We start from the raw sequence: 113,995 nt of genomic DNA, 5'->3' as shown, positions 1-113,995 counted from the left end.
TTACCGCGAGGGCGCCCACCCACGGGCCCCGCCCGACCGGTTCCGGCAGCCGCACCCGGGCCACCGCGACCGCCTCCGCGATCACCAGCGCGATCGTGGCCAGGCGCAACACCCACGTACCGGCGCCGGGTAGGAACAGGGCCCACCCGCCCGCCGCGACCGCTGCCGCGACCGTGAGCAGGCCGGAGGTCCACAGCTGCGCCTCGCGATGCCGGGCGAGCATCGCCGCGCCGGTCGCCACCGCCGCCGCCAGGACCAGGGCACCGCCCGCCGCCGCGGCCCGGCCCGCGCTGCCGGCGTGCGCCAGTTCGACGACCGCGACCAGCGCCGCCACGATCACGGAGACGAAACCGCAGCCGTACGCCACCAGCCCGGCCCCGGCCGGCACGAACCGCCGGTGTCGCAGCACGGCGACGTTCAGCGCGGCGACCGCGCTCAAGGCGACCGACCAACCGGCCGCATCGGCCTCCAGGGCGGCCGCCACCAGCGGAAACACGGGCTGGGCGATCAGCAGTGCGGCGATCGCCGGCCCGGGCAGCCCGACCAGCCGCCCGTATCCGAGCGCGATCGCCGAGGTCGCCGCCGCGACGGCCGCCGCATACGCCTCCGGCCGCGACGCCGTGACCCCGAGCAGGTCGACGCTCCACGCCGCGTACCCGTCCATCAGGATCATCAGCAGCCCGACCGCGGCCAGCGTCTCCGCGGCCCCGACCAGCCCGCGCCGCGCCGCGAACGGCGGCACGGCCAGCACCGTGGCGGTCGCCGCCGCCAGGATCGCCGCCCGCCCGGCCACCCCGACCTGGGCCCACGCCACGGCCGTGAACACCGCCGCGGCCACCACCAGCAGCAGGCCGCCCAGCGCGAACAGCACGTTCTGCGCGGTGAGCGTACTCAGCCGCGACTCGGTCGCGGGCGCGAGCCGGCCCGGATCCACCGGCGGCCCCGCCATCGGCGGCCGCTTCGGAGCGGCCGCCGTGACCGCGGCCCGGACCCGGTACGCCGCGGCGTCGCGCCGTGCCCGCACGTTGCGCATCTGGGTCTCGACGGCCGTGACCTCGGCGCGGGCCGCTTGCAGCCGCGTGCCCAGCCCGGCGAGCTCCGCGTTGAGCCGGATCACCTCGATCGCGTCGGCGTCCGGTGCCCGCCCGCAGGCCGGGCAGCCGGTCGCCGACGTCGCGGCCGCGCCGCAGTGTGGGCAGGGGTAACTGTCGGGGACGCTGGTCACGGCGACAGTCTCGTCCATGGCCGCAAGATGATCTTCTCTGCGGTCCCGTCCAGGACCGCAAGACGATCGGTTCCCCCGGCCTCGTCTACGGCCGCAGGACGATCGGCTCCTCGATCAGGTGCGCGTGCAACCGGTCGACCGGCTCGATCCACGGCGAGTGCGGCTCGCCCTCCGGCGCCGCACGCCAGCGCCGGGCCGTGCGGCGCACCCCGATCGGGTAGACGGTCAGCGTGCCGTCGGCGGTCAGCCGCAGGCGCAGGAACGACTTCGAGTCCACGATGCCCTGCGCGGAGAACAGCTCGTTCAGGTTCACCCCGAAGCGGGCGGCGAGCAGCAGATAGGCCGCGACCAACTCGGTCGCGGCCAGGCCGGACACCACCCCGTAGACGACCAGCGTCGCGATCAGCGACCACGGCCAGGGCCAGTCGTGCAGCGGCAGCTCCCACCACGCCCAGGTGCCGAGCGCGGCCAGCCCGAGATGCGCGCCGCCGTGCAGCAGGCCCAGTACCCGCCGCCGGTGGCGGCCCAGCAGCGAGTCGCTCAGGTGCGCGAACGCGTAGGCGCCGGCCATCACCAGCGCGACCAGGATGACCAGCGGGACCAGCGCGAACTTCTGCAGCGGGGTGCCGAAGCCGCTGGTGATGACCCCGCCGACGGCGAGCAGGATGGCGGTGTGCACGGCCCCGACCATGCCGATGAAGCTCGGGTTGTGCATGGGCAGCCGGCCGAAGATGCCGGCCGCGTACGCCTGCGACATCCGCTTGCCGGGGAACCGGGACGCGAGCCGGTACGTCTCCCGCGGCGACGTGCTCTGCAGCGGCGCCGGCGGGACCTCGATCGTCTCCGGCAGCTGATGGGTCGGGTACAGGTAGGCGCCACCTCCACCGCACGTGATCAGCTCCCGGTCCGGGCCGCTGTAGTGCGCGTAGTGGTGCATGTCGCCGGAGAGCATCAGCCGGACGGCGGCGCCGGTCGGCGTGATGACCGCCCGGATGAAGTAGTCCAGCGACTCGTAGACCACCGGCCGGTCGGCCCCCTGCACCCAGGTCGGGCTCGACGACGCGATGATCACCTTGGTTTGTGGGCCGAACCCGGCCGCGACCCGCTGGAAGTACTCCAGCTGCGGATCGTCGATGTACGTCGACGCTTGGTCGTCCACCGCCAGCAGCCACCAGTCGCCGGGCAGCTCGACGGCGAAGTACGACCGGTTCTGCGGCAGGTGCCAGCCCCCGATCTCGGTCCGCCGGCTGCCGGTGAACAGGCGCAGGAACGCGGTCAGGCCGTCGTACCAGTCGTGGTTGCCGGGCAGGGCGTACATCCGCGGGGTCTCCTCGCCGTCCGGCACCGACGGCAGCGCGGCACGGTACGGCCCGATCAACCGGTTCTCGTAACGCTCGGTACTCGGCGTCGGATAGACCTCGTCGCCGCCGAGCACCAGCGCCCGCCCCCGCGGCAGCACGTGGTCACCGACCGTGAGCTGCGGCTGCGCCAGCAGGTAGGCGATCGAGTAGGTCGCCTCGAACCCGTCCCCGAGGTCGGCCACGAAATCGATCCAGCAGTCCCCGTCCGGCCCCACCTCGCGATCCACCTCGTCGGGGAACGACCCCTGCAACTCCCGCTTGTCCAGATAGCTGCCCTGGATCGAGGCGAGCGCGACGCGCAGCCCGGTCCCGGCCAGCTGCACCGGCGACAGCCAGGCCACCGGCTCGGCCCGGGTGAAGCCCAGCTGCTCCGGCGTGAGATCGCGGGGCCGGTGCGGCGGTGGAGGGGTGAGTGATGCGTGCTCGGGCGCGTCCGCCATCGGGGTTCCTTCCTCTGTGCTGGGAAAGGAGTACCAGAACGCGACACGGCGCGCACCATCAGAAGATTCAATTTCCCTGGTACGACCTGTGGAGCCCCGTGGGCAGGCCTCGCGGCCTCGTGGCCGTGCCGGTCTCGCGCGGGGCCGCGCCGTCGTGCCGGCGGCTGCCGCGCGCCACGGTCCGTGGCCGGCCGGGTTGCTTGCCGGGCACCGTGACCGCCTGGTTGCGGCGGTCGGCGCCGCTCGCGCTCGGAGGGTGGCTGGGCTCGGCTGGTCACCGCCGTGACCAGCCGGTGGGCCGCAGCGCGCGCAGCGGCCCGGTGGGGGAGCGGGTCTCGCGCGAGATCGGCACGGCCGAGGGCACCTGATCGCGGTCGGGCCGTACCCGGAGAGCCGCTCTCAAGCCAGTTGAAGCGACCCGGTTCCTCGGTACCTGACGGAAAGGGCATCGTCTCTCTCGTGGATCGGCTGGCATGCTTCCCGGGTGTCGGATGCGAGTGACGTGTTGCGATGGCTGGCAGAGGAAGGTTTCACGCCACTCGGGGAAGGGAGGTGGAGGTGGCAGGAGATCGACGGGAGGGACGTGGAGGAGATGTCGGGAAGCGATGTCGCGTTCCACTGCTCGGATGCCCTGCTGGGCGACGAGCGCCTATCGGTGGGGGAGCGGGTACGTCGCGTCTTCGGCCTGTTCGACCTGACCGACGACTACTCGCTCAACGAGGAGCTTTTCACCTTCCTTGTGCGGGCGAACGATCCGGCGGTCGCCCGGGCGGTCTGGGCGGGCTACCGGAGCAGGCTCGAGACTCAGGAGATCTCGCCCCAGCTGCGGCTCGCCCTGGTGGTCGCCTGGTTCGAGGACGTTCGCACGGTTGAGACCGCGTTCAACGAGCTGCTCGGCGATGATGTGCGCCGGCTTCGCGACGAGGGCCGGCTGATCGAGTTGGCCGCCGGGCCGTCGCACTGGCGGACCGCCCATGTACTGGAAGCTTCAGGGCCGGTGCCCTGGTCGTGCAAGCGTGACGTCTATGCGGCTGTCGCCACTCTGCCGGAACTGGCGCCGGCGCTGTTCCAGGCCCTGCTGCGGTGCTACCACAACATTTACGGCGCCCTCGAGCCCGTCGAAGCGCTGACCCTGCTCGACCGTCTCGACCTGCCGTCGGACCTCGAACACCTGGCGCCGTTACGTGTCGTCCTGTCCGCCGGCGCCCGCAATCATTACCGCAGTCCAGAGCTGTGGGAAGCGGCGCTGGGCGACCATTGAGCCGCGGGTGCCGCGCCTGCTGGGGTCTTCTATCGGATTCGACTGATTAGCGGGGGACGTCCTGGTAAGCGTGGACAGGAGATTCCGGTCGAGCCCGAGGGGAAGGTACATGTTGCGTGCGATACGCCGTACCCCCGCAGTCATGTTGTTCCTGCTCCTCGGCGGCTGTGCGGCGGCCTCGCCGGCCGCGCGGGGCGTCCCGGTCCCGTCGGCCGTGCCGTTGCCATCGGTTCCTTCGGTCCGGGCCGTGCCGGTGCCGATGGGCTGGGACCGCCCGGGCTTCGATCCCGGGAACACCTTCTTCAATCCCGGCGAGACCGTGCTCACCGCGGGCAGCATCGGCCGCCTGGTCAAGAAGTGGTCGGTGAGGCTGCGCGTCGACAAGCAAAGCTGTCCCGGCCAGATCGACGTCGGCCCGCCGGTCGTCTCCGGGGACCACGTCGTCATCGGCGACCACAAGGGCATCTCGGTGTATGCCGCGAGGACCGGTCTCCGTCTGTGGGCGTTCCAGTGGGACGATTTCGGCGAGGGCCTCCGCCCGACCCTGACGATCACGAATCGGCTGGTCATCGCCGGTTACGCCGAGTGCTACTCGGTGAGTAACTCGAAGAGCCGTCTGATCGCCTTCGACCCCACCACCGGCAAGCCGCGCTGGGCCCAGGACGGCACCCCGTCGGTCGCCTACGTCGTGGTCGACAAGGGGGTCGCCATGGCCTCCGGCTGGGAGGATCCCAGCTCGGTCGGGCTGGCGGCCTACAGCCTCGCGAACGGCGAGCAGATCTGGAGCAAGCCCGGCCACATCGCCACCGGCGTCTCCGCCGGCGGCACGGTCCTGGCGCACGAGATCAACGTGAACGAGGAGGTGCCGGAGACGGTGACGGGCGTCGACATCACCACCGGCGCCACCCGATGGACCGCGAAGGGCACCTGGTACGCCGAGGCGGCCTCCCCGGCGGGCGACCGCCTGTACGCCTCCGACGAGAAGGGCGAACTGGCGGCGTTCCGGGTGGCCGACGGTACCGTCGCCTGGACCGCGCCACCCGGGCCGGGCGACCATGGCGAGTGGACGATGGGATCCATGTCGATCGCGACCGACGGGGTCAGGGTGTACCGCTCGTCCGATCGCACCCTCGAGGCCCTGGACGCCCCGACCGGCCGTCTGCTCTGGACGTACCGGATGAAGACCTCGTCACCGCAGCCCGTCGTCGCGGGCGGCCTCGTCTACGTCGACGGGGTCGCGCTGCACGCGGACAGGGGGAAGGTGGCGTACTTCGGGCCCGCCCTGACCGGGGCTGTCGTCGTCACCGGAGGACGCCTCTTCCAGGTGAACGGGGACACGCTCAGCGTCTATGCGCCCGCTCAGCGCCCCGACCGGCCGCCGGCCCTGAGCCCGCGCCCATAGCGGCCAGGACGGCCGGGACAGCACCACCGGACCCAGCCCGGTCCCGAGGGCTGGGCCGGTGGTGCTGTCCCGGGCCAGGACAACGACGTGTGAATCAGGGGCACCACCGGCCGGCCGTGGTACTGACCAGCCGGTGGTGCCGCTGCCGGGGTGGGTCAGAGGAAGCTGACGTTCTGGGCGAGGGCGAGGGCGCTCGAGTAGTTGATCGTGTTCGTGGCCCGGCGCATGTAGGCGCGCCAGGCGTCGGAACCGGACTCCCGCCCGCCGCCGGTCTCCTTCTCCCCGCCGAACGCGCCGCCGATCTCCGCACCCGACGTGCCGATGTTGACGTTGGCGATGCCGCAGTCGGACCCGTCGGCGGCCAGGAAGCGTTCGGCCTCCTGCTGGTCCCGGGTGAAGATCGACGAGGACAGCCCCTGCGGTACGTCGTTCTGCAGCGCCACGGCCTGCTCGAACGTGTCATAGGTGAGCACGTACAGGATGGGCGCGAACGTCTCCTCGCGGACGACGCCGGTCTGCTTGGGCATCCGCACGATCGCGGGCTCGACGTACGCTCCGCTGTTCGTGCCGACGCGGCGGCCGCCCGCGACGATCTTGCCGCCCTCGGCCTGGGCCCGCTCCAGGGCGGTGGCCATCGCGTCGGCGGCCGTGCCGGTGATCAGCGGGCCGACCAGCGTGCCCTCGTCGAACGGGTCACCGATCGGCAGCCGGCCGTAGGCGGCGGCCAGCCGCTCGACGAGCTGGTCGGCGATGTCGCGGTGCACGATCAGCCGGCGCAGGGTCGTGCAGCGCTGTCCGGCGGTGCCGGCGGCGGCGAACACGATGCCCTGCAGGGCGAGATCGAGGTCCGCGGACGGGGCGACCACGGTCGCGTTGTTGCCGCCGAGTTCGAGCAGCACCCGGCCGAAGCGGGCGGCGACGCGCGGGCCGATCTCGCGACCCATCCGGGTGGAGCCGGTGGCGCTGACCAGGCTGACCCGGGGGTCGTCGACCAGGAGTTCGCCGGTCTCGCGGCCGCCCAGCAGCAGCCGGTGCAGCTCGCGCGGGGCGCCGGTCTGTTCGAGGGCGCGGTCGAGGAGGTGGCTGGCGGCCAGGGAGACGAGCGGGGTCAGTTCGCTGGGCTTCCAGACGACCGCGTCCCCGCAGACCAGGGCGATGGCGGTGTTCCAGGACCAGACGGCGGCCGGGAAGTTGAAGGCGGAGACGACCCCGACGACGCCGAGCGGATGCCAGGTCTCGGCGAGCCGGTGACCGGGCCGCTCGGAGGCGATGGTGCGGCCGTAGAGCTGCCGGGACAGGCCGACCGCGAAGTCGCAGATGTCGATCATCTCCTGGACTTCGCCGAGGGCCTCGGAGCGGATCTTGCCGGCCTCGATGGTGATCAGGTCGGCGAGGTCGGACTTGTGGGCGCGCAGCAGATCGCCGAGCGTGCGGACGAGCTCGCCGCGGACCGGGGCCGGGGTGGTCCGCCAGGTCCGGAACGCCTCGGCGGCCTCACCGATCGCGCGCTCGGTCTCCTCGGCGGTGGTGGCGCGCAGAGCGAACAGGTTCTCGCCGGTGATCGGGCTCCGGGCGTGCAGGCCGGTCCCCTCGGGGACGGCCGCGCCGATCCGGTGCAGGCTCGCCAGGGCTCGTTCGCGCAGCTCGTCGGTGCTCATCGATGCTCCTCATCGGTCAGTTCGGGGATGCCCAGCTCGGCGGCGACGGTCGCGACCGACGCCGCCCGCTCCCGGGCGTACAGCTCGAAGGGGTCGTGGATCTCCCGGCCCATCGCGGCGGCGAGCCAGGCCTGGTCGTGGTCGGCGCCGGTCTGGGTGGTGTCCCGGCTGCCCGCGCCGCTGAGGTTGGACTGGAAGATCCCGGCGGCGGAGCGGGGCAGGAAGTCCTCGTACACGATCGGGGTGGCGGTCACCCAGCCCCGGTCGACCAGCTCGGCGAGGGTGCCCGGCGGCGTGCCGTCCGGACGGCCGGGGTTCACGGCGTACGCGAAATAGGCGAGATCCTCCTCGCGCAGACCGGCCTCCGTGCCCGGCAGGCCCTTCTCCCAGACCTCGGCCGCGACCTCGGCGCGGACGCCGCCGGGTGTGGCCGCCAGCCGCCGGTCCACCTCGCCGAGCAGCGCGTCGTAGCGGGCCCGCCCGGCCGGGGTCAGGGCGATGCCGCGCGCCTCCACCTCGCCGAACCGCACCCGAAGTGAGCCGGTGCCGATCGTGCCGTCGGCCTCGCGCATCGTCCGGGTCTCCGCGAGGGCGCGGAAGGACGTCTGCCGCAGCAGTACGTCCGGGCCGTGCCAGCGCGGCGGGCCCTGGATCTCGTCGATCATCGCGATGCCGCGGTCGGTCATCCGCCGGTACAGCTCGTCGATGTCCAGCACGCGCGGGGTGAGGTGGTTGATGTGGGTGCCGCGGACCCCGCCGATGTCGGCGGCGACGGCCGAGACCGCCTCCAGCTCCGCGTACCAGGAGCGGTCGACCGGTTCCGTGGAGAGTTCGAAGGCCCGCACCGCCAGTTCGAGGAAGCGGCCGGCCTCGGGTTCGGGCAGGCCGTGGTCGCGTTCGGCCCGGTCGGCGAGGGCCAGCAGTTCGGGGCCGAACAGCTGCCGGCCCGCGAGGAACGTCTCCAGCCTGGCCCGCAGGTCGGCGGTGAAGAAGCGCGGGTCGGCAGTGGCCAGCAGCGAGGTGAAGACCCGGAACGGGTTGCGCGCGAGCTCGCCGGCGTCGATCGGGCGGAACGCCGTGGAGATCACCGGTACCGGGCTGCCGCCCGCGTCGCGCAGGTCGTAGAAGCCGACCGGGTGCATGCCGAACGCGCCGAAGATCCGGGCCACCTGGCCGAGCTCGGCCGGGGTGCCGACCCGGATCGCGCCGTGCCGTTCCGCGGTGATCCGGTCGATCGAGCCCAGTCGCTGCGCGCCGGGGCCGTCCCGATCGACGACGTCCCGGTTGACGTCCTCGGAGACCTGGACGAGCGTGGTGTAGAGGGGCACCTCGCGGCCGTACATGGTGGAGAGTTCCCGGGCGAACCTCGCCCGCAGCCGCCATTGCGGAATCATGATCAGGTCTCCCGGCTCAGACTATGTGTTTCTCGGGCCGGCCCGCCGCGTTCGCGGCGAAGCGGTCGGCGCTCAGCGGCGTGACGTCCACGACCGGGGTCCGGTCCAGATAGAGATCGCGGATCACCTCGCCGACCGCCGGTGCCTGCAGGAAACCATGCCCGGAGAAGCCCGTCGCGTACAGGAAGTTCGCCGAGCGGCCGATCAGCGCGTTGTGGTCCGGGGTCACCTCGTACAGGCCCGCCCACCCGTCGCGCAGGCCCGCGTCGAGCAGCCCGGGGGCGCGGACCCCGATGGCGGCGCCGAGCCGGGGCAGCCAGTCCTCGGCGTAGTCGAGATGGAAACCGGGCTCCTGCTCCGGATCCGACATGCCCATCAGCAGGCCACGTCCCTCGCGATGGAAGTAGAAGGTGCTGGAGAAGTCGATGGTGAACGGCACGACCCCGGCCAGCTCCGGCATCGGCCCGGTGAAGATGATCTGGCGGCGCAGCGGCGTGACCGGCAGCGCGACCCCGGCCATGGCGCCGATCGCGGCCGACCACGCCCCGGCGGCGCAGACGATCGCACCCGCGGTGATCGTGCCCCGGTCGGTGTGCACGGAACCGTCCTCGACACCGGTCACGGTGACGCCGGTGAACAGCCTGGCGCCGTGCCGGCGAGCGCCGCGGGCGTAGCCGAGCACCACCGACTCCGGTGTGCAGTGCCCGTCGTCCGGGGACCAGGCCGCCGCCAGCAGGCCGTCGGTCTCGATCAGCGGGGAGAGGGCCTTGGCCTCCGCGACGTCGATCATCCGGCTGGCGACACCGAGCGAGTTCTGCAGCCGCGTGTCACGCTCGAACGACTCGACGTCCTCGGGGGTGGAGAGCAGGAACAGGTAACCGACCCGGTGCAGGTCGATCTCCTGGCCGGGACGCTGCCCGAAGCGCGCGAACGCCGCCAGGCTGCGGGCGCCCAGCTCGATGTTGATCCGGTCGGAGAACTGCGCGCGGACCCCGCCCGCGGCCTTGCAGGTGGAGCCGCCGCCGAGCTCGTCGCGCTCCAGCAGGACGACGTCGCGCACGCCGGCCTCGGCGAGATGAAAGGCGATGCTGGTGCCGATCGCACCACCGCCGATGACCACTACGTCAGCGGAGCCCGGAACGCTCATGCCGCCACCTCCGCTGCGCTCCGGCGTCGACATGAGTTATGCACTGAGCTAACTGATTCGCTCGCAAGCTCGCTCATGCCGCCACCTCCGCTGCGCTCCGGCGTCGACATGAGTTATGCACTGAGCTAACTGATTCGCTCGCAAGCTCGCTCATGCGCCCATCATTCTCCGATCGATTCGTTGAGGTCCATTCTCAATTTCTGCGTACGAACGTTTAGAATCCCTGCACGATGGATTGGTCGAGCGTGCAACTGCGATCGCTGGTCGAGCTGCGCCGGCGCGGCACCGTGACAGCCGTCGCCGCAGCGCTCGGCTACACACCCGGGGCCGTCTCGCAGCAGCTCAACGCGCTGGAGAGGTCGGCGGGCGTGCCCCTGCTGCACCGGGTCGGCCGCCGTGTCGAGCTGACCGACGCGGGCGTGGCCCTCGCCGGGCACGCGCGGCAGATCCTCGACATCGAGGCCGACGCGACGGCCGCCCTCGAACGCAGCGCCGGTGCGGTGGCCGGTGAACTCCAGGTCGCCCTCTTCGCCACGGCGGCCGCGGACATCCTGCCCGTGCTGCTCACCACCGTGCGGGACCGGCATCCGGGCCTCGTGGTCCGCAGCCGGGAGATGGTCGTCGACGACGTCTACGACGCGGTCGCCTCCGGCACCGCCGACCTCGCCATCGGCCTGGAGTACCCGGACGTGCCGATCCGGCGGGACCCGTCGCTGCGGGTGGTCCGGCTCTACCGGGAGCGGTTCTCCCTCGCCGTACCGACCGGGTCGATGTCCCGCTCGGGGCCGCTGAGCCTGGCCGGCACCGGTCCGCCGCTCGGCTGGATCCTGCCGCCCGAGGACACCCACTACGGCCAGGCGATCCGGGTGGTCTGCCGCCGCGCCGGCATCGAGCCGGAGCTGCGCCACGAGGTCAACGACACCGCCGCGTCGCTGGCCCTGGTCGAGGCCGGGATCGGGGTGAGCACGGTGACCCCGCTGATGCTGCGGCTGCGGCCGTCGCGGTTCGACGTCCTGCCGATCGCGGAGACCTTCGAGCGGCACATCGCCGTGGTGGTGCGCTCGTCGGCGGAGCACCGGCCCAGCGTCGCGGCGCTCGTCCAGGTGCTCCGCGAACTCGCCAAGTCCGGTTGATCTAGGCAGGGGCCCGGGTCGCGGGTGCGATGGTGGCCGCCAGCTGGTCGCGCAGGAGGGTGAGGCGGGCGATCTCCGCGTCCATGGCGGCGATCCGGCGGTTGACGACGCCGGTCGGCCTGGCGCAGGCGCCCGGCCCGCCGTGCGGCGGCAGGGAGTCGCCGTCCAGCAGGTCCAGGCGATCGGCGCAGCTGCGGATGTCCGCGATGGTCAGGCCCCGGCCGAGCAGCTCCCGGATGACCCGGACCCGGGACAGCTCCCGCGGGCCGTAGACACGCTGACCGGCCGAGGTGCGCCGCGGTGGCGGGAGCAGCCCGTTCTCCTCATAGAAGCGCAACGCCCGGGGTGTGGTGCCGGTCGCCGCCGCCGCGTCGCCGATGCGCAACCCGGTCCTCCCTCACTCCAGTGCCACGACCACGGCGCCGAAGTGACGCCCTGTGAGCACGTCGCGCAGAGCCGCCGGCGCCTGCTCGATACCCTCGACGCGCACGTGAGGGAACTCGATTCTGCCAGCTCGCGACCATTGCGCGAAGCGCTCGTCCCATTCGGAGCGCAGCGCGGTGTCGCCACCGGCGCTGTAACCGGTCATCGCGATCTGCTTGAGGATGAGCTGATACGAGTCGATCTCGGCCGGTGCCGTGGTGCCGGTGCCGTGCTCCGCGAGCTGTCCGGAGAGCGCCCCGACGAGCGCGAACCGGGCGGACCTGTTGGCCGCCGCGATCGCCGCCGCCAGCTCTTCGCCGCCGACGTTGTCGAAGAACACGTCGACGCCGTCCGGCGCGGCCTTCGCCAGCTGTTCGGCGATCGGGCCGGCGCCACGGGTAACCACCGCGTCGTAGCCGAGACCGGTCATCCGGTCGGCCTTCCACGCCGAGCCGGTGCTGCCGACGACCCGCGCGGCGCCCAGCAGCCGGGCGAGCTGCCCCGCCATCGAACCGACCGCGCCGGCGCCGCCCGACACGAACACCGTGTCGCCCGGCCGGACCGGGGCGGCCCTGGTCAACGCGCCGTACACGGTCGGGCCCTGGGCGAGGTGGGCGATCGGGTCCGGCAGAACGTCACCGATCGGGTCACATTCGGCGTCCGGTACCAGCGCGTACTCCCGCCAGCCGCGCATGTGCCGCACGAGCGTGCCCGGCCGCGGCCCGGTCACGGTCTCACCGACAGCCGGGCCGAACAGCGTGTCGCCCGGCCGCAGACCGGGCAGCGGCGCTCCCTGCACACCGCCCAGCAGCGTGCGCAGCGCGGCGAAGACGGTGAAGTAGCGGTTGCGGACGAGAACCTCGCCCGGGCCGGGAACCGGCACCGGCGTCTCGACGACGGTCAGATCGGCGACCTGGGGCAACCCGGCCGGAACGGCGGCCATCCTGATCTCGCGCATGGTGGGCATACGGCTTCCTTCTCCGATTTCGCTGGGAACCGGACGCTAACCCCTGACCCGTACGTCAACGGCAAGCCCGCGCCTCGGGCCTCGGGATCGGCTGCTACATGTTCTGCGAGACAGACCCTAGGCTCAGCGGGGTGGGGGATGCCCGGAAGATCGGCCCGAACGCTGCGGGCCGGATGCTGCGTGCCGACCTGCGCCGCGCCCGCGAGTCGATCGGACTTACCCAGGCCCAGGTGGCGGGGCACCTGAAGTGGTCGCTGTCGAAGATGATGCGGATCGAGCGCGGCGATGTCGGCATCTCGACGGCCGACCTGCGTGCCCTCTGCGAGGTGCTGGAGCTGGGCCCCGCGGTCGCAGACGAGCTGGTACGCCGGGCCCGGAGCGCTCGGGAGCGTGGCTGGTGGCACGAGTTCCGCGGGGACATCGGGCCGGGTTACGCCACTCTCATCGGCTTGGAGGCCGAGGCGGACCGGATGATCCATTTCGACTGCACAGTGGTGTCCGGGCTGTTGCAGACCGCCGGATATGCCGAGGCGTTACAGTCGTCGTTCCTCGATGAGCCGGACCCGCAGTGGGTGGCGCGGCGGGTGGCGTTGCGGCTGCGCCGGCAGCAGGAGGTCCACGCCCGGCTGGACCCGCCGACGCTCTCCGTGGTGCTGGACGAGTCGGTGCTCTACCGGCGGATCGGGAGCCGGGAGATCATGGCGGAGCAGATCCGCCGGTTGGCCGAGTACGCCCGCCGGCCGCATCTGGAGATCCGAGTGCTGCCGTTCGAGAGCACCGAGTACCGTACGGACCCCTTCGTACTGCTCGGAGACGGCGCGGGCGACATGGTCTACGTTGAGTCGACCATCGGTGATGCCCTGTTCGACGACGATGCGACTGTGCAGGACTTCCGTAAGCGCTTCGCGGCCCTGTCGGCGGCCGCGCTGGACGCCGAGCGGACCGGTCAGCTGCTGCACCGGGTCGCCGACGGATATGCCGCCGGTGCGGACCCGCGCCCGTGGCTGTGGGACTGACCTCAGTCCGGCAACAGGACCGTCAGCGTGGTCACCGCTTCCGTCCCACGGGCCAGGTCCAGAACGCTGTACGCGGTGTGCCCACGGCGCAGCACCAGTGTGTTGGTGATCCCGGTCCACGCCTCGTCGGTCAGGCCGGCCTGCCACAGCCGGGTCAGGGACAGCCACCAGGTGGACACCTCGGTCCCGGGCGGCGCCATCCGGGCGGGCGTGACACCCTCGCCGGCCAGCAGCACCGCGAGCAGGACCAGGTTGGCGGTGTAGGCGGCACAGACCGCGACCACGTCCGGTGGCGCGGGCTCGTACTGCCGGTACCGGCCGTAGGCCCGGCTGCGGGCGGTCCCCAGCAGGGCGTTGGCGGTCTCCAGCAGCTCCCGCCGACGCTGCCCGGGCAACTGGTCGACGAGCTCGGCGGCGAACTCGACAATCGCCCGGCGCGACGTCAACGGCTGGTACGAGAGCAGCGCCCGTAGCAGGCTGTCGTCCGGTGGCTCGTGGGACGACGGATCGTCCCGGTACTCGGCCAGTTTCCGGGCATGGCCGTCGAGCATCATCAGCGTCCGCTCGGCGATCAGGAACTCGCCGAAGGTGGCGTGCAGGAACTCGTAAGTCCGCTGGGCGTTCTCGGTGTGCTCGTTCATCCGGGACACGTGCACGAAGAAGAACCCGGCCACCGTCTGGTGTGCCCGTCCGACCGGTGTCTCGAAGCCGCCCGCCGGATCGGCCCGGCGGCCCAGGAACACGTCCAGGTCCCGCTCCAGGTCCGCCTCGCTGATGTGCTGGCGCTGGCGGTTGAACATGCCGAACGCCGCGATGCTCAGTCGCCGCCGCAGTTCGCCGAGCATTCGGGGCAGGAGCTCCGGCTCCGGTGGCCGGTCCGGCTTGTCCGCCACCTGCCGTTGGATGAACGCGTCCAGCAACGTCCGGTAGAGCGTCGCCGGGGACATCGCGCCGCCGGCCAGCCGTGCCGCCGACGGGTCGGCGTGATAGATCGCCAGCAGGGTGAGCAGCAGCGGCTGGCGTGCCAGGTCCCCGTGCCGCAGCACGTTGCGGGCCGAGAGCCTGCGGAAGCCGGGCGTGCCGGCGTTGGCCCGGTTCCACGCGGTGATCCAGGCCTGGATCTGGGCGTCGGTGAAATCTTCCAGCTTGAGTACGAGCGAGCCGTCCGGTACCCGGGCGCGGTCCACCACGATGGTCCGGGAGGTGACCACCACCGCGACCGGCCGGCCCAGCGCCCACTCCTCCTCCTGGAACCGGGCGGCCTCGGTCAGGTACGCCGACTGGGTTGTCCCGGTCGCCTGGATCAGCTCGTCCAGCCCGTCCAGGAGCACCACCCGGGTCAGCTCGGCGCTCTCGTCGGCGACCCGGCCCCAGGACACCTGTTCCTTCAGAAGGTCCCGCAGCGCCGTCTCCACCTGGGACAGCAGCCGGTCGTCGGCGTTCACCCGGCGCAACTGAACGGGTGTCACGGTGTACTTCTCGACCGGCAGCCGTGCGGCGAGGATCTCGGTGAGCAGGGATTTGCCGGCGCCCGGGTGGCCGAGCACGACCAGTGGGCGCCGGGCCGCGTCGGGGTGGGCGAGGTAGCCGGCGAGGAACTGGTCGAGCTGCTCGTGCACCGGCCGCTCGGCCCACCACTCCTCCTGCGACAGCGCGACACCGGCCGTCGCCGAGGCGACGGCGCTGCGGAACCGGGGTGTCACGAACCCCTCGGCCACGGTGGGAAAGGTCAGCCCCGCCGGCAGCACGGACGAGCGCAGCAGCGGCTGGTCGAGCACGGCGGCCGCGGCCCGGGCCAGCTTGGAACGGACACTGGCCCGGCCCGGCCGCTCCGCCGAGCCGCCGGCCGCGAGCAGGTCGTGCATCCGGCCCATCGCCGGTGCGGTGTGGTCGAGCAGTTCGAGCAGCCGGGCGTTGGCGCGGCGCAGCTCCTCCCGGGTGGCGGCGTGCTCGCCGAGCGAGGCCCAGACGAAGAACTCCGGCACGTCCGCGCCGAGCCGCAGGTAGGCATCCCGGTAGTGGACCCGCCACCGGGTCGTGCATTCGGCGATTATGCCGGCGGAGTCGACCCCGAGCCGGTTCCAGGCGCTCAGGCCCTCGAAGAAGGCGACCGCCGCGGCGGTTAGGTCGGCCATCCGTGGCGCCAGCCGGCTCGACAGGTTCTCCTCGAAGCCCAGCGTGGGGGACGGCAACGGGATGTCCGCCCCGGCCAGCCGGTCGATCCAGTTGGCCTGCGTCACGATCTTGCCGGGCTCCTGGGCCAGTTGCAGTTTCTCCTGGTCGCTGACCCGCAACGACTCGTACGCCGGACCGACCACCTCCCGGAGCGCGTCGAAGAGACCGGCCAGCACGATCGTGGTGTGCGCCGCGGTGATCAACTCGTGGCGACCGCGCCCGTACGTCCCGCGCAACCGCTCCAGCGCCGGACCGAGCAGGTCGCGCAGCAGCCGCCCGGCCTCCTGCTTGCCGTCGATCCAGCCGAGCGCCGGTGGGTACACCACGGCGCCGAGCAGGATACCGGCCCCGGCCGCCCGCTCCACCGCGTCGAGCCCCGGTGTCCGGGCGCCGAGCAGGGTGAGCGCACCGGAGTAGCGAAGCGGTGATGCGATGGCCACGCTGCCGACCGTACCGTCCCGGCACCGCTACGGCGGACCACTGCATCGGCGGCCGGAAATGGGGCTGCTTGGACGATCTTCGATCGATAGCATGCCGCCGTGAGTCACACCTTCCGGGTCGACCTGCGTGGCGTCGTCGATCTGCTCAGCCACCACCTCTATGCGACACCCCGCGTCTACGTGCGGGAACTGCTGCAGAACGCCGTCGACGCGATCACCGCGCGGCGGCTGTCCGAGCCGCGCGCCGACGGCGGCATCCGGTTCGAGCCGGCCGAGCGGACCGGCGATCGGACCCTGCGGATCCACGACACCGGCATCGGCCTGACCGAGAACCAGGTCCACGAGCTGCTCGCGACGATCGGGCGCAGCTCGAAGCGGGACGATCTCGGGTTCGCCCGGCACGAGTTCCTCGGCCAGTTCGGCATCGGGCTGCTCTCCTGCTTCATGGTCGCCGACGAGATCCGGGTGGTGACCCGCTGCGGCGACCACCCGACGGTGCTCTGGACCGGGCACAGCGACGGCCGGTACACGGTCGTGCTGCCGGGCGAGCAGCGGGCGGAGCCGGGCACCACCGTCACGCTGGTGCCGCGGCCCGGTGAGGAGCACTGGCTGACCGAGCGGACCGTCCGGGAACTGGCCGGCCTGTACGGGTCGATGCTGCCGTTCACCGTCCGGGTCGGCGACGCCACGGTCACCACCGCCCTGCCGCCGTGGGAGAAGGCACCGGGGGAGACCTCGGCCGCCCGGTGGGCGCGGCTGTCCGCGTACGCCCAGGAGGCGTTCGGGTTCGTCCCGTTCGACGTGATCGACCTGGCGGCGCCGGAGGGCGGCGTACGCGGTGTCGCCTTCGTCCTGCCGGCCCCGGCCAACCCGGCCGTGCGGGTCGCGCACCGGGTCTACCTCAAGCAGATGCTGCTCTCCGAGGGCATCGAGGGGCTGCTGCCGTCCTGGGCGTTCTTCGTCCGGTGCGTCGTCGACACCACCGAGCTGCGGCCGACCGCCAGCCGCGAGGCGCTCTACGACGACAGCCTGCTCGAGGAGGTCCGCCAGAGCCTCGGCGGCAACCTGCGCGGCTGGCTGGCCCGGCTCGGCGCCGGTGACCCGCGCCGGCTGCGCGACTTCCTCGCCATCCACCACCTGGGCGTCAAGGCCTTGGCGGTGCACGACGACGAGATGCTGCGCCTGGTCCATCAGTGGTGGCCGTACGAGACGAACGTCGGCCAGCTCACGCTCGCCGAGTTCGCCGACCGGTACGGCGTCGTCCGCTACACCGCGTCGGCCGACGAGTTCCGGCAGATGTCGACGGTCGCCGCAGCCCAGCGCATCCCGCTGATCAACGCCGGATACGTCTACGACGACCAGTTGCTGCCCCGCCTGCCGGACGCGGTCGACGACGTGGCGGTCGAGGTGCTCAACCCCGCCGACCTGACGATGCGGCTCGACCACCTCGACCCGGCCGGTGAGGCGGAGGTCCGCCCGTTCCGCGCGCTCGCCCAGCGGGTCCTGGAACGCCACGGCGTCGAGGTCGTGGTCCGCTCGTTCGATCCGGCCAGCCTGCCCGCGCTGTACCTGCTGGACGGCGATACCGCGCTGCAGGGCGACCTGCGCCGCGCCCGCGACGACTCCGACGACCTGTGGGCGTCGCTGTACGACGCGTTCACCAGCGGCCCCGAACAGCGCCCGCAGCTGGTGTTCAACCACCGCAACCCGCTCGCCCGGCAGGCGATGAGCACCGGCGACGAGGAGCTCGCCGCGCTCGCCGTCGAGGGCCTGTTCACGCAGGCGCTGCTGCTGGCCCGCCAGCCGCTCACCCCGGCGGCGACCGCCGCCTTCAACCAGTCCTTCCTGGGACTGCTCACCCGCGCGATGGGACAGCAGAAGTGACTTCGCTCGAGCAGATGTTGCAGGACGCCTACCGGCAGGGCTCCGACCAGGCCCGGTACGCGGCGCTGGACGCGGTGTTCCGGCACGCCGACGCGGCCGGGGAGACGGCGTTCGGGTTCCGGGCGCGGATGAACGCGATCAGCGAGTTCCACCACCACGGCGAGTACGCCCGGTCCTTCATGGCCTTCCACTGGTGCCTGACCACGTTCGACCGGCAGCCCGAGGTGACCAGCCGGCACGACGAGCACAGCCTGCTCTGGCGGTTCAAGTGGATCGTCTGGCAGATGCCGCAGTTCTCCGCAGTCCCGCTGGACCGGGCGATCGGCCTGCTCGACGACATGGAACGCCGCTACCGGGCGGGCAACCACAGCCTGCACGCGGTCTACCAGTACCGGGGCGCGGTCGCCGCGCACCTGGGTGACCTGGACGCGGCCGGCCGCTGGTTCGGCGAGATGCTGACCGCCCGCCGCGACGGTCTCTCCGACTGCGCCGCCTGCGTGCCGACCAGCCACGTCGAGTACCTGACGGTCCTCGGCGAGTTCGAGGAGGCCGTGCGGGTCGGCAGCCCCTACGCGTCGGGCGGCTGCACCGAGCAGCCGCAGCAGATGCTCAGCCAGCTGCTGCTGCCGTACCTGCGGACCGGCCGTACCGCCGAGGCGGTCGCCGCGCACCGCAAGGCGTACGCGCTGATCCGAGCGAACCGGCACTACCTGGAGCTGATCGGCCTGCATCTGCAGTTCTGCGCGCTGACCGGCAACCAGGAGCACGGTCTGCCCATTCTGGAGCGGCACCTGCCGTGGCTGGACCGGCCCGCCTCGACGTTCGCCGCGCTGGAGTTCGCCTCGGCCGGGGCGCTGCTGCTGCGCAGGCTGATCGATACCGGTCACGGCGACGTGCCGGTGCGGCGGCGCACCGACAGCGGTGACCGGCGGTGGACGAGCACGGCCGCCGAGACGTACGACGAGCTGGCCGCTCGGGCCCGCTCGCTGGCGGCCGAGTTCGACCGGCGCAACGGCAACACGTACCAGAGCGGCCGGATCGAGCAGCGGCTGAGCGCCGGCCCGATCGTGGCGAAGCTGCCGCTGACCGTGCTGAGCGGGCGCCCGATCGCCGCGAAGGCCGCCGTCGGCGACCTGGTCGGCGAGGTCGCGGTGCGGACCGCGGCCGGTGACGCCGCCGGCGCCGCGCGGTTGCGGCTGGAGGTGGCGTACGCGCTGCGCAACGCCGGCCAGTGGGACGACGCGACGGAGACGGCCGAGGAGGCGCAGCGCAGTCTCGCCCTGGCCGGCCTGACCGCCGAGTCGACGGTCGCCCGGTTTCTGCTGGTCGAGCTGTACGGCCGGTCCTGGGGGCAGCGCGACACGGCGTACGCGATGATCACCGACCTGCTCGCCGAACCGGACCTGCCGGCCGGACTTCCGTCCCGGGCCGGCCTGCTGGAGCGGGCGGCAGCGCTGACCCACGACGGCCCGCGGGCGTTCGAGCACATGCTGGCGGCGGCCGCCCTGCACCGCGAGGCCGGAGACGCGGCCGGGGAGGCGAACGCTCTGCTCGGCTCGCTGCGCCGCGTCCACCAGGTGCCGCAGGAGTGGGCGCGGCTGGTGGCGCGGCTCGATGAGCTGATCGCCGCCGGGGCGCTGCGCGATGGGGAACTGGTCGACGCGCAGCACCGGCTGTGCTGGCTGGAGACCCGCGCCGGGCGGCCCGAGGCGGCCCTCGAGCGAGCCCGGGCCTGGGGTGAGCAGCCGCGGTTGCGGCTGATCGAAGCCGGACTGCTGCAGCGCCTCGACCGCCATGTCGAGGCCGAGGAGGCGGCCCGGCGGCTGGCCACCGAGCCGGAGACCCGGGACAGCGCGGCGCTGCTCGTCGCCAGGAGTTTGCTGGCCCGCGACCGCCGGGCGGAGGCCGAGGCGTGGCTCGCCGACTTCGGCCTGGAGCTCGATGATCTCGACTACTACGACGACGACCTCGACGATCTCGACGACGAGGACTGACCCGGTCCACCGGTGGCGGCCGGCCGGGAGGAACCGGCCGGCCCGCAGCGGGCGGGTGGTGATGCGGGTGCCGCCGAGCCTGGACCGCTCAGCCCTCGTGCAGCACCTCGTCCATGCCGCCCGAGGAGCGCCAGTGGCGCAGCAGGTCGTGGAAGACCGTCGGACCCGGGCCGAACGAGTTGTTGACCGGGCGCGGCTTGCCCTCGCCGTTGTAGTACCCGGGAGTGCACTCGCTCTGGAAGTCGAAGTTGTTCGGCGCGGTCTCCCGGATCGTGGCGACCCACCGCTCCTCCGCCTCGGCGGTCGGCTCGATCCAGCGGGCGTCGCGCCGGGCGGCCTCGGCGACCACGGCCCCGATGTGGGTGGCCTGCTCCTGCAGCACGTGCGTGAAGTTCACCGCCGCGGCGTTCTGCAGCGAGCCGAGGTGGAACAGGTTCGGGAAGCCGTGGCTGTAGAAGCCGTGCAGCGTACGCGGGCCGTTGCGCCAGTACCCGAGCAGCGGCATGCCGTCGCGGCCGTGGACCGGGAGCGTCCCGGAGACCACGCCGGAGATGCCGACCTCGAAGCCGGTCGCGAAGATGATGCAGTCGACCTCGTACTCCTGCTCGCCGACCACGATCGCGTTCTCGGTGAGCGCGGTGATCCCGCCGAAGTCGGCGGTGTCGACCAGCGTGACGTTCGGGCGGTTGAACGTCTGCAGGTAGAAGTCGCTGAACGTGGGCCGCTTGCACATGTACCGGTACCACGGCTTGAGGATCTCCGCGGTGGCCGGGTCCTCGACGATCTCGTCGACCCGAGCCCGGATCTCGTCCATCTTGCGGAAGTCGGCGAGCTCGTCGAGGTAGTCGCGCTCCTCGTCGGGGATCGTGGTGTCCAGGGTGCCGGTGAGGATCTGCCGCTGCAGCTTGGCGGTGCTGGTCCAGCCGTCGTCGATCAGGTCCTGCGCGACGTGACCGCCGGTGACCAGGGTAAGGAAGTTCTCCATCCGCTCGTGCTGCCAGCCCGGCTTCAGGGTCGCCGCCCACGCCGGGTCGATCGGCCGGTTGCCGCGGACGTCGACCGACGACGGGGTGCGCTGGAAGACGTACAGGTGCTCGACCTCGGGGGCGATCGAGGGGACGACCTGGACGCCGGTGGCGCCGGTGCCGACCACGGCCACCCGCTTGCCGGTCAGGTCGTACCCGTGATCCCAGCGGCTGGTGTGGAAGGTGTGCCCGGCGAACTTCTCGATCCCCGGGATGCCGGGCAGCTTCGGCTGGGTGAGGGTGCCGGAGCCGATCACGACGTAGCGGGCGCGGAACTCGTCGCCGCGGTCGGTCTTCACCGTCCACTCGGCGGCCTCGTCGTCCCAGCGCAGCTCGATGACCCGGGTGTGGAACATCGTGTCGGCGTACAGGTCGAACTGCTTGGCGATCGCGACGGCGTGCTGGCGGATCTCCTCGCCGGGCGCGTACCGCCACTTCGGGACGTAGCCGACCTCTTCCAGCAACGGCATGTAGACGGTCGCCTCGATGTCGCAGTGGACGCCGGGGTAGCGGTTCCAGTACCAGGTGCCGCCGAAGTCGCCGGCCTCGTCGATCATCCGGATGTCGCGCAGCCCGGCCTGCCGCAGCCGCGCCCCGGTCAGCAGCCCGCCGAACCCGGCCCCGATCACCGCCGCCTCGACCCGGTCGTGGACCGGTGCCCGCTCGGTCCACTCGGTGTACGGGTCCTTGGCGTAGTAGCCGAACTCGCCGGCCGCCCGCCGGTACTGGCCGGCTCCCTCCGGGCGGATACGACGGTCACGCTCCGCTTGATACCTGGCGCGCAGGGCTCCGAGCTCGTCGGGCCGGTAGCGGTGAGGGGATGCGGGCATGGGGGAGCCTTTCGCGGGTCTGTCCGGTACGGAGAGCCAACCCAAGCCCTCCTTTTAAAGCAATTGCTTGATCTAAACTGTGATCCAGGCCACTGTGGACAATAGCGAAGCGCCTACCGTCCGTCAGCCCTCGCTGACGGGAGCGCGATAAAGGCCCTCGATCGCGTCGATCAGGACCGTCGTGGTGGCCGCCCATCGCGGGTCGGCGGCCCGCTCCCGCTGCGCGCAGAAATGCACTATCAACGTGTGAGCCATGTCGTCGCGTTCCCACTGCACCGCGGCCGGCAGATCAGGCAGGCACCGGTGCAGCTCGGTGGTGACGGTGAACAGCGTGGAGGTGTCGCCGAGCTCGGTGACGGCCAGCTCGCGTAGCTGCGGCTCGGTCATCACCTGGGCGGCGAAGCGGGCATACCAGGTCGGCGTGCCCAGCGCCGCCAGATGATCGGTGAACGGCCGCACCACGCAGGTGACCCAGTCCCGCAACTCGAGGCTCCCGGCATGCCGGTCGAGCAACTCGGCGCGGATCGCGTCCATCCCCTCGGCATGCCACCGGATGATCGCCCGGACCAGGTCGGACTTGGTGCCGAAGTGGTAGTTGACCGCGGCGTTGTTGCCCTGGTCGGCGGCCTCGCTGATCTGCCGGTTCGAGACGGAGAAGACGCCGTGCTCGGCGAAGAGCCGCTCCGCCGTCTGGACGATCCGCCGGCGGGTGTGCTCCGCCTGCTCCTGGCGCCCCCGCCGAGTCCTCGCCATGCCGCCGACATCCGTTCCTGGTGGCCGTTTCCGGACAGCCGAGGATCCTACCGTGAGCTGAGGGATGTCAGGTACCACTGCAGTCGGCGGTAGAGCCTGCCTGGTGGGAAGGCCGAGGACGGCGTCATGCCTGGGGCTCAAAGCCATATCGGCCGGTAGTTCGGGTGAGGTCGTCGCGCCAGCTTGGTTGCCATCGTGGACGAAGGAAGCCTGACCTCGACACCAGTGTCCATCTTCGTATGTCTTGAGATGCTATGTGCTACATTGCTGGTGCCGCGCGTGAGGTTCTGGCGTTCACGCGTGTGCATACCTTTTGGCTTCGCAATCTGCGTGGCCAACGAGGCCTGACCTGATGGTCAGGCCTCGTTGTGTTTTAGGGGCTGTCTTTGAGATCTTATGAATGGAAGGATATAAGCCCGTGGAGATCAAATTTCCATCAGTTTGTCAACAAGCAGTTGAGTGATTCCATGCCGCCTGGCTGTGATCATCAACGATTCGTGCGGGCAGCTGTCGAGAAGTATAAGCCGCCGGAGAAAGCGGGAGACCGGAAAAGTCAGTTTTTTGCGCGAGTCGCCTTTGCCAAGGAGTCGGTGGCGCCCTGTTGGCGGGCGGCGTATGCCGCCTCTACCGGAGGAGATCCGCTCAGCTGCGCCTGCCCGATCCCTGGGCCGCGCCCGGCGATCGACGTTCTGTCGGAATTATCCAAACGGCTGCCGCCGAAGTGCCGCCCCCGCTGTCTGGGGGCTCTTAACAAACTTTCCGTCGAGCATCGATGGGTGTACCTGTTGCATCGGCTGATGGGTTTCAAGGCCGGATTGACTGTCAAGATCATGAATATTTCCAGGGTGGATTTCGATTCTTGGCTCGCCGAGGCAATAGAGGCGGTTGAGTGACCGATGCTCGCCAACCGGAAGAAAGGCGCCGTCAGATGATTTCGCTGCCTCGAGGGCATGAGCCTGCCGACGGCACCGTTACCCCCGGAGGCTCGGAGGAACTCGACGTGCTGCGAAGAGCAGCGGGAATGGATGTTTATGGGATCGGCCGATGGCTGTGGGCCCGGGGGGAACGTGAGGTGGCCACCGACTGCCTGCGACTCGCCGCACGGTGTGAGGTTTCGGAGGCGGAGGCCGATGTCATCGTCCTGAAAGTCAGCGGTGGCAGTCGGATCGCGGACGGCGCTGGGTTCGCGCCAGACGAGAACGCGAGGGCGATCTCGGTGTCGTCCGGGCGGCGCCCACGAGTGAAGATGGCGGTGGCCGCCGCGATTTTCGCCGTCGGTGCGGCCGGCGTCGCCGTCGTGTCCAAGAACGGGACAACTCCGCCCGAACCCCAGGCTCAACAGGCCGCCATGCCGGGCTCGAGCCAGGTGCAGCCGGGGCCCGTGGTGTCCGGACGGTTAGCCCTGGTTCTTCCCCCGACCTACGCGAGGTTCTCACGGGCGCCGTCGACCCATGGGCGGTCAACCGCCAGAGGCGGTGAGAAGGCCCCCGCACGTCTCGAATATCAGGTGGCCGTGGACGCGCGGCCGCACGAGGAGTTCGTCGTCTCGCTGCAGTCCGACCCGGACGGTGACGCGTGTCGATGGAATCTGGTCCGGCACGCCTCGGGGGCGCCTCCGGAGGCAGCCGAGGTCAAGTTGAACCGCGGCGAGCAGCGACAGGTCAAAATGGCCGCCACTGTGCCGGCGAACCTGAAGGTGTACGTAGAGCGGAGCGGTCGAAAGGACGGCTGTCCGGTGCTGGGCGGACGGTTCAGGCCCGGAACTCCGCTCCCGGCGTCGGCCGACGCGCCGTCCGCGGCTCCCGTCGCGCCGGAGCCGGCCCAGACGCCGGTCGGGGAACCGGGGCCACCCGCCGGCGACGTTCCTGGCGAACCCGATCATCCCACCGAGGCCACAGCCGTGCCGACGGCCACCGGAGCACCGATAGCGGCGCCTACGGCCGCACCTACGCCCACCGGCACTGTTACGCCGCCGATCCAGCCGGGCGGTGTCCCCTCGCCCTCGGCTGCCTGACTGCACAGTTCGTCTCGTCCATCGATCAGTCGAAGGGCGGTGCACGGAACATCACGTTCCGGCGCCGCCCTTTCGTGTTCTCCGGCAGCACGCATATTGCAAGACCCGAGTGAAAGAGAGAGTTCATGTCAGATCTCCGCTGGATTCGCAGCTCGCGATGCCCCGACGGCCATCACTGCGTGGAGGCTGCCCGCGTCGGCGATCGCGTTCTGCTACGCAACTCCACTCGCCCCGACGCGATCCTTGGAGTTCCACTGGATCAGTGGCGCCGGTTCGTCCTCGGGCTGGGCGATACCCTGCCCGAGGACGAGTAAGGGCGGAGCGCCGGGCGTCGACGGCCGCGGCTGATCACCACCGTGGCGGCCACGAGGACGAGCCCGGAGATCGTCAGTGCTGTGCCCCGAGCAGCTCGAGATGCTCGGGCCACGGGCATCGCCGGAGTGTCACCGGCCGCCACAGCAGCCTGGTACTCCGCGGTGACGATCTCCAGGAAGCGCCTACGTTGCGGCCGATTCCGGGTGCCGGTCCACGTTGCACCGATGCGTCCCCACCACCGGCGCGATATTTCACTTTGAAACAGGCGCGCGGCCAATCGACGCAGCTCGCCATCGTCGATCTCGCCGAGTTGCCAGATCGTCATCCAGTAGCTCATGTTGAGGTTGGCGTAGATCTCGTGACGCGCATATTCATTGGTAGCCATGTGGCTGTCAAACACCTCGAGCAGTTCCGGGTGGTCGATAGCGAGCTTCAGCAGTTCCAGGTGCTGCTGTCGGTCGAGGGCGGTCAGTTCTTGCCGGATCTGTCGCTGCTGGAAGAGCAGCGACGCGCCGACCCCGCTGAGCGCTAGCGCGGACAGTGCGGCCGAGACGCCACCGAGGGCATCGCCCACGTCGGCGAGCCTGCCCCACGGCAGCGTTGTCGCCGAAAGTGCTGCCAGCGGCAGGGTCGCCAGTAGCATCACGGCGGCGACCAGAAGCGTCCCGGTCACCCACATGCCCCATCGTGTACGTCGGAAGCCGGTCGGCTTCGCCGCATTCATCCAATCAGCCACGATTTCAGCATGCGCACTCAAGGCAACTGATCGACTACCGAGTGCTTTGGCGCGGGCGGTCGGCCGGTGTCGTACTCGTGGAGGCATCACTGGTTCTCAACCACGGCACAATCTGGACCAGGCCGAACGCCACCTCGACGACGAAGAACAGCCACAGCAGCCGGAAGGCGCCGTGGGCCAGGGCATAGGCCTGCCACATCGCGAACAGCGCGCGGGCGAGGCCGTCGGCCGCTCCGTGCACCGGCAGCGGCCTGGCGATGCGCAGCAGGGCCCAGACGGTGACGACCGAGCCCATCAGATTCGCGTACAGGATCTGGATCGGGTCGAGGGCGGGCAGGACACCGAGCCCGAGCGCGCCGCCCAGCGACGACAGCGCGCCGTGCAGCAGCGTGTACGTCCACGGCGTCGCGAACCCCACCGTGACGATGAGGTCGTACCAGGCGCTCGCGCGCACGACGCGCAGGTAGGCGGGGTGGGAAGGGGCGGAAGGACGCATCACGGCAACGCTCCAGGTGGTCTCCGGCGGTGACCGCCCGACGGTAGACATTGGAGTACGCTCCAAGGTCAAGCCCACGATCTGGTAGAGGGTTGCCAGCTGCTGGTACGCCGGTCGTCAATAGTGCTCATTAGTCTTCTATAGTGGCGGTGTGAATCTGAAGGAGTGGGCGGCGGCGACCGGCGTCTCGTACGCGACCGCGCGGCGGCGATACGAGTCCGGGACGCTGCCCGTTCCTGCGTACCGGCTCGGGCGTCTGATCATGGTCGGGGAGCCGTTGACGGGTGCGAGCCCGGATGCCGGGCAGGTCGTGGTGTACGCCCGGGTGTCGTCGGCCGGTCAGAAGCCGGACCTGGACCGGCAGGTCGCCCGGGTCACGGTGTGGGCCACCGGCCAGAAACTCGCCGTCGACCGGGTGGTCACGGAGGTCGGGTCGGCGTTCGACGGGCACTGTAAGAAGTTCCTTGCGCTGCTGCGGGACCCGGCCGTGACGACCATTGTGGTCGAGCGCCGGGACCGGTTCGCTCGCTTCGGCGCCGAGTACGTCGAGGCCGCGCTGAGCGCGCAGGGCCGGCGGCTGCTCGTGGTCGCCCCGGCCGAGGTCGACGACGACCTCGTGCGGGATGTGACCGAGATCCTGACGTCGCTCTGTGCCCGTCTCTACGGACGCCGAGCCGCTGCGAACCGCGTCCGCCGCGCCGTGGAGGCAGCCACCACGGACGACCCGGCGTGAAGACGATCCAGGCGTACCGGTACGCACTCGACCTCACCCCTGGCCAGGAACGCGACGTGTACGCGCACGCCGGGGCCGCCCGCGTCGCCCACAACTGGGCTCTTGCCAGGGTCAAGGCGGTCATGGACCAGCGCACCGCGGAACGCTCGTACGGCATCGCGGACGACCAGCTCACCGCGAGCATGTCGTGGACCTTGCCCGCCCTGCGCAAGGCGTGGAACGCCGTCAAGGCCGACGTCGCGCCGTGGTGGGGTGAAGTGTCCAAGGAGGCGTTCAGCACCGGCCTGGACGCGCTTGCCCGTGGGCTGAAGAACTGGGCAGACTCCCGCACCGGCAAACGCGCGGGCCGGCCGGTCGGCTTCCCGCGGTTCAAGTCCCGGCGCCGCACGACACCGTCGGTGCGGTTCACCACCGGCGCGATCCGCATCGAGCCGGACCGCATGCACATCGTTCTGCCCCGGCTGGGCCGGCTGAAGCTGCACGAGTCGGCCCGCAAACTCGCCCGCCGCGTCGAGGCCGACACCGCCCGGATCATGTCCGCCACGGTGCGCCGCGGCGGCGGCCGCTGGCACGTCGCGTTCACCGTCGAGGTCGAGCGTGCCGAATGCGTACCGGCCCGGCCCGCTTCGGTGGTCGGTGTGGACGTCGGCATTAAGCACCTCGCGGTCCTGTCGACCGGCGAGGTGGTCGACAACCCGCGCCACCTGGTGGCAGCGCAGGCAAGGCTGCGTTCGCTCGGCCGGGCGCTGGCACGCAAGACCGGACCCGATCGCAGGGCCGGCCGGCGGCCGTCGAAACGCTGGGACCGCGCGGCGGCCCGGCTCGGCCGCGCGCACACCCGTGTGGCGAACCTGCGCCGCGACGGCCTGCACAAACTCACCACCCGTCTCGCCGGGACGCACGCCACGGTCGTGGTTGAGGACCTCAACGTGATCGGTATGTTGGCAAACCGGCGCTTGGCGCGGCACATCGCCGACGCCGGATTTGCTGAGCTGCGCCGGCAACTGGCGTACAAGGCCGGATGGAACGGTGGCCGGCTGCTGATGGCCGACCGCTGGTACCCGTCCTCGAAAACCTGCTCAGGCTGCGGCGCGGTGAAAACCAAGCTCGCCCTGCACGAGCGTGAATACACCTGCGACGCGTGCGGCCTGGTCATCGACCGCGACCGCAACGCCTCACTCAACCTGGCCGCCCTCGCGGCCGAGTACGACACCGCCGGGAGTGGCCCGGTGGCTGCACGTGGAGCCGACCAGAAGACCCGCGCACGCGGGCAGGTGGCCGTGAAGCGTGAACCCGGCACGACAACCGTCGGTCAGACCGGGACCGTCCCACCGCAAGGTAGGACTACCGATCATGCACTCACTAGAGCGCACTGAACGGTAACGGTCATGCGAATCGGAGAGCTGGCCGCGGAAGCCGGGATGACCACGGATGCCATCCGGTTCTACGAGAAGGTCGGTCTCGTAGAGGGCCGGCGGCTGGCCAACGGCTATCGCGACTTCCCGCCCGAGACGGTGCCCTGGTTGCATTATGTCCGCACGGCCCAGACGCTCGGGTTCTCGCTGGCCGAGATCACCCGGCACCTCAAGGAACTGCGCGATGCGCCGGACTCCGCCGCGGCCCTGTCCGCGCTGTTCGCGGAGAAGATCCAGGTCATCGACGCCCGCATGGCCGAGCTCGCCGCCCTCCGAGCCGACCTGGACGCCCGGGTGGACACCGGATGCCCGCTGCGGGCGGCCGCCGAGCCGGTTGGCCACCGCGCCAGGAGCCAGGCGCGTCTTTCCGCCGTATCGCAAGCTGCCCAGCCCACCGCCACCGGCCGGCGACCGGCTTTCTAACGTGAGCCGAGGGAGGTCAGGTAGCGCTGCAGGGTGCCGTCCTCGGCGGCGCGTAACCAGAGCTGCAGCACCCGGGGATCGGCGGCCGGGCGCTGCCGATCCGGCACCCGCAACTGCTCCTTGGTGAGCCGGAATACCTCCGGTGTGGTCGTCGCGGCCAGACCCTGAGCCCGCTCCACCGCGGTCGCCACCAGGGTGTCCGGGGGCGACAGTTCGTCGACCCGGCCGTCGGCGAGGGCGGCGGGCGGGTCCAGGGTGTCGCCGGCGAAGACCGCGCGGCGGGCCGGTGGTGCGCCGTACGCGTGGGTGAGGATCTCCAGCGCGGTCGCCGGGAACGGCACGCCGACGGGCAGTTCCGTGACGCCGATCGTGCCGGTGCCGGTTGCCATGATCCGGTGGTCGCAGGCGGCGGCGAGGATCGCGCCGCCCGCGATGGCGTGGCCGTTGAGTGCGGCCACCACCGGTTTGCCGAGGGTGAAGACGGCGAGGAACGCCGCGTCCAGGGCGGGCAGGAACGCGTGCACGTAGCCGGCGCCGCCGTCGATGATCCGCCGGAGGTCGACGCCGGCGGAGAAGGCCCGCCCGGTGCCGGTGAGCACCACGGCCCGGGACGGGCCCGCGTCCAGTTCGGTGAAGGTCGCGGTGATCCGCTCGAGCAGTTCGAGGTCGAGGGCGTTGACCTTGCCGTGGTCCAGCCGGACCACGGTGACGCCGTCGAACTCTTCGAGGTGGATCACGCGCGCCTCCGATGTGGTCAGGTCAGCCGAAGATCGACGATACCCACTCCGGGTGGTCGATGAACGGGTTCCGGTTGTGCTGGTACGTGCTGTAGATGATCTGGTTGCGGTTCTTCTCGAAGGCGTCCGGCGGGTCCTGGGTGTTCCACTGCTTCAGGACCGACAGCCGTCCGAGGTACGGGTTCGAGCCGTTGCTGACCGAGTCGTTGACCTCCAGGTCGGGCCAGGAGTCGTCGCCCTGGTAGCGGACCGCCATGTAGAAGATCATGCGGGCGACGTCGCCCTTGACGGCGTTGCGCGGCTCCCAGGAGTCGGAGTCGGTGTAGTTGCCCGGGGCGCCGGTGGCCGCGCTGCCACCGGTGTCGAAGTCCTTGTTGTCGCGCAGGGCGTTGACCGCGACGTCTTCGGGCCGCAGGTGGTGCAGGTCGGTGCCGGGCCCGGCGGAGGTGCCGAAGTCGCCGTGCGACTTGGCCCAGACGTGTTCCCGGTTCCAGTCGCCGGAGTCGCCGCCGTTGAGTGACTTGGAGCGGCTGATCCCGGAGTAGAGCAGGATGACGTTGCTCGAGTTGGACGGGTCCTGGTCGGTGACCTTGAGCGCGTTCCAGACCCCGTCGTAGGACAGCTTGGTCACTCCGGTCGAGATGATCGTGTGCAGTGCGGCTTTCAGGCTGGCGCCGGATTTGCCGGCCGCGGCGGCGTAGTAGGCGTCGGTGCTGCTGGTGGCGGTTGGTGTGGCGGTGGTGGTGGGGCTGGTGGTCGCGGTGGTGCCCAGGCTCATCGCGGTCGGGGACTTGAGACCGGCGTGCGAGAAGTACGCGGTGAGCGTGCCCGTGACGGTCAGCGCCTTGCCGACCAGGGACGGATTGCTGAGCAGGCCGAAGGACGACCGGTAGGCGGCGGTGATCTGGACGTACAGCATCTTGGTGGTGCTGGTCTCGCTCTTGCTGTCGGCGATGGCCAGGGCCGTGTCACCGGTGAAATCGCTGAACCGGACCGTGCTGGTCGCGGTCGGCTCACCGACGATGTACCCGGCGACGGTGCCGCTGGCACCGGTCTGGCTGCTGATCGCCTGGGCGACGGTCAGCGCGGCGGCGGCCGAGGCCGGCACCGAGACCAGGGTGAACAGCAGGGCGACGAACGCGGTTACGGCGGCGGGGATGGAGAGCGCCAGGGCGCGTTTCGGTACGGGCATGGGGGTGCTCCGTTCACCAAGTTGTATAGACAGCTATATAAGTCTCGGTGATCCGGCCGCCGGGATTCCCATACCGAACGGCTCATACCGCTGCCGTGCCGATCCGGGCGATGGATAACCTCGGTACACGGGCATGGAGGGAGACGGACCGGCTTGGGCATCGAGGAAGACCTGGCGCTGCTGCGCGCCTATGAACCGGTGGCCAAGTTCACGGAGGGTGAATGGTTCCATCCGGTCTCGGTGGACCGTTACGTCAGCCGAGCCGGTCTCTGGCGCGCCGAGCCCGGCAGCAGCCCGGTCCAGGTGATCGCGCCGGGCGGCCTCAGCCTGGACACGCTCGCCGGCAGCGGCGGGGCCGAGCAGGGGCTGCGGTACTCGCTGTCGGGGATCGGCGGCACCGAGAAGCACGCGCACGTCCCGCTGCGGGACCGCCCGTCGCACCTGGCCCGGGCCAGCCGGCTGGCCTCGGTCGGCCTGACCGCCCGGCTGGTCGACGCGATGAACCGGTTCTCCCTGCTGTTTCGCGGCAGTGTCCCGGGCGGCAGCGCGGCCCGCTCGTTCCTGCTGCAGCGTGACCATCTCGAACCGGGACAGCCCACCTACTACGCCCGGGTGCTGCGCGACGACCCGTGGATCGTCTGCCAGTACTGGTTCTTCTACAGCTTCAACAACTGGCGGTCGGCGTTCGGCGGGGTCAACGAGCACGAGGCCGACTGGGAGCAGGTGACGATCTACCTGGACGGCACCGGCGTGACCGGCCCGGACGGGCTGCCGCCGGCGCGCTGGGTGGTCTTCTCGGCACACGACGAGACCGGCGACGACCTGCGGCGACGCTGGGACGACCCGGATCTGACGATCCACGACGGCCGGCATCCGGTGGTCTTCGTCGGTGCGGGTTCGCACTCCGGCGCCTACCTGCCGGGCGATTATCTGATCACGGTACGACCAGCGAAGCTCCGCGGTCTCGTCGGCGCGCTGCGTGGCTCGGCCCGGCTGCTGGCGCCCTGGTCGGCCGAGGACCCGCACAACATCGGCATCCCGTACGTCGACTACGCCCGCGGTGACGGGCGGACGATCGGTCCCGGACAGGACGAGGGCTGGGATCCGGTCCTGATCGGGGACGGCACGCCGTGGGTGCGGGACTTCCGCGGGCTGTGGGGCCGGGACACCCGTGACCGGCTCGGCGGGGAACGTGGCCCGGCCGGCCCGCGCTACCACCGCGACGGCACGGTGCGGCAGGCGTGGGCGGACCCGGTCGGCTGGGCGGGCCTGGCCAAGGTCGTACCGAATCCGGAGGCCGAGCGGCAGCTCATCGAACTCCGCACCCGGCAGAACAGCGACCGGCTCGCGGAGCTGGACGGCGAGATCGGCGCCGTGCGCCACGACCTCGCGGTGGCCGCGGCGGGCCTGTCCGCCGCCGCGCCGGAGGTCCGCGGCCTGCTCGCCGAGGAGCAGCGGCTGCTCGGGCTGCGGATGGAGCGCACCCGCCTCGCCGATGAACAGCAACGGATGGCCACGGCCGGGCCGGTCGTCCACGACCCGCACGCGCACCTGCTGCACCGGCGGCTGCCGATGGAGTCCGCGACCGGGCTGCTCGGGCGGGCCCGCTCGTGGTGGGCGGTGCTGAGCACCCCGCTGATCCTGCTGACGCTCAGCGCGCTGGCGAACCCACGGGGCATCGCCGGCCCGAAGGACCCGCTGGTCCTGCTGCTGGTGCTGCTCACGGTCGAGGGTGCGGTCCGCGGGAAGCTGCTGGCCGTGCTGCTGCGCCTGCTGCTGGCCTGCGTGGCGGTCGGCTTCCTGGCGGTGCTCTGGTTCGACGGGCGCTACGTCGTCACGTTCGTGTTCTTCGCCGCCTCGGTGCTGGTGCTGCTGGTCAACATCAGGGAGGCGTGGCGCCGTTAGCCAGGTACTCCCGGGTGGCGGCCAGGGCCATCCGGGCGTGCTGCTTCCCGCCGACCTGGGCGACCAGGGTGGCCCGGGGGATCTCCAGGGCGTAGGGCAGGCCGGGCGGCAGCGCGTCGAGGATGCCGTGGACGTCGATGCCGCCCTCGCCGGGGAACAGCCGTTCGAACCGGGCGGTGTGGATCAGGCCCTCGTTGGTGGCGGGCACGGCCGGCGGGGCGTCGCAGACGTGCACGAAGTGGAACCACTCCGGCGGCAGCTGCCGCAGCTCGGCGATGCTGGAGCCGGAGCGGGCGAAGTGCAGCAGGTCGACCAGGATGCCGGCGTTGGGCTGGCCGGCCTCGCGCAGGATGCGTACGGCGGTGTGCAGGTCGGGCGTCTCGGTCCAGGACGGGAACTCCAGGTCGAGGGTGAGCCCGAACGGCCGGGCCAGCTCGCACAGCCGGGCGTACCGGTCGATCTTCCGGTTCCGGTCGGGGTCCGGCAGCTGGGCGATGACGTGCCGCGCGCCGAGCTCCGCGCCGGCCTCGAGGAAGCGTTTGAAGTCGTCCGGGTCGTCGTCCGGGCTGATCCGGGCCAGCTCGATGTCGAGGACCTCGACGCCGGTCGCGGCCAGCCGGACCTTGGTGGTGCGCATCAGGGCCGGATCGGTCGCCAGCGGGTAGTGCGGTTCCTGCGGCGTGACCCGGGTCAGCCGCAGCCCGACGTACCGGTAGCCGCCCTCGGCGGCCGCGTCGACCAGTTCGGGCGGGGAGAGGCTGAGCGCGGTCAGGTGCGCGAGGGAGAAGTCGTGCCGGGTGGCGGGGCCGGCGCGGCCGCTGTCCCGGCTGCGCAGCGAGTGCAGGCGCTGGGAGCGGTGGGCGGCCATCCGGACCGGGGAGCTGACCGGGCCGCCGTAGCCGTGGTGGTCGCCGATCCGTTGAATCACCGCGAAGAACAGCCGGGAGCCCAGGATCTCGGTGTAGAAGTGCAGGTAGGCGCCGTGTTCGTCGCGGTCGTAGAGGATCGAGTGCTCGCGTAGCCGCCCCAGCAGTCCGGCCGGCAGGTCGAACCGCGCCGCCAGATCCGCGTAATAATTCCCGGGTATCTTGAGCACCGGGGCACCAAGACCCCGCACAATTTCCGCACTGGCGACCGCATCCCCACTCCGGAACGCCACATACTGCGGATCCGCCACTGCCGGCGCCCACTCCCCACGCCGCAGCGGCGCCGTGTTCAACGCGATCCGCACCCGGCGCCCGTCATCACTCACCGCCCTGCTGCGGATCATTCCGAACGGCGCCGCCACCTCCGCGGTCGCACTGATCCCCAGCCCGAACAACGCCCGGTAGAAGAGCGTGTCCTCATCGAACGCCTCCACCGACGTCGTCAGCGAGACATGGTCGATACCGCTGATCCCGGCACTCTCCGCCCCGCCCCCGGCCCGCGTGAAGTCCCGCAGCCACGTCTGGTCGTCGGCACCGGTACGAACCAGGAACACCGCGGTCCCGTCCGGCGCCGCGACCGAGTTCAGCTCCGCTTCCCCGGGTTCCCGCAGGCGGGGGAGGACCGGCGCGAGCAGCATCTCCGCCCGCCTGGTCGAGGCGACCGGGTCGGCGCTGGAGACGGCGAGGGCGCAGATCGCGGCGGTGCCGGGTTCGACGGTGCGCTGGGATCCGAAGTTGAGCAGGATCCGCGCGTCGCTCTGTTCCCAGAGCTGGACCGGTTTGGTGCGGTGCCGTCCGGTGCGGGTGAAGCCCAGTCCGGTCAGTGCGCGGGCGACCAGCGGACCGGAGACGTCGTCGACGGCGAGTTCGGTGAACGCGTGCCCGTCGAGTTCCGGCGCCGGCGGGAGTCCCCGGCCCGGTGCCGGGTCGCCGCGCTGGACGGATTCCTGGAGGGCGAGCAGGGACCGCATCCCGTCGATCGCCGCGTGGCGCGGGTCCTCCTGGCGGTAGACGTCGTTGAAGACCTCCAGGGAGAGCGGCCCGGCGTATCCGGTGCCGAGCACGTTCGCGACGAACGCGGTGAGGTCGAACGCGCCGAGCCCGGGCAGGACCCGCTGTCGCCGGTCCGGCGAGTCGGCCACCTGGAGGTGGAGGATCTTCTCGGCCGGGATGACTCGGATCCCGGCCGGGTCGTCGCCGGTGGCGAGCACCTGGAAGCTGTCCAGGCACAGTCCGAGCGCCGGGTGGCCGGCGCGGCGCACGATCCGCCAGGCGTGCGCGAACCGGTTGACGAATCGCGCCCCGGCGGCGGCCTCGTAGGCGATCCGCAGCCCGCGTTCCGCGGCCCGGCCGGCCAGGGCGGCGAGCTGTTCGGCGGCGAGATCGTCGTCGTCCACCGTGTCCGGCGACGCCGAGGAGCGCACCAGCAGGGTTCCGGAACCGAGCTTCTCCAGTACGTCGAAGGTTCGCTCCGCCCAGCGCAACGTCGCCGCGAACTCCCGCGGCGGGACGGCCTCGACGTCCCGCGAGGTCTGACAGAGGTCGATGGTCAGGCCGCGCCGCGCGCACTCCTGCCGGATCCGCGCCGGTGACCACGGCGAGGCGACCAGATCACTTTCGGCCAGTTCGATGCCCTGGAAGCGGGCCGCGGCCGCCGCGGCCAGCTTGTCGTCGAGGATTCCGGAGAGGCAGGCGGTGGCGATGGAGAGCATGGCGTCACCCCAGATAGGTCGGGCGGACGGCGGGTGGGATCGGGCCCTTGTTGCGCCGGCCCTGGCCCATCTCCTCCCAGGCGTGGGCGAGGACGCCGACGCTGCGGCTGAGGACGAACAGGCCGCGGGCCAGTGGCGCGGGGAAGCCCAGTTCGGCGTAGACGACGGCGGTGGCGCCGTCGACGTTCATCGGCACGGGCGTGGTCCGCCCGCGGTTGAGGACGGTCTCGACGGCCCGTGCGGCTCGGGCGAACACCCCGGACACCGTGCCGGCCGCGGCGGCCTCGTCCACGAGCGCCAGCAGGGGATCGCGCCGCGGGTCCCGGGTGTGGAACCGGTGACCGAAGCCCGGCAGGTAGCGCACGCCCCGCGCCCGCCACTGCGCCACGACCTCGGCGGCGGCGGTCTCCACCGGGACGGTCGAGCGCGCGACGATCTCCTCCAGGAGTTCGACGCATTCCTGGCCGGCGCCGCCGTGCGAGTCCCCGAGGGTGTTGATCGCGCTGGCCATCGCGTTGTTGATGCCGACTCCGCAGGTGGCGGTGATCCGCGCGACCGCGATCGACGGCGCGTGCGGTCCGTGATCGACTCCGGCCACCAGCGCCGCCTCCAGCAGCCGGGCCTGCGCCCCGGTGGGTCGTGACCCGCGCAGCATCAGCCAGATCACCGCCCCGAACCCGGTCGTTGCGATGAGGTCCCGCACCGGTATGCCGCGCAGCTCGATGTGGTCCGGCTCGATGCGGGACACCGCGGTGCCCCACCAGTCAGCGACCTCGGTGTCCGTCATACCCGCACTGTAGCCATGGTCCGCTGAGTGGTCCACATGGTCTGCTCAGTGGATCCTCATCGATGCTTGCGCGGCTGGAAACATCGTCCCTATATTGAGCCGGACCTTATGGCGGTTCAACAGGTCCGCCTAGTGGACCCAGCGCCTGAAGAGCGGAGACTCCATGGCGAAACTTCCCCGGCGCGCCGTCCTTCGGGGCGCCGCCGCGACAGCCGCGGCCGCGGCGGCGGCCACGACCGCCGGTGCGGCGGCCACACCGGCCGAGGCGGGCGACCGCCACGCCGGCGGTAGGGAACCGACGGGCAAGCAGCCGGTCACGACGAACGTCCCACATGGCCAGGAGCGGTACTTCGACCCGTACTACAACGTGGTGCGCGGGCGGGTGCCCGCCTCCTATCACCCGTGGGTCGGCAACCGGCAGGACCGGGTGCTGCTCTACACCCGCACCGCCGGTCCCCGGCACGCGCATCTCGGTCCCGCGCTCGCCGCCGGGCTGAACCCGGCGCTGACCTCGGCGCACGTCCTGCAGAACGCGATCGTCAAGTGGCTCGGCGAGGCCGGCGTCGGGGTCGACTGGACCGAGGACGTGACCCAGTTGCCGGGCCTCGGCAGCACGTACAAGGCGGTGGTCTTCGGCAGCACCAGCCGGGACACGCTCTGGAAGCACGGAACCGCGGCGCAGCCCGCCGCGGCGGTGAACACCACCACGGGCGCGCACCTGGACGCCGGCAGGACCGCGTTGCGGCAGTACGTCCGGTCCGGCGGCGGCTTCGCCGGCATCCACAACGCGATCGGCGGCACCGAGTACAACTGGCCCTACTACGAGGGGCTCAGCGGCGGCACCCAGTACTACGACCACGGCGCGCTGCAGGCCGGCACCGTCGTCACGCTCGCCGGGGACTCGTCGACGCGGGGACTGCCGCCGCGGTGGGACTTCAAGGACGAGTGGTACAACTGGCTGCCCTTCCCGACCCGGGTCAAGTTCCTGCTCGGCGTGGACGAGTCCAGCCTGGCGACGAAGTCCGGCACGCACCCCGGGCACGGCAGGTTCCACCCGATCTCCTGGTGCCAGTACTACGACGGCGGCCGCTCCTGGGTGACCGCGCTCGGGCACGACGCGGCGGCGTGGACCGACGGCTCCGGATTCGTGGGGCAGGACTTCTTCAAGAAGCACATCGTCGACGGGATCCTGTCCGCAATGGGCAACCTCCCGTTCTGTGACTGAGCGGAGGGGCCGTGGAGCGAAGGAAATTCCTGGCGGGGGCGACCGCCGGAGCCGTCGGTCTGGGCGTGCCGGCGCTGCCGGACGGTGCGACCGTCGTACCGAGGCAATCACCGGCCTTCGGCCGGCCCGGAAAGGACTTCCCGAAGGTCTGCGGGGACCTGGGGAACACCAACCACTCGAATCTGAGCCGGATCACCCGTCGTAACGTCGGCCGGCTCGGCGGGGCCTGGCACGTCAACCTCGAGGGCGGCAGCACGGCCCAGCACCAGCAGAGCACCCCGGTGGTACGCGACGGCGTCCTCTATGTGCAGACCACGCAGCAGAACGTCTTCGCCGTCGACGGGCGGAACGGCGCGATCAAGTGGAAGACCAGCGTCGGCACCCGGACGACCAACCTGCGCGGTGTGGCGCTCGGCGACGGGAAGGTCTTCTCCACCAGCGGGGCGAACATCGTGTACGCCCTCGACCAGGAGACCGGCGCGATCGTCTGGCAGCGACAGCTGATCACCGCCGACGAGGACGACGGCAACGGTGGTGCCGGGGGCACCCTGGCCGGCGCCGTCGTCCACTTCGACGGGCTGATCTACGTCGGGATGCAGGGCAGCACGGGTGGAGCGCGCGGACGGGCGTACGCGCTGGACGCGTCCACCGGCGAGGTCGCCTGGACGTTCTGGGCGGCACCGGGGCCGGGCGAGTTCGGCAACGACACGTGGGCCGGCGAATCCTGGCGGACGGGCGGGGCGGTGCCGTGGATCCATCCCGCGATCGACCCCGAGCTCGGGCTCGTCTACTGGACGTTCAGCGGGCCCTACCCGCGTACCGACGGATCCTCCCGAGCCGGCGACAACCTGTTCGCGAACTCGATCGTCGCCCTGGAGGCGAAGACCGGGAAGCGGCGCTGGCACTTCCAGTCCGTGCACCACGACATCTGGGACCTGGACAACGTGATGGCGCCGGTGCTGGCCGACGTCCGGGTCGACCGGCGGACCCGCAAGGTCGTCGTCTACGGCAGCAAGGTCGGCATGTACTACATCCTGGACCGGCGCACCGGGGAGGCCGTGCACGGCATGACCGAGAGACCCGTTCCCCAGGACGTACGGCAGAAGACCGCCCCGACCCAGCCGTTCCCCGGCGGGGAGCCGTTCGTCCCGCAGGAGCCCCGTCTCGGCAAGGCGACCCGGCCGGTGCCGTTCTACGAGACCGGTGGTCTGTACACGCCGCACTGGGACCGCCCGGTCATCATCTTCCCCGGTGCCGGCGGTGGCGCGGACTGGGCACAGCTGTCGTTCAACCCGCACACCGGCTGGATCTACGTCGGCTACGGCCTGATCAACTCCGGGTTCTCCAACGCGCGCGGCGGTCGGGTGAACACGTCGCGGCCGCTGGGGGAGTACTTCGCCGGGGGCATCGCCGCGGTCGACCCGGCCACCAACACGCCGGTCTGGGTGAAGGACGGCGAATGGTCGCTCGCGCACGGCAACGGGATCCTGACCACGGGCGGCCGGGTGATGTTCCAGGGCGGGCCGGACGGGGTGCTGCACGCGATGGACGACGTCACCGGGGACGTGATCTGGAGTTTCCAGACCGGCGCGGGGGTGCACACCAGCCCGGTCTCGTACGAGATCGACGGCGAGCAGTACATCGCCGTGCTCGCCGGCGGCAACGGCCTGCCCTACCCGGACATCCCGAAGGGCGACCACCTGTGGGCGTTCAAGCTCGGCGGCACCGTCGCGCCCGCGCCCGCTCCGGCGCCGCCGTCGAAGCGCAACGACGTGCGGGCCGCCGCGGTCACCGGGACGACCGTGACCCTGGGCCGGGTGTGGAACTCCTCGACCGGTACGCCGGGCACGACGGAGAACACCGTCGCGCAGAACGCGATGTCGCCGCAGCACCTGGCCGTCGCGGTGGGCACGACGGTGACCTTCGTCAACCCCGCGGACAACGGGTTCGCGCACGCGGCGGTTTCCTTCTTCGAGGACGAGTTCGACACCGGTGTGCTGATGCCGGGCGATTCGCACGCGCATACGTTCGCCACACCCGGCACCTTTTTCTACAACGACGCCATTTTCCCGCAGAATACCGGGAAAATCGTTGTTTTCTGACCAGCTCGTTCGGAAGGAGGGAATCGATGAAGAATAGTCGGACCAAGAAGACCTGGAGCAAACCGACGACGCAGTGCCTGGCCTCCCGGCCGGAGGTTTCCGCGTACGCCGGAGACGGCTGGCCGTGGCCGCGGACCAGTTGACCTCGGCCGGCCCCTCGGCCGCCGTGGTGGACACCGGCACCGTGCTGACGGTGCCGGTGAGCCGCGCCGGATCCGGCGCGGGCGCGTCCGGGCGGGCCGACTTCGCCGCGGCGCTGCGCGGGCTGGCCCCGCGCTACTGGGATCGGCACCCGTTCCACCTGCGGCTGCACGCCGGTGGGTGCGCCCCGGGCGAGGTCCGTTCGTGGGTCGCCAACCGCTGGTACTACCAGAGCATGCTGGCGCGGAAGAACGCCGCGATCATCGCGGCCTGCCCGTTGCCGGAGGTCCGGCAGCGCTGGGCGGAACGGGTGGCCTTCTTCGACGGCGCCGCCCGGGAGGACTGGCTGGCCCTCGGCGACGCCGTGGGTCTCGGGCGCGACGAGTTGCTCGACGAGCGGTACGTGGCTCGCGGGACGCGGTTCGCGGTCGACGGATATCTGCAGTTCTGCCGGTTGGCGCCGTGGAAGGAATCCGTCGCCGCCGCGCTTACAGAGCTATTCTCACCCGAACTCATGGCCGCTCGGATCGTCGCCTGGCGGCGGCACTACCGCTGGATAAAGTCGGACGGTTACGCGTATTTCGAAAATCGTATTCAGACCGTGTGCGGCGACGCCGAATTCACCCTCGACCTGGTGCTGACGCACTGCCGGACCGCCGACGAGCAGCGGGCCGCGCTCGCCGCCCTCGCGTTCAAATGTGACGTGCTCGGGGCGATCCTCGACGCGGTCGACTACCAGGGCGGCGTCCCGTGAGGCCGGGGCTGGCCGACGGCGTCCGGCTCGTCCATGACCCGGTCCGGGACCGGGACGCGCTGCTCTACCCGGAGGGGAGCCTTTTGCTCGACGGGCCGGCCCCGGATGTGGTCCGGGCGTGCGACGGGCGACGGGACGCGGGCGAGATCCTCGCGGTTCTCTCCGAGACGTACGAAGGGGTCCGCGCCGAGGACGTCGCGGACCTCGTCGGCGAGTTGGTCGGGCGGCATCTGCTGTGCGACGGGGGTCGCCCGGCCGCGGCCGTGGAGTGCGCCGACCCCTCGGACGGCGGGTCCACCGACGCCCCCGGCGGGGCGCCGCTGCCGATCGGGATGGTGGCGGAGCTGACCTACCGGTGCCCGCTGCACTGCCCGTACTGCTCGAACCCGGTGCAGGTCTCCCGCGACGAGCTGGACACTGCGGCGTGGATCGCGGTGCTGGATCAGGCACGGGCGCTCGGGGTGTTGCAGGTGCACTTCTCCGGCGGGGAGCCGGCGCTTCGACGGGATCTGCCGGAGCTGGCCTCGCACGCGCGGTCGCTGGGGATGTACACCAACCTGGTGACCAGTGGCGTGGGGCTGTCACTGGACGGGTTGACCGATATCGACCATGTGCAGCTGTCGATCCAGGACGTCTCCGCGGCGTCGGCCGACGTGATCGCGGGGCTGCGCGCGCACCACAAGAAGATCGCGGCGGCGGCGCTGGTCCGCTCGGCGGGGCTGCCGCTCACCGTCAACGTCGTGCTGCACGCGGAGAACGTGGACCGGCTGACCGAGATCGCCGACTTCGCCTTCGAGCTCGGCGCCGGGCGGATCGAGCTCGCGCACACCCAGTTCTACGGGTGGGGGCTGCTCAACCGGACGGCGCTGATGCCGACGGCCGAGCAGGTGCGCCGGGCGAACCGGGCGGCTCAGGCGGTCCGGGACCGGTATGCCGATCGGGCGGAGATCGTCTATGTGGAGCCGGATTACCACACCGGCCGGCCCAAACCGTGCATGAACGGCTGGGGAGCGCGGCAGTTCGCGGTCTCCCCGGCCGGCGCCGTGCTTCCGTGCCTGGCGGCGCAGCAACTGCCCGGCCCGCCGGCGCCGTCGGTGCGCGAACACGGCCTCGCGGAGATCTGGCACCGGTCGGAGCTCTTCAACCGCTTCCGCGGTACGGAGTGGATGCCGTCGCCGTGCCGGACCTGCCCGATGCGGGAGGTGGACTTCGGCGGGTGCCGGTGCCAGGCGTTCCAGGTGACCGGGGACGCGGCGGCGACCGATCCGGCGTGTGTGCTGTCGCCCTCTCATGAACTGCTGGTCGCCGCCACCGAGGTGAGGTCGCGTCCGGTGATCGTGCCGCGGCGGTACCCGGGCCGGGGCGGTGCCGAGGATCCGGCGGTACCGGGGACGAGCCGGTGAGGATCCGCGTGCTGGGCAGCGCGGCGGGCGGCGGCGCTCCGCAGTGGAACTGCGCGTGCGAGGTCTGCCGGCGGGCACGCGCTGACGGAACGTCCCGTCTGCAGGACACCGTGGCGGTCAGCGGGGACGGGGCCGCCTGGTATCTGATCAACGCGGCGCCGGACGTGCGGGCCGGGATCCTGGCGACGCCGGAGCTGACGCCGGGTCCGGGGCTGCGGGACACACCGTTGCGGGGCGTCCTGCTCACCACGGCCGAGCTGGATCACACGCTGGGCCTGTTGAGCCTGCGCGAGGCGGTGCGTCTCCAGGTTTTCGCGACCATGACCGTGCAAGCCGCCTTGACCAGTGCTTTCCCGGTCCTGCCGACCCTCGCGCGGTACACCGATCTCGAGCTGTGCGACCTGTCCCGGTCGGTGGAGCTGGAGGGCGGGCTGGAGGTCGGACGGCTGACGGTCGGCTCGAAGCGGCCCCGCTATGCCACGGCGCTGCCGGCGGGAGACTGGGTGTCCGCGTTGCGGGTCACGGATCACGGGACGGGGGAGTCGTTCGTCTTCGCCACCTGCCTTCCGGAATGGACGGACGCCTTCGACGAGTTCCTGCGCGGTGCGGACGGCGTGCTGCTCGACGGCACATTCGGGACCGAGGACGAGTTGACCGGGACGACCGGGCGGCCCGGCAGCGCGCGGTCGATGGGGCATCTGCCGATGTCGGTCTCGCGAGAGCACGCCGTGCGGCACCCGGGTACGCGCTTCCGGTTCAGCCACCTCAACAACACCAACCCGGCGACCGGCGACGACATCGTCTCCGACGGCGAAGATCCCTGGACCGGACGTCCGCTACCGGACCCGACGGGTGGAAAATGCGAAACGAGAAGGCCGTGACCTCTACTTACGCAGGTCACGGCCCTCTCGCTGGCGGGCCCGAAGGTTCCGAACTACAGGTCGACGGCGACCAGGATCTCCGCGCCGCAACGCCTACTTCTTCAGGGTCACTGCCCGTGAGGTGGCGCCGGCGTACCCGTACTTGGACGCGACCGTGACCCGGTACGTGCCCTTGGGCTTGTCGACGGTCAGGGTCTCGGCGCTGCCGGAGGTCTTGTGCGAGGTGGTCAGGGTCTGCCAGGTGCCCTTGGCGTTCCGCTTCTGGATCTTGAAGGTCCAGAAGCCGGAGCCCTTGTTCGGATCCACATCCACAGTGATCTTGTTCTTGGCCGAGTCGGTCTTGACATTCACCTTGACAACGGGCTGCCGGGGCGTGACCAAGTCGGAGGCGTCCGAGACCGGGCCGGTGACACCGGCGGCATCGGTCGCCTGGACGGTGAACGTGTAGGAGGTGCCGTTGGTCAGGCCCGATACCGTGCACCGGGTCTCGTTCGTGGTGCAGGAGCGACCACCGGGCGAGGCGACAGCCGTGTAGGAGGCGGGAGCCTCGGCCAGGTCGATGGGCGCCTCCCAGGTCACGGTCGCGGCGCCATTGCCCGCCGAGGCCCTGACCGCGGTGGGTGCCGCTGCCGCTGGTGCGTTCAGCGGAACCGGCGCGCCGGTGAAGTAATCGGGCGCGAAATCAACGTTGTCCATCTCATCCAAGAGGCCGAAGACGAAGCTCGCAGAAGACAGCCCCAGCTCCGTCTTGTCGAGGACGCTCGCATATCCATCGTCATATCGGGCCCATCCGGCGTCGTAGCCCGTCTGGACCAGGTCTCCGTCCTGGACAGCGAAGATGGGCGACAGCACAACCCCGTCAGATGCCGTGAGAGACGTAGGCGTGCCGGTCATGAAGTCGGTGACACCGTCGCCGTCGGCGTCGATGGAGACCGCGGCGAAGTCCGAATCGCGGGTCTCCGAGGTGGCGTAGGCGTAGAACAGCACATAGTTCGGGTCGCTCCTGGGGACCATCATGAGAGCAGCCGCGAGCTCAGGAACCTGCGGGCTGTCCCCGATCGCATCCCCCTGGACATCCATGACGATCGCGTCCGGATCGGCCACGATCTCCGTCGCGCCGACTTCGCCTGCGGGGGAAGCGGTGTCAACGCCGAGACCGAGGTCGAGAACTGTGGCGATCTCATCCGAGGCCTTGGCGTCCTCGTGCACCGCATGGGCTGCCGCGGCTCGCATGAGGGCCTCGGGCGTGAGGGACGGGGCCGCGGCCGAGGCCGCGGAAGCCGTCCCTACGAGCATCAGGCCGAACGCGCTGAGGCCAGCACATGCACGAGTCATGGTGGCGCGCCGGGAGCCCGCGGGTTTCACGCTCTTCGCTCGCGTGATGATCATAATGCCTCCAGATTGACGGACGATCGCGCGAGCAGCGTTCTCATCCAGACTCGGCAACGATCCATCTGGTCCACGGCGCTTATATCGGCCGGCGGGTTCGGTGCCTCGCTAAGGGGATTCGGCAGCAAGTATGTGGACTTGAGATGACGTCTAATCCCGGTTCATATTTACCCCCGGTCCTTTTCGAAGGCGTATGAGTGAGCCGCTTGAGCGGCGTGGGCGGCGCAGGCCAGGCAGCGGCCGGCAAGGCCGTGTTCCGGGCCTTATGGCACTGGACCAGAGGAAGTAGTTCCTGGTAGAGGCGAGTCAGGGTGGAGCTGAGGCGACCCGGCGGGCAAGACTGCTCACCGGCAGAATCACACCTTTGCATAGCTCAGAAAGGAGTTCCTACCGGTTTCGTCAGGGTGCCTGATGCAACCCCACGGAATGTTCTGTGAAATCGGATACCAAACCGCCAGCATTTTCAAATGCGTAATCCCGGCAAGTCGGCGGCAGTGGCCGGCGCCCCCGCGAAGGCGCGTGTCACCACGTCCACACCACGCGGGCAAGACCCTTCGTCACGGCCCCTTGACATCGACGTGATTCACGCCCGATAACTAACGTACTGGTTCGTACATAAGGCGGTGGTCCCGTGGTGACCCGGTCGGATCAGCGGTTCCTGGTGGGGCTCATCGGTGCCGGCATCGGCACCTCGATGAGCCCGCCGCTGCACGAGCTCGAGGCGGACCGGCACGGTCTGCGCTACTACTACCAGCTGATCGACCTGCGCGAGCGTGACCGGACCGTCGGCGAACTGCTCGCCGCCGCCCGCGAGCTCGGCTTCCGCGGTCTCAACATCACGCATCCGGTCAAGCAGGAGGTGCTCGGGTACCTCGACGAGCTCAGCCCCGAGGCCGCCGAACTGGGCGCGGTGAACACCGTCGTCTTCGAGCCGGGGCGGGCGGTCGGGCACAACACCGACCGTTACGGGTTCGCGGCCGGGCTGGCCCGCGCGCTGCCGGACGTCTGTTTCGACCATGTCGTGCAGCTCGGCGCGGGCGGTGCGGGGGCGGCGGTGGCGTCGGCGCTGGCCGCGGCGGGGGTCCGGCGGTTGACGCTGGTGGACGTCGACGCCGGGCGGGCGCGGCGACTGGCCGGGGCGATGGCGGTGCACCCGTCGATGACGGTGGAGATCATCTCCCCGGTCGCGGCACCGGCTCGGCTGGCGGGGGCGGACGGGCTGGTCAACGCGACGCCGATCGGCATGGAGGGGCATCCCGGAGTACCCATCGCGCCGGAGCATCTGCACGCGGAGCTCTGGGTGGCGGACGTCATCTACCGGCCTCTGGAGACCGAGCTGATCAGGGCGGCACGCGAGCGCGGCCTCCGGGTCGCGGACGGTGGCGGCATGGTGGTGTCACAGGCGGCGGCGTCGTTCCGGCTGTTCACCGGGATCGCGCCCGACGAACGGTTGATGATCGAGGATTTCTCCCGCCTCGCCGGTCCGGGTGGCGGCGCCGATGTCTAGCGCCTGTCGCATCGGAAGCGGCGACGTCTCAGCGGCGGGACCAGCGTTTCAGCAGGGCCGGCAGCTCGTCGTTGTGCTCGCCGAGCGCCGGCGGGCCGGTCACCGGCGCGGGCTGCTCGCCGTCGAACAGGACGCCGCTGCCCATCACCCGCAGCGTGTCCTCCCTGTTCAGCGCGGCCGGGAAGGGCAGTTCGGCGAAGAAGTCGCGCTGCGCGACCTGCTCGCCCGCGACCGCCTGTGCCACCGTCAGGATCCGCGCCGCGGGCACGCCGGCGGCCGACAGCACCCGCTCCCACTCGGCCGCCGGGCGTGCCGACAGCGCCGCGTTGAGCAGTTCGTTCAGCTCCGAGCGGTGCGCCTTGCGCGACTCGCGGCCCGCGAACCGGGGATGCGTGATCAGCTCCTCCCGGCCCACCAGGCGGCACAGCGTCTCGAACTGCTCCTGCCGGTTCGCCGCGATGTTGAGCGGGCCGTCGAGCGCGGTGAACGTGCCGGAGGGCGCCGCGGTCGCGTTCTGGTCGCCCATCGGTTCCGGCTCGACACCGCTGACCACGTAGTTGGAGACGGCCCAGCCCATTGCGGAGAGCGACGCCTCCAGCATGGACACGTCCAGGAACCGGCCCCGCCCGTCGCGCTGCCGCCCGGCCAGCGCCGCGGTCACGGCCAGGGCCGCGCTGAGCCCGCCGACCGTGTCGGCGACCGGGAAGCCGACCCGCACGGGCGCGGTCTCCGGAGTCCCGGTCACCGACATCATCCCGGACAGCCCCTGGATGATCTGGTCGTACGCCGGGGCCCGGCTCATCGGACCGGTCTGGCCGAACCCGCTGATCGCGCAGTAGATCAGCGCCGGGTTGAGGCCGGACAGCCGCTCCCACGGGAAGCCGATGCGCGCCAGCACGCCGGCCCGGTAGTTCTCCACCAGCACATCGGCGTGCCGGACGAGGTCGGTGAAGAGATCCTTCCCCTCCGGTTGTTTGAGGTCCAGTTCGACGGACTTCTTCCCGGCGTTCTGGGCCAGGAAGGAGGCGCCCAGCTGAGCCCGGTTCAGCTCCGGATCCGGCCCCAGCCGCCGCGCCAGGTCACCGCGGCCGGGAATCTCGATCTTGACCACCTCGGCGCCCAGCAGCGCGAGCTGGTAGGTGCAGTAGGGGCCGGCGAGGACGTTGGTGAGATCGAGGACGCGTACGCCCTCCAGCGGCCGGTCGGGCATGCCTGGTTCTCCCGTCGTGTCTCAGAACAGGGGGTGATCGAAACCCCGTTCGTTCAGATGGTCCGCGGCGGCGCCCAGCGCCTTGGCGAACTCGGCGACCCGGTCGTCGGTGAAGCGGACCGTGGGGCCACTGAGCGTCAGGGCCGCGACGACCGTGCCGGCGCGGCCGAGGATCGGCACGGCCACCGCGGACAGCCCGGTGTCCCGCTCGCCGTGGCTGACCGCGAAACCGGCCTCGGACGCCTCGTCGATCCACTCCAGCATCCGGCGCACGTGGCCCTCTCCGTACGGCGAGGAGCGGGCGACCCGCTCCAGCAGGGCGGGGGAGGCGTTGCGCAGCAGGATCTTGGCGGACGCGCCGGCCCACAGCGGCAGCTCGTCACCGACATGGACGACGTGCCGCAGCGGCTGCGGGGACTCCTGCTGGGCGATGCAGACCCGCACGATGTCCCGTACCACGTAGACGTTGACCGTCTCCCGCTCCCGCGAAGCGAGCTCACGCATCAGTCGCTGCGTCTCCGGCGGCAGCTCCCAGCCCCGGCGGGCCAGGTGCGCCCACCGCCACAGCCCCGGCCCCGCCATGTATCCGGAGCTGGTCGCCCAGAGCAGGCCGCTCTGTTCCAGGGTCTGCACGATCCGGATCACGGTGGTCTTGGCCAGGCCGGTGGCCGCGACGATGTCGCGCACGGCGATGAGCGGACGCTCCTCGCTGAGCAGCGAGAGGATGTCCAGGGCGCGCTGGATGCTGCGCACCCCCTGGCCGTCTGCGGACTCGGTGGTCACGTACTTCACTTCCCTTTGCTTGGTTCGGGCACAACCGACTCCTGCGATTCTGCCGCCCCAACGCGCACGTCATCGCTGCGTAACTTTTCGACGTCCGCCTATTGCCTTCGCCTCGCGGCCAACCGTACGTTACACCGGAGTCCACACAGTGGTCCAGAAAGCCATTTGTGGTCCGTGTAGCGGACCCTCTGGAGGTCTCGATGCTGTCCGCCATCCTCGACACCCCACCCGGCACCGTCGTCGCGGCGCCGTCCCTGCTCGCAGGTATTTGGCTCAGCGACGGTCCCGCGGCCGAGCGTGTCGGCCCGTACACCCGAGCGGTGGTCAGCCGCGCCCGGGTCGCCGAGCGCGCCGACGTGCGGCTCGCCGCCGAGTACGCCAGGGCCGGCGCCCGCACCGTGGCGCGGCTGTCCCCGGCCACCCGGGCCACGGTCCTGGAGCGCGCCGCGGTCCTCGCCGCCGACCGGCGCGAGGAGTTCGCCCGGCTGCTCGCCCTGGAGCTCGGCAAGCCGGTCAAGGACGGCCGTGGCGAACTGGACCGGGTCGCCGACACCCTGCACGTCTGCGCGGCCGAGGCCCGGCGGATCGGCGGCGACCTGCTGCCGGTGGCCGGCTGGGCGCGCGGCGTCGGCAACACCGCGCTGACCTATCGCGCGCCGGCCGGGGTCGCCCTGGCGATCACCCCGTTCAACGCGCCGGCCAACCTGCTCGCGCACAAGCTCGGCGCGTCCTTCGCGGCCGGCAACAGCACCGTCGTCAAGGCGCCGCCGCAGGCGCCCGCGGTGTCGGCCGCACTGGTCGCGCTCCTGCTCGAGGCCGGCGCCCCGGAGGAGTCCGTCCAATTGCTGCACGGCGGCGGCGACGTGGGCGCGGCGTTGTGCGCTGCACCGGAGGTCGCCGTCATCAGCTTCACCGGCAGCGCCGAGACCGGGGCCGCGGTGGCCCGGGCGGCCGGTGCCAAGCGGCTGGTCCTGGAGCTCGGCGGGAACGCGGCGACCATCGTCTGCGAGGACGCCGACCTGGCCGAGGCCGCGCGGGTCTGCGCCCGCACCGGTTACACCAACTCCGGGCAGAGCTGCATCTCCGTGCAGCGTGTCTACGTGGCGCGGGAATGCTTCGACACCTTCGTCGATCTGCTCACCAAGGAGGTCGCGGCCCTGCGGGTCGGTGACCCGCTGGACCCGGGGACCGATGTCGGCTCGATGGTGGACGAGCGGGCCGCCGCGCGGGTGCTGAACTGGGCGACCGAGGCGGCCGGTGGTGGCGCCCGGATCACCGTGGGCGGGACCCGGGACGGCGCGACCCTGGCGCCGACCGTGGTGGCCGGACCGCGAGCCGATGCCGACGTGGTCACCCGGGAGGTCTTCGGCGCGCTGGTCGCCGTCCTGCCGTACGACAGCTTCGGATCGGTCCTGCGGACCTGCAACACCAGCCGGTTCGGACTGCAGGCCGGCATCTTCACCCGCGACCTCGAGCGGATCCTCACCGCCTGGCGCGAGCTCGAGGTGGGCGGCCTGGTGGTGAACGGCTCGTCGAACTTCCGCCTCGACCACGTCCCGTTCGGCGGGGTCAAGGACTCCGGCTTCGGCCGTGAGTCGCCGCGCTGCATGGTCGAGGACTACACGGTGATCAAGACGCTCCTGATCCGGGGCCTGTCGATCTGGGGAGAGCAGTGATGTCCGAGCGCACCGGCGCCGAGGCCCTCGTGGAGCAGCTCACCGCGTACGGGGTGACGAAGATCTTCGGCACCTGCGGGCACACCAACATCGCCCTGCTCGACGCGATCGGCCGCAGCGACATCGAGTTCGTCATCGCCCGCCACGAGCAGACCGCCGCGCACGCCGCGGACGGATTCGCCCGCGCCACCGGCCGGCCCGGGGTCGTCCTGCTGCACGTCGGCCCGGGAATGATGAACGCGGTCACCGGGGTGGCCACCGCCGCGATGGACTCGGTCCCGCTGGTGGCGATCTCCGGCGACATCCCCTCCTACCTGTCCGGCCGGCACCCGCACCAAGAGGTCAACCTGCACGCGGACGCGGACCAGACGGCGATCTACCGGCCGTTCGTGAAACGCGCCTGGCACGTGCACCGCGTTGAGGACCTGCCCCGGTTCACCGAGCGGGCGTTCTGGACCGCGACCAGCGCCCGGCCCGGCGCGGTGCTGCTCAACGTGCCGATGGACCTCTTCAACCGGCCGGCGCGGGCCGGGACGTTCCCGCTGCCGCGGGCGGTGACCCGCCCCGGCCTGTCGACGGCCGACGCGGAACGGATCGCGGCGGCGCTGCTCGCCGCCGAGCGGCCGCTGATCTACCTCGGCGGCGGCCTGCGCGGCGAGAAACACCTCCAGGAGCTGGCCGAGCACCTCGACATCCCGGTCGCCCATTCGCTGATGGCCAAGGGCACCCTGCCCGACGACCACCCCCTGCTGCTGGGCCTGCCGGGATTCTGGGGGTCGGCGGAGACCAACGCCTACACCCGCGACGCCGACCTGGTCCTGGCGATCGCGACCCGGTTCGCCGAGACCGACGCCAGCTCCTGGGACTCCGAGCACACCTGGCGCTTCCCGCCGAGCCGGCTGATCCAGATCGACATCGACCCCGCCGAGATCGGCCGCAACTATCCGGTCGAGATCGGCGCGGTCGCCGACGCGGCCCGCGCCGCCGAGCAGCTTCTCGACGCGGCCCGCCGGCTGCGACCCGAGGGCACGTCCCGGGACGGCCTGCGCGAGCGGATCGTGGCCGCCCGGACAAAACTCTTCGCCGACAGCGCCGAGCGCGGTCGCAGTGACCGGTTCCCGCTGCGTCCCGAGCGGATCCTCGCGGACGTGCGCGCGCATCTGCCCGGCGACGCGGTGCTGGTCACCGACGTCGGGTGGAACAAGAACGGCGTCGCCCAGTGCTACCCGCTGCCGGCGGGCGGCCGCTTCATCACCCCGGGCGGCGCGTCCACCATGGGCTTCGGCCCGGCGGCCGCGCTCGGCGTGCAGCTCGCCGAGCCCGACCGGGTGGTGGTCGCGCTGATCGGCGACGGCGGGATGAGCGCGCAGCTGGCGGCGCTGCCGATGGCCGTCGAGCGGGGACTGCCGGTGATCTTCCTGGTGATGAACAACCGGGCCCACGGGACCATCTCCGACCTGCAGGCCGGCTTCTTCGGCAGCGGGTACGGCTGCGACTTCACCGATCCGGACGGGAACCCGTACAGCCCCGACTTCGCCGCCCTCGGCCGGGCCTGCGGCCTGGACGGCTACGACGTCACCGCCCCCGGCGACCTCGCCGTCGCCCTCCAGACCGCGGTCCGGCGCCGCCGCCCGGCCGTCATCGACGTCCCGATGGTCAACGAACCGGTACCCACTCCGGGCCATTGGAACATCAAGGACATCTACCAAGGTGTATTCGAATAGAGAGGTGAGACGAACGTGCCCCGACTTCGCGCCACCGCCATAATCCCCCTGCTTCTCCTCGCCGCGAGCGCCGGCTGCAGCGCGCCCGGCGCCAACGACGACGACGCCAAGTCCGGCTCCGGCCCGATCAAGATCGCCCTGGTCGACGCGCAGAGCGGGCAGCTCAGCTCGCTCGGCGCCTGGGAGCTCAAGGGCGCCCGGCTCGCCGTCGACGAGTGGAACGCCGCCGGCGGCGTCAACGGCCGCCAGATCCAGCTCGACGTCTTCGACGACCAGGGCGACCCGACCACCGGCACCACCCTGGCCCGCAAGATCGATAGCGAGGGCCACATCGCCATGATCGGGACCGCGGAGAGTGCGGTGACCATCGCGATGGCGCCCATCCTCAAACAGGCCGAGATCCCGAACATCACCTCCGGCCAGTCGCCCGGCCTGGTCGCGGCCGGCTCCGAGTTCCTGTTCCTGAACGGGCCGACCAGCACCACCTACGACGAGACCCTCGCCAAGTACATCGTGGACAAGCAGGGCCTCAAGAGCATCGCGATGATCACCAACAACGGCTCCTACGGCAAGGGCGAGCACGACGCCTTCCTCAAGGCGCTGAGCAGCCGCAACGTCGTCCCGGTCGCCGACCAGGTGGTCACCACCGACCAGAAGGACTTCTCCGCCGTGCTCACCGGCATCCGGCAGAAGAACCCGCAGGTGATCTTCGTCGGGGCCGAGGAGGTCGAGTCCGGCCTGATCGTCAAGCAGGCCCGGGACCTCGGCATCACCGTCCCGTTCGCCGGCGCGGCGCCGCAGGGCACCCCGGTCTTCCTGGACACCGCCGGGGCGAAGAACGCCGAGAAGACCATCGTCAGCTCGCCGTACCTGAGCAACGACGTCAGCGACGCGTCGAAGAAGTTCGCCGCCGCGTACAAGGCGAAATACAACGAGGACGCCGAACTGCACGGCGCCAAGGCGTACGACGGCACGCAGATCCTGCTCACCGCCCTGAAGAGCAGCAACGTGGCCACCGGCAAGGCCCTCGCCGACGCCATCCGCGGTACGAAGTACCAGGGGTTGCTGGGTGACTTCGCCTACGACCAGACCGGCGTCGGCATCTTCGCCACCTCGATCGGCACCATCCAGAACGGCAAGCTCGTCGCGGTCACGGGCTGAACAGCAATGCAGGTCTTCCTCCAGACGATCATCGGCGGGGTGAGCCTCGGCGCCGTCTACGCGCTGGTGGCGCTGGGATTCTCCCTCGTCTACCGGACCATGGGCCTGGTCAACTTCGCCCACGGCAACGTGGTGACCGTCGGCGCCTACCTCGCCTCCACCTTCTATCTGACGAGCAAACTGCCGTTCGCCCTGGCCATGGTGATCGCCATCGCCGTGACCGGGGCGATCGGCCTGGTCATCGAACGGGTCCTGCGGCCGCTGGAGAACCGCGACTTCGACCTGATGCTGATCGGCACGATCGGGTTCGGCATCGTCCTGGACGCGCTGGTCATCGCGATCTGGGGCGCCACCGGCCGGGCCGTCCCGTCGCCGGTGCAGACCGAGCCGATCGACCTTCTCGGACTACGGATCCGCACCTACGACCTGGTCGTGCTCGCCATCGCGGCGGCCGCCACGGTCCTGCTCGTGCTCTTCCTGTCCCGCACCAAACGGGGCGCCGCCATGCAGGCCGTCGCCATGGACCACGAGGCGGCCACCGCGGTCGGCATCCACGTCGGCCGCAGCAACGCGATCGCCTTCATGATCGGTGCCGGCCTCGCCGCGCTGGCCGGTGGCCTGGTCGGCCCGCTGCTCTACGTCAGCCCGGCGCTCGGCGGGGCGCTCGGCATCAAGGGCTTCGCCGCGGCCATCCTCGGCGGCTTCGGCAGCATCCCCGGCGCGATCGTCGGCGGCCTGGCCATCGGCGTCCTCGACTCCTTCACCGCCGGGCACTTCCAGGGCTACTCCGAGCTGGTCACCTTCATCGTCTTCACGGTGATCATCATGGTGCGCCCGACCGGCGTCTTCGGCGAGCGGACGGTGAACCGCGCATGAGCGAATCGGTTGGCTCAGTCGTCAACTCAGGTCGGCGCCGGAGCACGGCGGAGGTGACGGCATGAGAACGAGACTCCTGCTGGCTGCCGGGGCGGTGGCGGCCTGGCTGCTGCCGTACGGCCTCGACTCGTACGCCATCCACGTCGTAGACGTCATCCTGATCTTCGCCATCCTGGCGATCGGGCTGGGCCTGGCCATGGGCATCGCCGGTCAGGTCAACCTCGCGCAGGTCGCGGTCTTCGGCGTCGGCGCCTACGTCACCGCCATCCTCACCACCCGGGCCGGCCTCGGCTTCTGGGTCGCGGCGGTCCTCGCGGTCCTGGCCACCGTCGTGATCGGCCTGGTCATCGGCGTTCCCGCGCTGCGCGTGCAGTCGCACTACCTGGGCATCGTCACGCTCGGTCTGGCGCTCGCCTTCACCAGCTGGGTCACCAACGCGCAGGCCAGCGGCGGTGCCGAGGGCATCTCCGGCATCCCGGTGCCGGAGCTGCCGGGCGTCGACCTCTCCAGCGAATACCTCTACTACTACCTGGAGCTGATCGTCTTCGCGATCCTGCTCGCCTTCGGCCTCTTCGTCGTCCGGACCAGCCTGGGCCGCCGGATGCGCGCGATGCGCGACGACGCCCTCGCCGCCGGCTCGCTCGGCGCCGAGGTGCCGGTGCTGCGGATGGCCGCGTTCCTGCTGGCCAGCGTGTACGGCGGGCTGGGCGGCGTGCTCTACGCGGGGCTGATCCGCTACGTGGCCCCGGAGTCGTTCAACATCGCCAACATGTTCCTGCTGCTCGGCATGGTCATCATCGGCGGGCGGCAGAGCCTGGTCGGCTGCGTGGTCGGCGCGGTCGGACTCGCCCTGGTCCGCGAGGCGCTCGTCGATCATCCACAGATCGCGCAGATCGCGTACGGCTCGGTCGTCGTGCTCGTCGTGGTCTTCGCCCCCACCGGTCTGGCCGGGCTGCCGGTCCGGGTCCGCTCGGCCGTCGCCCGCCGCCGTGGGCGACAGGGCGCTGCCGCGCGATTGAAACCCTTCCAGCCGTACGATCCGGAGCCGTCCCGCCGCGACGGCGAGACCATCCTCCAGGTCGACCGGGTGACCAAACAGTTCCGCGGCCTGAAAGCGCTCGACGACGTGTCGCTGACCGTCGCGGCCGGGGAGATCCGGGGCGTCGTCGGCCCCAACGGATCCGGCAAGACCACGCTGTTCAACGTGATCAGCGGGCTCTACAAACCGACCCGTGGCCGGGTGCGCTTCCGCGACGCGGACCGGACCGGCGACGCGCCGTACCGGCTGGCCCGCGCCGGCCTGTCCCGCACGTTCCAGAACCTGCGGCTCTTCGGCGACCTGACCGTCGAGGAGAACATCCTGGTCGCCCGGGACCGGAGCCGGACCTGGGAGAGCTGGCGCTACCTGCTGCGCCCGATCAGCGTGCTGCGCCGTGACCGGGAACTGCACCGGCACGCCCGGGACGTGCTCGACCGGTACGGGCTCGCCGAGTTCGCCGCGCTGGCCCCGAAGTCGCTGCCCTACGGCATCCAGCGCCGGGTCGAGATCGCCCGGGCGGTCGCCGCCGGGCCGGCGCTGCTGCTGCTCGACGAGCCGGCCGCCGGGCTCAACGGCGAGGAGGTGCGGCAGCTCGCGGAGATCGTCCGGTCGATCCGGGACAGCGGGATCACGGTGATCATCATCGAGCACAACATGGGACTGGTCATGACGCTCTGCGAGCGGGTGACCGTGCTGGCCGGCGGGCGGATCATCGCGGACGGGACGCCGGCCGAGGTGGCGCGGACGCCCGCGGTGATCGAGGCGTACCTCGGCGACTCGATGACCGCGGGCGACCTGCCACCGATCTCGGAGGTGACGCGATGACCGCGGTCTCCCGGGCGCCGGCCACGACCGGGCGGACCCTGACCGTGCGGGGGCTGACGGTCCACTACGGGGGCGTCTGCGCCGTACGCGATCTGGGATTCGAGGTTCCGGCCGGCGACGCGATCGGCGTGATCGGCGCCAATGGTGCCGGGAAGACCTCGGCCCTCAAAGCGATCATGGGCCTCGTCCCGCGCAGGGTCGGTGCGCTGCGGTTCGGCGACGTCGACCTGAGCGGCGTCGCCGCCCGCGACATGGTCCGCCACGGTATCGGCTACGTCCCCGAGGGGCGGCACGTCTTCGCCGGACTCCCGGTCGACAAGAACCTGCTCCTGGGCGCCTACGCCCGCAAGTGGAACGCGGAGACGAGAGCCACCCTTGACCAGGTCTACGAGCTGTTCCCGGTGCTCGGCGAGATGCGGGGGCGGCTCGCCGGCGCGCTCTCCGGCGGGCAGCAGCAGATGCTCGCGATCGGCCGCGCGCTGATGTCGCGTCCCCGGCTGCTGCTGCTCGACGAGCCGTCGATGGGCCTGTCGCCGAAGCTGGTCGAGGACATCCTCGCGGTCCTGCTGCGCCTGCGGGCCGAGGGACTGAGCCTGCTGCTGGTCGAGCAGAACGCGAAGCTCACCTTCGAGGCGACCAGCAGCTGCCTGGTCGTGGAGAACGGGGAGGTGGCGATGACCGGTACGTCGGAGCGGCTGCGGCACGACCCCCGGGTGCGGCGGATCTATCTGGGTCTCTGACCTCGCATAGAGTTGTTCCCGATCGGACGAGGAGAAAGGACGCGCATGCCATCTCCGGCGGCGAAGGAGCGCGTGCGGGACCCGGAGCGCACACGCGCCGAGATCATGGAGGTGGCGACGCGGGAGTTCGCCGATCAGGGCTACGCCGGCGCGCGGGTGGACGAGATCGCGGCCAAGACCCGGACCACCAAGCGGATGATCTACTACTACTTCGGTGGCAAGGAGGGCCTGTTCCTGGCGGTCCTGGAGCAGGCGTACCGGCACATCCGCTCCCTGGAGCAGCAGCTCGACGTCGACCATCTCGAGCCCGTCGAGGCGCTGCGCCAGCTGGCCGAGCTCACCTTCGATCACCACGAGTCCCATCAGGATTTCGTACGCCTGGTGGCGATCGAGAACATTCACTACGCCCAGCACCTGCAGCGGTCGGAGTCCCGTGAGGTGCTGGCCGCTCCCGCGCTGGAGGTCCTGGCCCGCATCATGGAGCGGGGCCGGGCCGCCGGCGTCTTCCGCGAGGACCTGGACGCCCTGGACGTCCACATGATCATCAGCGCGTTCTGTGTCTTCCGGGGCGCCAACCGCTACACGTTCCGCGCCATCTTCGGCCGCGATCTGCTCGACCCGGCACTCCGCGACCACCTGCGCCGCACCATCGGCGACCTGGCCGTCGCCCACGTCACCGCCCGCTGACGGCCGATCTCAGCCGGGCGCGGGCGCGCGCGATCGCCGTCGCGGCCCAGACCTGAGTGCTCATTCGTAGGTCGCACCGCGCACGGGAGTCGCCACCGGAGGTTGACTTAAACGAGTGTTGAGGTTTTACGGTCGGTCTCGTCGACTTTCCCAAGATTCCTCGGAGGAGACCATGATCCTGGTTACCGGTGCGACGGGAAACGTCGGGCGGCGTGTGGTGGAGCGGCTGGCGGTTGCGGGCCACGGCGTACGCGCCGTCACTCGAGACCCTGATCGCGTGCGGCATCCGGCAGGTGTCGAGGTGGTGGCCGCGGACCTGGCCGACCCGGAGACCCTGCGCCCGCACCTGCACGGTGTCACGGCGGTGTTCCTGATCTGGCCGTTCGTCGACCCGGCCGTGACAGCCGAGCTCGCCCCGCGCGTGGCGGCCGTGCTCGCCGACGCCGGTTCGCCCCGGGTCGTGTACGTGTCGGCCGCCTCTGCCGAGGCCGACCCGGACTCGTTCTGGGCTGTGGTGGAGCGCGCCGTCACCGCGTCCGGCCTGCCCTGGACGATGCTGCGCCCCACCGGAATCGCGACGAACGCGCTGGGCTGGGCCGCTTCGATCCGAGCCGAGGGCGTGGTGCGCTGGCCGTACGGCGCGGCCGCTCGCTCCATGGTGCACGAGGACGACATCGCGGCGGTGGCGGTGGCGGCCCTGACCGAGGACCGGCACGACAAGCAGACGTACGTGCTCAGCGGCCCGGAGACGGTCACCCAGGCCGAGCAGGTGCGCATCATCGGCGAGGTGATCGGCCGGGAGCTGCGCTGGCAGGAGGTGCCCGCTCCGGCGGTGCGACCGATGCTGGTCGCGGCGCTGGGCAGCCCCGCGTTCGCGGATGCGGCGCTGGCCGGCTGGGCCGCGATGGTGGAGCATCCCGAGCCGGTGACCGACGACGTCGCGTCGGTGTCGGGGCGTCCCGCGCGTACTTTCGCCCAGTGGGCCGCCGACCACGCGGCCGATTTTGCCTGACGGGCCGGATCGTCAGGCGCCGAGAGGATAGATGGCCCGGCTGAACTCCGGCGTGGCCGTGGGCCGGCCGAAGTGATAGCCCTGCAGCAGCCGGTAGCCCAGGCCGTACAGGACGTCGGCCTGCTCCGCGGTCTCCACCCCCTCCGCCACCGCCTTCAGCCCCAGCCCCTCGCTGACCTGGATCAACGCCTGGGCGATCACGGCGTGCCGGCCCGCCTCGGTGATGTTGTCGACGAACGACTTGTCGACCTTGAGGACGTCGACCGGGACGGTGTGCAGCAGCCCGAGCGACGAGTGTCCGGTGCCGAAGTCGTCCAGCGCGATCGACACGCCGAGGGCGCGCAGCTCGTGCAGGGCGGTCACGGCCTGGCCGCCGCCGAAGACCGCGGTCTCGGTGACCTCGACGGTCAGGCACTGCGGCGGCAGTCCGGTGGTGGCCAGGATCTCGGCCACCGTGGCCGGGAACTGCGGCCGGGCGAGCTGGCGGGCGGACACGTTGACGCTGACTCGCTCCGGCGCGTCCGGGCCGAGCTCGGCACGCCACCCGACCAGCTGCTCACAGGCGGTGCGCAGCACCCAGGCGCCGAGGTCGACGATCAGGCCGTTGCGCTCGGCCACCGGGATGAACATGGCCGGGCTGATCGTGCCGCGCTGCGGGTGCTGCCAGCGGACCAGCGCCTCGACCGCTACCGTGCGGCCGCCCGGCACCGCGACGATCGGCTGGTAGACCACCTGGAAGTGGCCGGCGTGCAGCGCGGCCTGCAGCTCCGCGCCGAGCCGGGCGTGCTCGCCGGCCCGCTCGTCGAGCGCCGGCGACCAGGACCGGTACGGCTCCCCGGTCTCCTTGGCCGCGTGCATCGAGACCTCCGCGCGGCGCAGCGCCTCCACCGGGTCGGCGGCCTCGGCCAGTCCGATGCTCGCGCCCACGAGCAGCTCGTGGCCGCCCGCCTCGACCGGCGCGCACAGCACCGCGACGAGCCCCTCGACGACCCGGTCGCCCTCGTCGCCGGCGGGCAGCAGCAGCGCGAACTCGTCGCCGCCGAGCCGTGACACCAGAACGCCGGGCGCCGCCCGGCTGATCCGGCCGGCAAGCGTGGTGAGCACCAGGTCACCGACCGGGCGCCCGAGCTCGTCGTTGACGTTCTTGAAGTCGTCCAGGCCGAGGAAGGCCATCCGGGCCCGGCCGGTGCGTGCGGCCTCCGCCAGGGAGTGCTCGAAGTGCCGCCGGTTCGGCAGCCCGGTCAGGTCGTCGTGCAGTGCGATCTGCCGCAGCTCGGCGGAGTGCTCCTGCACCTGTCGCATCAGGCCGCGCGCCCGGGCCGCCGCCAGCACCAGGAGCACTGCCGAGCTGGCCCCGATCGCGACCCGGTCGACCGTGTTGTCCCCGACGTGCGGCAGGAACAGCATCGCCGGTGACAGCATCGCGCAGCCGGTGAGCAGAGCGATCTGCGACCGTCCGAGCCGTGCCGCCCGGGACTCGACGGGTTCGGCCGACGCCGCCATCGACGGGTGCAGTGCGGCGGCCGCCCACAGCGTGTAGGAGAGCAGCCAGCCCGCCGCGAACTGTTCGCCGTCGGAGTCGCTGTGCAGTGTGATTATCGAGTAGGCGGCGTCCGCGACCAGCAGCAGCAGGGTGGCCATGGCCAGCATCCGGGTGCTGCGCGTGCCGCCGCGGGCCATCAGCAACCGGGCCAGCATGGCCAGCAGGAGCGCGTCGCACGCCGGGTAGGCGGTGCTGATCAGCCACGCCAGCGGGGAGGAGGCGTGCTCAGCCGCGATCGGGTGCAGCACGAAGATCCAGAAGGCCAGGCCAAGGCCGGCTCCGGCCATGGTGGCGTCGGCGAGCGCCGCGCGCTCCCGGTGGCCGCGGATCAGCATCCACAGGCCGACCGCCAGCAGCGGGTAGCTGCCCAGGTAGAACACGTCGGCGATGGACGGGTCCGGCTCCTGGTGCAGCACGTACTGGTAGTACTCCCAGACCAGGTCGCCGACGGCCGAGGCCGCCTGCCCGGCGCTGAACCAGTACCAGGCCGCGGGCCGGGCCGGCCGGTGCAGGCGGACCCCGATCAGGATCGCCAGCGCGGAGAGCAGACCGACCGCGTTGTAGAACAGGTTGGCCGCGAGCCCGTCCTCGGGCAGCAGGTAGTAGACGACGGTGGCGGCCACCCCGGCCGCCACCCACCACCACCACGCATTCACTCGCTGCACGGAGTATGAATCGTCCCGAGCCGCAAGTAGTTGAGGGCGAGCCGAACCTTTTCGGCAACCCGCCTGATCCAGAGCGTCGATGATCTGGGAGGGTGCCGGGGGCTCGAGATGTGGACGTCCGGGGACGGACCGGCCATCCGGGGCGGCACCCGGCGACCTCGATGCGGCAGAATGCGGGCATGGTGGACCAGAGGGCTGCTGAGCCGGCGGCGGCGAAGAGGCGCGGCATCGTGGGCAGGCTCGCTCAACCGGTGTTCATGCTGGTCCTCACCGTGCTCCTGTTGCCCGACGCCATCCGCGACGGGGGATGGCGCGTCTGGGTCGCCCCGGTGGCCGGCGGCTATGTCCTCTGGCTGTTCGCGAGCGAAGTGCGAGCGATCGTCCGCGAGCGCCGGCGGCCTTGACGTTTCGGCGGCGCGTAACTCTTTACAACTTCAGTTAACAGTCCTAATAATTGCGCATGCGTCGATCCGTCATCCTGGCGGCCGTGGCCGCCCTGGCCGCTGCATGCTCAACCGTCTATGTCGCGGCCACCGCGAGCGCGGCGGTGGCGTGCGCCCCGGCCTGGAGTTCCACCGCCGTCTACGTCAAGGACAACGTCGCCTCCAAGGGCGGCAACAACTACACCGCCAAGTGGTGGACCCAGGGCGAGGACCCGGTCCTCAAGAGCGGCCAATGGGACGTCTGGGTCAACAACGGCGCCTGTGGCGGCACCACGAACCCGTCGCCGTCCACCTCGCCGTCGACGTCGCCCTCCGCGTCACCGTCGCCGTCCACCTCCCCGACCTCATCCCCGACCACCTCGCCGACCACCCCGATTCCGGCCGGCGGGCTGCCCAAGCACGCGCTCGTCGGCTACCTGCACGCCAGCTTCGCCAACGGCTCCGGCTACCTCCGGATGGCCGACGTCCCCGCCGAGTGGGACATCATCAACCTGGCCTTCGGCGAGCCGACCAGCGCCACCTCCGGAGACATCCAGTTCCGGCTCTGCCCGGCCACGGAGTGCCCCGGCGTCGAGTCCGAGGCCGAGTTCATCGCCGCGATCCGGGCCAAGCGCACGGCCGGCAAGAAGGTGCTGCTCTCCATCGGCGGCGCCAACGGCCAGGTGCAGCTGACCACCACCGCGGCGCGGGACAGGTTCGTCAGCTCGGTCAGCGCGATCATCGACAAGTACGGCCTGGACGGCGTCGACATCGACTTCGAGGGTCACTCGCTGTCACTCAACACCGGCGACACCGACTTCAAGAACCCGACCACCCCGGTGATCGTCAACCTGATCAGCGCCGTGAAGTCGCTCAAGGCGCGGTACGGCGCCGGATTCGTGCTGACGATGGCCCCGGAGACGTTCTTCGTCCAGCTCGGCTACCAGTACTACGGCTCCGGGCCGTGGGGCGGCCAGGACCCGCGCGCCGGCTCCTACCTCCCGGTCATCTACGCGCTGCGTGGCGACCTGACGGTGCTGCACGTCCAGGACTACAACTCCGGCTCGATCATGGGTCTGGACAACCAGTACCACTCGATGGGTGGAGCGGACTTCCACATCGCGATGACCGACATGATGCTGGCCGGCTTCCCGGTCGCGGGCAACACCGCGAACATGTTCCCCGCCCTGCGCGAGGACCAGATCGCCTTCGGCGCCCCGAGCTCGGTCAGCGCCGGCAACGGCTACGTCGCCCCGGCCGCCGTCCAGGAGGCGGTGAACTGCCTGGTCAAGGGCGTGAGCTGCGGAAGTTACGCCCCGCGTAGTGGCACGAACCCGAACTTCCGTGGCCTGATGACCTGGTCGATCAACTGGGACAAGTACTACGGCTGGGAGTTCAAGAACAGCCACAAGCCGTTCCTGAACGCTCTCGGCTGAGCGCCGGAGGACCGGTGGGCCCGCTCGGTCCACCGGTCCTCCCTCAGGGGTGATCGTGAATCGGGCTCGTTACACTGGCCGCCCATGAGCGCCGGTTTTGCCCACACGATCGCCAGGTGTCCATGAACCGGCGTGCAACTGATGTTGATAGTTCTGAGCCCACTACCGAATCCGCGTCTTCGCCGGTCACAGCCGATCTGCCGACTCAGCCCAGCCGGGCCGGCGGCGGCGCAGAGGAACGGCCGCCAGCAGGCCGCTGGCGGCGGTGGCTGCCGGCGATCGTCGCGCTGATGGTTGCCGGACTGCTCGCCCAGATGGCCGCGGTGATGATCATCACGGCGCGGCAGCAGTCGGTGACCGTCGACGAGACGGTCTATGTCGGCACCGCCGCCATGTACCTGCGCGACCACACCCTGACGTACAACTACGAGCACCCGCCGCTGACCAAGCTGGCCATGGCCGCCGGCTTGAGCTTCGCCGACATCCACACCGACCCGGCCTTCCAGGGCGACCAGTGGACGCTCGGGCGCCAGGTGCTCTACGAGCGGGGCAACGACGCCCAGCACCTGCTGCTGCTGGCCCGCCTGCCGATGATCGGCCTGACCCTGCTGTTCGGGCTGGTCGTCTTCCTGTTCGGGCGGGACCTGGCCGGGCCGTACGGCGGCCTGGTCGCGCTCGCTCTCTACACGTTCTCCCCGGATGTCATCACCTTCGGCTCCCTGGGCGGCGTCGACATGCCGACCGTGGGCTTCCTGTTGACGACGCTCTGGCTGCTGTGGAACGCGCGCGGCCGGCCGTACCTCTGCCTGCCGTTCGCCGGCATCGCCCTCGGCGCCGCGCTGGCGAGCAAGATGAGCGCATTGCCCGCCCTGCCGATCGCGGCGCTGCTGGTCATGCTCTCGGTGTGGCACGCGGGCAAGGCCCGCCGGCTCGGGCGGGCCCGGCCTGTCGCCCTGCTCGGCGCCGGCGCGGGGGCCGCCGCCGGGGTTCTCGTGATCGCGTTCGGTGTCGTCTGGGTCACCTACCTGATCGTCGACCCGCACCTGCGCTGGACCACCCCGCCGGACCTGCCGGTGATCGGCGGCTTCACCGGGCAGGTGATCGACTGGCTGCCGCTGCCCGAGTCGTACCGCGACGGCATGCGCTTCCAGTTCGGCCTCGAGGACGACAGCTACAGCGCCTACGTGTTCGGCCATCGGTATCCCGAGGGCGTGTGGTTCTACATGCCGGCCGCGCTGCTGATCAAGGAACCGCTCGGGATGCTCGCCCTCTGGCTGATCGGCGCGGTGGCCATGCTGGCCAATCGGCGGGTCCGGGCCGCCGCCCCGTACGTCCTGGTGCCCACCCTGGCGCTGCTGGGCGTGGCGATGACCAACGCCCGCAGCTACGGCGTGCGGTACGTCCTGTTCGTGCCGGTGATCCTCGCCGTCGCCGCGGCGGCCGTCGCCATCTACCGCAACCGCTGGGTGCGCGGGGTCGCCGCCCTGCTCGTGCTCGCCGTCGTGGTCAGCTCGGTGCGGACCTTCCCGTACTACCTGCCCTACTCCAACGAGGCCTTCGGCGGGACGAGCCAGACCTATCGCCAGCTCAGCGACTCGAATGTGGACTGGGGCCAGGACCTGCAGCGGCTCTCCGGCTACCTCGACGAGAAATATCCCGGCCGCCGGGTGTGGCTGCTCTATCGGGGTCGTGGCGTGCCCAAGTACTACGGCATCCGGCAGGCGAACCCGCTCAAGTCCCCGGTCGACCAGGTGCATGGCGTGATCGCGGTCTCCGCCACGTGCCTGCTCTCGCTCTGCCGCCCCGCCGGCGTGGACGGGGCCGTCGCGCAACCGGCGATGGACGAGCTGCTGAGAACCAGTCGGCAGGTCGGCGATGTCGGCCACAGCATCTTCATCTTCGAACGACCGTAGCTACGGAAAGGCGCGGCGCTTCAGGCGTTGCGCCTTTCCATGTAGCCATGTTTGACGATTCCTGAGCACTGTTCAGTGTTGCTGTACAGTCAGGCCATGCTGGACCTGCATCGCCTGCGCGTCTTCCGGTCGGTCGTCGCCAGCGGCTCGGTGCACGCGGCGGCCGCCAACCTGGGCTACACCCCGTCCGCGATCAGCCAGCACCTCGCCGCCCTGCAACGCGAGACCGGCCTGACCCTGCTCGAACGGTCCGGCCGGGGGCTGCGCCCCACCTCCGCCGGCCGGACCCTCGCCGCCGAGGCCGACGAGGTGCTGGCCCGGGTCGGTGCGGCCGAGGCGCTCGTCGCCGACCTGCGCTCCGGGCGCACCGGCTCGCTGTCGATCGTCTACTTCCCGTCGGCCGGCATCGTCTGGATGCCGGCCCTGGTGGACGGGCTGCTCCGGGCGTACCCCGGGGTCCGGCTCGACCTGCGACTGAGCGACGAGCCGCCGGAACGCCTGGAGGAACGCCCCGACCTCCAGCTGTTCGTGGCCGGTGACGAGATCCCGGCCCGGCCGGGCTTCATCACCCGGCATCTGCGCGACGATCCGTACGTGGCGGTCCTGCCCGACCCGCACCCCCTCGCGGGCCGGGCCGAGATCGAGCTCGCCGAGTTGGAGCAGGAGCGCTGGATCGACTACGACGCCGTCCAGGGGCGCTGCCGGCAGATCGGGCTCGACGCGTGCGCCGCGGTCGGCTTCCGGCCCGCGTTCCGCGTCGAGGCGCACGACTGCCGGTCAGCGCTCGCCTTCGTCGCGGCCGGGATCGGAGTCACCATGATGCCCTCGCTCGGAGCCGAGCAGCCGCCTCCCGGGGTGACGGTCGTCCCGGTGGTCCGCCCGACCCCGGTCCGCTCCATCCACGTCGTCATCCGCGAGTCGATCGTCGGGACCGGGCCCGGTCGCGCCGCCGTGGAACTGCTGCTCGCCGACCGGCACCCCGCCGCTTCAGGCGGACCAGACCTCGCGTACGGCTGACGCGAGCTCCTCACCCTGCCGCAGGCCGGCGCGGACCGACGCCGGACGCCTCGACCGGTCCATGAAATTCGGCCCGAACGCCTCCAGCGAGGCCTGGTCCGGCTCGATCAGCAGGGTCCTGGCGGCGCCGGTCGCCGCCATCTCCTCGACGATCCGGTCGCGGCTCAGCATCGCCATCGGCGCGACCACCACCAGCCGGTCCGCGCCGGCGGCGAGGTCGGCGCCGGCGCCGAGGCGCACGCCACCGTCCATGTAGCGCCGGCCGTCGATCGTCACCGGCGGCATCAGGCCCGGAACCGCGCAGCTCGCCGCGACGGCGCTGAGCAGCGGTGCGCCCGACGCGGCGTCGAGTACCACGTCGCGCCCGTCGGCGGTGTCCACGACGACCAGTCGCAGGTCCCGGGCGGGCCATTCGGTCACCGGCAGCAGCGTGCCGATCCGGGCGAGCCAGCTCGGCTCGTCCTGGGTGGCGGCGGCCAGCGCCATCGTGCCGACCTTGGCGCGGGCCTGCTGCGCGGGGATCGACGTGTCCATCAGGACGGCGAGGCGGGCGAGGCGCCCGGTGGTGCCGGCGGGCCGCGGCGGCGTGGCGTCGATCTGCTGCTCCTGGGCGGCCACCGCGGCCTCCAGGTCGACGCCGGTGGCCAGGAGGGTGCCGACGACCGCGCCGGCCGACGTGCCGACGATGGTGTCCGCGTCACCGATCGGGACGCCGGCGCGCCGCAGGCCGCAGAGCAGTCCGAGATGCCAGGCGATGCCGGTGACACCACCGCCGCCGAGAACGAGAGCCTTGGTCATGGGTTCGAACGCTAACCAGTCCCCGCCACGGTGAAAAGGTTCCACGCCCGGCTTCCGGCGGTCAGCGGAGGCGGTTCCGGGGGCGGCGGGCGCGGCGCCGCCACACCGCGTACCGGTGGGCGTGGGCCAGGGCCCGGACGGCCCGCTCCGCCTCGGGATAGACCGGTGCGCTGCGTGCGCCGAACGTCAGGATGCCGTCGTTTCCGCCGGTCAGCACCGCCGCGATGGCGATGTCGGGGTGGTTGTCGACGACCTTGCCGAGCGCCGTCATGATCGCGATCGGACAGTTGGCGCGGGTCCCCACGATCATCAGTAGCAGCGCGTCCACCTCGCCGCTGTTGGCGACCGTCTCGGCGGCGCTCGCGATCGTCTCCGGACCGGCGTCGATGCCCAGGTCCACCGGATTGTCCCGGGACCGGGGCACCTGCCGGCGGGTCTGGGAGGTCAGCGGCAGCAAGGTGAAACCGGCGGCCTCGGCGGTGTCGGCGGCGATCGCGGTGAGGCCGCCGCCGTTGCCGACGATCGCCATCCGCGAGCCGGGCGGCGGTGGCTGCCCGATCAGCATCCGCGCGGCGTCCAGCATCTCGCCGATGCTCGTCGCGCAGATCACGCCGGCCTGTTCCAGCAGCGCGCCGGCCCGGGTGACCGCCAGGACCGGTTTTCGGCGGCCGAGCGCCTGGACGACACGGGCGAACCGTTCCGGGTCGCGGATCGACTCGAGGGAGAGCGCGACCGCCCGGGTGGCCGGGTCGTCGTACCAGTGTGCGATCAGATCGTTCTCGTCGATGTCGAGCTTCTCACCGAGGGACACGAAGTTCGAGATGCCGCAGCCGCCCCGGGCCGCGTCCGCCAGCAGGGCGATGCCGACCGCGCCCGAGTCCGAGGCGACCGCGAGGCCACCGACCGGTGGCCGGGCCGGCGACAGGCAGGCGTTGAGCCGGTTTCGCGGGTCGGTGCTGATCACGCCGATGCTGCTCGGACCGAGCAGCCGCAGGCCCTGCTCACGGGCGATCTGCAGGATCTCGGCGCGGCGCTGCCGGCTCACCGGGCCGTTGGTGCCGAACCCCTTGCTGAGTACGATCGCGCTGCGCACGCCGCACTGGCCGGCCTCCTTGAGCGCGGCCGGCACGAGATCGGCGCGCACCGCGATCACCGCCAGGTCGGCGGCCTCCGGGAGATCGGACACGCCGCGGTGGGCGGGGACGCCGCAGACCGGGCGGCCGGCGGGATTGACCGCGTGCAGCCGGCCGTCGAAACCGTAGTCACGTAGCGCCCGCAGGGTCTCGTGGCCGGCGCCGCCGTGGCGCGGCCCGGCACCGATCACCACGATCGAGCGGGGTGCCAGCAGCGGGCGCAGCTGCTCGGCGCGGTCCGGAACGTCACCGATGAGCTCGGTGATGCCGGCCCGCCGGGCCCGGGCGGCGAGGTGCTCCATCAGCAGCGTGCCGATGCCCCGGCCGTGATGCTCGTCGGCGATGAAGGACGCGAACTCCGCTGTCCGGCCGCCGTGGCCGAGGCGGGCGCAGGCCGCCGCGCCGACCAGGTCCGGCCCGTCGTGGGCGACCAGGGTCAGGCGGTCGCCGCCGGGGGCGATGAGGAATCGCAGGGTGTCCAGTGCCGGGCGGTCGGCGGGCCCGGGGGGCCGGATCGTGACGACACCGCCGTCGGAGGCCAGCTCATCGACGCAGATCACCGCCATGGAATCCATCGTGCATGGTGGGTACGTTCGCGGGAAGTGTCAGATTTGCCGGGGAGCGGCGCCCACGGTGTGGCCGGCCCGGTAGTCGGCGAGCCACAGGTCGAAGTCGGTGGTCGACAGCGGCCGGGCGAAGCGGTAGCCCTGCGCGACGTCGCAGCCCAGCTCGCGCAGCGCGGCGACGGTGGCATCGTCCTCGACGCCCTCGGCCACCACCGACAGGCCGAGGTTGTGCGCGAGCGTGATCGCGGTCCGCACCAGCACCGCGTCGCCGTGGCTGTCCGTCATCGCCTGCACGAACGATTTGTCGATCTTCAACTCGTCGACCGGCAGATGTTGCAGGTACGTCATCGACGAGTGCCCGGTGCCGAAGTCGTCGACCGACAGACCGATGCCGCCGTCGTGCAGCGCCCGCAGCATGGTCAGCGCCCGGTCCGGGTCGGCCATCGCCGCGCTCTCGGTGATCTCCAGTCGCAGCAGCGAGGCCGGCAGCCCGGTGCGGTACAGCAGGCCGAAGACCTGTGCGGCGAAACCCGGGTCGAGCAGGCAGCGGGTGGAGACGTTGACCGCTACCGGGATCGGTGTGCCGCGGTCCGCCCACTTCTTCGCCTGGCACACCGCCATCTCCAGCACGTGGCTGGTGAGCGGGCGGATCAGGCTGGTCGACTCGGCCATCGGGATGAACCGGTCCGGTGCCATCCGGCCCCGGGTCGGGTGCTGCCATCGGATCAGTGCCTCGGCACCGGTGACCCGGCCGGTGGCCAGGGAGATCTTCGGCTGGTACTGCAGCGACAACTGGTCGTCGGCGCCGATCGCGCGGCGCAGGTCGCCGAGCAGTTCCAGCCGGTCGGCGGTGTTCGTGTCGTTCGCCGCGTCGTACCGCTGGACCCCGGTGGCCTGCTCCTTGGCCAGGTGCAGGGCAGCGTCGGCGTGCCGCAGCAGGGTCTCGGCGTCGGTGCCGTGCTCGGGGGCGACGGCCAGCCCGGCGTTGGCCTCGACGTCGACGTGCAGGTCGTCGATCAGGAACGTACGGTGCAGCACGGCCAGGAGGGTTTCGGCCGCGGCGCGGCCTTCGGCCAGGTCCGCGCCGGGCAGCAGTACGGCGAAGTCGTCGGCGCCGCCGATCCGGGCGACCGTGGCGCCGTCCGGCACGGCCTCCGACAGCCGCCGGGCGACCTGGGTGAGCAGTTGGTCGCCGTGCTGGTACCCGAGCACGTCGTTGACGTTCCGGAAGCCCCGCGGATTGATGATCAGCGTGACGGCGGGCCGGCCGCCCCGCAGGACCGCGTTCGTCCGCTCGGCGAATTCGGCCCGGTTCGGCAGGCCGGTGAGCGGGTCGTGCGAGGCGGCCAGGCGGATCGAGCGCAGATGGCCGCGCCAGCTCACGACCGAGATCAGGATGGTCAGCAGCGCGCCGAGCAGCAGGGCGATCGAGTTGACGCTGAATCCCCGGGTCCAGCTCTGCCCGTACGCCGGTTCGGAGACCACCACGTACCAGTCGTTGGCGGTGGTCTGAGTCGGCGGCAGCCGTTGGTACGCCACCCGGCGGTCACCGAGAGTCATCATGCCGGCCAGATCGCCGGATTTGACGAGGGGCTGGAATGTCTGGACGTCGTTCCCGGAGGCGCTGGTCGCCGCCCGCGAGTCGACCTTGACCCGGCCGGTGCCGGCGTCGACGATCGACGCGGTGCGCCCGCCGGTCGTCGCCGGCATCCGGAAGCTGTCCAGGGCGATCTCGAAGTGCACCATCCCGGCGTGCCCGCTCGCCGCGACGACGATCGAGTTCGAGATCACCGGCTGGTGGGTGTCCGGTGATTCGTACGCTTTCGCCTGATACACCCGTTGCGGTCCGAGCTTGAGCGTTGGGGCGAAGTAGGAGCTCCCGTCTTCGTTCCTGCGCAGGTCGGCGGCCTTGACCGGCACGCCGTCGACCACCCGGACGATCTGCTGACCGTCGATGTCGGCGAAGCACGCCTCTCCGACCCGGCCCGGGTAGAGCTGCTCCAGGTAGGCCAGGGCGTCGACGACCCGCTGGAGCAGCGGGCCGCCGGCGGCGATCTTCTCCCGGGTGGTCCCGGGCGCTTGCAGGAAGTCGGCGAAGACCGGGTTGTCGGCGAGGACCTGGGCGATCGCCCGGGACCGCCCGAAGTAGTTGTTGACCGCCGCGACCTGCTCGCCGAGGGCAAGGTCGAGCGCGTAGTCCTGCGCCGCCTCTTCCCTGTCCCGGGCCGTCAGCGCACTGGTGAACACGCTGACCACCAGCACCAGCAGGCCGATGAGGAAACCCGCGGCGTGGGCCTGACGGACCACCGTCGCCCAGCGGATCATGCTTTTCCTCACTCGGACAGCTTGGCCCCTCCGGGCCCGCGAATGGCCGGGAACCGCCCCTTGACAGCAATCCATCGAAGCACGCTAATGGAAACACTGTTTCGGAGAGTGTTACGGATGACCGACTGGAGGCTCCATGTCCCTGTCACTCCGCCGTGCTTCGGCCGCCCTCGCCCTGTCCATCTCCCTGCTCGCCGTGCCGAACCCGGCACACGCCGCGGCCGTCGAGGTGGACGGCGAGATCTCCGTCCCCTGCGGCCCGGCCACCTACACCCCGGACGCTGACTGGTACTTCCCAGCCACGACCAGCCCGAAAGCCCTCGTCTACCTGCAACACGGCTTTTCCCGCTCGAACGCGAACGTCGCCGACCTGGCCCGGAAGTACCAGGCCGCCGGCTTCCTCGTCTTCACGCCGACCCTGCCCTCCACCGACCTCTACGGCTGCACCGTCAACAACACCGGAAACAACACCGTCTTCCTGAGCAGCGTCGCCGCCTGGATCGGCCAGGCCACCGACACCGGAAAGGCCCTCGCCACCAGCTACGCCGCGGCGGCCAGGACCGCCGGACGAGCCGGCAGCACGCTGCCGGCCAACTACATCCTCGCTGGTCACTCCGCCGGCGGGGAGGCCGTCACCTACATCGCCAACATCCTGCGTACGACGTATCCGGCCGCTTTCGCCAACCTGAAGTACGTCCAGCTGCTCGACCCGGTGAAGTCGCCCTCCGGGAGCAACATGGCGACCGGCCTGAACGGGCTGGCGACGAGCGCGCTACCGATCCTGGCGATCTCGTCACCGCCGTACCTGGCCAACAGCAACGCCAGCGGCACCGTCGAACTGACCGCCGACCTCGACCGGCCGTTCCTCGGGGTGCGCCTGACCACCGGCTCGCACTGTGACGCGGAGGGCGCCAGCACCAACTTCCTCTGCACGCTGACCGCGGGCACCTCCAAGGCGCGCAACGTCACCGCGCTGCAGACCCTTGCGGTGAACTGGGCGGCCGACGCCACCGCCGGCACCACCACCGCCTCGTACTACCCGGGCGGAACGTACTACCAGTCGCTGCTCACCGGCGGCGTGATCGAAACCCTCAGCGGCAGCTGACCTCCCGGCGCGGGTCTGTCCCCCGGACAGGCCCGCGCTCTCGGCGGACTCAGCGGCTCGAACGATCCGGCGAACGCATGTGCTTCCGGCGTCGGCCGTCGATCTCCGGGTCCGCCGGGCCGGGCGTCCGGTCGGTCCCGGGCGCGGAGGAGTTGACGAAGGCGACGATCTCGTCGAGCCCGGGGCGATAGCCGTCGGTGGTGTCCACCTCGATGCAGGGAACCGTCAGGCTCACCCGTTCGAAGCTGTCGTGGCCGGCGGCGCTCGTCGTGGGGTCGGCGAGGTGCGTGTCGGCGTGCGCGCGGCGCAGCGGATCGTCGGTCCGGCGTCGCTGGATCCGGTCCCAGGCGACCTGCGCCGTGACGGAGCAGTGGACGACACGGAGGTCGGCGCGCCCGCCCAGCGGTTGCAGGCCGGGGCGCCACAGCCGGTCCTGGAACGCCGCTTCGGCGACGGTGGTCACGCCCGCGGTGAGCAGCAGGTCCAGGACCTGGAAGAACGTGGGCAGCGTCCGCAGGGTCAGCTCGTCACCCGGCGCCGCGACGAACGCGGCGGCGGCGGCGTGGACCATGCCCTCCTTGATCTCGTCCCGGCAGATCGCGGGACAGCCGATTCTCCGGGCGAGCAGATGCGCGAGGGTGGTCTTGCCCGCGCCAGGCGGGCCGCTCACGACGACAAGGGTCGGCCGCCCATTCACCATCCGGTCCCGTCCCTCCCGCCCCAGGAGACTAGCCGAGGAGTTCGAGTCGTATCTCTACGACTGAACGCGGCGGGCGGGGGGGGCAGTGGGTGCGGGCGGAGCCCTCGATAATGCGGTGGTGAACTGGTCCGGTGAGATCTGGCCGTACGTGTGGCCTGTCGCGGCGTTGATCGGGGGCCTGGGCCTCCTCTGGTCGGCGATCGCGACCCCGGCGGGCCGGCTGCCGGGCCCGAAGACCTACTGGGTGTACCTCGGCCTGCTGGTCATGTGGACCGGTGACGCGGCGGTGGGCGAGGCGAGACCGCTGTTCGAACGGGCCGGCAAGGGCGCGGTGGCCGCGCCGGCCTGGATCGCTCTCGCCGTCGTCCTGGTCCGGCGGCGACACCACCGGCTGCGGTCCGCGGCCGCCGCTGAGCAGCCGGAGGACGCCCCGGGCCGCTCCACGGGCGCCACCACTTAGGGAGCTGGACCCGGTTACCTAGGGAGGTGTCCGGGTGACGCCTAGGCAGACCTTCCTACCGTGCCGACGATCGCGCGCCGCACGCTCCTCAACGGAAGCCGGAAACGGCGAGGGGGGAGCGAAGATGTCCGCGACGATGCTGACCGTGGCCCGGACCGACGCGCTGTTCGTCAGTCCGCTGCCGACCGGATCACATCCGGGGCCGGAAGAAGTCGCCACCGCCGTCCGCGCGATGGTCCGTTGCTATCACGGATCACGGGGTTGCGCGGCCGAGGTGGCGGCCCGGTACGGCGAGGTGCCGGAGTACGCCGTACGCCGGATGACCTGGGCCCGCCGGGTGATCGCCACCGTGTTCGGCGGTGACCGATGAGCGTGCTGGCCGAACGCCCGACCGTGGAGATCCTCGAGCACCTGTCCGCCGTGGCCCGCGGCGCCACCGGCCACGCCGCCTCGGCGGCCGCCCTGGAGCTGGCCGCCGAGGTGGCCCCGGCCGGGCGTCGCCGGCTGCTCACCCTGGCCGCGGCGGACGCGCAGCTGGCGGGGGAGCACCGGCACGCCGCCGAGCTGCTGCGCCGCGCGGCCGCGACCGGCGAGCCGATGCGCGCGCCGCTGGTCGGCGAGGCGGTCGCGGCCGCCCGGCGGGAGATGGCGCGGGGCCGGCACCGGGCGGCCGCGCACCGGCTGGGGTCGATCGCGACCGGGCTCTGGGAGACCGGGGCGATCCGCCGGCTCCCGGCCGTCCTGGCGTTGCGGAGCTGGGCGCTCGCCCGGTCGGGTGACCTCTCCGGTGCCGCCGGGGACGCCGATCAGGCCATCGCGCTGGCCCCGCTGACCGGCGATCACCAAGCGGTGACCCGGGCCCACCACACCCGGATCCTGCTCACCGTGCTCCGTGACGAGGCCGGGACGGGGCTTTACGCCGTACCGGAAGAATGGCGAGCCGAACCGGAGGAATCGGATCCGGTGTGCATCGGCCTGGCCCTGCTCGCGGATCTCGCCCTGGGCCGTCCCGGCGGTCCCGAGGCGGCCGGCCCGGCCGCCGAGTTCCTTCCCGACCTGCTCGAATGCCGTCTGGTCCGAAACCGCGCGCTGAGCCCCGCGGAACTGGCCACGCTGCACGGGCTGACCCGCTCCTCCGCGACGCCGATCGCGGCCAACGCCTGGCGGGTTCTCGGCCTGACCGTCCCGGACGGCGCGGGCGACTGCTTCGGCCGGGCGATCCGGCTGCACGCCCTGATGGAGCTGCCGTTCGACCACGCGCGGGTCCACCTGTCGTACGGCGAAAGGCTGCGCCGCGACGGTGACCGCCGGGCCTCCCGCGATCGGCTGCGTTTCGCGCGTGACGCGTTCCGGGATCTCGGCGCCGCGCCGTGGCTGGCCCGGGCGGAGCGTGAGCTGGGCGGCACCGTGGAGACCCGGGTCCAGATCGGACTGACCCCGGCCGAGTACGAGGTGGCCCGGATCGTCGCCACCGGAGTGTCCACCCGGGAGGCCGCCGCGCACCTGTTCCTCAGCCCGAAGACCGTCGAGTTCCACCTCTCCAAGGTCTTCCGCAAGCTCGGCGTGACCAGCCGCGCCCAACTCGCCCATGTATTTCCCGTGCTGTCCCGCGCCTGAAAACCGGGATAGAAATGACGCATGTCAGTCTGGAAGGGCTTCGTGGGTCGCGCGACGGAGCTCGCGGCCCTGGCCGAGGCGCTCGACGACGCCGCCCGCGGCGACCCCCGAACCGTCCTGATCGCCGGCGAGGCCGGTGTCGGCAAGACCCGTCTGCTGGAGGAGTTCGAGGAGCGCTGCGGCGGTCGTGACCTGCTGCTGGCTCGCGGCGCGTGTGTCTCGGTCGGCGCCGGCGAGCTGCCGTACGGTCCGTGGCTGGCGGCGATGCACGCGGTCGAGGCCGAGGTCGGCGCCGCCGCCCTGGTCGAGGTCGCGCGCGGTGAGCAGGCGGCGCTCTCCGCGCTGATCCCGGTCCTGCCCGACCCGGGCAGCCCGCGCGAGGGCGGCCAGCTCGCCCGCGCCCACCTGTTCTCGCTCTTCCTGGAGCTGCTCGGGCGCCTCGCCGGCAAGCGCCCGCTGGTCCTGCTCCTCGAGGACCTGCACTGGGCGGACACGTCCTCGCTGGACCTGCTGCATTTCCTGAGCCGTAACCTGCGCCGCGTGCCGGTCCTGATCGCCGGGACGTTCCGGACCGACGAGCTCGACGAGGACTCCCGGCACCGGGTCGTCTTCGGTGAGCTGATCCGCGGGCGCACCACCACCTACCTGGAGCTGAGCCGCTTCGGCCGGGAGGAGCTCGGCGTCATGCTGGGCGGCGGGCTCTCCGCCGAGGTGATCACGAAGGTGCACGATCGCTCCGGCGGCAACGCGTTCCTGGCCCAGGAGATCCTCGCCGCCGAGCGCCGCAACCCCGGCGGCCCGGTCCCGGATCACCTGCGGGACCTGCTGATGATGCGGGTCGACGGTCTCTCCGAGGAGGGCCAGCAGATCGTCGGCGTGGTCGCCGCCGCCGGGCGCCCGGTCTCCGGCGCGCTGCTGGAGGCCGCGAGCGGCCTGCCGGGCCCGGCGTTGCGATCCGGCCTGCGCGACGCGATGACCCGGCAACTCCTCGTCCGTACGACGGAGGCCAGCTACCAGTTGCGGCACTCGCTCACCGCCGAGACGTTCTACCAGGACCTGCTGCCGGGGGAGCGGGCCGGCCTGCACCGGGCGGTCGCCACCGCCCTGGCCGCGTCGCTCGGCCGCGAGCCGTCGCCGGTCGTCCAGGCCGAGCTGGCCCACCACTGGTTCCACAGTGGCAACGACGACGACGCGCTCTTCTGGACCCTGCGCGCCGCCCGTTCGGCGGCGACCGTGCACGCCTACGCCGAGGCCCGCCGGCAGTACGGCCGGGTCCTCGACCTGTGGCGGCGGGTCCCGGACGCCGCCGCGGTCGGCGAGACCACCTATCCGCGTCTGCTGGACGAGGCGGCCGAGGTCCTCGACTACGCCGGCGATCCGCAGCGCGCGGTGCAGTTGACCGGTGAGGCGATCCAGGTGGTCGGCGTGGACGGCGACCCGCGGGTGCTGGCCGGGCTGCACGAGCACCTGGCCCGGCTGCGCTGGCGGGCGAACGACACCCCGGGGGCGCTCGCGTCCGCCCGCCGCTCGATCGCGCTGCTCGACGGCCTCGCCGACCCGTCGCTCACGGCACGGGCCGGGGAGATGTACGCGCGGGTGCTGATGCTCAGCGGCCACTACCGGCAGGCGCTGCGCGAGGCGGACGCCGCCCTGGCCGTCGCCGAGGCGCCGGTGGAGCGCGGATATCTGCTGGTCACGCTCGGGACGGTGCGGTTCCTGCTGGGTGACCGCGATGCCGGGGTGGAGCAGCTGCGGGAGGGGCTGGCCGTGGCGGAGAGCACGGACAGCAAGGAGAACATCCTCCGGGCGTACACGAACCTCACCTACTGCCTGCAGATGCTCAACCGTCTCGAGGAGGGTCTCGCGCTGGCCCGGCGCGGCTGCGATCTGGCCGCCGGGTTCGGGCTGCGGATGACCACCGGGATGGTCCTGGTCGGCAACGCCGCGGACATCCTGCTCGACCTGGGGCGCTGGGACGAGATCGAGCGGCTGATCGGCGCGGTGCTGCCCGACGAGGCCGCCGACGACCTGCCGCTCTACCTGCAGTACGTGCGGGCCGAGGTGTGTGTGGCCCGGGATGAGCGCGACGCCGCCCGGGACATCCTGGATCTGGTGATGAGCCGGTCGGCGGGGAAGACCGACCAGGATTTCGTCGGGCACGCGTACACCGCGCTGGCCGCCCTGGAGATCGCCGACGGCAACTGGCGCGCCGCCCGCCGCGCGGTCGACGAGGGCCTGGCGAAGCTCGGTGACGGCGAGGGCGCGTTCCCCGCGCTGCGGCTGGCGGTGTGCGGGCTGCAGGCCGCCGGTGCGGCGTTCGCCCTGCACGCCGCCCCGGAGAGCTGGCTGGGCTGGGCGGACACGCTGGAGCAGCGGGTCTCGTCGGCGATGGAGGCGTTGCGGCTGGCCGGCGCCGGGCGGGCGCTGCCGGTCGCCGAGGCGCTCGGCCAGGTCGCGGGCGCCGAGTTGCTGCGGATCCGCGGGGAGCCGCAGGAGGCCGCGTGGACGTCGGTGGCGGCGACCTGGGCGCAGCTGGGCCATCCCTACCCCGAGGCGCAGGCCCGCCTGCGCCTGGCCGACAGCCTGTTACGCCGTGGCGCCACCACCGCCCTGCACCGCGAGATCACCACGGCCGCGCGGCTGGCCGCCGGGCTCGGGGCCCGGCGGCTGACCCGCGAACTGGAGCAGCTGGCCGGGCTGGCCGGCGTCGTCCTGCAGTCCGGGCCCGCGTCCGAGAAACCGGCCGACGACACGCCGAACTGGGGCCTGACCCGGCGCGAGACCCAGGTTCTCGACCTGATCGCGCTCGGCTGGACCAACGCCCGGATCGCCCGCAGCCTGGACATCGCGGAGAAGACGGTCAGCGTGCACGTCTCGAACCTCCTGGCCAAGCTGGGCGCGTCGAACCGCTGGGAGGCCGCGCTGATCCGGCGCGGCGAGGGGTCTGCGCAGCCGGGAGGTGACGGTGGCCAGTGAAATCATTCCCCCGTGGCAGATGATGATCTTTGGTACGCGATGCCGACGATTCGGGGACGCTACATGATGTTGCCGCCCCGCCAGCGGTGGTTGAACGCCGGCATCCCGGCGGGGCGGTCGGTCCGGCGGATCTCCTCGAGGTCCCGGAGGATCTGGTCGCGCAGCGCCGGGTTGCCGTCCAGCACCGTCGCGGGCGTCACGGTGTACGCCTCCTCGACGTACGTGAGCAGGAATTCCGGCGACAGCCGGCGCACCCGCCCCGCGCTGAGGCAGAAGAACTCGCGCCGGGAATACCCGGTGATCGCCACGCAGTGGCTGGAGAGGCTGCCCGGGGTGGCGTCGTAGACCGGGCCGTAGCCGGGCACGGACCACGAGTCCCGCAGCACGCCCCTGCCGTCCTTGATCGACTGCGGCAGGGCGAGGCCGACCAGCGCGCCGCCGAACCGCAGCACCGACTCGCGCAGTTGGTCCAGGTTGCGGGGCTCGATCTCCAGGAACGACCGGGCCTCCGGCAGCAGGCCGGCCAGCGGCTGGTCCTGGTGCACCCAGAGCTTCAGCGCCAGCAGCAGGCTCGTGCCGAAGTCGTTGTGTGCCTCGCGGTGCCCGGAGTGCGGCTGCGCGGAGCGGATGAGGGCGGCCGGCGCCGGGTCGCGGTGGAACGGCGACACCTTCTCGTAGATCTTCAGGGTGTCCTCGAGGGTCGGCGTGAACTGCTCCTTCGCCGCCGCGTACCACCCCTGGGCGAGCAGGGCCATGGCGGCGGGAACGCAGTTCTGGTAGCCGACGTCGCCGATCGGGTCCCCGGTGGACACGTCCACCCGCAGGTCTCCGAGGTGGAACCGGCCGTCGGGTTGCAGGCCGTGCGCCGGGATCTCCGGCGACTCGTCGAAGTCTGCCGGGTATTGGCTCATCTGCAGGGTACGGATGTCGGTTTCGGCCGCCAACCGGCCGGCAAGAGCGTCCATCTCAACCTCCACGTCGACTGGGCGTGATGAGGCTATCGCCGTGAGTGGCCGTTTGGGCTGTTGGATCGGCGACACCTCGCGCTTGTATCAGCGGGCCGCCGCGAGTTCTCTCCTCAGTGGAGGGGGGTGGTGGCGCGCTGGCGGGCGCGCCACCTCTATTTGACCGCGCCGCCGGTGATCCCGGAGATGATCTTCCGTTGGGCGACCGCGAAGACCAGGACCAGGGGCAGGCTCATCAGGATCACGTACGCGAAGATCAGGTGCCAGTTGTTCAGGTAGAGGCCCGCGCTCGCCACCCGGAACAGGTTCAGCGGCAGGGTGTCCAGCCGCCCGCCGATCACGAAGAACGCGTAGAAGACGTCGTTCCAGACGTACAGGCAGATCAGGATCGTCGCGGTGGCCAGCACCGGACGCAGCAGCGGCAGCACCACCAGGCGGAACACCGCGACCGGCCCGGCACCGTCGATCCGCGCCGCCTCCTCCAGCGCCTCCGGGATGGTCCGGACGAAGCCGGTCACGAAGAAGATCACTGTGGACAGGTAGACGCCCAGGTAGACCCCGATCATCCCGAGCGCGGTGCCGGCCAGGCCGAGCTGGCGCAGCAGCAGGACGACGGTGACCACGGCCGGCGGCAGGATGATCCCGCTGATCCCGAGCGCGTAGAGCGCCGCGGTCAGCCGGGAGCCGCGCCGAGCCAGCACCCAGGCCGCCATCGAGCCGAGCACGAGCACCCCGGCCACGGTCGGCACCACGATCAGCAGGCTGCCCAGCAACGCCGCCGGCACGTCGGCCTCCGTCCACACCTGCCGGAGGTTGTCGAGCAGGTGCCATTCGGCCGGTGGGCTCAGGTTCGGGTCGATCGCCTCGCCCCGCGACTTGCCGGCGGTCGCGACCACCAGCCAGAGCGGCACTCCGATCAGGAGCACCACCAGGGCGATGGCGGCGACGGGCTGCAGACGGCGGATCACTGGACCTCCTCGCGGCGGCGAAGCAGATAGATCACCGGGAACGCCATCAGCGTCACCAGCAGGAACAGCACCAGGCTCATGGTGGTCGCCTGGGCGAACAGCCCCTGGCCGAAGGTCCGGTAGATGAAGATGTTGAGCAGCTCGGTGGTCCGGGCCGGCCCGCCGCCGGTGGTGGCCTGCACGATGTCGAAGCCGTTCATCGAGCCGAGCAGCGCGGTGGCCACGTTGAAGGTGACCGCCGGTGCCAGCAGCGGCACCCGGATCGCCCAGAACGCCCGCCACCGGGACGCGCCGTCGATCCGCGCGGCCTCGAGCACGTCCTCCGGGATGGTCTTCAGACCGGCCAGGTAGATCAGCATGGCCAGGCCCATCCACTTCCACGCGTGGATCAGCGCGACCACGACGATCGTCCAGGTGGTGTCGGCGAGCAGGCCGGTGCCCTTGAGCAGGGCCTGGAAGACGTAGCCGACGGCCAGCGCCGACATCAGCACCGGGACCACGAAAAACGTCCGGCAGATCCGGTTCACCAGGGTGTCCCGTTCGAGCAGCACGGCCAGGCCGAAGCCGAACGCGTTCTGGAAGATCGCCACCAGGACGGCGTAGACCACCGTGATCCGCAGGGCCCGGAACAGCGTGCCGTCCGAGGCGAGCTGGGTGAGGTTCTCCACGCCGACCGGGTTGATCGACGCCTTGAACCCGGACCAGTCGGTGAACGCGTAGACGAACTGGTAGGCGGTGGGCAGGACGAAGAAGACCAGCAGGAGGGCGTACGCCGGAAGCAGGAACCACAGCGGATGGGTACGCCGGGTGATGGTGCCCGGGGCCGCCTGCGGCAGCGCCCGGGCTTTCGTCAGAGTGCCGATCGCGCTGGTCACTTCAAGTAACCAGCAGCCTTGGCCAGCTGTTCGAACTGGTCCTGGGTGGCCTTGGCCACCTGTTCCGGGGTCATCGTCCCGGCGATCATGTCGGCCAGGTTCAGGTACAGGTCCGGGTTGGCGACGGCCAGGGCCTGCATCGACCCGGCCGAGGAGCCGACCGCGGCGTGCACGTCGAGCAGTGCCTGCGGCACGCCGGCCGGATCTGCCACGCCGGTCTCCAGCGAGACGGTGTTCCGGTCGGTGAGGAAGTCCTGGTAGCCGGGGCCCATCCAGTAGGCGAGCAGCTGCCGGGCGGCCGCCTCCCGTTTCGCGTCCCCGGTCTTGAAGGCGACCAGGGCGTTCGACTGGTCCGGGATGAACGTGCCGACGTTGCCGGACGGCGCGATCGGGAAGAAGCCGATCCTGGAGTTCAGCGTGGCGGTGTCCGCCTTGGCCTGCAGCTGCCCGAAGAACGAGTTGACCTGCACGACCATCGCCGCCTTGCCGTTCAGCAGCGCGGTGCCCTGGTCCTCGAACTTGGCGGTCTTGATGTCGCTGTTGAACAGCCCTTCCTTGATCAACTCCTGGTATTTCTTGATCGCGCCCAGGATCGTGGGGTCGGTGAACTTCTCCTGACCGGTATTGATCCGGTCCCACAGTCCACTCCTGGCCGCGTCGGCAAGCTGGACCTGGACCCACCACTGGGTGGCCCACCGGTCCGCGCCCATCTCGTGGAACGGCGTGATCCCCTTGCCCTTGAGGGTCTTCGCGAGGGTGATCAGCTCCTCGAAGTTCTTCGGCGTCGCGGTGACCCCGTTCGCCGCGAAGACCTCCCTGTTGTAGTAGACGCCCTCGACCGCGGGGCTGGTGACCAGCGCCGCGTACCGGACGTCGCCGAGCAGGCCGGTGATGTCCCTGAGCTTCGGGTCCAGCCGGTCCAGCCAGGGCGCGCCGGTCAGCGGCTGCAGGTTGGTCTTCGCGTTGATCGCGGTCAGCATCGACGCGGTCGGCTGCCAGAACGCCAGGTCCGGCTTGTCCCCGGTGGCGACCTTGGTCTGGATGCCCTGCTCGTAGGGGTCGGGGATGGTGACCACCTGGACGCTCGCGCCGGTGGCCCGCTGGAAGCCCTCGATCACCTTCTTCGGGACGGTGTTGCTGTTCTGCGCGGCCCAGACGGTCAGCTTCACCCCGTCGAGCTTGGCGGCCGGCTCGGGCCAGGTGATCGCGGCCGGTTCGGTGGCGGTGTCTCCGGCACCGGGGTCGGTGCAGGCGGCGAGTCCGATAGTGAGCAGTGCCGCGGTGGTGGCGGCCATCCAGCGGTTCATAGGGATCCTCCGGGGGTTATCAGTGCCGGATCTTGAAGATCCGGGCTGTGTATGACGCGGTTCGCGGGACGGTCACGGTCAGAGCGTTTGCTTCGCGGGCGTACGTCCACGGCGGCAGCCGCCGCGGGTAGAGCACCTCGACCTCCCCGTCGACGGGCAGAGTCGTGCTCTCCGGAGCACCGGGCCGTCGCCACAGACCCAGGTAGGTGGTGTCTGCGACCCGCAGCCCCAGGCTCAGCCACGGGTCGTCCCAGCCGGGCAGCTCGAGCGGCCACACCGGAACCGCCCCGCGCAGGTCGATCTCCCGATGGGCGAGCACCCCGTCCCGGACCAGCTCCAGTTGTCCGGCGCTCATCCGATCGAGCCGGCCGGAGAGGTAGAGCCGACCGAGCATCCCGGTGCACATGGTGTACGCGATCTCCTCGTCGGTCATCTCCGGCTGCGGATAGGCCCAGCTCGCGGCCTGCTCCGGCAGGATCGACAGGGGAGCGGCCACCGCGATCGGCGGATACAGCCGGAAGTCCTGCTGGTCGCTGGTCGACTGCAGATGCATCCGGCTGAGCAGGGCGTAGTCGGCGCGCATCGCCCCGGACGCGCAGTTCTCCAGGATCAGCCCGGGGTGCCGGTCCCGGACGCGGTCGAGCCAGTCCAGGTGCGCGCGGTTGTGCCCGAGCAGGCCGGCGCCGGGGCTGTCCGCGTCCACGTCGGTGCCGGTGCCGGGGTCGATGTTGTAGTCCAGCTTGAAGTAGCCGGCCCCGAGCTGTTCGACGAGCCGGTCGACCACCTCGTCCAGGTGCGCGACCGCCGCCGGGTGCCGCAGGTCCAGGTGGTACCGGCCGTGCTCGACCACCCGGGCACCGCCACGCTGCAGGAACGCGGCGTCCGGCAGCTTGTCGGCGACCGGGCTGCGCACCCCGATCACCTCCGGCTCCAGCCACAGGCCCGGAGTCAGGCCGTGGTCGCGGATCCGGCCGAGCACCTCCTCGAGGCCGCGCGGGAAGCGGGTCTGCGACGGCTGCCACTCACCGACGCTGTCCCACCAGTCGGCGTCGTTGTCGTACCAGCCGGCGTCGACGCAGAAGACGTCCGCGCCGGCCGTGGCCGCCGCGTCGATCAGCGGCAGCAGCTTCTCCGTGGTGGGGTCGCCCATCAGCGTGTTCATGTAGTCGTTGAAGACCACCGGCAGCGTCGCCGGCGTCCGCAGCAGCGCCCGCCGGTGCGCGGTGAGCGCCGCCACGGACTCCGCGACCGAGACCGGGACCGTGGTGAACGACTCGCCCGGGGCGAGCCACTGCTGCCACTGGTGGTCGGCGTCGGTCGGGCCGAGCAGCGCCAGGTAGACGCCGTCGCGGCGCTCGCCGGTCTCGTAACGCCACGGGCCGTTGTGCTCGATCTGCCACCACCAGGACCGGCCGGTGATCCGGTCGATCAGGGCGCCGGTGGGCAGGCGGGCGCCGGTGGACCAGGTTCCGGAGCTGGTCACGGTGTGGCAGCCGCGCCCGTCCTGGCCGTGCAGCCGCAGGTTCAGGCCGGGTATCACCTCGCGCAGCGGCCGCCGGGTCCAGCGGCCCTCGCCCAGCCACTCGCTCGCCCCGGTGAGCAGGTCGAGATCGCCCGCCGCCGGTCCGCTGAGACCGGCGGCGAGCGAGGTGACGCCGAGGAGCAGGATCGGATCGGGTCCGTCGTTGGTCACCGTGGTCCGCGCCTGGAAGGCCGCTGTCTCCGCGGCCCGGCGCAGCTGGAGACGTACGGCGAGGCCGGTCCGCCCGTCCCGCTGATCCAGGCGCAGCTCGTGCCAACTCCCGTCGCGGGTCTCCGCGACGCCGGTCACCCGCAGCCGGCGGCCGACCGAGGTCTCCGAGAAGCGCCGCGACACGTGATCGCGGCCCTCCCCGGCGATCAGGATCTCCACCAGGGGTTGTCCGGTGCCGTGCAGTCGCGCCGGCGCGTCCCCGCTGGTGTCGATGGCCAGATTTCCCCACTCCAAGGTCACGGATGCTCCTGTTTCCCGGCGCCGCTGTCCCCTAGCCCAGGACCGCGGCGACTTGAATGCGGTCGATGTTCGGTGCGTAGCCGCTGGAGGCGTTGCCGAACGTGATGGTGTTCGCCCCGGCGGCCAGGTCCACGTCGACGACCGCGGTCCGGTAGGTGGACCAGCTGAGCGTGTTGCGGAAGTAGACCTTCTTCGCGGCGCCACCGTTGACGCTGATCTCGGCGTACCGGTCGACGATGTTGGTGTTGTAGTCGTGCTCGCCGACGACCTCGGCGTTCGCGTAGGTGACGACCAGCCGGTAGCGGCCCGCGGCGGCCGCGCTGACCCCGTTGAACCGGAGCGTGTTGGCGGCACCGGCGCCCAGCCAGCCGACGTACCTACCGCCGGAGGCGGCGGTGTCGCTGACCACCACGGCGGTTCCGGAGAGCGTGTTGCCCGAGCTTTCGCCCTCGTACGCGGTGACCGTGCCCGTGGTCGCGGTGAGTTCGAGATGATCCAGGTTGGCCGCGTCCCGGTCGTCGCTCGCGAACGCGTGGTAGTCGATCCGGTTGATGCCGGCCGGCAGGTACACCTTGGTGATCGCGGTCTTCCAGGTGTTCCAGTCGGTCGTGCCGGGCAGCGCCACGTCGGTCAGGTCGCCGCCGTTGACCCGCAGCCGGATCGACCGGTTCGCGGGCGCCCCGGTGTACGGCCCGGCCGAGTAGCGCAGCGCCAGGTTGTAGTAGCCGTCGGCGGGCGCGGTGACCACGAAGTTCGTGGACGCGGTGCTGCTAGCCCCGTACCCCTCGGTGAAGGAGGTTCCGGAGTAGCCGGTGTTGCTGCCGTAGGTGATCTTCGCGGTGCCGGCGATCGCGGCGTACTCCGCCTCGTAGCGACTGGTCGAGGCCGCGGTCAGGTCCCGGTCCGGCGTGATGATCACCTGGTACGCCGACTGCCCCTTGAGCCCGGTCAGCGGCACCGTGACCTGCCCGTTCGTGGCGGTGAAGTCGCCCTCCTTGACGACGTACGGCCCGGTGGACGGGTTCGTGCCGGACGTGTCGACGCCCCAGACGGTCGCGTGGACCGTGCTGCCCAGGTAGGACGGGATGCCCTTGACCAGCACGTTCGTGTCGTACGTGCCGGTGGCGGGGTTGTTGCCGCCGAGGATGACCCGCGCCTGCTTCTTCGTGGCGTCCAGGGCCGCCAGGCCCTGCAGCGATCCGCTCGCCGACGGCGGCGTGACCGCGACGGTGTTGCCGGTCAGCTCGCCATACCATTTGTAGAGCCACCAGGCCCCGGTCGCCTGGTTGTTCCGGGTGACCAGGTCGTTCAGGCCACCGGCGGTGGTCCAGTAGGCGAGGCAGCCGTCCACCTTGCTGTTCTCGAACTTGGCGACGTACTGGACCAGGTTGCCCGGGACACCGAGGTCGCCGGCGGAGCGGGCGTACTCGTTGATCGAGATCGGACGGGCACTGACCCCGAGGCTCCGCTCGATCGCGCGGTAGTCGTCGTAGTGCTGCTGCCAGCTGGTGTAGAAGTCGTCGCCGAGCTCGTGCCAGGTCATCACGTCCGGCAGCACGTTGTTGTCGCGCGCGTAGGTGAGGAAGGTGCGCAGGTCGGCGGAGCGGTAGGCGGCGAAGTTCGGGCCGGCGATCCGCGCCGACGAGTCGATCGAGCGGATCCGCTGGAAGACCGTCTTCCAGTCGGCGAGCAGGGCGGAGAGGTTGCCGGAGTACCAGATCTGGTCGGGCTCGTTGAACGGGACGTAGACGTAGGAGCTCCGGTACGGGTCGGCGACCACCTTGCGGGTCATCGTGTCGACCTTGGTCAGGTAGTCGGCGAGCCCCAGGTTCTCGTACGGCCACTGCTGGTAGACGTCCTGCATGTAGATCTGGATCTCGCGGCCGCCGGCCCGCTTGAACATCGGGGCGATCCGCAGCGCGTCGCCGTTGGGATGCTGCAGCCCGTCGGGCGCCTTCTGCGCGGTGACCTGCGGCTTCAGTGCGGCGAGCATGGTCTCGTTCGGGATGCCCTCGTCACCGAGGCCGTAGAGGAAGCCGGTGGCGCCGTAGCGCAGCGCCCCGGTGCCGGTGGCCAGGTCTACGGTGAACTGGGAGGCGGCGGCGACGGCCGGGGAGGCGGGCAGGCTCGCCGCGAGGACGGTGGCGGCGAGCGCCGCGGCGGTGATGTGTCTCGATCGCACGGGGGTCTCCTTCATGGAGATGTGACCGGTCACATGACTGGTGGACGGCCTGAGTGTGACCGGTCACACGCCCCGCACGGAAGAGTGCGTTACGGTTTTGTTACTGAATGATGTCGATGCCCGGAGGCGGCGGTCAGGCGGATCCGTCGAGGTTGGTGACCTTCTCGGAGAGCAGATCGGGGCTGGTCCGGGTCACGCCCCAGATCACCGCCGAGCTGCCCGCCTCGGCCACGATGAAGTTCGTCAGCGAGGGTTTGTCCACCGACTTGGGATCGGCCTGGACGGCACCACCGATCGTCTGGTTGACGGTGGAGCCGCTGATGCGGATGCCGGTCTTGGCGCCCTTGTAGGTGAAGGCCCCGATCAGGCTGCAGCTCCTGGAGTTGGTCACGGCGAAGCCCTCCTCGGTGAACTCCTCCGCGCCGCAACTGGTGAGCGTCACCGACGCGCAGCCGTGAAGCAGGTAACCGCGCTTTCCGCCCGTGGCGTCGGCGGCGCACGCGTTCAGAGTCGAGTAGCTCACCCAGTCGAGCTCGTAGCCGTTCTTCTTGTTCTCGAGCGCGTAGCAGGCCTCGAAGGCCAGGGAGGTGGCGGCCGCCGTCGCGGTGTTCGTGACGTAGAAGCCGTTGCCGCCGTTCCTGGCGGACTGGACCCGGGTGATCCTCGACGCGATCACGGCGGTGAGGTAGACGCCGCAGTCGCCCCAGTTCTCGACGACACAGTCCTCGATGGTGATGTTCGAAGGCCCTTCGGCCGGACCGGGGACCAGGCGGATGCCGGAGGGACCGTTGGCCGGCGGCGCGGTGTCCGGGTCGTACTGCCCGATCATGCTGAGGCCGGCGATCGTCACGTAGTTGATCGCGAAGTCGCTCACCGAGGTGATGCCGTGCCCGGCACCCACCTGCTTGATCTTCGTCGCGTGCGCGCCGGCACCGATCAGCCGCTGGTTGGAGCGCATGACGATCGGCTGGTTGATGTAGAACTCGCCGGCGCTCAGCAGCACCTGGCGGTTCACATCGGAGAGTGCGCCCTGGATCGCGGCGTGATCCTCGACCCCGCTCTTCTTACCGCTCGGCGTGATCACGACGAGCCCCTCCGTCGCGGCCAGCGCGGCCGTCGGCTGACCGAAAATCATCCCCCCGGCGGCCAGGCCGGCCGCCCCCGCCAGCGATCCCGTGATCAGCCCTCGGCGGCTCTGCGACGTCATTCCATCATCTCCTGTCGATCGTCCGGCAACCTTCATCGCCGCACCCGCAAGCACGACGACGCCCCCGTTCACGGCCTCAGCATCGACGACCGCCGCGGAACGCGATGATCAGGTAAACAGAGTGATCGACCGGCTCGCCACCCCGTTGATCATGACGAAGGCGACACCGCCCGGCGTCCGTCGGTGGCCTTACTGGTGGAGCCTGATTCCGCCGCGGCTCCGCACTTACCGATGCTTTGTGGAGGTCACCGGTTCTTCCGGCACCGCCAGGGCGACTCAGCCGTTGACGGCGCCGGTCAAGGCCGCGGCCGTGGATCCGCCGGAGCGGGGGCGGTGGCCTCGGGTGACTGGAAGGCGCGCACGATCGGAGGCAGCGTAGCGATCAGCCCGGTGACGGCGACAAGGACGGCGACGACGACCGCCGTTCTGGCCTTGAGCTGGAGAATGACAAATCCGGCGAGTAGGAGTACGCAGATGCTGACGGCGCCGCCGACGAGAATGGCCAGGCTGGTCTCGCTCATCGCTCGCTCACCTGCGCCCGAAGCTTGACCATGCTTTGCCGAACGAGCCTGTCGACTGCGCTCGCGCTCATGCCGAGAGTGTGGGCAACATCGCTGCGTGTACGACTGCCGAGGTAGATGAGGGACACGACGTGCTGCTCGTGTTCTGTCAAAGTCGCCAACGCAAGCTTGAGGAGAACGCGAGTGTCGACGGCATCCGTCTCGTCGACAGCTGACGTGGGCACCGTGTGGGAGAGCTCGGTCCCCGACGCGTCCACGGGTTCGCTCAACAGGCTGACTGAGAAACCCTTGAGCTGGGTCTCCCACACCGGGCGGTGGGCACGGTGCTGGTGGTTGATCTCCAGGCGAAGCGAGGAGACGGTGGCGACGATCTCGGAGAAGTCGTGATCGAGTCGTCTGCGCACCCAGCCGCCTTCGAGCAGTGCGGCACTCGCTCCGTCGATCCGGCTCGCTTGTGGTGACAGACCGAGCCAGCGCTTGAGGAACCACGCGACGGTGTCGGTGTCACCGTCAAGCACCGCGCCGCGCGCCAGCATCGCCGCGGCGAGGGTGAGCCGGGCCGTCTCCTTCCGCTCGCCGCTGGCGTAGCGGGCCAGTTCGCACCACCGTCTTAGGACGGCGCGCAGCGCCGGGACGATCGTGGTGTCGTCCTGACCGGCAAGCAGCCTGTCGGGCAGGAAGGGCCGCACGGTCACCTCAAGGGTGTCGGTGTCCACGGCTGAGCCCGGAGCGCGGACCGATTCGAGTAGCGCGACGGAGGGCTGGCTGATCGACCGCCAGATCCCGGCGGTCGAGGGCGCGGTCAGGTCAAGAGCGCCGTAAGCGTGCGTTGCTTCCTGAAGGACGTGGTCGTTCAACTCGCTGACGAGCTCCGATCCTTCTGTCGGCCCGAAGCGCCGCAGGAAGCCGACCCCTTCGCCGCTGCCCTGGGCGGACAGGATGGTCCAGACCGGCTCGAGCATCCCCTCGACATCGCGAGCCAGCCGCTGGGCCGCACACGCCGCCGGACCGGCCGACAGCTGGGCGACCTGCCGGCGGAGCGCTACGAGTTCAACGCTGGCACTCCGCGCATCCCGCGGGTGATGGTGGGCTCTCACTTGTCCTCCTCAAGACCACGGCGCCGTGGCCGTCTACTAGTCAGGGCGAAAACCCCCCTTCCTCGTCGCGCTTGAGGTGTGACTTGCATCACTTTCTTGGAATCACTGTTCAGGCCGCAAGTGTGGCCGCTAGCTAGACCCCGTGCGGCGCGGCCGTGGACTCCCGGACCACCAGGCGCGGCGGGTCCAGGCGCAGCGGCTCGGTGTCGTCGGCGAGGGCGGCGACACACGCCCGGCCCAGCCCCGCGAAGTCCATCCGGACCGTGGTCAGCGCGGGCGTCCAGTACGCCGCGCCCGGCACATCGTCGAAGCCGACGATGCTCACGTCGCCCGGCACGTCCCGGCCCGCCTCGTGCAACGCCCGGCGCACGGCGAGGGCGGTGTCGTCGTTCCCGCAGAGGATCGCCGTGACGGTGCGGTCCGCGGCCAGCCGCTGCCCGGCCCGGTGCGCGCTCGCCAGATCCCAGCCGGCCGGCACCACGTCGGGAACGACCGCGCCGGAAAGCTCCAGGGCCTCCCGCCAGCCGCGCTGCCGGGCGCTGTCCCGCAGCTCGGACGGGATGGCCACATGATGGACGGTGCGGTGCCCCAGATCGAGCAGGTGGCGGGTGGCGTCGGCGGCGGCCTGCCGCTCGTCCAGGAAGATCATCCGCCGGTCCACGCCCGGCAGGCCGCCGGCTTCGGTCGCCGCGACCATCGGGACCCCGTCCGGCATCGCCCGCAGCACCCCGGAGCCGGCCGGGTCGAACGCCACGACGATCACGCTTCCGCAGCTCGGATCCGTCACGTATTCCACGGCGTGCCGCACGTGGTCGGCCGCCTCCGACTCCACCACCCGGACCCCGACGGTCAGCCCCAGCAGCCGGCCCGCCTCCTCGACGCCCCGCAACACCCCGGCGTACCCGTAGAGCGTGGTGTTCGCGGTGACCACCGTGACCCCGTTCGCCCGCCCCAGACCCAGCGCCCGCGCCGCGCGGTTCGGCCGGTACTGCAGCCGCTCCATCGCGTCGAGCACGAGCTGACGGGTGTCCGGCCGGACCCTCGGCGAGTTGTTCAGCACCCGCGACACCGTCTGGTGCGACACACCCGCGGCCGCCGCCACGTCCCGGATCTGCGGCGTCGCCCGCTTCATCGCCCGCCGCCCCCTGCTCGCTCTTCGGAACCGCTGACGATCCTATGCCGGGAAGAGCCATGCCAGCGCGGCCAGGGACTTGTCGGCGTAACGCCGCCGCCCGGTCCCCACGCCGTACGCCAGATCCTCCAGCATGCCGCACCTGGCGTAGAAGACGGCGCGCTCGCGGAGCGCCGCCCCGTTCTCGCCGCCGGCACCGGCCACACCCGGCAGCAGCGCCGCCGGCCCGAGATCACGAAGGAGCCGGCCGTAGTCGTGCGCGGGGTCGACGAGGGCGGCGTCGCCCCAGTCGATGATCCCGGTGACCGCCGAGGTCTCCGGGTCGACCAGGACGTGCTCGATGCCCAGATCGTTGTGGGAGAAGACCGGCGTGGACCCGTCCGGCGGCGGCGCGCTGCCCAGGAAAGCCTCGACCCTCCCGCGGTAACCCGCCGGAAGGTGATCGGCCACCGTCTCGTAGTCCGCCGCGGCCTCCCGCAGCCACTCGGCCGGAGGGTCGTCGTCCACGTCGAGCAGCCCGGCCAGCCGCCCGGGCGCGACGGCGTGCAGCGAGGCGAGAAACTCACCGAGCACGGTGGCGATCCGCTCCGGACGGCCGGGCCGGGGCACGTCCAGCAGGGGGGTACCGGGCAACCTGCGGTAGGCCAGACAGCCGAGAAGCGGCAGTACGAAGACCGGCTCGGGCACTGGCAGCGACGCGAGACCCCTGACCGCGGCGAGCAGGCGCGCCTCACGGTCTGTCCGTTCCGGATCAGGGGCCCGGCCGAACCGTACGATCAACTCGCCGTTGATCTCGAAGGCGATGTGCTCCGTGCCCTCGCCGAGCAGCGCCACCGACTCCACCCGGTAATCCGGGAGCGCCGTGGCGACGGCGCCGCGCACGTCGGGCATCACGCCTCACCGGATGCCACGGCGCGACTCCCACATGGCGCGGGTCATCTCGTACTCCACCTCGCCGGCCTCCGCGCCCGGCAGCGGATCGTCCCAGAGCGGATGGAAGGTACGCAGATAGCGCATCCCCACGCTCTCCATCACCCCGCGCGACCCGAGGTTCACCGCCATGGTCTGCGCGAGCACCCGGCTCTGCCCGACCGTGTCGAACGCGTGCCGCAGCAGCGCCCGCGACGCCTCGGTGGCCAGCCCCTGCCGCCAGTACCGGCGGGCCAGGCGGTAGCCCAGCTCGGCCACGGTCGGATCGTCCGGCTGATCGTGCCCGTGCGCCGGCGGCAGCATCATCAGCCCGACGAACTCGCCGACGGTCTCGCTCTCCGGCAGTTCCGACCCGCGGCGCCCGCCCTCCGAGCCGAACGCCATCCAGAATCCGAGCCCGTCCACCCTGGCACCCAGGGCCATCCGCTCCACGTGCGACGAGACGACCTCGTCCCGGGTGCGGGCCCGCCCCCAGATGTACTTGAGCACCTCGGCGTCCGCATCCAGGCCGACCTCGAGCTCGAAGTGCCGGTCCGCCAGCGGAACCAGCAGCAGCCGCTCGGTACGCAGCGTCGGTTGTCCCATTCCGCCACCCAAACACACCACCCACCACCGCGCGACGCGATTACCCGCCGACAAAAGATCTTGCCGAGCGGGCGTGCATTCGCGGGCGTCCGTGTCGTGTCATTCACCGAGGGGACACCGTCCCCCGACTCCCGCCATCGGAGCGGGAGTGTTCTCTGCTGAAGGGGCTCAATGCCGTGAGTACCTCGAAGCACTCGGCCGGCGGTGGGCAACTGCCCGCCCTGGGCGACGAACCGGTCGGTGCCCAGGACGAGAGTCCGGGGCATCGGCGCGCCGGGGAACCGGCGCCGGCCTGGCGGGATCTTGACAATGGGCAACGCAAGATCCTGTCGGACGACTTCGTGATCTGGTTCGAGAGCGGCGCCCGGCTGATCTTCCTGAAAGCCGGCCACAGCATCTGTGGCCGCGAAGGTAGAGCGCTGGCCGGCGACGCCGCGGTGCGGTGTTACGAGCAGTGGCCCGACCCGCGCAAGCGGGAACTGTTCAAGCAGAGTCCCCGGTACGTCTACCAGACCGTTCGGAACCTCTTCCTCGACGAGCTCAAATCCGGCTATCGGCGCCGCGAGTCCCCCGCGGGACTACCCGGCCACGCCGACCGGATCGCCGAGATCTGGGAGCGGCCGTCGGTCGGGGACCCGGGGTGGGAGGTACGGCAGGCGATCAACTCTCTGGATCCGGAGAAGGGCGAGATCATCTTTCTCCACTACTGGCTGAAGCTCAGCTGGGTCGATGCGGCCCGGCTGATGGGCCGCTCCAGAGGACAGGTGGATCGGCTGCATCGATCCGCAATCGAAGAACTTCGGGTTCTTCTTGGATGAGGGGGGTTGAGGTGAACGTCGGCAAACGTTTGCTGAAACTGGCCGATTCCTTCGCGGAGCAGGTGTCCGACGAGGATGTGGACACGTTTACGGCGCAGGTCTACGCCCGAGCGGGGCTGGCCGCGCCAGGTAGGACCGCGCACACGGGGGAATCGGTGTCAGCCGGTTCCCCCGGCGAGGTCCTCGTGAAGGAGTACGACGATTGGGGTGGTGAGGTCGAGCCGACCCGGCGGTAGCGGTCCGCTCGGCGAACTGCGGTCCCCCCGTCTGATGGGGGAGAGGGGACCGGAGGCGGAAGGAAAGGCTCCCGGCGGCAAACGGGAGCCTTTTCAATTCCGGGGTTCCATGATGGTCAACAATCCCAGCCCGGAGGAAGAAATGCGGGACCGAATCGTCTTCTTCGCCGTCGCGGCCCTGGCCGCACTGACCCTGTCGCCGATCATCGCGGCCATGGCGGCGTACGTCGGAAGCCTGGCCGGGATGAGCGACGCGACCTTGCTGGTCGTCTTCGGAAGCACCGCGGCCGGGGCCTTCGCGGCCCTGATGGGCCTCGCCGGCCTCGCCGCGAACCTGTTCCTGAAGCCGCGCCGGTGAACCGGACCGCCAGCTGCCACCATGCGCGGCATGGAGGTTCAGGATCTGGAGCGAGCCGTGACCAGCCTGGTCGGCTTCCCGGCGATGATCCGGACCTCGTACCGTCTGAACGGCCTTTTCTGATCAATTGTTGCTCGGAGTCGCCGGTTGACGACTGACGGTATTCTCTGTTTCACGACGCGATGATACGGAGAATTGCGTGATGGGTTCAGAAGAGGTGGAAATTCGACCGGCAATGTCCGATGATCTTCAAGAAATCCTGGAGTTGGCCCGGAGTAGAGCCCTGGATGTAACGCCCAGGGAAAGTGCGATGACCGATGGATTCCTGGTATCGGATTTCGATATCGGCGACTACCGGAGACTGCTTGAAAGGGCGGAGTACTTCTATGTCGTTCGCGTGCAGAAGCGGCTGGCGGGGTTCGTCATCGCGTACGGCAAGGATCGCGTGCAGGGCGATGAATGGCTGAACGTACGCCTGGGGGACTTCTTCGACGACTTCATCGTCATCAAGCAGGTCTGTGTCTCACTGGGCCACGCCGGGCAGGGTATCGCTTCGCTTCTTTACAACCGCGTCATCGATCGGAACCCGGACATCAACATAGCTGCCGCGGTCGTCACGGACCCTGAGAACCGCCCGTCGACCGGCCTGCACCGAAAGCTCGGTTTTCGCCCGGCGATCTCCATGACACCTCCCGACGGACTCCCGAGAACGGTGTGGGTCCGCCTGCCGCGTAGCACGCGAATGCTTGAGCAGCAGCTGCACCTCGCCGTTGATCTCTACAAGCACGAGGATCTGCTGAACTGGCAGAAACTCAACAACTTCTTCTACGTCACCGTCGGTCTGGCCGCGCTGTGCGGTATTTCGCTCGGCCTGAAGAACAACGATCTGCAGCCGCTCATCCTCCTTCTCACCAGTCTGCTGGGAATGGTGTCGGCGGTCGCTTTCTCGGTGACCCTGGGTGCCGGCGTCTTCTATCTGCAGTGGCGCAAGGAGGCCATCGCGCACTTGGAGCGAGTTGCCGAGATGAAAGGTGGAACGGTGGTTCTGTTCGGCAGAAAGGGAATAGGGCGCCGACGCCTTGCCATTCTCGCAAAATCGCCGAGCAACTATGTGCTGCGAGGGATCCCTGCTTTTATAGGAGCCGGATGGCTGATTCTGGCGATCGTTCAGACTGTCGCGATGGCGTTCTGAGAAGCTCTGCGGGCCGGTAACGGTCTGCGGGAGCGGCGGGAGCGGGATACCGGCCGCATGGCGGGCCGTACCGGCATGCGGGGGTCGGCGGGATGCCGCGGCCGGCCGCGGAGTTGGACGGGCAGCGGATTCTCTCGTATTTCGCTGCTGGGCAGGGTGGCTGGCGTAGCGTCGCGGTGGTGGAGCGCAAGGTCGAACTGGGGCACGGTCGTGGCGGCGTGGTCTCGCTGAACGAGCCGATGCTGCGCTGCCCGGACAATCCGGTGCTGACGGCACGGCACGTCAACGAGGTGTGGACCGATCCGCATCGCCAGGTGGTCACGGTGCACAACGCCGGCGCGGCGGTCGTCGGCGACGAGACGGTGATGATCTTCCGGTCGCATCTGCGCAGTGGGGTCAGCGTGATCGGAGTGGCCCGCAGCGCCGACGGGATCTCCGGGTGGCGGGTCGATCCGGAACCGCTGCTGAAGCCCGCCACCCCGGAGGACGCCTTCGCGCCGGGCATCGAGAAGTCCACGATGGTGCGGCTCGAGTCGGGTGGGGTCGAGGACCCTCGGATCAACGTCGTCGACGGCGAGTACGTGATCACCTACAGCGGCTATGACGCGCAGATCCGCAACCAGGTGCGGGTCTGTCTCGCGGTCACCGAGGACTTCACCAACGTCGTACGTCATGGGCCGGTCCTCAAGCGGGACATGCGCAACGTCGTGATCTTCAGTGAGCGGATCGGCGGCCGGTACTTCGGGCTGTTCCGGCCCAACGACGTGCTGCCGGGCGATACCGGGGGCACCTACACGCAGATCCGCATCGGGTCCGCCGTCGACTTCCGTTCGGGGGATTGGGAGATCGACGACGAGCCGATCATGCGTACCGGCTGGGGGCCCAGCGCGTTCTCGGACAAGATCGGGCCGGGCGCGCCGCCGATCCGGACGTCCGCCGGTTGGCTCGACCTGTTCCACGGCGTGCGTACCACCATGGACGGGAATCCGTACGTCCTCGGGATCGCGCTGCACGACCTGGACGATCCCCGGCGGGTCCTGATGTCCAGCATCCCGGTGCTGTTCCCGACGCGGGCCGACTGCCAGGTCGGGGAGTCCGATTACGTGCACGTACCCAACGTGGTCTTCTCCTGCGCGATGGTGCGGCGTGCGGACGGCTCGCTGCTGGTCTACTACGGCGGCAACGACACCGTGATGAACGTGGCCGTCACCCACGAGGACGTTCTGGTCGAGCTGTGCCGCCGCTACGGACAGGACCCGTTGACCGGCGAACTGCTCTACCCGATCTGAACCGGGTGGCCCGGCTGCCGGTCCGGCTCAGCGGCCATCGGGCAGGGAGTGCGCGACCGGGTGGCGGGGCTCGTACAGACCGAGCCGGCCCCCGCCGGGCAGTTCGATGCTGGTCAGCAGGCCCCATCCCCGGTCGCTCGGCGGCTCGGAGAACTCGACCCCGCGCTCGCTCAGCTCGGCCATGGTCTCGGCGAGGTCGTCGCACATCAGGTAGAACTCGTGCGCCGGCGGTCCGTCGGCCGGGTGAACGGCCAGCTCCCCGGGCGGGGTCTTGAAGATGAGCCAGCCGCCGCCCGCGTCGACGTGCGGGTATCCCAGCACGTCCCGGAAGAAGGCCCGGTCGGCCTCGGCGTCGCGGCTGTACAGGATCACGTGCCCGCCGTTGATCACTTCCTGATGTTAGACCCCGATGGGCCGGACCTTCGACGTCTTCGGCCGATGCTTAATCGGTGGACGCGGCTGCGAGGATTGCCGCATGCGCAAGATTCCGACGCTGTTTCAGCGTGACCCCGAGGACCGCAAGCGGGTGCTGCCCACGGCGAATCCGGAGTGCCGGTGGGTGCTCGCCGGAGAAGGCGTCGCGACCAGGAAATACGACGGGACCTGCGTGCTGCTCGACGAGGACGGCACATGGTGGGCGCGGCGTGAGGTCCGCCCCGGGCGCACCCGCCCGCCGGGCTACCGCCCGGTGATGACCGACGAGAACACCGGGAAGACCGTCGGCTGGGAGCCGATCGCCCAGTCCTCGTACGCGGTGTGCCACGTCGAGGCGGTCGCCCGGTCGGCCTCCTGGCGGCCCGGCACGTACGAGCTGATCGGTCCGAAGATCAACGGCAATCCGGAGCGTACGGCCGGTCACGAGCTGGTCGCACACGCCGACGCCGACCGCTTCGACGTCCCTCGTGACCTGGACGGCCTGCGCGAGTGGATCGTTGCGCACCCGCAGTACGAGGGCATCGTCTGGCACCACCCGGACGGCCGCCGCGCCAAGATCAAGTATCGCGACTTCGCCTAGATCACCTAGTTCCAAGGGCAAGCCGTGTCCGAGCGCGGCGCTTGGAACAGGTCCTCCAGCGGCAGCGAAGCCGATCCCCGGTCCGGGCCGTGTCAGAGCCCGGACCGGGAGATCGTGCAAGCCGAAGTGGACGCGTCAGGGAACGGCGCGCTCGACGGTGCACCCCGCCAACTCGGCGGTCCGGTCACGCACGGCCGTCCAGAACCGCTCGTCCGGCACCTCGGGGGCGAACAGATACATCAGGTGCTCGTAGGTGCGGTCGCCCTCGATGGTGTCCCGCTCCAGGTAGGGCACCTCGGAAGTGACGTGGTACCAGTGGTAGCCGAACGGGGCGACCACCTTCTCGAGCCGGTCCTCCCCACGGCCGGCCAGCACCTCGCACAGGATCCACGGCCGGTGCTCGGCGATCGTCGCCGCGGCGCCGGCGAGCACGTCCGGTTCGGTGGTCTCGGTGTCCACCTTCATGACCGCCGGCACCATACCGGTCCGCGCGGCATAGGAGTCGAGCGTCTCCACCGTGACCGTGAACTGCTCGGACGACTCGCGGAAACCCTTGGCGAGGGAGTTGGACGTGTCCGAGCTGTCGGACATGTAGAAGGTGGCGGTGCCGTTCTCCGCGCCCAGCGCCAGCGTCTCGACCGAATAGCCGAGCTGGTTGTCGGCGGCGAACCGGGCGGCCACCTCGGCGAGCTCGGGGGCCGGCTCGAACGCCCGCACCGTGCGGCGGGTGAGCGCGCTCGCGATGCCGGCGTAGATGCCCACGTTCGCCCCGATGTCGAGCACCTCGCCGGGGCCGGCGACATCGAGCGCGGCCAGGAAGCAGGCGAAGGCCGCCGGCTCGTAGGCGGCGAGTCCCTGCTGGGACAGTTTCCTCGGCACCAGCATCCGGGGCGGGGCGGTCATGGTGATCCGTGCCGGCGCGGCGTGCCGGTCCGGTGCCGCCGAGGGCAGCGCGATGGGCACCACCCGGTCCGGCACGACCCGGGCCGCGGGCCGCGCGGGAACGGGCTGCGCGGGAACGGGCGCGCCGGTGGGCCGGGAGCGGCCCTCCCGCCACAGGCGGGCCAGACCGGCCGGCACGCTGACCGCCGCCTTGGCCGGATTCCGGCTACCCGCCACCAGCACCTGCCCGGCCCGGAAGGCGATCGAACCCTCTATGGTGGCCAGCCGCTTGCGGGTCTTGGCAAGCTGGCCCGTCGACTCCCGCAGCGCCTCGGCATGTTTCTCGGCGATCTGCTCCAGATCGGCGATCCGCTGGTCGCGAACGTCTTCGCCATGAGGGTCCCAGCCGCTGCCGGGCGGGGGGAAGACGTCGGTCCGCTCCACGAGCACCGCGCACTGCACACCGTGCGGGCTCGCCTCGTCGATCGCTACCACGGCCACGCACTGGCAGCCGGCGGAGGCCAGCGGGCCGGGCAGTCCCCGGGGGAGCAGTTCGGCCGCCGGCCAGGTGGTCAGCAGCAGGGCCCGCGCACCCAGCTTCATCCTCCGCAGGGCCGGAGCCAGCTGCTCCGGACCGGTGTCATCCGGCGCCTTGTCGCCCAGCAGCGCGACCATGAGGGTGCCCGGGCCCAGCTCGAGCTTCTCCACCTCCACCAGCGTGCATCGCTGCTGCGGGAGGCTGTCGGGCACACCGAGATGGTGCAGAACGTCGGCCGCCGTCGACGTCGTGTCGACGAGTTCACGGATCTCACCCGTGAACGGCAGGACTTCGGAGATGAGCATGAAAGGGCGAATCCTCTCTCAGCCAGCCAGCTTTGGCGGCCCATCCTATGCCCGATCCCGGATCATGGGAGTCCGTGAACCCGTCCTACCCAGTTTTATTTTGTAACTGGTTTTTCGTAGCCCGGCTTATCGGGTTGAAAGGTGAAAGATGAAGCGTGCGACGGGCCGGAGCCGGTGCAGGGCGCCGGCCCGTCGTCGTAGGTCAGCCGCAGGCGGAGCCGTTGAGCTTGAAGCCGGTGGGGGCGGCGGCGTTGCCGGTGTGGGTGGCCTGATATCCGATGGTGGTCGAGCCTCCCGCCGCCAGGGCGCCGTTGTAGCTGGCGTTGGTCGCGCTCACCGTGCCGCTGGCCGGGGAGTACGTGGCGCTCCAGCCCGAGGTGATCGTCTGGCCGGTGGCCAGGGTGAACGTCAGGGTCCAGCCGTTGATGGCGGCGGTGCCGGTGTTGGTGATGGTGATGTTGTTGGTCAGGCCGGTGTTCCAGGCGTTGACCGCGTTGCTGACCCGGCAGGTGCCGCTGGGACTGGTCGTCGGTGTGGTGGTCGGCGGCGTGGTGGGTGAGGTGGTCGGTGAGGAGGTCGGCTGGCTGCCGGCGGCGTTGATGATGGCGGTGATGATGCTCTGCTGGGTCACCGTGACGGAGCTGCGGTTGAAGAGACCGAAGCCGTGCTGTCCGTTGTAACCATTGTCCCAATAGGCGGTGGCTGCTCCGTATTTCTTCGCGGTGGACACCAGGGCGCGCGCGAAATTCGCCCGATAGGTGTTGTTCGCCGAGTCGTAGGAGGTCTTGTCGATCGAGCCGTACTCGCCGACGAACACCGGATAGCCGCGTACGACGAAGGCGTCGTACATCTTCTTCAGCATGGTGTCCATGTAGTCTTCCTGTCCCCAGGTCGACTTCTTCGCCGGGTTGGTCGCGGCCGATCCCCACTGCGTGATGTTGCCGTCCTCCTGGCCCGTGAAGTCCCACGGGTCGTAGTAGTGGACGGAGATCATGAGCCGCTGCTCGCTACTGGGGATGGAGCTGGACCGATACTGGTCGGTGGGGAGCACGAAGCCGTAGTTGCCCGCGGTGTACTCGATGTTGGTGTTCCAGCCCGGGACGAGCAGCCAGCGTGAGGCGTTGGTGCCGCCGGTCTTCCGGACGGTGTCCACGAAGATCTGGTTGTAGGCGTTGATGTTCGAGTAGCACGCCGAGGTCGGGTTGCCGTACTGCCCGTCGAACTCCTCGTTCATGGACTCGAAGATCAGGTGCTCGTTGTAGCTCTGGAACTTCGTCGCTATCTGCTGCCAGACCTTCTGGTACTTGTCCTTGATCGTCGTCTGGTCGGAGGAATCGCAGATCAGCCAGGAGCCGGTGACGGTCTTGTAGCCGTCGCCATGCATGTTGATCAGCACGTAGAGGCCCTGGTTGTAGGCGTAGTTGACGACCTCCGCGATCCGGTTCAGCCAGGCGGAACCGACCGTGTAGTTCGGGGCGGCCCCGATGTTGCCCAGGTAGGAGACCGGGATGCGGATCGTCTTGAAGCCCGACGCCTTCACCCGGTCGATCAGGGCCTGCGTGATGACCGGGTTGCCCCACGCCGTCTCGCTGGGGATTCCGTTGTTGCTGGCCTCGAGCTGGTTTCCCAGATTCCAGCCGGCGCCCATGTCCGCGACCAGCTGAGGAGCGGTCAGCTGGGCCGTGACGTCGGCCGACGCCGGCCTCGTCACGCCGTACACGGCTCCGGCGAAGGCCAGGGTGGCGGCGAAGAACGCGAGCCCGGCCCTCCTTACTGTCGAACTCATGGCTCTTCCTCTCGTACGGTCTCGAGCGCTGGAACCGGCGGTGACTCCGGTCCGCGCCCGGCGAGAAGTGTCGTCACGGGCGCGCCAGCCCAATCATCGAAGCGCTTCGATGGCCGTCCGGTCAAGAGTTGGCGGAGCCGGGATCTGACCGTGCTGCCCCCGGAACGGGCCGGCCGGTCTCCCTCCGCTGGTGAATCGCGAGGAGGGCGGCGTTCGGGAGGACACACCACAGCAGGACGACCACGCCGAGGGCGGCGAACGTCGTACCGGTCGGGGCATCAGTGAGCAGGGAACGGGCGTTCCCGAAAGGGGTCAGCCACCGCACGGCGCCGCCGGGGGCGATCACGGTCAGCACGGCCGTCACGGTCATGGGTATGACGATCGTCGCCGCCATCGCCACGAGAGGACGGCGCGAGAGCAGGCCGCACGCGGTGCCGACCAGCTGCGCGATCAGCTGGACCAGCACCGCGGCCAGGACGAGCCAGGCCGTTCGGGGCGCGGGCGGCCAGGCGCCGCCGGTCAGGGCCGTCGCGAGCGCGGCCAGCAGGCTGCCGGCCAGGGCGAAGCCGGCGGCGAGGGCCAGTGCGGCGAGCAGCCGGGTCGCGCGCCGGTGATCGGCGCCGGGGCGTGACGGGCCGGTCATCGCCAGGACGCCGAAGAACGGCACGAGCACTGACATCGTCAGCTGTACGGGCGCCAGGACCGCGCGGAAGCCGGGGGCCGAACGGGCGGCGAGCCCCGCAGCCACCGCACCGAGCAGGAGGGTCGCCAAGGTCAGTCGCTTGTGGGTCATGCGGTCAGCGTGCGGGCGCCGGCCGATCCTGTCGTCGGCGGATGGTCACCGGCACCTTCGACTTTGGTAGGGGGTCGGCGACACGCGGTCCCACTAGCCTGATCGCATGACCGGGACCGGGGTGCGGGACGTCGTCGCTGTCGGGGCCGCGCTCGGCGGCGGGGCGATCCTGGTCGCGGTGGGCGACGCCACCGGGCCGGTGCCGGGTCTGGTGCCGTGGCAGGTGGACGTCGCGATCGGGGTCCCGGCGTGCTTCCTCCTGCTGCTGCGCCGGCGGTGGCCGCTCGGGCTCGCGGTCGTCGTCGTACCGCTGAGTGCCGTCTCGATCATGGCGAGCGGAGCGGTCCTGGGGGCGATCTTCGGGCTGGCGCTGCGCCGGCGGACGGTCGTCGCCGTCGGGTTCGCCGTGGGGTATCTCGCGACCACCCCGATCTACCTGCTGCTGCAGCGGGAGCTGCGGCTTCCGGTGTGGACGGATGTGGTGGTCCGCGGGGTGCTGGTGACGGCGGCGGTCGGATGGGGGCTGTACGCGCGGGAGCGGTGGGCGCTGATCCAGCACCTCGGCGAGCGCGCCACCCGGGCCGAGAACGAGCAGGCGGCGCGGGTCGCCCGGGCGCGGCGGGACGAGCGGGACCGGATCGCCCGGGAGATGCACGACGTACTGGCCCACCGGCTGTCGATGATCAGCCTGCAGGCCGGTGCCCTGGAGTTGCATCCGGCGCTGACCGCGGATCTGCACGCCGCGGCCGGCGCGATCCAGACCGGCGCCCACGAGGCCCTCGACGAGCTGCGGGCGGTCATCGGGGTCCTGCGGCACGACGCCGGAGACGAGCCCGAGCCGCCGCAACCGGGCCTGGAGGCGGTCCGCGACCTGGTTGCCGACGCCCGCGACTGCGGCGGCGACGTGCGCTTCGACGACCGGCTCGGGGCTGCGGGAACGCCGCCGGGCGCCAGTGGCCGGGTCGCGTACCGGGTGGTGCAGGAGGCGCTGACGAACGCGCGCAAGCACGCGCCGGGACGCCCGGTCGAGCTGGTCGTGGCCGGCGGACCCGGGGACGGCCTGCGGATCGAGGTGAGCAACCCGGTCCCGGAGGGCGGCGTCCCCGGTTCGGTGCCGGGCAGCGGGCTCGGGCTGGTCGGCGTCGCCGAGCGGGTCGAGCTGGCCGGCGGGCGGCTGGCGCACGGCACGGCGGCCGGACGGTTCCGGCTGGAGGTGCTGCTGCCGTGGCTGGCGTGACGGGGCGGCCGGTGCGGGTCGCGGTGGTCGACGACGATCCACTCGTCCGCAGCGGGCTGCGGCTGCTGTTCGCCGGCCGGCCCGACCTGGAGGTCGTCGCCGAGGGGGCGGACGGCACGGAGGTCGCCGGAATCGTGGACGCTCATCATCCGGACGTGGTGTTGCTCGACGTCCGGATGCCGCGCGTCGACGGGCTGGAGGCGGCGGAGCGGCTGTGCGCGCGACCGCGTCCCCCGTACGTGGTCATGCTGACCACGTTCCACGCCGACGCGTACGTGCTGCGCGCGCTGCGGGCGGGAGCCAGCGGATACCTGCTCAAGGACGCCCCGCCGCGGGAGCTGATCGACGCGATCCGGCGGGTGGCGGCCGGGGAGCCGATCCTCAGCCCGGCCGTGACCCGCCGGCTGATCGAGCAGGTGGCCGACCCGGTGAGCCACGACCGGCGGGTTGCCGCCCGGGCCCGGCTCGAGCGGGCGACGGACCGGGAACGCGAGGTGGCGGCGGCCGTCGCGCGGGGATTGTCGAATGCCCAGATCGCCGACGAGCTCGGCATGGGTGTGCCGACCGTCAAGGCGCACGTGTCGCGGCTGCTGACCAAGCTCGACCTGGACAACCGGGTGCAGATCGCGCTGCTCGTCCACGACGCGAGCCTGCTATCCTAGGACCCCTAGGAAAAACCCAAGGCTTATGAGGTTGGTGTGCCACGTCAAGGTCTGACGACCGAGCGGGTCTCGGCGGCCGCGGCCGAGCTGGCCGACTCGCTCGGGCTGGAACGGCTCACGGTCGCGGCCGTCGCGCGCCACTTCGGAGTCGCCGACGCGAGCCTCTACGGGCACGTCCGCAACCGCGAGGCGCTGCTGCATCAGGTCGCGGTGCGGGCCGCCGCGGCCTTCGCCGACCGGCTCGCGCTCGCGGTCGCCGGCCGCTCCGGCCGGCAGGCCCTGATCGGGTTCGCCGACGCCTACCGGGCCTTCGCGGTGACCCACCCCGGGCAGTACGCGGCGACCCAGCTGCAACTGCCGCCCGAGGTGGGCAGGAACTCGAGCGGACACCTGCGCATGATCGAGCTGAGCTACGCGACGCTGCGCGGGTATGGGCTGGTGGAGCCCGACCTGACCGACGCGATCCGTCTGCTGCGGAGCACGCTGCACGGGTTCGCGACCTTGCAGACGGCCGACGGGTTCGGGCACCCCCGCGACCTCGATACCTCGTGGCGCCGGGTCCTCGACGCCATCCATGTGGCCCTGGGCAACTGGCCCACCGCAGACGAGGAGGAGCGATGAACACCGACGAAGAACTGATCCGGTCCGCGGACGGCACCCGACTGGTGGTCCGGCGGGCCGGCACGGGCGATCCGGTGGTCCTGCTGCACGGCTCCGGCGGCGGCCTGCACTCCTGGGCGCCGGTCGTCGAGCGGCTGGCCGGCTCGTACGAGCTGTGGATGCCGGCCCGGCGCGGATACGGTCCCAGCGACGCCCCGCCCGGTCGCAAGTCGTTCAAGGACGAGGTCGCCGATCTGGTGGCCGTCATGCAGGCGGTCGAGCGGCCGCTCCACCTGGTCGGCGGCTCCTACGGCGCCACCCTGGCGCTGCACGTCGCGGCGGCCGAGCCGGACCGGCTGCGCTCGCTGGCCGTGTTCGAGCCGCCCCTGTTCGCGGCGGGGCAGTCGCTGCGCCCGCTGCTCGACCGCTACCGCGCGGCCTTCGAACGCGACGACGCGGCCGAGATGTTCACCGTGCTCAACGAGGTGACCCGGGTGCCGCCCGCCGTCGTCGCGGCGTTCCAGGCCGCGGCCGGCGACCGGCGGCCCGACCCCGTCGAGGCCCGGCGCTCGGCGCTCGGCTGGCTGCACGACCTCGAGGCGCTGGCCGACGACGGTACCGACGTGTCCCGGTGGTCCTCGATCACGGTTCCGACGCTGGTGATGCGGGGCGCCGACACCTGGGAGCCGATGCCCGCCACGATGGCGGCTCTGACCCGGGCCCTGCCCGCGGCGCGCCGGGTCGTCTGGCCGGGCCAGTCGCACTTCGCCACGATGACCGCCCCCGACCTGGTCGCGGACACCCTGCGCGAGTTCTTCGACGAGTTCCGGCCTACGTGGTGACCGGGCGCCGCCACTGTTCGAGGACCCGATCGATGTCCTCGCGGATCTGTGCGCGAGCCTGCTCCCGTGGCACACCGGCCATCAGCAGCGCGTCGTAGCCGGTGTCCTCGTGCCGCACCGACGCGACCACGGCACGGGTCACGGCGTCCGGGTCGAGGGCCCGGCCGGCGGCGCTGCGGCCCACCCGGCCGCTGCCCCGGGTGCCGGTGTGCCGGCTGATCGCCGTGGCGCGCGGCGGCGGGCAGCCCGGGAACAGCCGGCCGATCTCCTCGGCCAGTTCCTGCTGGAACGACTCGTCCATGGACTCCCGGCGCTGCCGGTCCCGCTCCCGGCGGCGGGCGCGGGCCTCCTCGTCGGAGAGGCACTGCTGTTCGGCCTGGTCGACCGCCGCCTGCTCGACCAGAAGTCCCTGCCGCTCGTGGCGTTTGCGGGAACGGCTGAACCGCACCACGACCGCCGAGAGCCGGCTGGCCTGTTTCGCGCGTCGGGTCAGCGCCGCGTCACCGGCCGGCAGGAACACCAGGTGATCGAAGTCCGCGCAGGTGAGACAGATCGGTCCGGCGTCCTCCATCATCAGCAGGTCGGCGCCGGTCTGCCCGCAGCCGGTGCAGGTGAAGTCCCGCAAGGGCTGCACCACCACCAGGTCCGGCGGCTTGCTCTGCCGGGTGGTCAGCCGTTCCCGCTGTCGTTCCGGCAGGTCCGCCGGCGTCCAATGGGTCCGGTACGCCGACTCCAGCGCGATCCCTCCGTCGGCGGTGAACCGCAGCGGGCGCCGGTCGCGGGTGGCGGCGAGATAGTCCACCTCGCTGGGACGCAGGCCCTGACCGGCCACCCAGCGATGGAACACCTCCAGCGCGTCGGCGAGCCGAGCGGATGTCACCGCCGCGGCCGCCTCCAGGTGCGGGATGCGGCCCTGGCGCCAGTCCGTCACCAGCCCGGGCGGGATCCAGCCCATCGCGGTCAGTACGTCCAGCGGACTCACGTGACGCTGGCGCGTCAGCGCCTGCTCGGCCGCGGTTACCACCCGGCGTTCCAGCTTCGTAGCGGGCTGCATGGACGGCCACGCTACCGGTCGCGGGACACGGACAGCAGGCCGGCGGCTGTGGACCGGGCCAGCTTTGCCGCGTTCGGGGTACGTTCGCGTAGCGCGGTGACGATCGCGCCGTCCATGAGCATGACCAGTTGCGCGGCGAGCGGTCCGTGCCCTTCGTGCCCGGCCCCGGTGAGCAACCCGTCGACATAGGCGATCACCGCCCGCTTGTGCTTGTCGGCGACGAGATGGGCCATGCTCTGCGGGTCGGCGGTCTCCACGATGGTGTTGATGAACGCGCAACCCCTGAAGTCGTCACGGGCGAACCGCTCGGCGAGCGCGTCGAAGACCGCGAGGGGCCGGTCCGCCGGTGCTGGGGCGAGCCGCTCGACCGCTTCCCGCAGCCATTGCCGCCAGGCCTGGTCACGGCGCTGCAGCACGGCCACGACCAGGTCGTCCTTGCCGGGGAAGTGCCGGTACAGCGAGGCGCGGCCGACTCCCGACTCGGCCAGGATCCGCTCGACACCGACCGAGCGGATCCCGTTGGCGTAGAACAGCCGCTCGGCGGTGTCGAGCAGTCGGTCACGGGCACGGGTGGGCATCGGAGCGAAGCTTAGCCGCGCCGGCCGGCCGGTGCCGATGCGCGGGTGGCGGCGCGGGCCTGGGCGTAGGCGTTGGCGACCGCGTACGCCGCGACGGCGTACGGCACCGCCGGTGGATGGCCGCTGACGATCGCGCCGGTGCAGGCGGCGGCGAGCAGCGTCGCTCGTACCACCGCGCCGTTGGAGCGCAGCTCCCAGAGGGTTTTCATCGGCTCGGCACCTCCATGGCGACCGGCGGGAAGTCGAGCTCCGGTTGCGCCAGGTGGTTGAAGGCGTTGGAGAGGAAGTTGAGCGCGACGTGCGCGACGATCTCGGCCAGCTCCGGGTCGGTGACGCCGGCGGCCCGGGCCTTGGCGAGTTCCTCGTCGCTGACCCGCCCTCCGTCGCGCAGTACCGCGCGGGCGACCTCGAGGATCGCGGCGACGTGCGGGTCGGTGTCCTCACCCCGCCTGGTGCCGACGATCTCCTCGCCGGCCGCGCCGAGCTTTTCCATCCGCGTGGTGTGCGCCGCCACGCAGTACGCGCAGCCGTTCTCCTGCGCGATGAGCAGGGCGAGCTGTTCGCGGACCCGGGCGCGGAGGACTCCGCGGGGGGTGCGTTTCTCTCTGAATAATTTTCTCGATCTTGGTCAGGCTGCCAGGTCGTATTGGTGCTGGTAGCGGCTGGTGTGGGTGCGTTGGTGTTCTTGCTGGAGGTGAAACTTCCAGTAGGCGGGGAAATCGCCGTTCGTGATCACGGCTCGCAGTAGGAGTACGGCCTCGGCGCCGGACAGACTCCAGCGGGTGCCGGTGATCGCCAGGCGATCTTTAACCAGGTAGCGGCAGATCCCCTCGATCACTCCCGTCGCGATGGGCCAGCCCATGGTCAGCGCGATGCGGTAGATGAGGTAGGGCTGTTTCGCGGTGAGGTAGTTCAAGTTCCGTAAGAAGCCCGTCGAGATCACCGCAGTGCAGTGGACCGGCGACAACCTCGACGAGGTCCGCGCATTCACCGGCACAGGCAAACTTCGACGCCATCGACGTCGAGGACCGGGCGAACTGTGACGACCGGGACGCGACCGGCACCGGTCATCAGGAGACGACCGTCCCTTGTAGTGCGGAGCCGATCGAGCGCGCGGCTATGCGGATGCTGGCTTACCGAACCAGCGGGACACGGCGTCGTCGAATGTGGCGTCGTCGCCGGTCCAGGCGATGATGCCGTCTGGTCGGATCAGTACGGCGTCGAGGTCGAGGTCATCGCGGGCTGGGCTGCCCACGTACCGGATCTGGTCTTGACGGTCTGCCACGGTGGTGTGCAGGCGGCGATCCGGAGTGAAGTCGAGGAGAACGCCGCGTCCGTCATGCATAAGGTCGCCGAGGCGGGTACCGTCCTGCAGGCGGAATTCCGGGACGTTGCGGCCGATCAGCGGTGACGCGTCGCCGAGGTCGTAACGCAGTGCCAGGCCCGTCATATCTTCGAGATGGCTGAATACCTCGGTGGTACCGGCGCCAGTGGTGATCAGGGTGCGGACCAGGCGCTGGATTGCCTGCGAGTGCGCATCCGGGCGCATGACCGCGACTTGGACTCGCGTCCAGTCGACGACCTGTTGCCCGATCGGGTGCCGCTCGACGGTGTAGCTGTCGAGCAGCCCGTCCGGGGCGTGGCCGAGCACGGTTGCGGCGAGTTTCCAACCCAAGTTGAGGGCGTCGCCGATACCGGAGTTCAGGCCCTGCCCACCCAGGGGCGAATGGATGTGAGCGGCGTCACCGGCGAGGAAAACCCGTCCTCGCTGGTATGTCGTGACCTGCATCGCGCGGTCGGTGAAGGTTGTGGCCTGCTCGACGTCGGTCAGACTGACGTCGGTGCCGGAGATGCGGCGCAGCACCGACTGCAGGTGTTCGCGGGTCGGCTGCTGTGAGCGGTCGTAGGCGCCGCCGTCGAAATCCATCATGCCGATGTATTTCTCACCGCCGGTGCGCAGATACATGCCGTTCGGGGTCAGGTTGAACCCGAAGCGCAGCTTCTCTGGGTCGGCGATCGCGCCCAGCACGACGTAGCCGGTGAACTGCGGCTCGGTACCGACGAAGTCGAAGCCCGCGAGCTTGCGCACGATGCTGCGTCCACCGTCGCAACCGACAAGCCAGCGGGCGGCGTAGTCGTGGTCGCCCGCCCGCGCGACCACACCGTGCCCGGTCTGCGTGATCGCTGAGACGGGGGCACCGCGACGGATCCCGACGCCGAGTTGGATCGCGCGTTCGGCCAGGACGGACTCGACCGCCGCCATGTTCGTGAGGATGCCTTCCGGTGCTGGGCTGGGCAACCGGAACGGCAGTGAATCGAAGTCGACCTGGTTCGGGTCGAGCAGGATGCCGGCGAAGTGCGCCGCGCCGCGCATCGGGCCCGGATACTCCTTGACGTTGGAGGCTTCGAGCAGCGGTTGCAGCATCCCGCGGCGGTAAAAGGCCTCGACCGACCCTGAGGACAGACCTCGGATGCCGAGGGGGTCCGACTTGAACGGGGAACTGGCCCGCGGCTCGCGTTCGAGCACCATGACCGAGCAGCCCGCGAGCCCGAGCTCGCAGGCAAGGAGCAGACCGACCGGGCCGGCGCCCACGATAACCACGTCATGCATAGGAATTCCTTCAGGTAGCGACGAAAATGAGGCGTCAGGCGAACAAGGGGAACCGCTGGTGTCACTCACCAGGCGGTGTTCTCGCCGACATGAGAAACCGGCCGACTGTCGATGTCGGACGTCGGTGGATAAGCGGGAACGCAGGCGTCGAAGGTCCGTTGGGCCGGGGTAGCGGCGGCGAGCGCGTGCACCCTCCGGGTCGAATCGTCGTCTCGTCTCAGCTGTCAACCTCGTTGTCGTGTTCGTGTCCTTGGGGGAGGTTGCCGAAGAGCAGGTTGAGAGTGAAGTCGAAGCGTTCGTGCCCGTCGCCGGAGGTGATTTCGGCGGCGTGGGTGGCAACGATGGGGAACTGCTCGGGGGGAAGCATGGACAGCTGCGCGGTGATCTTGTCGTGGATGTCGGCGGCGGCAGTGCCCGCGTCGCTGTGGGCGCGGCGGGGTGCGGTGACGCTGTAGGCGCCTATGTATTGAAGCGCGGCGTCGATGGCCCAGGCCGAGTACCGCAGGGCGATACCGCCGCTGGCGAGGACGGCTAGGAGGCCCTCCATGATGCGCAACGTGTCGGGGGTGCTCGGGGCCGTGGCGAGGGTGGCCCGCCAGATCCCGGGGTAGCGCAGGTACTGGTCGCGTAGTTGCCCGCAGACGTCGATCGCCTGGGTCTTCCAGTTTTCCGGGTCCGGGATCGGAATCCGTACGCGGGCGCAGACGGCGCCGAGCATGAGATGGTCGAGCTCTTGCTTGTCCTGCACGTGCGCGTACAGGGCGCCGGGCGTGGCATGCAGTGCGGTCGCGAGCCGGCGCATCGTGAGGGCATCGAACCCCTCCGCCTGCACCAACTGCAGGGCGGCGTCGACGATGCGGGCCGCGGAGAGCGGCTCGCGCCGCTTCGCGACGCCCGACTCCAGCGCGGCGACCTGCGCCGCCCAACGCTCGTCCGGCGTGGGGCGGCTAGAGGCTTTCCTGTCCATACTGAACACTGTACATTTTTCTAAACACTGTTCAATAGACTGAACGATGTTTTTTACCGGCACGAAGCTCAGGTCGATGTGGAGCGCAAGTCAGCGGGTTGGGCGATCGGTATGGACAGTGCGCCGACGCCGACGCGCTGTCTTGGGCGAGCGCAGACCGCGGGACGCGCACGGCGTCGCGGTCCTCGCCTGTGGATCACCTGTTCTCGGTGCTGGAGCGGCGAAGGAGCGGAAGGGCGATCTGGTCGAGGATCTCCTCGACGACCGCGTCGGGCACGGGTTGCAGGGTGGTCAAAATCTCGTGGCGAAACAGGTCAAACGGCAGCGAGGCGAGCCGGGGCGAGACGACCGCCGGATCGACTTCACCGCGTTGCACCGCCCGATCCAGCAGAGTTTCCGCCGCCGACTGGCGCGGTCCCAGGACCTTGGCACGCAGGTCGGCGGGGTTGAGCCCGGTCTCCGTGAAGTAGGCGCCGAGCAGGATCGCCATCCCGGCCAGCAGGTCCGCTCGGGTCTGGTTGATCACCGGCACCCGCTGGAGTCTGTCCGGCGCCGAGGCCGTACTCCTGCTGCGAGCCGTGATCACGAACGGCGATTTCCCCGCCTACTGGAAGTTTCACCTCCAGCAAGAACGCCAACGCACCTACACCAGCCGCTACCAGCACCAATACGACCTGGCAGCCTGACCAAGATCGAGAAAGTCACTCAGACGGAAACGCACCCCTCCGCGGGTCAGCGCGTCGCGCAGGGCCAGGTAGCAGGCGAGCGCCTGTGGCCCGTTGGCGAGGGCCGCGTAGAGATTCGGGACGCGGCCGAGCTGGCGGCGGGTGTCCTCGAGCAGCGCGAGCTGCTTGGCGTCGGCGGTGTGTTCGGTGAGGAGCGGAAGGCGGTTCACCAGTTCCCCCAGACGGTACTGTTCGGTACCGTTGTCTTCAATGTGCCGCCCGCCACCTTCTGTCGATAACCCGTCGGTTATCTCCGCTTGCGAGGTCTGCCGTTGATCCACATCGTCCTGTCGGCGATCGTGGAGAAGCAGAGCTATCGGGAGGTACGGATGAAGTTCACATTGGTCGGTATGGCGGTCGCGGCGACGACGCCCGCCACGAGCGCGGCGTGGTTCGCCGAGCACTTCGGATTCGTCGTCGGCATCGATCTGGGGTGGTACGTCAACACCCAGCACGGCGAGCACCCGAACCTGAGCCTGGACTTCGTGCAGCGCGACCACGAGTCGTGGCCCGAGGCGACCCGTGGCAAGAACGTGGTCGGAACACTGCTGGCGTTCCTGGTCGCCGACGTCGACGCCGAATACGCCCGCCTGTCGGAGGCGGGGCTGGAGGTGGTCAAGTCGCTGGTGACCGAGCCGTGGGGCCAGCGCCGGTTCCAGATCGCCGGCCCGGACGGGCTACTGGTCGAGGTGCTGCAGACGGTCGCGCCCGATCCGCAGTGGCTGGCCGACAACGGCTTCGGCGCCTGACGCGGCCCCGCTGATCGGGACCACTCGCCTGCGCCGCGCCAGCGCGGCGCAGGCGAGTGCGGCATGCGGATGCCGGAGGTCCTGTTCAGCCGGGTCGCAGAGGGCGGCTGGGGCTGCTGCCGTTCCCCCTTGTGTCCCCGCGGGTCGATCACCTTGCGGGCTCGGGTAGGTCATGGGGCATGCATGCTGATGGGCGCATCATCCAAGATCATGGTGGCTCACCGCTGAGGATGCCACGTCCGTGTTACGCGATCAGTTCGTCATGGCGACGCGCGTGGATACCGGGGGGTATGACCCGCTGAGGCCTAGGCCGGGGACCGGCGGACGATAGCACCTCGAAAACCGCCACGTTTTGGAGTCGGCGAGTCTTCGGCGAATCAGTCCTGACCAGGGGAAATGTGCGGCAAGGGCGACTATTCGAGGGTTGAAAGGATCTCCTTGGCGAGGTCGAGACTGCCAGCGGCTACAAATTGCTGTCTCCGGTCCATCGCCTTGGCTACCTCCGTGAAGGAGCCGAAGCCGTAGTCAAGTGACACGGGCTGTCCTTTCAGATCAAGAACTGCTCCGCCGGAGGCATGCAGGATGTAGTGGCCTGGTGCTAGATCCCAGACGGCGAAGCCCTTGGCGAACTCGATGACGGACTCGGTCATGCCGGCGGCGACATGGCACAGGCTGACGGACCCGAAGTCGACGCCGATTCGGCCTCGGCTCTTTCCGTCCGGGCCGGGGGCGTCCAGGGCTTCCATGAGTCGGGTCTGCTGAGACAGGGGGATGAACCGGTCGCCCACCTTCATCAAGAAGTTGGTGACCAGGGATTCGGAGAGCATCTTCTCCGAACGCTGCTTCAGCTCGAACGCGTCCGAGTCCGCGGTGATGACGAATGCGCGATCAGCGCCCTGGTCGTCGCGTGCGCCGACGTAGAGCTGAAGGTGATGGAAGATGTCGCCCACCACGGCGATGATGGGCTGAGCTGCTGCGCGCGAGTAGACCATGACGTGCGTGTAGCCGAGCAGGCCTCGGACGGCCAGTTCGCTCGTGTCCAGTGGATCGACGAGCACGCACAGGTCGGGATCGGGGTGCTCTCCGATGACTTCCGGTTCTGCTTCCTCTGAGGCGTAGACGAACGAGCCGAGGATGGGTGTCAGGAGCTCCCGGTACCGCCGGTGCATCCACAGGTCGTGCTCGGAGAGGAAGTTGTTCTCGTGGCGCAGGTTCTCGCTCTCGCCGCGCCTGCCGGTTAGAGCTGCCTCGATGAGTCGTGGCCGCAGTTCCAGCATCACACCTCGCACTGTCTCGGCGATCTCCCGAGCGAGGGGTGGGATGTCGTTGGTCTGCTCCATCGGTTCGTCTCCAGTCCTCTCAGCGCAGCTCTAACGGCGGTTCGATGCCGGGCGGGCTCATCGTCGCCGCGATGAACACCGCCTCGAAGTTCGCCGCCTGCATGATTCTTGCCCCGGTCAGTTCCTCGAAGGTCTCGACTTCGAGCGTGTTGCCCTTCGTCATGGCTCCGAACACAGCGAAGTAGAGTTCGGCACCGGGGTATCGCTCGCGTAGCTCTCGGGCGACCAGTCCGACCACGTCAGCATGCTTGACCTCGAAGTCACAGATCACGATGACCGGGGCCTCCGGTGCGGCCGGGAAGTGCGATTCCGGTGCGAAGCTGATTTCGTTCCGCACGCTTTTGCATCGGAGATACCCGATCGAGCATCGGTTGAACTGAGCCGACGCCAGGAAGGTCGCCATCACCAGGCCGGCCTCGTTGATGCCGAAGCAGATGTCAGCGTCGAGGCGGCGGCCGAGGCTTTTGATCTGCGTCATGAGGCGTTGGATCCCGAAGCCGAACGTGTTCCAGGTGAGGTCGAGCAGGTGACCGGCGTTCGGGTTGGGGAGCGAGAACGCGCAGATAGCAGGGTTTCCGTTGGCGATCGTCGGCACCAGCAGGTTGAAGTCCGAGCCGATGATGTTGTCGACGTCCGGCGACCCATCGACCACCGCGTTCCGTACCCGGAGCGAGTCGCTTGTCGCTGAAATGGAGGAGCGGCCAGCGGCCATCTTCAACGCCAGCTGGTCTTCTGGAGGCAGCTTCTCGTATGCCTCTTGCACCAGGTCGCCCGGCGAGATCGCCTCGTCAGCCGTGCCATGTGGACCGCGTCCGTAGGCCGTAGCCAGGATGAGCAGGCTCGCGTACGAAGGCGGTGAGCCGGCGCCAGCGCTGCCACGCGCTCGTGCCCAGGTCTCCCAGGCGTTGATCGTCGTACCGCCCAAGGTGGTTTGGTTGCCCGCGGCCTCGTTGTAGCGCGCTGCGGCCTGGTCCTGCGAGAGCCCTACGGCGTACCGGAATGCCTGGATGCTGGGTAGATCTTCGTGCCGCTCCATCAGCTCGCGAGCCGCTACTTTGACTGATCCGTACTCGAAGAAGAGGGCTCGGCCTTGCCGTGCAAGCTCGCGCCCGCGCTTCTGTGGAGATTGGTTCTGCTGCGTTGCGGTGCCCATGGTGGCCCTCCGTCGCACGACGCACGGCTGCGGTCTTCACTGATCGTGACGGTCACCCTACTGTTGCCCATCCTGATGGGCAATGAATGTCACCGTGCCGTATATCCGCAGGTCAGGGCTGCCCAGAGATCCGGTCGTCAATGGACCTGCTCGCAGGTGTGCCCACCCGCCTGCAAGTGCGACTGTTTGTACAGCGTTGACCTTGCGTAGTCGGCGCCCAGGGTCTCCGCTCGCCGTCCCAGCATCGAGGCGAGGGCGGCGAGCGGTCATCAAAGGAGGGTTCAGGGTGTCGGAGCCGCCGAGCATGCATGCGCCTTTCCGTCCGGACTGGAGCTGCAAGGCGCCGGGCTACGACGGAACGACGGGGTACATCCGGCGTGAGGAGGTGGGCAGTGGATCGCCGCGTTCCGCCGGCCAAGCGTGAGGTCCTGCCCGGCGTCACTCTGACGGTGAGCGTCATGGGCGGCTATTCCATCGAGCGAGACGGCGAATACATCGGCTGGATTCATGCCAGCGTCGGAGATCACTGGAATGCCTACGTGAGGCGATTAGGAAGCAGCGGTGACCCCCTTGGCCGCTACCCCCAGGACGAAGCCGTGAGAGTCGTCGTGGTCGCCTGGGACACGGGCGTGGCCTTGCCGAACGGGTGCCGATCATGACAGAGAGGCGAGAGTACTCACCGGCTGTGCTGGTGCATTCGGAGTCGTGTGCCGACGTCGCGAACCTTCGTGCGAGTGGGGCGGCCCTGATCCCGATGGTGACGCCGGCCATCGCTCGCGCGTACCGGAACGCCCGGATGCATTCGTGCTACCACTTCACGCTGCAAGCGCGCGGCGTCGTGGAGGCCATGCAATACCCGCCGCATGCATTCGAGGAATCCACGGTGGTGTACGAGGACGCGACCATGCCGCTTTGCAGGGTGTGCATGGGGACGCATGGCGCTCTCGACCGGCTGATCCTGCCGCCGGGGGTGCGTTAACGACCGCTCTCCATCTCCGAGTCAGGAGGATCGGATGCACCAGGCCATCATCAGTCCGCAAGAGGATCTGTTCGTTGCCGTACGGGCTGGTCGGCAGGAGGCTATGCAGCTTTCCTCTGCCTACTACGCCGAGCTTGCCGACCTGTCGGACACGGATGGCATCGTGCCGGACTGGTTCAGCGATGCCGCGCGCCGAGCTTGGCAGATCGAGCTGGCCGGCCTTCCCGTCAGGGACGTGCTCATGGTGCGTCCGCCATCGGTCTCTCCCGTGACCTACAGCCGGGCCTCATGGGAGATCAACAAGGGCTGCAACTTCTCCTGCGAGCACTGTTACCTGGAGCAACGCCCCTTCGCGGGCTTGCCCCTGCCGGAGAAGCTGAGGCTGCTCGGCATGCTCCGCGACATGGGCGTGATCTGGTTTGAGATCACCGGCGGTGAACCGCTCATCGACCAGGACTTCGTGCCTGCGTACCAGCACGCCCACGACGCCGGGATGATGATGGAAGTCCTGACCAACGGGTCCCGGCTCTACCGTGACGAACTGCTCGACGCGTTCACGGCACGTAGACCGCACAAGATCACCGTCTCCATGTACGGGGCAAGCCCGGAAACGGCCGACGCGCTGACGCAAACTCGTGGCGCGTTCAAGAACGCCTACCGCGGCCTGGTGGCCGCTGCCGGGGCCGGTCTGCCCCTTGAAGTGACGCTGATCGTCACCAAGCACAACGTCGAGGAACTCGACGAGATGCGCGCGATGGTGCGTGACCTCGGCCTGCCGTTCAAGGAGTACGCCTCCATCTCGCCCACCTACACGGGCAAGGGCTCGACGCTGGAAGCACAGGTACCCAGCCTGATCGGCAAGAGCGACGTCTTCCAGGGCTGCCCAGCCGGTCACACGTCCTTCCACGTCGACCCGCTCGGCTTCACCACGATGTGCAAGGTCGGCCGCGACGACCCCATCAATTTGATCACCGAGGGCCCGCTGGGCCTGCTACGTCTGCCCTCGGTCGCAGACGCCCAAATGCTTCGCACAGGTGGCTGCACCGGCTGCAAGCTGTCGGCCACCTGCCGGGTATGCCGACCCATGGCGCGCGTGTACCAGGAAGCGAAGGCACCGCTCAGTCACTACTGCCAGCACGGCATGAAGGAGGAGTCATGAGCACTATCCCCGTCGAGATCATCAGCCGTCCACCCATGGCGGGCAACGCCGCCAAGCAGTTCACCTCGAAGCGCGAGCCGGCCGGGGTCATCATCACCCAGATCGACGCTCTGACCATGGGCAACGAGCGCGGTTGCGGCGACGACAACCCGTACAACTGAGGTAGCTGACCACTGCCCCGGAGAGCTGACGTGCCATGGCGCGGCGCTCCGGGGCTTGCCCAGAGGACTGACGTGCCCATTAGCCGCATCTCCTACGCCGACCTACCTCATGCCGTGCGCCTCGTCGTCGAGGACACCACGGGTGCTTGCGAGGTAGCGACCTCGGTCACCGACGGCCTGAACAGCGCGGTTGCCGCCAAGCTGAACTGCTCAAAGGGCACCTTCTTCGTCAAGGCCCTACCGTCCGATCACCGCTGGGTCTGGACGCAAGCGCGAGAAGCGGAGGTCGCTCCGTTCGTGAGTCAGGTCGCGCCATTTCTGCACGCGCGGATCGTCGGAGATGGATGGGATGTTCTTGTCTTCGAGGCGCTGGAGGGGCTGAGCCACCCCCGCTTTCATGGAGCTTCATGATCATGGTCTGATGGCCATGGGGAGGAAGCATCCGTGGCACCACCGAAGAAATACCCTGATGAG

The 113,995-nt window shown here is 70.5% G+C and carries 101 protein-coding genes and 3 pseudogenes (1 of these 104 cut by a window edge); 53 read left to right on the top strand and 51 right to left on the bottom strand.

The features are described 5' to 3' along the window. Nucleotides 1-1,243, bottom strand: the beginning of a protein-coding gene (locus tag CHC09_RS27940; protein ID WP_089296195.1) for an SCO7613 C-terminal domain-containing membrane protein. It extends 2,117 nt beyond the left edge of the window; the window shows 1,243 of its 3,360 coding nt (coding positions 1-1,243); its start codon is at nucleotides 1,241-1,243; the stop codon falls past the left edge of the window. A gap of 67 nt (nucleotides 1,244-1,310) precedes the next feature. Then, on the bottom strand, nucleotides 1,311-3,026 hold the full coding sequence (locus CHC09_RS27935) for a metallophosphoesterase (RefSeq protein WP_179277315.1): 1,716 nt from the start codon (nucleotides 3,024-3,026) through the stop codon (nucleotides 1,311-1,313). 98 nt (nucleotides 3,027-3,124) lie between these two features. On the opposite strand from CHC09_RS27935, the gene CHC09_RS27930 reads away from it, so the two are divergent. The 3 genes from CHC09_RS27930 to CHC09_RS27920 all read left to right on the top strand — a co-directional run bounded on the left by CHC09_RS27930 (nucleotide 3,125) and on the right by CHC09_RS27920 (nucleotide 5,689). Next, nucleotides 3,125-3,394 carry a hypothetical protein gene (locus CHC09_RS27930; protein ID WP_143232611.1) on the top strand — a complete coding sequence of 90 codons (270 nt, stop codon included), beginning with the start codon at nucleotides 3,125-3,127 and terminating at the stop codon, nucleotides 3,392-3,394. A gap of 224 nt (nucleotides 3,395-3,618) precedes the next feature. Continuing rightward, nucleotides 3,619-4,287, top strand: coding sequence for a hypothetical protein (locus tag CHC09_RS27925; protein ID WP_143232609.1), 669 nt, complete (start codon nucleotides 3,619-3,621; stop codon nucleotides 4,285-4,287). A gap of 142 nt (nucleotides 4,288-4,429) precedes the next feature. Continuing rightward, on the top strand, nucleotides 4,430-5,689 hold the full coding sequence (locus CHC09_RS27920; RefSeq protein ID WP_143232608.1) for an outer membrane protein assembly factor BamB family protein: 1,260 nt from the start codon (nucleotides 4,430-4,432) through the stop codon (nucleotides 5,687-5,689). A gap of 155 nt (nucleotides 5,690-5,844) precedes the next feature. On the opposite strand, the gene amaB is transcribed toward CHC09_RS27920, so the two are convergent. The 3 genes from amaB to CHC09_RS27905 are packed head-to-tail and all read right to left on the bottom strand — an operon-like array spanning nucleotide 5,845 to nucleotide 9,888. Continuing rightward, nucleotides 5,845-7,347 carry an L-piperidine-6-carboxylate dehydrogenase gene (gene amaB / locus CHC09_RS27915; protein WP_089296191.1) on the bottom strand — a complete coding sequence of 501 codons (1,503 nt, stop codon included), beginning with the start codon at nucleotides 7,345-7,347 and terminating at the stop codon, nucleotides 5,845-5,847. After that, entirely contained in the window at nucleotides 7,344-8,741 is a 1,398-nt protein-coding gene (hglS, locus tag CHC09_RS27910) for a 2-oxoadipate dioxygenase/decarboxylase (RefSeq protein ID WP_089296190.1), read from the bottom strand. Before hglS ends, amaB begins: the two co-directional genes overlap by 4 nt. Before the next feature lie 16 nt (nucleotides 8,742-8,757). After that, entirely contained in the window at nucleotides 8,758-9,888 is a 1,131-nt protein-coding gene (locus tag CHC09_RS27905; RefSeq protein WP_089296189.1) for an NAD(P)/FAD-dependent oxidoreductase, read from the bottom strand. Nucleotides 9,889-10,118: 230 nt separating this feature from the next. Here CHC09_RS27905 and CHC09_RS27900 point away from each other — a divergent pair, with 230 nt between their 5' ends. Beyond that, a complete protein-coding gene (locus tag CHC09_RS27900) occupies nucleotides 10,119-11,021 on the top strand; it encodes a LysR family transcriptional regulator (protein WP_089296188.1) in 903 nt (300 codons plus the stop codon). A 1-nt stretch (nucleotide 11,022) separates the two neighbouring features. Here the strand turns inward: CHC09_RS27900 and CHC09_RS27895 are convergent, their stop codons facing one another. Continuing rightward, nucleotides 11,023-11,406 (bottom strand): MerR family transcriptional regulator, encoded by a 384-nt coding sequence (locus tag CHC09_RS27895; RefSeq protein ID WP_089296187.1) that lies wholly within the window; start codon nucleotides 11,404-11,406, stop codon nucleotides 11,023-11,025. Nucleotides 11,407-11,418: 12 nt separating this feature from the next. Further along, entirely contained in the window at nucleotides 11,419-12,411 is a 993-nt protein-coding gene (locus CHC09_RS27890) for an MDR family NADP-dependent oxidoreductase (RefSeq protein ID WP_089296186.1), read from the bottom strand. 131 nt (nucleotides 12,412-12,542) lie between these two features. Between CHC09_RS27890 and CHC09_RS27885 the strand changes: the two genes are divergently transcribed. After that, nucleotides 12,543-13,427, top strand: a complete 885-nt coding sequence (locus CHC09_RS27885; protein WP_179277314.1) for a helix-turn-helix domain-containing protein — start codon at nucleotides 12,543-12,545, stop codon at nucleotides 13,425-13,427. Nucleotides 13,428-13,429: 2 nt separating this feature from the next. Here CHC09_RS27885 and CHC09_RS27880 read toward each other — a convergent pair whose 3' ends face one another. Then, nucleotides 13,430-16,042, bottom strand: coding sequence for an NACHT domain-containing protein (locus tag CHC09_RS27880; protein WP_089296184.1), 2,613 nt, complete (start codon nucleotides 16,040-16,042; stop codon nucleotides 13,430-13,432). 99 nt (nucleotides 16,043-16,141) lie between these two features. Here CHC09_RS27880 and CHC09_RS27875 point away from each other — a divergent pair, with 99 nt between their 5' ends. Beyond that, nucleotides 16,142-17,926 carry an HSP90 family protein gene (locus CHC09_RS27875; RefSeq protein ID WP_089296183.1) on the top strand — a complete coding sequence of 595 codons (1,785 nt, stop codon included), beginning with the start codon at nucleotides 16,142-16,144 and terminating at the stop codon, nucleotides 17,924-17,926. Beyond that, a complete protein-coding gene (locus CHC09_RS27870; RefSeq protein WP_089296182.1) occupies nucleotides 17,923-19,920 on the top strand; it encodes an RNA polymerase sigma factor in 1,998 nt (665 codons plus the stop codon). Before CHC09_RS27875 ends, CHC09_RS27870 begins: the two co-directional genes overlap by 4 nt. An 88-nt stretch (nucleotides 19,921-20,008) precedes the next feature. Here CHC09_RS27870 and CHC09_RS27865 read toward each other — a convergent pair whose 3' ends face one another. Together CHC09_RS27865 and CHC09_RS27860 are read right to left on the bottom strand one after the other, a co-directional pair. Further along, nucleotides 20,009-21,775 carry a flavin-containing monooxygenase gene (locus tag CHC09_RS27865; RefSeq protein ID WP_089296181.1) on the bottom strand — a complete coding sequence of 589 codons (1,767 nt, stop codon included), beginning with the start codon at nucleotides 21,773-21,775 and terminating at the stop codon, nucleotides 20,009-20,011. 123 nt (nucleotides 21,776-21,898) lie between these two features. Further along, complete coding sequence (locus CHC09_RS27860) at nucleotides 21,899-22,528, bottom strand: TetR/AcrR family transcriptional regulator (protein WP_089296180.1); 630 nt, start codon at nucleotides 22,526-22,528, stop codon at nucleotides 21,899-21,901. A gap of 497 nt (nucleotides 22,529-23,025) precedes the next feature. Between CHC09_RS27860 and CHC09_RS45455 the strand changes: the two genes are divergently transcribed. Further along, nucleotides 23,026-23,421 carry a hypothetical protein gene (locus tag CHC09_RS45455; protein WP_143232605.1) on the top strand — a complete coding sequence of 132 codons (396 nt, stop codon included), beginning with the start codon at nucleotides 23,026-23,028 and terminating at the stop codon, nucleotides 23,419-23,421. Nucleotides 23,422-24,667: 1,246 nt separating this feature from the next. Beyond that, nucleotides 24,668-24,856 carry a DUF397 domain-containing protein gene (locus CHC09_RS27855; protein ID WP_089296179.1) on the top strand — a complete coding sequence of 63 codons (189 nt, stop codon included), beginning with the start codon at nucleotides 24,668-24,670 and terminating at the stop codon, nucleotides 24,854-24,856. Here the strand turns inward: CHC09_RS27855 and CHC09_RS27850 are convergent. Further along, complete coding sequence (locus CHC09_RS27850; RefSeq protein WP_143232603.1) at nucleotides 24,802-25,593, bottom strand: DUF6082 family protein; 792 nt, start codon at nucleotides 25,591-25,593, stop codon at nucleotides 24,802-24,804. The genes CHC09_RS27855 and CHC09_RS27850 overlap by 55 nt on opposite strands. 34 nt (nucleotides 25,594-25,627) lie before the next feature. Then, a complete protein-coding gene (locus CHC09_RS27845) occupies nucleotides 25,628-26,089 on the bottom strand; it encodes a hypothetical protein (protein ID WP_179277313.1) in 462 nt (153 codons plus the stop codon). A gap of 151 nt (nucleotides 26,090-26,240) precedes the next feature. Between CHC09_RS27845 and CHC09_RS27840 the strand changes: the two genes are divergently transcribed. From CHC09_RS27840 to CHC09_RS27830, 3 genes are read left to right on the top strand one after another with little or no spacing between them, the layout of a single operon-like run. After that, nucleotides 26,241-26,822 carry an IS607 family transposase gene (locus CHC09_RS27840; RefSeq protein WP_089296177.1) on the top strand — a complete coding sequence of 194 codons (582 nt, stop codon included), beginning with the start codon at nucleotides 26,241-26,243 and terminating at the stop codon, nucleotides 26,820-26,822. Continuing rightward, the gene (tnpB, locus tag CHC09_RS27835) at nucleotides 26,819-28,198 is read left to right on the top strand and encodes an IS607 family element RNA-guided endonuclease TnpB (protein ID WP_089296176.1); all 1,380 of its coding nucleotides are present in this window, start codon (nucleotides 26,819-26,821) and stop codon (nucleotides 28,196-28,198) included. The genes CHC09_RS27840 and tnpB overlap by 4 nt, the downstream gene beginning before the upstream one ends. 12 nt (nucleotides 28,199-28,210) lie before the next feature. Then, entirely contained in the window at nucleotides 28,211-28,660 is a 450-nt protein-coding gene (locus CHC09_RS27830; protein ID WP_089296175.1) for a MerR family transcriptional regulator, read from the top strand. Here the strand turns inward: CHC09_RS27830 and CHC09_RS27825 are convergent. Further along, nucleotides 28,657-29,397, bottom strand: coding sequence for an enoyl-CoA hydratase/isomerase family protein (locus tag CHC09_RS27825; RefSeq protein ID WP_179277312.1), 741 nt, complete (start codon nucleotides 29,395-29,397; stop codon nucleotides 28,657-28,659). The genes CHC09_RS27830 and CHC09_RS27825 overlap by 4 nt on opposite strands. Before the next feature lie 22 nt (nucleotides 29,398-29,419). Then, nucleotides 29,420-30,589 (bottom strand): endonuclease, encoded by a 1,170-nt coding sequence (locus CHC09_RS27820; RefSeq protein ID WP_089296173.1) that lies wholly within the window; start codon nucleotides 30,587-30,589, stop codon nucleotides 29,420-29,422. Between the two features lie 153 nt (nucleotides 30,590-30,742). Here CHC09_RS27820 and CHC09_RS27815 point away from each other — a divergent pair, with 153 nt between their 5' ends. Next, complete coding sequence (locus tag CHC09_RS27815; protein ID WP_089296172.1) at nucleotides 30,743-32,494, top strand: hypothetical protein; 1,752 nt, start codon at nucleotides 30,743-30,745, stop codon at nucleotides 32,492-32,494. On the opposite strand, the gene CHC09_RS27810 is transcribed toward CHC09_RS27815, so the two are convergent. Then, nucleotides 32,472-35,132, bottom strand: coding sequence for a TIM barrel protein (locus CHC09_RS27810; protein ID WP_179277311.1), 2,661 nt, complete (start codon nucleotides 35,130-35,132; stop codon nucleotides 32,472-32,474). The two genes, CHC09_RS27815 and CHC09_RS27810, sit on opposite strands and share 23 nt — an antisense overlap. Nucleotides 35,133-35,136: 4 nt before the next feature. Further along, nucleotides 35,137-35,919, bottom strand: a complete 783-nt coding sequence (locus CHC09_RS27805; RefSeq protein ID WP_089296171.1) for a citryl-CoA lyase — start codon at nucleotides 35,917-35,919, stop codon at nucleotides 35,137-35,139. Between the two features lie 163 nt (nucleotides 35,920-36,082). On the opposite strand from CHC09_RS27805, the gene CHC09_RS27800 reads away from it, so the two are divergent. The 5 genes from CHC09_RS27800 to pqqB all read left to right on the top strand — a co-directional run bounded on the left by CHC09_RS27800 (nucleotide 36,083) and on the right by pqqB (nucleotide 42,425). Next, a complete protein-coding gene (locus tag CHC09_RS27800) occupies nucleotides 36,083-37,144 on the top strand; it encodes a ThuA domain-containing protein (RefSeq protein ID WP_089296170.1) in 1,062 nt (353 codons plus the stop codon). 11 nt (nucleotides 37,145-37,155) lie between these two features. Then, nucleotides 37,156-39,246, top strand: a complete 2,091-nt coding sequence (locus CHC09_RS27795; RefSeq protein WP_089296169.1) for an outer membrane protein assembly factor BamB family protein — start codon at nucleotides 37,156-37,158, stop codon at nucleotides 39,244-39,246. Between the two features lie 124 nt (nucleotides 39,247-39,370). Next, the gene (locus CHC09_RS27790) at nucleotides 39,371-40,141 is read left to right on the top strand and encodes a thiaminase II/PqqC family protein (RefSeq protein ID WP_239138531.1); all 771 of its coding nucleotides are present in this window, start codon (nucleotides 39,371-39,373) and stop codon (nucleotides 40,139-40,141) included. Next, a complete protein-coding gene (gene pqqE / locus CHC09_RS27785; protein ID WP_089296168.1) occupies nucleotides 40,138-41,544 on the top strand; it encodes a pyrroloquinoline quinone biosynthesis protein PqqE in 1,407 nt (468 codons plus the stop codon). Before CHC09_RS27790 ends, pqqE begins: the two co-directional genes overlap by 4 nt. Then, nucleotides 41,541-42,425: a pyrroloquinoline quinone biosynthesis protein PqqB gene (gene pqqB / locus CHC09_RS27780; protein ID WP_089296167.1), complete on the top strand. Its 885-nt coding sequence runs from the start codon at nucleotides 41,541-41,543 to the stop codon at nucleotides 42,423-42,425. Before pqqE ends, pqqB begins: the two co-directional genes overlap by 4 nt. A gap of 93 nt (nucleotides 42,426-42,518) precedes the next feature. Here pqqB and CHC09_RS27775 read toward each other — a convergent pair whose 3' ends face one another. Beyond that, nucleotides 42,519-43,658, bottom strand: coding sequence for a fibronectin type III domain-containing protein (locus CHC09_RS27775; protein WP_179277310.1), 1,140 nt, complete (start codon nucleotides 43,656-43,658; stop codon nucleotides 42,519-42,521). A 790-nt stretch (nucleotides 43,659-44,448) separates the two neighbouring features. On the opposite strand from CHC09_RS27775, the gene CHC09_RS27770 reads away from it, so the two are divergent. Further along, nucleotides 44,449-45,321: a shikimate dehydrogenase gene (locus tag CHC09_RS27770; RefSeq protein WP_089296322.1), complete on the top strand. Its 873-nt coding sequence runs from the start codon at nucleotides 44,449-44,451 to the stop codon at nucleotides 45,319-45,321. A gap of 28 nt (nucleotides 45,322-45,349) precedes the next feature. On the opposite strand, the gene CHC09_RS27765 is transcribed toward CHC09_RS27770, so the two are convergent. Together CHC09_RS27765 and CHC09_RS27760 are read right to left on the bottom strand one after the other, a co-directional pair. Continuing rightward, nucleotides 45,350-46,531 (bottom strand): CaiB/BaiF CoA transferase family protein, encoded by a 1,182-nt coding sequence (locus tag CHC09_RS27765; RefSeq protein WP_089296165.1) that lies wholly within the window; start codon nucleotides 46,529-46,531, stop codon nucleotides 45,350-45,352. A 21-nt stretch (nucleotides 46,532-46,552) separates the two neighbouring features. Then, a complete protein-coding gene (locus tag CHC09_RS27760; protein ID WP_239138532.1) occupies nucleotides 46,553-47,323 on the bottom strand; it encodes an IclR family transcriptional regulator in 771 nt (256 codons plus the stop codon). Between the two features lie 191 nt (nucleotides 47,324-47,514). On the opposite strand from CHC09_RS27760, the gene CHC09_RS27755 reads away from it, so the two are divergent. The 8 genes from CHC09_RS27755 (at nucleotide 47,515) to CHC09_RS27720 (ending at nucleotide 57,054) form a co-directional block, all read left to right on the top strand. After that, on the top strand, nucleotides 47,515-48,990 hold the full coding sequence (locus CHC09_RS27755; protein WP_089296164.1) for an aldehyde dehydrogenase family protein: 1,476 nt from the start codon (nucleotides 47,515-47,517) through the stop codon (nucleotides 48,988-48,990). After that, nucleotides 48,990-50,714: a thiamine pyrophosphate-binding protein gene (locus CHC09_RS27750; RefSeq protein ID WP_089296163.1), complete on the top strand. Its 1,725-nt coding sequence runs from the start codon at nucleotides 48,990-48,992 to the stop codon at nucleotides 50,712-50,714. Before CHC09_RS27755 ends, CHC09_RS27750 begins: the two co-directional genes overlap by 1 nt. Before the next feature lie 15 nt (nucleotides 50,715-50,729). Then, on the top strand, nucleotides 50,730-51,875 hold the full coding sequence (locus CHC09_RS27745; protein WP_089296162.1) for an ABC transporter substrate-binding protein: 1,146 nt from the start codon (nucleotides 50,730-50,732) through the stop codon (nucleotides 51,873-51,875). A gap of 6 nt (nucleotides 51,876-51,881) precedes the next feature. Next, nucleotides 51,882-52,751, top strand: coding sequence for a branched-chain amino acid ABC transporter permease (locus CHC09_RS27740; protein WP_089296161.1), 870 nt, complete (start codon nucleotides 51,882-51,884; stop codon nucleotides 52,749-52,751). Between the two features lie 61 nt (nucleotides 52,752-52,812). After that, entirely contained in the window at nucleotides 52,813-54,615 is a 1,803-nt protein-coding gene (locus CHC09_RS27735) for a branched-chain amino acid ABC transporter ATP-binding protein/permease (RefSeq protein ID WP_089296160.1), read from the top strand. Continuing rightward, a complete protein-coding gene (locus CHC09_RS27730; protein WP_089296159.1) occupies nucleotides 54,612-55,355 on the top strand; it encodes an ABC transporter ATP-binding protein in 744 nt (247 codons plus the stop codon). Before CHC09_RS27735 ends, CHC09_RS27730 begins: the two co-directional genes overlap by 4 nt. Nucleotides 55,356-55,400: 45 nt before the next feature. After that, nucleotides 55,401-56,042, top strand: coding sequence for a TetR/AcrR family transcriptional regulator (locus CHC09_RS27725; protein ID WP_089296158.1), 642 nt, complete (start codon nucleotides 55,401-55,403; stop codon nucleotides 56,040-56,042). Between the two features lie 172 nt (nucleotides 56,043-56,214). After that, a complete protein-coding gene (locus CHC09_RS27720; RefSeq protein WP_089296157.1) occupies nucleotides 56,215-57,054 on the top strand; it encodes an SDR family oxidoreductase in 840 nt (279 codons plus the stop codon). Between the two features lie 12 nt (nucleotides 57,055-57,066). On the opposite strand, the gene CHC09_RS27715 is transcribed toward CHC09_RS27720, so the two are convergent. Beyond that, nucleotides 57,067-59,262, bottom strand: coding sequence for a putative bifunctional diguanylate cyclase/phosphodiesterase (locus CHC09_RS27715; protein ID WP_089296156.1), 2,196 nt, complete (start codon nucleotides 59,260-59,262; stop codon nucleotides 57,067-57,069). Nucleotides 59,263-59,441: 179 nt separating this feature from the next. Here CHC09_RS27715 and CHC09_RS27710 point away from each other — a divergent pair, with 179 nt between their 5' ends. From CHC09_RS27710 to CHC09_RS27695, 4 genes are all read left to right on the top strand, one after another. Then, nucleotides 59,442-59,666: a hypothetical protein gene (locus CHC09_RS27710; RefSeq protein ID WP_143232601.1), complete on the top strand. Its 225-nt coding sequence runs from the start codon at nucleotides 59,442-59,444 to the stop codon at nucleotides 59,664-59,666. A gap of 56 nt (nucleotides 59,667-59,722) precedes the next feature. After that, complete coding sequence (locus CHC09_RS27705; protein ID WP_089296154.1) at nucleotides 59,723-61,120, top strand: chitinase; 1,398 nt, start codon at nucleotides 59,723-59,725, stop codon at nucleotides 61,118-61,120. Between the two features lie 290 nt (nucleotides 61,121-61,410). After that, entirely contained in the window at nucleotides 61,411-63,033 is a 1,623-nt protein-coding gene (locus CHC09_RS27700; protein ID WP_179277309.1) for a glycosyltransferase family 39 protein, read from the top strand. Between the two features lie 96 nt (nucleotides 63,034-63,129). Beyond that, complete coding sequence (locus CHC09_RS27695; RefSeq protein ID WP_089296320.1) at nucleotides 63,130-64,050, top strand: LysR family transcriptional regulator; 921 nt, start codon at nucleotides 63,130-63,132, stop codon at nucleotides 64,048-64,050. On the opposite strand, the gene CHC09_RS27690 is transcribed toward CHC09_RS27695, so the two are convergent. The 3 genes from CHC09_RS27690 to CHC09_RS27680 form a co-directional block, all read right to left on the bottom strand. After that, nucleotides 64,021-64,848, bottom strand: a complete 828-nt coding sequence (locus tag CHC09_RS27690; RefSeq protein WP_089296152.1) for a patatin-like phospholipase family protein — start codon at nucleotides 64,846-64,848, stop codon at nucleotides 64,021-64,023. The two genes, CHC09_RS27695 and CHC09_RS27690, sit on opposite strands and share 30 nt — an antisense overlap. Before the next feature lie 61 nt (nucleotides 64,849-64,909). Then, complete coding sequence (locus CHC09_RS27685) at nucleotides 64,910-66,547, bottom strand: GNAT family N-acetyltransferase (protein ID WP_179277308.1); 1,638 nt, start codon at nucleotides 66,545-66,547, stop codon at nucleotides 64,910-64,912. Between the two features lie 39 nt (nucleotides 66,548-66,586). Beyond that, complete coding sequence (locus CHC09_RS27680) at nucleotides 66,587-68,884, bottom strand: putative bifunctional diguanylate cyclase/phosphodiesterase (RefSeq protein WP_239138533.1); 2,298 nt, start codon at nucleotides 68,882-68,884, stop codon at nucleotides 66,587-66,589. A gap of 124 nt (nucleotides 68,885-69,008) precedes the next feature. Between CHC09_RS27680 and CHC09_RS27675 the strand changes: the two genes are divergently transcribed. Further along, nucleotides 69,009-69,977, top strand: coding sequence for an alpha/beta hydrolase (locus CHC09_RS27675; RefSeq protein WP_089296149.1), 969 nt, complete (start codon nucleotides 69,009-69,011; stop codon nucleotides 69,975-69,977). Nucleotides 69,978-70,026: 49 nt separating this feature from the next. On the opposite strand, the gene CHC09_RS27670 is transcribed toward CHC09_RS27675, so the two are convergent. Continuing rightward, nucleotides 70,027-70,677, bottom strand: coding sequence for a P-loop nucleotide/nucleoside kinase family protein (locus CHC09_RS27670; RefSeq protein WP_089296148.1), 651 nt, complete (start codon nucleotides 70,675-70,677; stop codon nucleotides 70,027-70,029). 118 nt (nucleotides 70,678-70,795) lie between these two features. Here CHC09_RS27670 and CHC09_RS27665 point away from each other — a divergent pair, with 118 nt between their 5' ends. The 4 genes from CHC09_RS27665 to CHC09_RS27650 all read left to right on the top strand — a co-directional run bounded on the left by CHC09_RS27665 (nucleotide 70,796) and on the right by CHC09_RS27650 (nucleotide 75,730). Continuing rightward, nucleotides 70,796-71,137, top strand: coding sequence for a hypothetical protein (locus CHC09_RS27665; RefSeq protein WP_143232597.1), 342 nt, complete (start codon nucleotides 70,796-70,798; stop codon nucleotides 71,135-71,137). Nucleotides 71,138-71,261: 124 nt separating this feature from the next. Then, nucleotides 71,262-71,507 (top strand): hypothetical protein, encoded by a 246-nt coding sequence (locus CHC09_RS27660; RefSeq protein ID WP_239138535.1) that lies wholly within the window; start codon nucleotides 71,262-71,264, stop codon nucleotides 71,505-71,507. Beyond that, nucleotides 71,504-72,754, top strand: a complete 1,251-nt coding sequence (locus tag CHC09_RS27655; RefSeq protein WP_143232595.1) for a helix-turn-helix domain-containing protein — start codon at nucleotides 71,504-71,506, stop codon at nucleotides 72,752-72,754. Before CHC09_RS27660 ends, CHC09_RS27655 begins: the two co-directional genes overlap by 4 nt. A 21-nt stretch (nucleotides 72,755-72,775) precedes the next feature. Beyond that, nucleotides 72,776-75,730, top strand: coding sequence for a helix-turn-helix transcriptional regulator (locus CHC09_RS27650; RefSeq protein WP_089296145.1), 2,955 nt, complete (start codon nucleotides 72,776-72,778; stop codon nucleotides 75,728-75,730). Between the two features lie 59 nt (nucleotides 75,731-75,789). On the opposite strand, the gene CHC09_RS27645 is transcribed toward CHC09_RS27650, so the two are convergent. From CHC09_RS27645 to CHC09_RS27590, 12 genes are all read right to left on the bottom strand, one after another. After that, nucleotides 75,790-76,695, bottom strand: a complete 906-nt coding sequence (locus tag CHC09_RS27645; RefSeq protein ID WP_089296144.1) for a hypothetical protein — start codon at nucleotides 76,693-76,695, stop codon at nucleotides 75,790-75,792. A 155-nt stretch (nucleotides 76,696-76,850) separates the two neighbouring features. Beyond that, nucleotides 76,851-77,663: a carbohydrate ABC transporter permease gene (locus CHC09_RS27640; protein ID WP_089296143.1), complete on the bottom strand. Its 813-nt coding sequence runs from the start codon at nucleotides 77,661-77,663 to the stop codon at nucleotides 76,851-76,853. Continuing rightward, entirely contained in the window at nucleotides 77,660-78,538 is an 879-nt protein-coding gene (locus tag CHC09_RS27635) for a carbohydrate ABC transporter permease (RefSeq protein WP_203833233.1), read from the bottom strand. The genes CHC09_RS27640 and CHC09_RS27635 overlap by 4 nt, the downstream gene beginning before the upstream one ends. Further along, entirely contained in the window at nucleotides 78,535-79,845 is a 1,311-nt protein-coding gene (locus tag CHC09_RS27630; protein ID WP_089296142.1) for an ABC transporter substrate-binding protein, read from the bottom strand. Before CHC09_RS27630 ends, CHC09_RS27635 begins: the two co-directional genes overlap by 4 nt. A 19-nt stretch (nucleotides 79,846-79,864) precedes the next feature. Further along, on the bottom strand, nucleotides 79,865-81,838 hold the full coding sequence (locus CHC09_RS27625) for a glycoside hydrolase family 36 protein (protein WP_089296141.1): 1,974 nt from the start codon (nucleotides 81,836-81,838) through the stop codon (nucleotides 79,865-79,867). Nucleotides 81,839-81,869: 31 nt separating this feature from the next. Then, nucleotides 81,870-84,020, bottom strand: coding sequence for a carbohydrate-binding protein (locus CHC09_RS27620; protein WP_239138536.1), 2,151 nt, complete (start codon nucleotides 84,018-84,020; stop codon nucleotides 81,870-81,872). Between the two features lie 133 nt (nucleotides 84,021-84,153). Beyond that, entirely contained in the window at nucleotides 84,154-85,227 is a 1,074-nt protein-coding gene (locus CHC09_RS27615) for a right-handed parallel beta-helix repeat-containing protein (RefSeq protein WP_239138537.1), read from the bottom strand. A 296-nt stretch (nucleotides 85,228-85,523) separates the two neighbouring features. Further along, nucleotides 85,524-85,748, bottom strand: coding sequence for a hypothetical protein (locus CHC09_RS27610; RefSeq protein WP_089296140.1), 225 nt, complete (start codon nucleotides 85,746-85,748; stop codon nucleotides 85,524-85,526). Next, a complete protein-coding gene (locus CHC09_RS27605) occupies nucleotides 85,745-86,710 on the bottom strand; it encodes a sigma factor-like helix-turn-helix DNA-binding protein (protein WP_143232593.1) in 966 nt (321 codons plus the stop codon). Before CHC09_RS27605 ends, CHC09_RS27610 begins: the two co-directional genes overlap by 4 nt. A gap of 268 nt (nucleotides 86,711-86,978) precedes the next feature. Next, on the bottom strand, nucleotides 86,979-87,977 hold the full coding sequence (locus CHC09_RS27600; RefSeq protein WP_089296138.1) for a LacI family DNA-binding transcriptional regulator: 999 nt from the start codon (nucleotides 87,975-87,977) through the stop codon (nucleotides 86,979-86,981). Nucleotides 87,978-88,019: 42 nt separating this feature from the next. After that, nucleotides 88,020-88,868, bottom strand: coding sequence for a phosphotransferase family protein (locus tag CHC09_RS27595; protein ID WP_089296137.1), 849 nt, complete (start codon nucleotides 88,866-88,868; stop codon nucleotides 88,020-88,022). Between the two features lie 6 nt (nucleotides 88,869-88,874). Beyond that, nucleotides 88,875-89,492, bottom strand: a complete 618-nt coding sequence (locus tag CHC09_RS27590) for a GNAT family N-acetyltransferase (protein WP_089296136.1) — start codon at nucleotides 89,490-89,492, stop codon at nucleotides 88,875-88,877. 176 nt (nucleotides 89,493-89,668) lie between these two features. On the opposite strand from CHC09_RS27590, the gene CHC09_RS27585 reads away from it, so the two are divergent. The 5 genes from CHC09_RS27585 (at nucleotide 89,669) to CHC09_RS27565 (ending at nucleotide 93,385) form a co-directional block, all read left to right on the top strand. Continuing rightward, entirely contained in the window at nucleotides 89,669-90,310 is a 642-nt protein-coding gene (locus tag CHC09_RS27585; protein ID WP_089296135.1) for an RNA polymerase sigma factor, read from the top strand. Continuing rightward, nucleotides 90,307-90,546: a hypothetical protein gene (locus tag CHC09_RS27580; protein WP_089296134.1), complete on the top strand. Its 240-nt coding sequence runs from the start codon at nucleotides 90,307-90,309 to the stop codon at nucleotides 90,544-90,546. The genes CHC09_RS27585 and CHC09_RS27580 overlap by 4 nt, the downstream gene beginning before the upstream one ends. A gap of 142 nt (nucleotides 90,547-90,688) precedes the next feature. Beyond that, complete coding sequence (locus tag CHC09_RS27575; protein WP_089296133.1) at nucleotides 90,689-90,904, top strand: hypothetical protein; 216 nt, start codon at nucleotides 90,689-90,691, stop codon at nucleotides 90,902-90,904. A 202-nt stretch (nucleotides 90,905-91,106) separates the two neighbouring features. Then, nucleotides 91,107-92,096 (top strand): GNAT family N-acetyltransferase, encoded by a 990-nt coding sequence (locus tag CHC09_RS27570; protein ID WP_143232588.1) that lies wholly within the window; start codon nucleotides 91,107-91,109, stop codon nucleotides 92,094-92,096. A 92-nt stretch (nucleotides 92,097-92,188) separates the two neighbouring features. Then, nucleotides 92,189-93,385, top strand: a complete 1,197-nt coding sequence (locus CHC09_RS27565; protein ID WP_089296131.1) for a glycoside hydrolase family 130 protein — start codon at nucleotides 92,189-92,191, stop codon at nucleotides 93,383-93,385. A 27-nt stretch (nucleotides 93,386-93,412) separates the two neighbouring features. Here the strand turns inward: CHC09_RS27565 and CHC09_RS27560 are convergent, their stop codons facing one another. Further along, entirely contained in the window at nucleotides 93,413-93,775 is a 363-nt protein-coding gene (locus tag CHC09_RS27560; RefSeq protein ID WP_089296130.1) for a VOC family protein, read from the bottom strand. Nucleotides 93,776-93,860: 85 nt separating this feature from the next. On the opposite strand from CHC09_RS27560, the gene CHC09_RS27555 reads away from it, so the two are divergent. Beyond that, nucleotides 93,861-94,400, top strand: coding sequence for a hypothetical protein (locus CHC09_RS27555; protein ID WP_089296129.1), 540 nt, complete (start codon nucleotides 93,861-93,863; stop codon nucleotides 94,398-94,400). 135 nt (nucleotides 94,401-94,535) lie between these two features. Here CHC09_RS27555 and CHC09_RS27550 read toward each other — a convergent pair whose 3' ends face one another. From CHC09_RS27550 to CHC09_RS27540, 3 genes are all read right to left on the bottom strand, one after another. Beyond that, nucleotides 94,536-96,125, bottom strand: coding sequence for an FkbM family methyltransferase (locus CHC09_RS27550; RefSeq protein WP_089296128.1), 1,590 nt, complete (start codon nucleotides 96,123-96,125; stop codon nucleotides 94,536-94,538). A 202-nt stretch (nucleotides 96,126-96,327) separates the two neighbouring features. Next, nucleotides 96,328-97,911, bottom strand: a complete 1,584-nt coding sequence (locus CHC09_RS27545; RefSeq protein ID WP_089296127.1) for a cellulase family glycosylhydrolase — start codon at nucleotides 97,909-97,911, stop codon at nucleotides 96,328-96,330. Between the two features lie 121 nt (nucleotides 97,912-98,032). Continuing rightward, nucleotides 98,033-98,704: a hypothetical protein gene (locus tag CHC09_RS27540; protein ID WP_089296126.1), complete on the bottom strand. Its 672-nt coding sequence runs from the start codon at nucleotides 98,702-98,704 to the stop codon at nucleotides 98,033-98,035. A 106-nt stretch (nucleotides 98,705-98,810) separates the two neighbouring features. Here CHC09_RS27540 and CHC09_RS27535 point away from each other — a divergent pair, with 106 nt between their 5' ends. Genes CHC09_RS27535 through CHC09_RS27520 form a run of 4 tightly spaced genes read left to right on the top strand, consistent with a single transcriptional unit; the run spans nucleotide 98,811 to nucleotide 102,045 of the window. After that, on the top strand, nucleotides 98,811-99,941 hold the full coding sequence (locus CHC09_RS27535) for a sensor histidine kinase (RefSeq protein ID WP_089296125.1): 1,131 nt from the start codon (nucleotides 98,811-98,813) through the stop codon (nucleotides 99,939-99,941). Then, a complete protein-coding gene (locus CHC09_RS27530) occupies nucleotides 99,929-100,603 on the top strand; it encodes a response regulator (RefSeq protein WP_203833234.1) in 675 nt (224 codons plus the stop codon). The genes CHC09_RS27535 and CHC09_RS27530 overlap by 13 nt, the downstream gene beginning before the upstream one ends. Before the next feature lie 36 nt (nucleotides 100,604-100,639). Beyond that, a complete protein-coding gene (locus tag CHC09_RS27525) occupies nucleotides 100,640-101,224 on the top strand; it encodes a TetR/AcrR family transcriptional regulator (RefSeq protein ID WP_089296123.1) in 585 nt (194 codons plus the stop codon). Beyond that, a complete protein-coding gene (locus CHC09_RS27520) occupies nucleotides 101,221-102,045 on the top strand; it encodes an alpha/beta fold hydrolase (protein WP_089296122.1) in 825 nt (274 codons plus the stop codon). The genes CHC09_RS27525 and CHC09_RS27520 overlap by 4 nt, the downstream gene beginning before the upstream one ends. Here CHC09_RS27520 and CHC09_RS27515 read toward each other — a convergent pair. The 8 genes and pseudogenes from CHC09_RS27515 to CHC09_RS27480 all read right to left on the bottom strand — a co-directional run bounded on the left by CHC09_RS27515 (nucleotide 102,035) and on the right by CHC09_RS27480 (nucleotide 107,745). After that, on the bottom strand, nucleotides 102,035-103,099 hold the full coding sequence (locus CHC09_RS27515; protein ID WP_089296121.1) for a DUF2293 domain-containing protein: 1,065 nt from the start codon (nucleotides 103,097-103,099) through the stop codon (nucleotides 102,035-102,037). The genes CHC09_RS27520 and CHC09_RS27515 overlap by 11 nt on opposite strands. A gap of 11 nt (nucleotides 103,100-103,110) precedes the next feature. Beyond that, on the bottom strand, nucleotides 103,111-103,677 hold the full coding sequence (locus CHC09_RS27510) for a TetR/AcrR family transcriptional regulator (RefSeq protein WP_089296120.1): 567 nt from the start codon (nucleotides 103,675-103,677) through the stop codon (nucleotides 103,111-103,113). An 11-nt stretch (nucleotides 103,678-103,688) separates the two neighbouring features. Further along, the gene (locus CHC09_RS27505) at nucleotides 103,689-103,886 is read right to left on the bottom strand and encodes a hypothetical protein (RefSeq protein WP_089296119.1); all 198 of its coding nucleotides are present in this window, start codon (nucleotides 103,884-103,886) and stop codon (nucleotides 103,689-103,691) included. Then, a pseudogene (locus CHC09_RS27500) lies at nucleotides 103,883-104,260 on the bottom strand (carboxymuconolactone decarboxylase family protein); the annotation flags it as partial. The gene CHC09_RS27505 and the pseudogene CHC09_RS27500, both read right to left, overlap by 4 nt. Nucleotides 104,261-104,305: 45 nt before the next feature. Continuing rightward, nucleotides 104,306-104,587: pseudogene (locus CHC09_RS27495) on the bottom strand (ISKra4 family transposase); the annotation flags it as partial. 207 nt (nucleotides 104,588-104,794) lie between these two features. Continuing rightward, on the bottom strand, nucleotides 104,795-106,288 hold the full coding sequence (locus CHC09_RS27490) for an FAD-dependent oxidoreductase (RefSeq protein WP_089296116.1): 1,494 nt from the start codon (nucleotides 106,286-106,288) through the stop codon (nucleotides 104,795-104,797). Nucleotides 106,289-106,505: 217 nt separating this feature from the next. After that, the gene (locus CHC09_RS27485) at nucleotides 106,506-107,255 is read right to left on the bottom strand and encodes a TetR/AcrR family transcriptional regulator (protein WP_089296115.1); all 750 of its coding nucleotides are present in this window, start codon (nucleotides 107,253-107,255) and stop codon (nucleotides 106,506-106,508) included. 196 nt (nucleotides 107,256-107,451) lie between these two features. Next, nucleotides 107,452-107,745, bottom strand: a complete 294-nt coding sequence (locus CHC09_RS27480; protein ID WP_239138538.1) for a TetR-like C-terminal domain-containing protein — start codon at nucleotides 107,743-107,745, stop codon at nucleotides 107,452-107,454. 31 nt (nucleotides 107,746-107,776) lie between these two features. On the opposite strand from CHC09_RS27480, the pseudogene CHC09_RS47855 reads away from it, so the two are divergent. After that, a pseudogene (locus CHC09_RS47855) lies at nucleotides 107,777-107,941 on the top strand (ISKra4 family transposase); the annotation flags it as partial. Here CHC09_RS47855 and CHC09_RS27475 read toward each other — a convergent pair. Continuing rightward, nucleotides 107,911-108,150, bottom strand: a complete 240-nt coding sequence (locus tag CHC09_RS27475; protein WP_179277307.1) for a carboxymuconolactone decarboxylase family protein — start codon at nucleotides 108,148-108,150, stop codon at nucleotides 107,911-107,913. The pseudogene CHC09_RS47855 and the gene CHC09_RS27475 sit on opposite strands and share 31 nt — an antisense overlap. Nucleotides 108,151-108,252: 102 nt before the next feature. Between CHC09_RS27475 and CHC09_RS27470 the strand changes: the two genes are divergently transcribed. Further along, entirely contained in the window at nucleotides 108,253-108,729 is a 477-nt protein-coding gene (locus tag CHC09_RS27470) for a VOC family protein (RefSeq protein ID WP_203833235.1), read from the top strand. A gap of 413 nt (nucleotides 108,730-109,142) precedes the next feature. Here the strand turns inward: CHC09_RS27470 and CHC09_RS27465 are convergent, their stop codons facing one another. Further along, nucleotides 109,143-110,069 carry an inositol monophosphatase family protein gene (locus CHC09_RS27465; RefSeq protein ID WP_089296113.1) on the bottom strand — a complete coding sequence of 309 codons (927 nt, stop codon included), beginning with the start codon at nucleotides 110,067-110,069 and terminating at the stop codon, nucleotides 109,143-109,145. A 19-nt stretch (nucleotides 110,070-110,088) separates the two neighbouring features. Beyond that, the gene (locus tag CHC09_RS27460; RefSeq protein ID WP_143232584.1) at nucleotides 110,089-111,222 is read right to left on the bottom strand and encodes a hypothetical protein; all 1,134 of its coding nucleotides are present in this window, start codon (nucleotides 111,220-111,222) and stop codon (nucleotides 110,089-110,091) included. Nucleotides 111,223-111,614: 392 nt separating this feature from the next. On the opposite strand from CHC09_RS27460, the gene CHC09_RS45450 reads away from it, so the two are divergent. The 5 genes from CHC09_RS45450 (at nucleotide 111,615) to CHC09_RS27445 (ending at nucleotide 113,932) form a co-directional block, all read left to right on the top strand. Continuing rightward, nucleotides 111,615-111,881, top strand: a complete 267-nt coding sequence (locus CHC09_RS45450) for a hypothetical protein (protein ID WP_143232582.1) — start codon at nucleotides 111,615-111,617, stop codon at nucleotides 111,879-111,881. A gap of 26 nt (nucleotides 111,882-111,907) precedes the next feature. Then, on the top strand, nucleotides 111,908-112,201 hold the full coding sequence (locus CHC09_RS27455; RefSeq protein ID WP_089296111.1) for a hypothetical protein: 294 nt from the start codon (nucleotides 111,908-111,910) through the stop codon (nucleotides 112,199-112,201). A gap of 34 nt (nucleotides 112,202-112,235) precedes the next feature. Beyond that, complete coding sequence (locus CHC09_RS27450; RefSeq protein WP_089296110.1) at nucleotides 112,236-113,360, top strand: radical SAM protein; 1,125 nt, start codon at nucleotides 112,236-112,238, stop codon at nucleotides 113,358-113,360. Next, nucleotides 113,357-113,521 carry a hypothetical protein gene (locus tag CHC09_RS46590; protein ID WP_179277306.1) on the top strand — a complete coding sequence of 55 codons (165 nt, stop codon included), beginning with the start codon at nucleotides 113,357-113,359 and terminating at the stop codon, nucleotides 113,519-113,521. Before CHC09_RS27450 ends, CHC09_RS46590 begins: the two co-directional genes overlap by 4 nt. Before the next feature lie 114 nt (nucleotides 113,522-113,635). Beyond that, a complete protein-coding gene (locus CHC09_RS27445) occupies nucleotides 113,636-113,932 on the top strand; it encodes a hypothetical protein (protein ID WP_143232580.1) in 297 nt (98 codons plus the stop codon). Nucleotides 113,933-113,995: the final 63 nt, after the last annotated feature.

The sequence above is a fragment of the Actinoplanes regularis genome (assembly GCF_900188005.1).
GTDB lineage: Bacteria > Actinomycetota > Actinomycetes > Mycobacteriales > Micromonosporaceae > Actinoplanes > Actinoplanes regularis.
This window is presented reverse-complemented; position numbering and strand designations above follow the sequence as displayed.

Bases quoted from the DNA above. Each gene is read 5' to 3' on its own strand.
- CHC09_RS27935 (WP_179277315.1), bottom strand. From the start codon at position 3,026: ATGGCGGACGCGCCCGAGCACGCATCACTCACCCCTCCACCGCCGCAC.
- CHC09_RS27925 (WP_143232609.1), top strand. From the start codon at position 3,619: ATGTCGGGAAGCGATGTCGCGTTCCACTGCTCGGATGCCCTGCTGGGC.
- CHC09_RS27920 (WP_143232608.1), top strand. From the start codon at position 4,430: ATGTTGTTCCTGCTCCTCGGCGGCTGTGCGGCGGCCTCGCCGGCCGCG.
- amaB (WP_089296191.1), bottom strand. From the start codon at position 7,347: ATGAGCACCGACGAGCTGCGCGAACGAGCCCTGGCGAGCCTGCACCGG.
- hglS (WP_089296190.1), bottom strand. From the start codon at position 8,741: ATGATTCCGCAATGGCGGCTGCGGGCGAGGTTCGCCCGGGAACTCTCC.
- CHC09_RS27905 (WP_089296189.1), bottom strand. From the start codon at position 9,888: ATGAGCGTTCCGGGCTCCGCTGACGTAGTGGTCATCGGCGGTGGTGCG.
- CHC09_RS27900 (WP_089296188.1), top strand. From the start codon at position 10,119: ATGGATTGGTCGAGCGTGCAACTGCGATCGCTGGTCGAGCTGCGCCGG.
- CHC09_RS27890 (WP_089296186.1), bottom strand. From the start codon at position 12,411: ATGCCCACCATGCGCGAGATCAGGATGGCCGCCGTTCCGGCCGGGTTG.
- CHC09_RS27865 (WP_089296181.1), bottom strand. From the start codon at position 21,775: ATGCCCGCATCCCCTCACCGCTACCGGCCCGACGAGCTCGGAGCCCTG.
- CHC09_RS27860 (WP_089296180.1), bottom strand. From the start codon at position 22,528: ATGGCGAGGACTCGGCGGGGGCGCCAGGAGCAGGCGGAGCACACCCGC.
- CHC09_RS27855 (WP_089296179.1), top strand. From the start codon at position 24,668: ATGTCAGATCTCCGCTGGATTCGCAGCTCGCGATGCCCCGACGGCCAT.
- CHC09_RS27845 (WP_179277313.1), bottom strand. From the start codon at position 26,089: ATGCGTCCTTCCGCCCCTTCCCACCCCGCCTACCTGCGCGTCGTGCGC.
- CHC09_RS27830 (WP_089296175.1), top strand. From the start codon at position 28,211: ATGCGAATCGGAGAGCTGGCCGCGGAAGCCGGGATGACCACGGATGCC.
- CHC09_RS27820 (WP_089296173.1), bottom strand. From the start codon at position 30,589: ATGCCCGTACCGAAACGCGCCCTGGCGCTCTCCATCCCCGCCGCCGTA.
- CHC09_RS27810 (WP_179277311.1), bottom strand. From the start codon at position 35,132: ATGCTCTCCATCGCCACCGCCTGCCTCTCCGGAATCCTCGACGACAAG.
- CHC09_RS27805 (WP_089296171.1), bottom strand. From the start codon at position 35,919: ATGACGGACACCGAGGTCGCTGACTGGTGGGGCACCGCGGTGTCCCGC.
- CHC09_RS27800 (WP_089296170.1), top strand. From the start codon at position 36,083: ATGGCGAAACTTCCCCGGCGCGCCGTCCTTCGGGGCGCCGCCGCGACA.
- CHC09_RS27775 (WP_179277310.1), bottom strand. From the start codon at position 43,658: ATGCGAGCCGCGGCAGCCCATGCGGTGCACGAGGACGCCAAGGCCTCG.
- CHC09_RS27765 (WP_089296165.1), bottom strand. From the start codon at position 46,531: ATGCCCGACCGGCCGCTGGAGGGCGTACGCGTCCTCGATCTCACCAAC.
- CHC09_RS27755 (WP_089296164.1), top strand. From the start codon at position 47,515: ATGCTGTCCGCCATCCTCGACACCCCACCCGGCACCGTCGTCGCGGCG.
- CHC09_RS27750 (WP_089296163.1), top strand. From the start codon at position 48,990: ATGTCCGAGCGCACCGGCGCCGAGGCCCTCGTGGAGCAGCTCACCGCG.
- CHC09_RS27740 (WP_089296161.1), top strand. From the start codon at position 51,882: ATGCAGGTCTTCCTCCAGACGATCATCGGCGGGGTGAGCCTCGGCGCC.
- CHC09_RS27735 (WP_089296160.1), top strand. From the start codon at position 52,813: ATGAGAACGAGACTCCTGCTGGCTGCCGGGGCGGTGGCGGCCTGGCTG.
- CHC09_RS27730 (WP_089296159.1), top strand. From the start codon at position 54,612: ATGACCGCGGTCTCCCGGGCGCCGGCCACGACCGGGCGGACCCTGACC.
- CHC09_RS27725 (WP_089296158.1), top strand. From the start codon at position 55,401: ATGCCATCTCCGGCGGCGAAGGAGCGCGTGCGGGACCCGGAGCGCACA.
- CHC09_RS27720 (WP_089296157.1), top strand. From the start codon at position 56,215: ATGATCCTGGTTACCGGTGCGACGGGAAACGTCGGGCGGCGTGTGGTG.
- CHC09_RS27710 (WP_143232601.1), top strand. From the start codon at position 59,442: ATGGTGGACCAGAGGGCTGCTGAGCCGGCGGCGGCGAAGAGGCGCGGC.
- CHC09_RS27705 (WP_089296154.1), top strand. From the start codon at position 59,723: ATGCGTCGATCCGTCATCCTGGCGGCCGTGGCCGCCCTGGCCGCTGCA.
- CHC09_RS27700 (WP_179277309.1), top strand. From the start codon at position 61,411: ATGGTTGCCGGACTGCTCGCCCAGATGGCCGCGGTGATGATCATCACG.
- CHC09_RS27695 (WP_089296320.1), top strand. From the start codon at position 63,130: ATGCTGGACCTGCATCGCCTGCGCGTCTTCCGGTCGGTCGTCGCCAGC.
- CHC09_RS27690 (WP_089296152.1), bottom strand. From the start codon at position 64,848: ATGACCAAGGCTCTCGTTCTCGGCGGCGGTGGTGTCACCGGCATCGCC.
- CHC09_RS27685 (WP_179277308.1), bottom strand. From the start codon at position 66,547: ATGGCGGTGATCTGCGTCGATGAGCTGGCCTCCGACGGCGGTGTCGTC.
- CHC09_RS27675 (WP_089296149.1), top strand. From the start codon at position 69,009: ATGTCCCTGTCACTCCGCCGTGCTTCGGCCGCCCTCGCCCTGTCCATC.
- CHC09_RS27670 (WP_089296148.1), bottom strand. From the start codon at position 70,677: ATGGTGAATGGGCGGCCGACCCTTGTCGTCGTGAGCGGCCCGCCTGGC.
- CHC09_RS27660 (WP_239138535.1), top strand. From the start codon at position 71,262: ATGTCCGCGACGATGCTGACCGTGGCCCGGACCGACGCGCTGTTCGTC.
- CHC09_RS27655 (WP_143232595.1), top strand. From the start codon at position 71,504: ATGAGCGTGCTGGCCGAACGCCCGACCGTGGAGATCCTCGAGCACCTG.
- CHC09_RS27650 (WP_089296145.1), top strand. From the start codon at position 72,776: ATGTCAGTCTGGAAGGGCTTCGTGGGTCGCGCGACGGAGCTCGCGGCC.
- CHC09_RS27645 (WP_089296144.1), bottom strand. From the start codon at position 76,695: ATGGACGCTCTTGCCGGCCGGTTGGCGGCCGAAACCGACATCCGTACC.
- CHC09_RS27630 (WP_089296142.1), bottom strand. From the start codon at position 79,845: ATGAACCGCTGGATGGCCGCCACCACCGCGGCACTGCTCACTATCGGA.
- CHC09_RS27615 (WP_239138537.1), bottom strand. From the start codon at position 85,227: ATGACGTCGCAGAGCCGCCGAGGGCTGATCACGGGATCGCTGGCGGGG.
- CHC09_RS27610 (WP_089296140.1), bottom strand. From the start codon at position 85,748: ATGAGCGAGACCAGCCTGGCCATTCTCGTCGGCGGCGCCGTCAGCATC.
- CHC09_RS27605 (WP_143232593.1), bottom strand. From the start codon at position 86,710: ATGCTCGAGCCGGTCTGGACCATCCTGTCCGCCCAGGGCAGCGGCGAA.
- CHC09_RS27600 (WP_089296138.1), bottom strand. From the start codon at position 87,977: ATGAAGCGGGCGACGCCGCAGATCCGGGACGTGGCGGCGGCCGCGGGT.
- CHC09_RS27595 (WP_089296137.1), bottom strand. From the start codon at position 88,868: ATGCCCGACGTGCGCGGCGCCGTCGCCACGGCGCTCCCGGATTACCGG.
- CHC09_RS27590 (WP_089296136.1), bottom strand. From the start codon at position 89,492: ATGGGACAACCGACGCTGCGTACCGAGCGGCTGCTGCTGGTTCCGCTG.
- CHC09_RS27580 (WP_089296134.1), top strand. From the start codon at position 90,307: ATGAGGGGGGTTGAGGTGAACGTCGGCAAACGTTTGCTGAAACTGGCC.
- CHC09_RS27575 (WP_089296133.1), top strand. From the start codon at position 90,689: ATGCGGGACCGAATCGTCTTCTTCGCCGTCGCGGCCCTGGCCGCACTG.
- CHC09_RS27570 (WP_143232588.1), top strand. From the start codon at position 91,107: ATGGGTTCAGAAGAGGTGGAAATTCGACCGGCAATGTCCGATGATCTT.
- CHC09_RS27565 (WP_089296131.1), top strand. From the start codon at position 92,189: ATGCCGCGGCCGGCCGCGGAGTTGGACGGGCAGCGGATTCTCTCGTAT.
- CHC09_RS27555 (WP_089296129.1), top strand. From the start codon at position 93,861: ATGCGCAAGATTCCGACGCTGTTTCAGCGTGACCCCGAGGACCGCAAG.
- CHC09_RS27550 (WP_089296128.1), bottom strand. From the start codon at position 96,125: ATGCTCATCTCCGAAGTCCTGCCGTTCACGGGTGAGATCCGTGAACTC.
- CHC09_RS27545 (WP_089296127.1), bottom strand. From the start codon at position 97,911: ATGAGTTCGACAGTAAGGAGGGCCGGGCTCGCGTTCTTCGCCGCCACC.
- CHC09_RS27540 (WP_089296126.1), bottom strand. From the start codon at position 98,704: ATGACCCACAAGCGACTGACCTTGGCGACCCTCCTGCTCGGTGCGGTG.
- CHC09_RS27535 (WP_089296125.1), top strand. From the start codon at position 98,811: ATGACCGGGACCGGGGTGCGGGACGTCGTCGCTGTCGGGGCCGCGCTC.
- CHC09_RS27520 (WP_089296122.1), top strand. From the start codon at position 101,221: ATGAACACCGACGAAGAACTGATCCGGTCCGCGGACGGCACCCGACTG.
- CHC09_RS27515 (WP_089296121.1), bottom strand. From the start codon at position 103,099: ATGCAGCCCGCTACGAAGCTGGAACGCCGGGTGGTAACCGCGGCCGAG.
- CHC09_RS27510 (WP_089296120.1), bottom strand. From the start codon at position 103,677: ATGCCCACCCGTGCCCGTGACCGACTGCTCGACACCGCCGAGCGGCTG.
- CHC09_RS27505 (WP_089296119.1), bottom strand. From the start codon at position 103,886: ATGAAAACCCTCTGGGAGCTGCGCTCCAACGGCGCGGTGGTACGAGCG.
- CHC09_RS27490 (WP_089296116.1), bottom strand. From the start codon at position 106,288: ATGCATGACGTGGTTATCGTGGGCGCCGGCCCGGTCGGTCTGCTCCTT.
- CHC09_RS27485 (WP_089296115.1), bottom strand. From the start codon at position 107,255: ATGGACAGGAAAGCCTCTAGCCGCCCCACGCCGGACGAGCGTTGGGCG.
- CHC09_RS27480 (WP_239138538.1), bottom strand. From the start codon at position 107,745: ATGGCGATCCTGCTCGGCGCCTACTTCACGGAGACCGGGCTCAACCCC.
- CHC09_RS27465 (WP_089296113.1), bottom strand. From the start codon at position 110,069: ATGGAGCAGACCAACGACATCCCACCCCTCGCTCGGGAGATCGCCGAG.
- CHC09_RS27460 (WP_143232584.1), bottom strand. From the start codon at position 111,222: ATGGGCACCGCAACGCAGCAGAACCAATCTCCACAGAAGCGCGGGCGC.
- CHC09_RS27450 (WP_089296110.1), top strand. From the start codon at position 112,236: ATGCACCAGGCCATCATCAGTCCGCAAGAGGATCTGTTCGTTGCCGTA.
- CHC09_RS46590 (WP_179277306.1), top strand. From the start codon at position 113,357: ATGAGCACTATCCCCGTCGAGATCATCAGCCGTCCACCCATGGCGGGC.